General features: G+C 45.0%; 135 protein-coding genes and 2 tRNA genes. 48 read left to right on the top strand and 89 right to left on the bottom strand.

What is annotated here, in order from left to right:
* From BP688_RS01100 to BP688_RS01130, 7 genes are all read left to right on the top strand, one after another.
* Positions 1 to 701: acyl-CoA dehydrogenase (locus BP688_RS01100; RefSeq protein WP_290623165.1), on the top strand; the 701-nt coding region annotated here is incomplete at its 5' end.
* A gap of 4 nt (positions 702 to 705) precedes the next feature.
* Entirely contained in the window at positions 706 to 1,485 is a 780-nt protein-coding gene (locus tag BP688_RS01105; protein WP_290623167.1) for an enoyl-CoA hydratase/isomerase family protein, read from the top strand.
* The gene (locus BP688_RS01110) at positions 1,482 to 2,633 is read left to right on the top strand and encodes an ABC transporter substrate-binding protein (protein ID WP_290595805.1); all 1,152 of its coding nucleotides are present in this window, start codon (positions 1,482 to 1,484) and stop codon (positions 2,631 to 2,633) included. The genes BP688_RS01105 and BP688_RS01110 overlap by 4 nt, the downstream gene beginning before the upstream one ends.
* The gene (locus BP688_RS01115) at positions 2,630 to 3,352 is read left to right on the top strand and encodes an ABC transporter permease subunit (RefSeq protein WP_290595938.1); all 723 of its coding nucleotides are present in this window, start codon (positions 2,630 to 2,632) and stop codon (positions 3,350 to 3,352) included. Before BP688_RS01110 ends, BP688_RS01115 begins: the two co-directional genes overlap by 4 nt.
* A complete protein-coding gene (locus tag BP688_RS01120; protein WP_290595807.1) occupies positions 3,340 to 4,197 on the top strand; it encodes an ABC transporter permease subunit in 858 nt (285 codons plus the stop codon). Before BP688_RS01115 ends, BP688_RS01120 begins: the two co-directional genes overlap by 13 nt.
* Positions 4,181 to 4,825 (top strand): ATP-binding cassette domain-containing protein, encoded by a 645-nt coding sequence (locus tag BP688_RS01125; protein WP_290623169.1) that lies wholly within the window; start codon positions 4,181 to 4,183, stop codon positions 4,823 to 4,825. Before BP688_RS01120 ends, BP688_RS01125 begins: the two co-directional genes overlap by 17 nt.
* A complete protein-coding gene (locus BP688_RS01130; protein ID WP_290595811.1) occupies positions 4,800 to 5,465 on the top strand; it encodes an ATP-binding cassette domain-containing protein in 666 nt (221 codons plus the stop codon). The genes BP688_RS01125 and BP688_RS01130 overlap by 26 nt, the downstream gene beginning before the upstream one ends.
* On the opposite strand, the gene BP688_RS01135 is transcribed toward BP688_RS01130, so the two are convergent.
* Complete coding sequence (locus tag BP688_RS01135; RefSeq protein ID WP_290623171.1) at positions 5,442 to 7,154, bottom strand: metallophosphoesterase family protein; 1,713 nt, start codon at positions 7,152 to 7,154, stop codon at positions 5,442 to 5,444. The genes BP688_RS01130 and BP688_RS01135 overlap by 24 nt on opposite strands.
* A gap of 128 nt (positions 7,155 to 7,282) precedes the next feature.
* Here BP688_RS01135 and BP688_RS01140 point away from each other — a divergent pair, with 128 nt between their 5' ends.
* The 4 genes from BP688_RS01140 to BP688_RS01155 all read left to right on the top strand — a co-directional run bounded on the left by BP688_RS01140 (position 7,283) and on the right by BP688_RS01155 (position 11,149).
* Positions 7,283 to 7,897, top strand: coding sequence for a hypothetical protein (locus tag BP688_RS01140; protein ID WP_290595813.1), 615 nt, complete (start codon positions 7,283 to 7,285; stop codon positions 7,895 to 7,897).
* Between the two features lie 9 nt (positions 7,898 to 7,906).
* Complete coding sequence (locus BP688_RS01145) at positions 7,907 to 9,283, top strand: hypothetical protein (protein WP_290595814.1); 1,377 nt, start codon at positions 7,907 to 7,909, stop codon at positions 9,281 to 9,283.
* 37 nt (positions 9,284 to 9,320) lie between these two features.
* Positions 9,321 to 9,701, top strand: a complete 381-nt coding sequence (locus tag BP688_RS01150) for a helix-turn-helix domain-containing protein (RefSeq protein ID WP_290623173.1) — start codon at positions 9,321 to 9,323, stop codon at positions 9,699 to 9,701.
* A 302-nt stretch (positions 9,702 to 10,003) separates the two neighbouring features.
* A complete protein-coding gene (locus tag BP688_RS01155) occupies positions 10,004 to 11,149 on the top strand; it encodes a site-specific integrase (RefSeq protein WP_290595818.1) in 1,146 nt (381 codons plus the stop codon).
* Between the two features lie 46 nt (positions 11,150 to 11,195).
* Here BP688_RS01155 and BP688_RS01160 read toward each other — a convergent pair whose 3' ends face one another.
* From BP688_RS01160 to BP688_RS01260, 21 genes are all read right to left on the bottom strand, one after another.
* On the bottom strand, positions 11,196 to 11,612 hold the full coding sequence (locus BP688_RS01160) for a hypothetical protein (protein ID WP_290595820.1): 417 nt from the start codon (positions 11,610 to 11,612) through the stop codon (positions 11,196 to 11,198).
* Positions 11,590 to 11,799, bottom strand: a complete 210-nt coding sequence (locus BP688_RS01165; protein ID WP_290595822.1) for a hypothetical protein — start codon at positions 11,797 to 11,799, stop codon at positions 11,590 to 11,592. Before BP688_RS01165 ends, BP688_RS01160 begins: the two co-directional genes overlap by 23 nt.
* On the bottom strand, positions 11,796 to 12,080 hold the full coding sequence (locus BP688_RS01170) for a hypothetical protein (RefSeq protein WP_290595824.1): 285 nt from the start codon (positions 12,078 to 12,080) through the stop codon (positions 11,796 to 11,798). The genes BP688_RS01165 and BP688_RS01170 overlap by 4 nt, the downstream gene beginning before the upstream one ends.
* Before the next feature lies 1 nt (position 12,081).
* Positions 12,082 to 12,234: a hypothetical protein gene (locus BP688_RS01175; RefSeq protein WP_290623175.1), complete on the bottom strand. Its 153-nt coding sequence runs from the start codon at positions 12,232 to 12,234 to the stop codon at positions 12,082 to 12,084.
* Positions 12,231 to 12,632, bottom strand: a complete 402-nt coding sequence (locus BP688_RS01180; protein ID WP_290623177.1) for a hypothetical protein — start codon at positions 12,630 to 12,632, stop codon at positions 12,231 to 12,233. Before BP688_RS01180 ends, BP688_RS01175 begins: the two co-directional genes overlap by 4 nt.
* Complete coding sequence (locus BP688_RS01185; RefSeq protein WP_290595827.1) at positions 12,629 to 14,833, bottom strand: hypothetical protein; 2,205 nt, start codon at positions 14,831 to 14,833, stop codon at positions 12,629 to 12,631. Before BP688_RS01185 ends, BP688_RS01180 begins: the two co-directional genes overlap by 4 nt.
* 18 nt (positions 14,834 to 14,851) lie before the next feature.
* Positions 14,852 to 15,853 (bottom strand): hypothetical protein, encoded by a 1,002-nt coding sequence (locus BP688_RS01190; protein WP_290595829.1) that lies wholly within the window; start codon positions 15,851 to 15,853, stop codon positions 14,852 to 14,854.
* Between the two features lie 10 nt (positions 15,854 to 15,863).
* The gene (locus tag BP688_RS01195; protein ID WP_290595830.1) at positions 15,864 to 15,986 is read right to left on the bottom strand and encodes a hypothetical protein; all 123 of its coding nucleotides are present in this window, start codon (positions 15,984 to 15,986) and stop codon (positions 15,864 to 15,866) included.
* A 314-nt stretch (positions 15,987 to 16,300) separates the two neighbouring features.
* The gene (locus BP688_RS01200) at positions 16,301 to 16,459 is read right to left on the bottom strand and encodes a hypothetical protein (RefSeq protein ID WP_290595832.1); all 159 of its coding nucleotides are present in this window, start codon (positions 16,457 to 16,459) and stop codon (positions 16,301 to 16,303) included.
* A 30-nt stretch (positions 16,460 to 16,489) separates the two neighbouring features.
* Complete coding sequence (locus BP688_RS01205) at positions 16,490 to 16,714, bottom strand: hypothetical protein (protein WP_290595833.1); 225 nt, start codon at positions 16,712 to 16,714, stop codon at positions 16,490 to 16,492.
* A gap of 8 nt (positions 16,715 to 16,722) precedes the next feature.
* Positions 16,723 to 17,037 carry a hypothetical protein gene (locus BP688_RS01210; RefSeq protein WP_290595835.1) on the bottom strand — a complete coding sequence of 105 codons (315 nt, stop codon included), beginning with the start codon at positions 17,035 to 17,037 and terminating at the stop codon, positions 16,723 to 16,725.
* The gene (locus BP688_RS01215) at positions 17,030 to 17,731 is read right to left on the bottom strand and encodes a helicase HerA domain-containing protein (RefSeq protein WP_290595837.1); all 702 of its coding nucleotides are present in this window, start codon (positions 17,729 to 17,731) and stop codon (positions 17,030 to 17,032) included. Before BP688_RS01215 ends, BP688_RS01210 begins: the two co-directional genes overlap by 8 nt.
* 45 nt (positions 17,732 to 17,776) lie before the next feature.
* Positions 17,777 to 18,349 carry a hypothetical protein gene (locus BP688_RS01220; protein ID WP_290595839.1) on the bottom strand — a complete coding sequence of 191 codons (573 nt, stop codon included), beginning with the start codon at positions 18,347 to 18,349 and terminating at the stop codon, positions 17,777 to 17,779.
* The gene (locus BP688_RS01225) at positions 18,346 to 18,576 is read right to left on the bottom strand and encodes a hypothetical protein (RefSeq protein ID WP_290595841.1); all 231 of its coding nucleotides are present in this window, start codon (positions 18,574 to 18,576) and stop codon (positions 18,346 to 18,348) included. The genes BP688_RS01220 and BP688_RS01225 overlap by 4 nt, the downstream gene beginning before the upstream one ends.
* On the bottom strand, positions 18,560 to 18,745 hold the full coding sequence (locus BP688_RS01230; RefSeq protein WP_290624475.1) for a hypothetical protein: 186 nt from the start codon (positions 18,743 to 18,745) through the stop codon (positions 18,560 to 18,562). The genes BP688_RS01225 and BP688_RS01230 overlap by 17 nt, the downstream gene beginning before the upstream one ends.
* Positions 18,746 to 18,756: 11 nt before the next feature.
* Positions 18,757 to 19,419, bottom strand: a complete 663-nt coding sequence (locus tag BP688_RS01235) for a hypothetical protein (protein WP_290595843.1) — start codon at positions 19,417 to 19,419, stop codon at positions 18,757 to 18,759.
* A gap of 95 nt (positions 19,420 to 19,514) precedes the next feature.
* Positions 19,515 to 19,898: a type II toxin-antitoxin system VapC family toxin gene (locus BP688_RS01240; RefSeq protein WP_290595845.1), complete on the bottom strand. Its 384-nt coding sequence runs from the start codon at positions 19,896 to 19,898 to the stop codon at positions 19,515 to 19,517.
* Positions 19,885 to 20,100, bottom strand: coding sequence for an antitoxin VapB family protein (locus tag BP688_RS01245; protein ID WP_290595847.1), 216 nt, complete (start codon positions 20,098 to 20,100; stop codon positions 19,885 to 19,887). Before BP688_RS01245 ends, BP688_RS01240 begins: the two co-directional genes overlap by 14 nt.
* A 73-nt stretch (positions 20,101 to 20,173) precedes the next feature.
* Positions 20,174 to 20,374 (bottom strand): DUF2283 domain-containing protein, encoded by a 201-nt coding sequence (locus BP688_RS01250; RefSeq protein ID WP_290595849.1) that lies wholly within the window; start codon positions 20,372 to 20,374, stop codon positions 20,174 to 20,176.
* Positions 20,371 to 20,643, bottom strand: a complete 273-nt coding sequence (locus tag BP688_RS01255) for a DUF4258 domain-containing protein (protein ID WP_290595851.1) — start codon at positions 20,641 to 20,643, stop codon at positions 20,371 to 20,373. Before BP688_RS01255 ends, BP688_RS01250 begins: the two co-directional genes overlap by 4 nt.
* The gene (locus BP688_RS01260) at positions 20,640 to 20,927 is read right to left on the bottom strand and encodes a hypothetical protein (protein WP_290595853.1); all 288 of its coding nucleotides are present in this window, start codon (positions 20,925 to 20,927) and stop codon (positions 20,640 to 20,642) included. The genes BP688_RS01255 and BP688_RS01260 overlap by 4 nt, the downstream gene beginning before the upstream one ends.
* Before the next feature lie 80 nt (positions 20,928 to 21,007).
* On the opposite strand from BP688_RS01260, the gene BP688_RS01265 reads away from it, so the two are divergent.
* The 6 genes from BP688_RS01265 to BP688_RS01290 all read left to right on the top strand — a co-directional run bounded on the left by BP688_RS01265 (position 21,008) and on the right by BP688_RS01290 (position 23,061).
* Complete coding sequence (locus BP688_RS01265) at positions 21,008 to 21,292, top strand: hypothetical protein (protein ID WP_290595855.1); 285 nt, start codon at positions 21,008 to 21,010, stop codon at positions 21,290 to 21,292.
* The gene (locus tag BP688_RS01270; protein WP_290595857.1) at positions 21,289 to 21,531 is read left to right on the top strand and encodes a ribbon-helix-helix domain-containing protein; all 243 of its coding nucleotides are present in this window, start codon (positions 21,289 to 21,291) and stop codon (positions 21,529 to 21,531) included. Before BP688_RS01265 ends, BP688_RS01270 begins: the two co-directional genes overlap by 4 nt.
* Before the next feature lie 112 nt (positions 21,532 to 21,643).
* A complete protein-coding gene (locus BP688_RS01275) occupies positions 21,644 to 22,015 on the top strand; it encodes a hypothetical protein (protein ID WP_290595859.1) in 372 nt (123 codons plus the stop codon).
* Entirely contained in the window at positions 22,012 to 22,140 is a 129-nt protein-coding gene (locus BP688_RS01280; protein WP_290595861.1) for a hypothetical protein, read from the top strand. The genes BP688_RS01275 and BP688_RS01280 overlap by 4 nt, the downstream gene beginning before the upstream one ends.
* Complete coding sequence (locus BP688_RS01285; RefSeq protein WP_290595863.1) at positions 22,130 to 22,495, top strand: hypothetical protein; 366 nt, start codon at positions 22,130 to 22,132, stop codon at positions 22,493 to 22,495. The genes BP688_RS01280 and BP688_RS01285 overlap by 11 nt, the downstream gene beginning before the upstream one ends.
* A 5-nt stretch (positions 22,496 to 22,500) precedes the next feature.
* Positions 22,501 to 23,061 (top strand): hypothetical protein, encoded by a 561-nt coding sequence (locus BP688_RS01290; protein WP_290595865.1) that lies wholly within the window; start codon positions 22,501 to 22,503, stop codon positions 23,059 to 23,061.
* Positions 23,062 to 23,068: 7 nt separating this feature from the next.
* Here BP688_RS01290 and BP688_RS01295 read toward each other — a convergent pair whose 3' ends face one another.
* Both BP688_RS01295 and BP688_RS01300 read right to left on the bottom strand, forming a co-directional pair.
* Positions 23,069 to 23,329 carry a type II toxin-antitoxin system RelE family toxin gene (locus tag BP688_RS01295; protein ID WP_290595867.1) on the bottom strand — a complete coding sequence of 87 codons (261 nt, stop codon included), beginning with the start codon at positions 23,327 to 23,329 and terminating at the stop codon, positions 23,069 to 23,071.
* A complete protein-coding gene (locus tag BP688_RS01300; RefSeq protein WP_290595869.1) occupies positions 23,326 to 23,538 on the bottom strand; it encodes a hypothetical protein in 213 nt (70 codons plus the stop codon). The genes BP688_RS01295 and BP688_RS01300 overlap by 4 nt, the downstream gene beginning before the upstream one ends.
* Before the next feature lie 53 nt (positions 23,539 to 23,591).
* On the opposite strand from BP688_RS01300, the gene BP688_RS01305 reads away from it, so the two are divergent.
* The 6 genes from BP688_RS01305 to BP688_RS01330 all read left to right on the top strand — a co-directional run bounded on the left by BP688_RS01305 (position 23,592) and on the right by BP688_RS01330 (position 25,266).
* Positions 23,592 to 23,768: a hypothetical protein gene (locus tag BP688_RS01305; protein ID WP_290595871.1), complete on the top strand. Its 177-nt coding sequence runs from the start codon at positions 23,592 to 23,594 to the stop codon at positions 23,766 to 23,768.
* Positions 23,769 to 23,772: 4 nt separating this feature from the next.
* Positions 23,773 to 23,970, top strand: coding sequence for a hypothetical protein (locus tag BP688_RS01310; protein WP_290595872.1), 198 nt, complete (start codon positions 23,773 to 23,775; stop codon positions 23,968 to 23,970).
* A gap of 231 nt (positions 23,971 to 24,201) precedes the next feature.
* Positions 24,202 to 24,717, top strand: a complete 516-nt coding sequence (locus BP688_RS01315; protein ID WP_290595874.1) for a hypothetical protein — start codon at positions 24,202 to 24,204, stop codon at positions 24,715 to 24,717.
* Positions 24,714 to 24,914, top strand: a complete 201-nt coding sequence (locus tag BP688_RS01320) for a hypothetical protein (protein WP_290595876.1) — start codon at positions 24,714 to 24,716, stop codon at positions 24,912 to 24,914. The genes BP688_RS01315 and BP688_RS01320 overlap by 4 nt, the downstream gene beginning before the upstream one ends.
* A complete protein-coding gene (locus BP688_RS01325) occupies positions 24,911 to 25,048 on the top strand; it encodes a hypothetical protein (protein WP_290595878.1) in 138 nt (45 codons plus the stop codon). Before BP688_RS01320 ends, BP688_RS01325 begins: the two co-directional genes overlap by 4 nt.
* Positions 25,048 to 25,266: a hypothetical protein gene (locus tag BP688_RS01330; protein WP_290595880.1), complete on the top strand. Its 219-nt coding sequence runs from the start codon at positions 25,048 to 25,050 to the stop codon at positions 25,264 to 25,266. Before BP688_RS01325 ends, BP688_RS01330 begins: the two co-directional genes overlap by 1 nt.
* A gap of 282 nt (positions 25,267 to 25,548) precedes the next feature.
* On the opposite strand, the gene BP688_RS01335 is transcribed toward BP688_RS01330, so the two are convergent.
* From BP688_RS01335 to BP688_RS01360, 6 genes are all read right to left on the bottom strand, one after another.
* Positions 25,549 to 25,621 (bottom strand) — tRNA-Thr (locus tag BP688_RS01335).
* A gap of 36 nt (positions 25,622 to 25,657) precedes the next feature.
* Positions 25,658 to 26,182 carry a nicotinamide-nucleotide adenylyltransferase gene (locus tag BP688_RS01340; RefSeq protein WP_290595882.1) on the bottom strand — a complete coding sequence of 175 codons (525 nt, stop codon included), beginning with the start codon at positions 26,180 to 26,182 and terminating at the stop codon, positions 25,658 to 25,660.
* 25 nt (positions 26,183 to 26,207) lie between these two features.
* Positions 26,208 to 28,079: an indolepyruvate ferredoxin oxidoreductase subunit alpha gene (iorA, locus tag BP688_RS01345; protein ID WP_290623181.1), complete on the bottom strand. Its 1,872-nt coding sequence runs from the start codon at positions 28,077 to 28,079 to the stop codon at positions 26,208 to 26,210.
* Positions 28,080 to 28,178: 99 nt separating this feature from the next.
* Entirely contained in the window at positions 28,179 to 28,574 is a 396-nt protein-coding gene (locus BP688_RS01350) for an aconitase X swivel domain-containing protein (protein ID WP_290595886.1), read from the bottom strand.
* Positions 28,571 to 29,401, bottom strand: a complete 831-nt coding sequence (locus BP688_RS01355) for an aconitase X (RefSeq protein ID WP_290595939.1) — start codon at positions 29,399 to 29,401, stop codon at positions 28,571 to 28,573. Before BP688_RS01355 ends, BP688_RS01350 begins: the two co-directional genes overlap by 4 nt.
* Positions 29,402 to 29,552: 151 nt before the next feature.
* Positions 29,553 to 29,795 carry an aconitase X gene (locus BP688_RS01360; protein WP_290595888.1) on the bottom strand — a complete coding sequence of 81 codons (243 nt, stop codon included), beginning with the start codon at positions 29,793 to 29,795 and terminating at the stop codon, positions 29,553 to 29,555.
* Positions 29,796 to 30,027: 232 nt separating this feature from the next.
* Here BP688_RS01360 and BP688_RS01365 point away from each other — a divergent pair, with 232 nt between their 5' ends.
* From BP688_RS01365 to BP688_RS01380, 4 genes are all read left to right on the top strand, one after another.
* Entirely contained in the window at positions 30,028 to 30,675 is a 648-nt protein-coding gene (locus tag BP688_RS01365; RefSeq protein WP_290595890.1) for a 50S ribosomal protein L1, read from the top strand.
* Positions 30,676 to 31,698 (top strand): 50S ribosomal protein L10, encoded by a 1,023-nt coding sequence (locus tag BP688_RS01370; RefSeq protein WP_290595891.1) that lies wholly within the window; start codon positions 30,676 to 30,678, stop codon positions 31,696 to 31,698. It abuts the gene before it with no gap.
* A gap of 16 nt (positions 31,699 to 31,714) precedes the next feature.
* A complete protein-coding gene (gene rpl12p, locus BP688_RS01375; RefSeq protein ID WP_290595892.1) occupies positions 31,715 to 32,035 on the top strand; it encodes a 50S ribosomal protein P1 in 321 nt (106 codons plus the stop codon).
* Positions 32,036 to 32,248: 213 nt separating this feature from the next.
* Positions 32,249 to 32,452 carry a histone family protein gene (locus BP688_RS01380; RefSeq protein WP_290595893.1) on the top strand — a complete coding sequence of 68 codons (204 nt, stop codon included), beginning with the start codon at positions 32,249 to 32,251 and terminating at the stop codon, positions 32,450 to 32,452.
* Positions 32,453 to 32,477: 25 nt separating this feature from the next.
* On the opposite strand, the gene BP688_RS01385 is transcribed toward BP688_RS01380, so the two are convergent.
* Positions 32,478 to 33,179 (bottom strand): glucose-6-phosphate isomerase family protein, encoded by a 702-nt coding sequence (locus BP688_RS01385; RefSeq protein ID WP_290595894.1) that lies wholly within the window; start codon positions 33,177 to 33,179, stop codon positions 32,478 to 32,480.
* A 74-nt stretch (positions 33,180 to 33,253) separates the two neighbouring features.
* Between BP688_RS01385 and BP688_RS01390 the strand changes: the two genes are divergently transcribed.
* The 3 genes from BP688_RS01390 (at position 33,254) to BP688_RS01400 (ending at position 36,445) form a co-directional block, all read left to right on the top strand.
* Entirely contained in the window at positions 33,254 to 35,320 is a 2,067-nt protein-coding gene (locus BP688_RS01390) for a DEAD/DEAH box helicase (RefSeq protein ID WP_290595895.1), read from the top strand.
* 26 nt (positions 35,321 to 35,346) lie between these two features.
* A tRNA-Lys gene (locus BP688_RS01395) sits at positions 35,347 to 35,439 on the top strand.
* A 133-nt stretch (positions 35,440 to 35,572) separates the two neighbouring features.
* A complete protein-coding gene (locus BP688_RS01400; protein ID WP_290595896.1) occupies positions 35,573 to 36,445 on the top strand; it encodes an LEA/WHy family protein in 873 nt (290 codons plus the stop codon).
* Positions 36,446 to 36,497: 52 nt separating this feature from the next.
* On the opposite strand, the gene BP688_RS01405 is transcribed toward BP688_RS01400, so the two are convergent.
* Together BP688_RS01405 and BP688_RS01410 are read right to left on the bottom strand one after the other, a co-directional pair.
* Complete coding sequence (locus tag BP688_RS01405) at positions 36,498 to 36,653, bottom strand: TFIIB-type zinc ribbon-containing protein (RefSeq protein ID WP_290595897.1); 156 nt, start codon at positions 36,651 to 36,653, stop codon at positions 36,498 to 36,500.
* Between the two features lie 31 nt (positions 36,654 to 36,684).
* Complete coding sequence (locus BP688_RS01410; protein WP_290595898.1) at positions 36,685 to 37,833, bottom strand: hypothetical protein; 1,149 nt, start codon at positions 37,831 to 37,833, stop codon at positions 36,685 to 36,687.
* 104 nt (positions 37,834 to 37,937) lie between these two features.
* Here BP688_RS01410 and BP688_RS01415 point away from each other — a divergent pair, with 104 nt between their 5' ends.
* Positions 37,938 to 38,222 carry a lipocalin-like domain-containing protein gene (locus tag BP688_RS01415; RefSeq protein WP_290595899.1) on the top strand — a complete coding sequence of 95 codons (285 nt, stop codon included), beginning with the start codon at positions 37,938 to 37,940 and terminating at the stop codon, positions 38,220 to 38,222.
* On the opposite strand, the gene larB is transcribed toward BP688_RS01415, so the two are convergent.
* Genes larB through purE form a run of 5 tightly spaced genes read right to left on the bottom strand, consistent with a single transcriptional unit; the run spans position 38,187 to position 44,626 of the window.
* Complete coding sequence (larB, locus tag BP688_RS01420) at positions 38,187 to 38,867, bottom strand: nickel pincer cofactor biosynthesis protein LarB (protein ID WP_290595900.1); 681 nt, start codon at positions 38,865 to 38,867, stop codon at positions 38,187 to 38,189. The two genes, BP688_RS01415 and larB, sit on opposite strands and share 36 nt — an antisense overlap.
* Positions 38,851 to 42,084 (bottom strand): carbamoyl-phosphate synthase large subunit, encoded by a 3,234-nt coding sequence (gene carB, locus BP688_RS01425; protein WP_290595901.1) that lies wholly within the window; start codon positions 42,082 to 42,084, stop codon positions 38,851 to 38,853. The genes larB and carB overlap by 17 nt, the downstream gene beginning before the upstream one ends.
* 4 nt (positions 42,085 to 42,088) lie before the next feature.
* Positions 42,089 to 43,165, bottom strand: coding sequence for a glutamine-hydrolyzing carbamoyl-phosphate synthase small subunit (carA, locus tag BP688_RS01430; protein ID WP_290595902.1), 1,077 nt, complete (start codon positions 43,163 to 43,165; stop codon positions 42,089 to 42,091).
* On the bottom strand, positions 43,162 to 44,157 hold the full coding sequence (gene purC / locus BP688_RS01435; RefSeq protein WP_290595903.1) for a phosphoribosylaminoimidazolesuccinocarboxamide synthase: 996 nt from the start codon (positions 44,155 to 44,157) through the stop codon (positions 43,162 to 43,164). The genes carA and purC overlap by 4 nt, the downstream gene beginning before the upstream one ends.
* A gap of 4 nt (positions 44,158 to 44,161) precedes the next feature.
* Complete coding sequence (gene purE, locus BP688_RS01440) at positions 44,162 to 44,626, bottom strand: 5-(carboxyamino)imidazole ribonucleotide mutase (RefSeq protein ID WP_290595904.1); 465 nt, start codon at positions 44,624 to 44,626, stop codon at positions 44,162 to 44,164.
* Between the two features lie 153 nt (positions 44,627 to 44,779).
* On the opposite strand from purE, the gene BP688_RS01445 reads away from it, so the two are divergent.
* The 3 genes from BP688_RS01445 to BP688_RS01455 are packed head-to-tail and all read left to right on the top strand — an operon-like array spanning position 44,780 to position 47,703.
* Positions 44,780 to 46,009 carry an ATP-binding protein gene (locus BP688_RS01445; RefSeq protein WP_290623187.1) on the top strand — a complete coding sequence of 410 codons (1,230 nt, stop codon included), beginning with the start codon at positions 44,780 to 44,782 and terminating at the stop codon, positions 46,007 to 46,009.
* 1 nt (position 46,010) lies between these two features.
* A complete protein-coding gene (locus BP688_RS01450) occupies positions 46,011 to 46,775 on the top strand; it encodes an MBL fold metallo-hydrolase (RefSeq protein WP_290595906.1) in 765 nt (254 codons plus the stop codon).
* Positions 46,756 to 47,703 carry a hydantoinase/oxoprolinase family protein gene (locus BP688_RS01455; protein ID WP_290595907.1) on the top strand — a complete coding sequence of 316 codons (948 nt, stop codon included), beginning with the start codon at positions 46,756 to 46,758 and terminating at the stop codon, positions 47,701 to 47,703. The genes BP688_RS01450 and BP688_RS01455 overlap by 20 nt, the downstream gene beginning before the upstream one ends.
* Here BP688_RS01455 and BP688_RS01460 read toward each other — a convergent pair.
* On the bottom strand, positions 47,680 to 48,219 hold the full coding sequence (locus BP688_RS01460) for a class II aldolase/adducin family protein (RefSeq protein WP_290595908.1): 540 nt from the start codon (positions 48,217 to 48,219) through the stop codon (positions 47,680 to 47,682). The genes BP688_RS01455 and BP688_RS01460 overlap by 24 nt on opposite strands.
* A gap of 93 nt (positions 48,220 to 48,312) precedes the next feature.
* Between BP688_RS01460 and psmB the strand changes: the two genes are divergently transcribed.
* Positions 48,313 to 48,948 (top strand): archaeal proteasome endopeptidase complex subunit beta, encoded by a 636-nt coding sequence (gene psmB, locus BP688_RS01465; RefSeq protein WP_290595909.1) that lies wholly within the window; start codon positions 48,313 to 48,315, stop codon positions 48,946 to 48,948.
* Between the two features lies 1 nt (position 48,949).
* Positions 48,950 to 50,848, top strand: coding sequence for a beta-CASP ribonuclease aCPSF1 (locus BP688_RS01470; RefSeq protein ID WP_290595910.1), 1,899 nt, complete (start codon positions 48,950 to 48,952; stop codon positions 50,846 to 50,848).
* 1 nt (position 50,849) lies between these two features.
* Here the strand turns inward: BP688_RS01470 and BP688_RS01475 are convergent, their stop codons facing one another.
* Genes BP688_RS01475 through hemL form a run of 5 tightly spaced genes read right to left on the bottom strand, consistent with a single transcriptional unit; the run spans position 50,850 to position 55,252 of the window.
* Positions 50,850 to 51,884 (bottom strand): cation:proton antiporter, encoded by a 1,035-nt coding sequence (locus BP688_RS01475; RefSeq protein WP_290595911.1) that lies wholly within the window; start codon positions 51,882 to 51,884, stop codon positions 50,850 to 50,852.
* Positions 51,885 to 51,888: 4 nt separating this feature from the next.
* A complete protein-coding gene (locus BP688_RS01480) occupies positions 51,889 to 52,362 on the bottom strand; it encodes a cation:proton antiporter regulatory subunit (protein ID WP_290595912.1) in 474 nt (157 codons plus the stop codon).
* 37 nt (positions 52,363 to 52,399) lie between these two features.
* On the bottom strand, positions 52,400 to 53,137 hold the full coding sequence (cobA, locus tag BP688_RS01485; RefSeq protein WP_290595913.1) for a uroporphyrinogen-III C-methyltransferase: 738 nt from the start codon (positions 53,135 to 53,137) through the stop codon (positions 52,400 to 52,402).
* Complete coding sequence (hemC, locus tag BP688_RS01490) at positions 53,127 to 53,996, bottom strand: hydroxymethylbilane synthase (RefSeq protein WP_290595914.1); 870 nt, start codon at positions 53,994 to 53,996, stop codon at positions 53,127 to 53,129. Before hemC ends, cobA begins: the two co-directional genes overlap by 11 nt.
* A complete protein-coding gene (hemL, locus tag BP688_RS01495) occupies positions 53,993 to 55,252 on the bottom strand; it encodes a glutamate-1-semialdehyde 2,1-aminomutase (protein ID WP_290623190.1) in 1,260 nt (419 codons plus the stop codon). Before hemL ends, hemC begins: the two co-directional genes overlap by 4 nt.
* A 124-nt stretch (positions 55,253 to 55,376) precedes the next feature.
* On the opposite strand from hemL, the gene BP688_RS01500 reads away from it, so the two are divergent.
* The 3 genes from BP688_RS01500 (at position 55,377) to BP688_RS01510 (ending at position 58,628) form a co-directional block, all read left to right on the top strand.
* On the top strand, positions 55,377 to 56,669 hold the full coding sequence (locus BP688_RS01500) for a TrpB-like pyridoxal phosphate-dependent enzyme (RefSeq protein ID WP_290623192.1): 1,293 nt from the start codon (positions 55,377 to 55,379) through the stop codon (positions 56,667 to 56,669).
* Between the two features lie 18 nt (positions 56,670 to 56,687).
* Positions 56,688 to 57,608 (top strand): oxidoreductase, encoded by a 921-nt coding sequence (locus BP688_RS01505; RefSeq protein ID WP_290595917.1) that lies wholly within the window; start codon positions 56,688 to 56,690, stop codon positions 57,606 to 57,608.
* An 81-nt stretch (positions 57,609 to 57,689) separates the two neighbouring features.
* Positions 57,690 to 58,628, top strand: coding sequence for a hypothetical protein (locus BP688_RS01510; protein WP_290595918.1), 939 nt, complete (start codon positions 57,690 to 57,692; stop codon positions 58,626 to 58,628).
* On the opposite strand, the gene pyrE is transcribed toward BP688_RS01510, so the two are convergent.
* Both pyrE and BP688_RS01520 read right to left on the bottom strand, forming a co-directional pair.
* Positions 58,587 to 59,123, bottom strand: coding sequence for an orotate phosphoribosyltransferase (gene pyrE / locus BP688_RS01515; RefSeq protein WP_290595919.1), 537 nt, complete (start codon positions 59,121 to 59,123; stop codon positions 58,587 to 58,589). The genes BP688_RS01510 and pyrE overlap by 42 nt on opposite strands.
* A 4-nt stretch (positions 59,124 to 59,127) precedes the next feature.
* Positions 59,128 to 59,667 (bottom strand): CDP-2,3-bis-(O-geranylgeranyl)-sn-glycerol synthase, encoded by a 540-nt coding sequence (locus BP688_RS01520; protein WP_290623193.1) that lies wholly within the window; start codon positions 59,665 to 59,667, stop codon positions 59,128 to 59,130.
* 383 nt (positions 59,668 to 60,050) lie between these two features.
* On the opposite strand from BP688_RS01520, the gene BP688_RS01525 reads away from it, so the two are divergent.
* Positions 60,051 to 60,914 carry a hypothetical protein gene (locus BP688_RS01525; RefSeq protein WP_290595921.1) on the top strand — a complete coding sequence of 288 codons (864 nt, stop codon included), beginning with the start codon at positions 60,051 to 60,053 and terminating at the stop codon, positions 60,912 to 60,914.
* Here the strand turns inward: BP688_RS01525 and BP688_RS01530 are convergent.
* The 12 genes from BP688_RS01530 to BP688_RS01585 all read right to left on the bottom strand — a co-directional run bounded on the left by BP688_RS01530 (position 60,823) and on the right by BP688_RS01585 (position 70,459).
* Positions 60,823 to 61,575: an ABC transporter ATP-binding protein gene (locus BP688_RS01530; protein WP_290595922.1), complete on the bottom strand. Its 753-nt coding sequence runs from the start codon at positions 61,573 to 61,575 to the stop codon at positions 60,823 to 60,825. The two genes, BP688_RS01525 and BP688_RS01530, sit on opposite strands and share 92 nt — an antisense overlap.
* Positions 61,556 to 62,473 carry an ABC transporter ATP-binding protein gene (locus BP688_RS01535; RefSeq protein ID WP_290595923.1) on the bottom strand — a complete coding sequence of 306 codons (918 nt, stop codon included), beginning with the start codon at positions 62,471 to 62,473 and terminating at the stop codon, positions 61,556 to 61,558. Before BP688_RS01535 ends, BP688_RS01530 begins: the two co-directional genes overlap by 20 nt.
* Entirely contained in the window at positions 62,460 to 63,215 is a 756-nt protein-coding gene (locus tag BP688_RS01540) for an ABC transporter permease (RefSeq protein ID WP_290595924.1), read from the bottom strand. The genes BP688_RS01535 and BP688_RS01540 overlap by 14 nt, the downstream gene beginning before the upstream one ends.
* Positions 63,216 to 63,321: 106 nt before the next feature.
* Positions 63,322 to 64,251, bottom strand: a complete 930-nt coding sequence (locus tag BP688_RS01545; RefSeq protein ID WP_290595925.1) for an ABC transporter permease — start codon at positions 64,249 to 64,251, stop codon at positions 63,322 to 63,324.
* Positions 64,251 to 65,831 carry an ABC transporter substrate-binding protein gene (locus tag BP688_RS01550; protein ID WP_290623194.1) on the bottom strand — a complete coding sequence of 527 codons (1,581 nt, stop codon included), beginning with the start codon at positions 65,829 to 65,831 and terminating at the stop codon, positions 64,251 to 64,253. Before BP688_RS01550 ends, BP688_RS01545 begins: the two co-directional genes overlap by 1 nt.
* On the bottom strand, positions 65,828 to 66,571 hold the full coding sequence (locus tag BP688_RS01555) for a class I SAM-dependent methyltransferase (protein WP_290623196.1): 744 nt from the start codon (positions 66,569 to 66,571) through the stop codon (positions 65,828 to 65,830). The genes BP688_RS01550 and BP688_RS01555 overlap by 4 nt, the downstream gene beginning before the upstream one ends.
* A 122-nt stretch (positions 66,572 to 66,693) precedes the next feature.
* The gene (locus BP688_RS01560) at positions 66,694 to 67,455 is read right to left on the bottom strand and encodes a hypothetical protein (RefSeq protein ID WP_290595928.1); all 762 of its coding nucleotides are present in this window, start codon (positions 67,453 to 67,455) and stop codon (positions 66,694 to 66,696) included.
* A 63-nt stretch (positions 67,456 to 67,518) separates the two neighbouring features.
* Positions 67,519 to 68,661 (bottom strand): radical SAM/SPASM domain-containing protein, encoded by a 1,143-nt coding sequence (locus BP688_RS01565; RefSeq protein WP_290623197.1) that lies wholly within the window; start codon positions 68,659 to 68,661, stop codon positions 67,519 to 67,521.
* Positions 68,658 to 68,930 (bottom strand): MoaD/ThiS family protein, encoded by a 273-nt coding sequence (locus tag BP688_RS01570; RefSeq protein WP_290595930.1) that lies wholly within the window; start codon positions 68,928 to 68,930, stop codon positions 68,658 to 68,660. Before BP688_RS01570 ends, BP688_RS01565 begins: the two co-directional genes overlap by 4 nt.
* Positions 68,931 to 68,952: 22 nt before the next feature.
* Positions 68,953 to 69,717, bottom strand: a complete 765-nt coding sequence (gene yycI, locus BP688_RS01575; protein WP_290595931.1) for a two-component system regulatory protein YycI — start codon at positions 69,715 to 69,717, stop codon at positions 68,953 to 68,955.
* 12 nt (positions 69,718 to 69,729) lie between these two features.
* Positions 69,730 to 70,041: a DUF6345 domain-containing protein gene (locus BP688_RS01580; protein WP_349677310.1), complete on the bottom strand. Its 312-nt coding sequence runs from the start codon at positions 70,039 to 70,041 to the stop codon at positions 69,730 to 69,732.
* On the bottom strand, positions 70,022 to 70,459 hold the full coding sequence (locus BP688_RS01585) for a hypothetical protein (RefSeq protein ID WP_290623198.1): 438 nt from the start codon (positions 70,457 to 70,459) through the stop codon (positions 70,022 to 70,024). Before BP688_RS01585 ends, BP688_RS01580 begins: the two co-directional genes overlap by 20 nt.
* A 205-nt stretch (positions 70,460 to 70,664) precedes the next feature.
* On the opposite strand from BP688_RS01585, the gene BP688_RS01590 reads away from it, so the two are divergent.
* Together BP688_RS01590 and ribB are read left to right on the top strand one after the other, a co-directional pair.
* Positions 70,665 to 71,312, top strand: coding sequence for a winged helix-turn-helix domain-containing protein/riboflavin kinase (locus BP688_RS01590; protein ID WP_290623221.1), 648 nt, complete (start codon positions 70,665 to 70,667; stop codon positions 71,310 to 71,312).
* Positions 71,309 to 72,025 carry a 3,4-dihydroxy-2-butanone-4-phosphate synthase gene (gene ribB, locus BP688_RS01595; RefSeq protein ID WP_290595932.1) on the top strand — a complete coding sequence of 239 codons (717 nt, stop codon included), beginning with the start codon at positions 71,309 to 71,311 and terminating at the stop codon, positions 72,023 to 72,025. Before BP688_RS01590 ends, ribB begins: the two co-directional genes overlap by 4 nt.
* 14 nt (positions 72,026 to 72,039) lie before the next feature.
* Here ribB and BP688_RS01600 read toward each other — a convergent pair whose 3' ends face one another.
* Positions 72,040 to 72,762, bottom strand: a complete 723-nt coding sequence (locus tag BP688_RS01600; protein ID WP_290595933.1) for a 3-oxoacyl-ACP reductase family protein — start codon at positions 72,760 to 72,762, stop codon at positions 72,040 to 72,042.
* A gap of 63 nt (positions 72,763 to 72,825) precedes the next feature.
* The gene (locus tag BP688_RS01605) at positions 72,826 to 73,521 is read right to left on the bottom strand and encodes a metal-dependent hydrolase (RefSeq protein WP_290623200.1); all 696 of its coding nucleotides are present in this window, start codon (positions 73,519 to 73,521) and stop codon (positions 72,826 to 72,828) included.
* Between the two features lie 113 nt (positions 73,522 to 73,634).
* Between BP688_RS01605 and BP688_RS01610 the strand changes: the two genes are divergently transcribed.
* Positions 73,635 to 74,144 carry a hypothetical protein gene (locus BP688_RS01610; protein WP_290623201.1) on the top strand — a complete coding sequence of 170 codons (510 nt, stop codon included), beginning with the start codon at positions 73,635 to 73,637 and terminating at the stop codon, positions 74,142 to 74,144.
* Between the two features lie 39 nt (positions 74,145 to 74,183).
* The gene (locus BP688_RS01615; protein ID WP_290595935.1) at positions 74,184 to 74,465 is read left to right on the top strand and encodes a winged helix-turn-helix domain-containing protein; all 282 of its coding nucleotides are present in this window, start codon (positions 74,184 to 74,186) and stop codon (positions 74,463 to 74,465) included.
* Positions 74,466 to 74,627: 162 nt separating this feature from the next.
* Here BP688_RS01615 and BP688_RS01620 read toward each other — a convergent pair whose 3' ends face one another.
* The 4 genes from BP688_RS01620 to BP688_RS01635 all read right to left on the bottom strand — a co-directional run bounded on the left by BP688_RS01620 (position 74,628) and on the right by BP688_RS01635 (position 77,963).
* On the bottom strand, positions 74,628 to 75,104 hold the full coding sequence (locus tag BP688_RS01620) for a chemotaxis protein CheW (RefSeq protein ID WP_290595936.1): 477 nt from the start codon (positions 75,102 to 75,104) through the stop codon (positions 74,628 to 74,630).
* Positions 75,101 to 76,489, bottom strand: a complete 1,389-nt coding sequence (locus tag BP688_RS01625; RefSeq protein ID WP_290623203.1) for a methyl-accepting chemotaxis protein — start codon at positions 76,487 to 76,489, stop codon at positions 75,101 to 75,103. The genes BP688_RS01620 and BP688_RS01625 overlap by 4 nt, the downstream gene beginning before the upstream one ends.
* 92 nt (positions 76,490 to 76,581) lie before the next feature.
* The gene (locus tag BP688_RS01630; RefSeq protein ID WP_290597590.1) at positions 76,582 to 77,583 is read right to left on the bottom strand and encodes a PAS domain-containing sensor histidine kinase; all 1,002 of its coding nucleotides are present in this window, start codon (positions 77,581 to 77,583) and stop codon (positions 76,582 to 76,584) included.
* A gap of 89 nt (positions 77,584 to 77,672) precedes the next feature.
* Positions 77,673 to 77,963 carry a winged helix-turn-helix domain-containing protein gene (locus BP688_RS01635; RefSeq protein ID WP_290624478.1) on the bottom strand — a complete coding sequence of 97 codons (291 nt, stop codon included), beginning with the start codon at positions 77,961 to 77,963 and terminating at the stop codon, positions 77,673 to 77,675.
* Between the two features lie 131 nt (positions 77,964 to 78,094).
* Between BP688_RS01635 and BP688_RS01640 the strand changes: the two genes are divergently transcribed.
* Both BP688_RS01640 and BP688_RS01645 read left to right on the top strand, forming a co-directional pair.
* The gene (locus BP688_RS01640) at positions 78,095 to 78,289 is read left to right on the top strand and encodes a hypothetical protein (RefSeq protein ID WP_290597588.1); all 195 of its coding nucleotides are present in this window, start codon (positions 78,095 to 78,097) and stop codon (positions 78,287 to 78,289) included.
* Positions 78,286 to 78,696, top strand: a complete 411-nt coding sequence (locus tag BP688_RS01645; protein WP_290597587.1) for a PIN domain-containing protein — start codon at positions 78,286 to 78,288, stop codon at positions 78,694 to 78,696. The genes BP688_RS01640 and BP688_RS01645 overlap by 4 nt, the downstream gene beginning before the upstream one ends.
* Positions 78,697 to 78,792: 96 nt before the next feature.
* On the opposite strand, the gene BP688_RS01650 is transcribed toward BP688_RS01645, so the two are convergent.
* The 22 genes from BP688_RS01650 to BP688_RS01755 all read right to left on the bottom strand — a co-directional run bounded on the left by BP688_RS01650 (position 78,793) and on the right by BP688_RS01755 (position 99,174).
* Positions 78,793 to 79,596: a CheR family methyltransferase gene (locus BP688_RS01650; protein WP_290597586.1), complete on the bottom strand. Its 804-nt coding sequence runs from the start codon at positions 79,594 to 79,596 to the stop codon at positions 78,793 to 78,795.
* The gene (locus BP688_RS01655) at positions 79,587 to 80,045 is read right to left on the bottom strand and encodes a chemotaxis protein CheD (protein WP_290624480.1); all 459 of its coding nucleotides are present in this window, start codon (positions 80,043 to 80,045) and stop codon (positions 79,587 to 79,589) included. The genes BP688_RS01650 and BP688_RS01655 overlap by 10 nt, the downstream gene beginning before the upstream one ends.
* 11 nt (positions 80,046 to 80,056) lie before the next feature.
* On the bottom strand, positions 80,057 to 80,674 hold the full coding sequence (locus BP688_RS01660) for a chemotaxis protein CheC (protein ID WP_290597584.1): 618 nt from the start codon (positions 80,672 to 80,674) through the stop codon (positions 80,057 to 80,059).
* Positions 80,658 to 82,613: a chemotaxis protein CheA gene (locus BP688_RS01665; protein WP_290623206.1), complete on the bottom strand. Its 1,956-nt coding sequence runs from the start codon at positions 82,611 to 82,613 to the stop codon at positions 80,658 to 80,660. The genes BP688_RS01660 and BP688_RS01665 overlap by 17 nt, the downstream gene beginning before the upstream one ends.
* Positions 82,603 to 83,652 carry a protein-glutamate methylesterase/protein-glutamine glutaminase gene (locus BP688_RS01670; RefSeq protein ID WP_290597582.1) on the bottom strand — a complete coding sequence of 350 codons (1,050 nt, stop codon included), beginning with the start codon at positions 83,650 to 83,652 and terminating at the stop codon, positions 82,603 to 82,605. Before BP688_RS01670 ends, BP688_RS01665 begins: the two co-directional genes overlap by 11 nt.
* Positions 83,653 to 83,654: 2 nt before the next feature.
* Positions 83,655 to 84,020 (bottom strand): response regulator, encoded by a 366-nt coding sequence (locus tag BP688_RS01675; RefSeq protein ID WP_290597581.1) that lies wholly within the window; start codon positions 84,018 to 84,020, stop codon positions 83,655 to 83,657.
* Positions 84,021 to 84,025: 5 nt separating this feature from the next.
* Positions 84,026 to 84,832: a CheF family chemotaxis protein gene (locus tag BP688_RS01680; protein WP_290623208.1), complete on the bottom strand. Its 807-nt coding sequence runs from the start codon at positions 84,830 to 84,832 to the stop codon at positions 84,026 to 84,028.
* A gap of 9 nt (positions 84,833 to 84,841) precedes the next feature.
* Complete coding sequence (locus BP688_RS01685) at positions 84,842 to 85,321, bottom strand: chemotaxis protein CheW (RefSeq protein ID WP_290597579.1); 480 nt, start codon at positions 85,319 to 85,321, stop codon at positions 84,842 to 84,844.
* Between the two features lie 28 nt (positions 85,322 to 85,349).
* Positions 85,350 to 88,583 (bottom strand): methyl-accepting chemotaxis protein, encoded by a 3,234-nt coding sequence (locus BP688_RS01690; RefSeq protein ID WP_290623210.1) that lies wholly within the window; start codon positions 88,581 to 88,583, stop codon positions 85,350 to 85,352.
* A 158-nt stretch (positions 88,584 to 88,741) separates the two neighbouring features.
* Positions 88,742 to 89,308 carry a histidine kinase dimerization/phospho-acceptor domain-containing protein gene (locus tag BP688_RS01695; protein ID WP_290597253.1) on the bottom strand — a complete coding sequence of 189 codons (567 nt, stop codon included), beginning with the start codon at positions 89,306 to 89,308 and terminating at the stop codon, positions 88,742 to 88,744.
* Positions 89,309 to 89,406: 98 nt separating this feature from the next.
* Positions 89,407 to 90,039, bottom strand: a complete 633-nt coding sequence (locus BP688_RS01700) for a hypothetical protein (RefSeq protein ID WP_290597252.1) — start codon at positions 90,037 to 90,039, stop codon at positions 89,407 to 89,409.
* 12 nt (positions 90,040 to 90,051) lie between these two features.
* Positions 90,052 to 91,704 carry an archaellar assembly protein FlaJ gene (gene flaJ, locus BP688_RS01705; protein WP_290597251.1) on the bottom strand — a complete coding sequence of 551 codons (1,653 nt, stop codon included), beginning with the start codon at positions 91,702 to 91,704 and terminating at the stop codon, positions 90,052 to 90,054.
* A gap of 11 nt (positions 91,705 to 91,715) precedes the next feature.
* Positions 91,716 to 93,590, bottom strand: coding sequence for a type II/IV secretion system ATPase subunit (locus BP688_RS01710; protein WP_290597250.1), 1,875 nt, complete (start codon positions 93,588 to 93,590; stop codon positions 91,716 to 91,718).
* Positions 93,591 to 93,664: 74 nt separating this feature from the next.
* Positions 93,665 to 94,399, bottom strand: coding sequence for an archaellum protein ArlH (arlH, locus tag BP688_RS01715; protein WP_290597249.1), 735 nt, complete (start codon positions 94,397 to 94,399; stop codon positions 93,665 to 93,667).
* Positions 94,400 to 94,411: 12 nt separating this feature from the next.
* Positions 94,412 to 94,894: a hypothetical protein gene (locus BP688_RS01720; RefSeq protein ID WP_290597248.1), complete on the bottom strand. Its 483-nt coding sequence runs from the start codon at positions 94,892 to 94,894 to the stop codon at positions 94,412 to 94,414.
* Positions 94,895 to 94,899: 5 nt separating this feature from the next.
* Positions 94,900 to 95,388, bottom strand: coding sequence for a flagellin (locus tag BP688_RS01725; RefSeq protein ID WP_290597247.1), 489 nt, complete (start codon positions 95,386 to 95,388; stop codon positions 94,900 to 94,902).
* A 34-nt stretch (positions 95,389 to 95,422) separates the two neighbouring features.
* Positions 95,423 to 96,205 (bottom strand): hypothetical protein, encoded by a 783-nt coding sequence (locus BP688_RS01730; protein ID WP_290597246.1) that lies wholly within the window; start codon positions 96,203 to 96,205, stop codon positions 95,423 to 95,425.
* 38 nt (positions 96,206 to 96,243) lie between these two features.
* Positions 96,244 to 96,852: an archaellin/type IV pilin N-terminal domain-containing protein gene (locus BP688_RS01735; RefSeq protein ID WP_290623214.1), complete on the bottom strand. Its 609-nt coding sequence runs from the start codon at positions 96,850 to 96,852 to the stop codon at positions 96,244 to 96,246.
* An 11-nt stretch (positions 96,853 to 96,863) separates the two neighbouring features.
* Positions 96,864 to 97,505, bottom strand: a complete 642-nt coding sequence (locus BP688_RS01740; RefSeq protein WP_290597244.1) for an archaellin/type IV pilin N-terminal domain-containing protein — start codon at positions 97,503 to 97,505, stop codon at positions 96,864 to 96,866.
* A 99-nt stretch (positions 97,506 to 97,604) separates the two neighbouring features.
* The gene (gene trmY, locus BP688_RS01745; protein WP_290597243.1) at positions 97,605 to 98,204 is read right to left on the bottom strand and encodes a tRNA (pseudouridine(54)-N(1))-methyltransferase TrmY; all 600 of its coding nucleotides are present in this window, start codon (positions 98,202 to 98,204) and stop codon (positions 97,605 to 97,607) included.
* The gene (locus BP688_RS01750; protein ID WP_290597242.1) at positions 98,201 to 98,785 is read right to left on the bottom strand and encodes a cytochrome c biogenesis CcdA family protein; all 585 of its coding nucleotides are present in this window, start codon (positions 98,783 to 98,785) and stop codon (positions 98,201 to 98,203) included. The genes trmY and BP688_RS01750 overlap by 4 nt, the downstream gene beginning before the upstream one ends.
* Before the next feature lie 32 nt (positions 98,786 to 98,817).
* Positions 98,818 to 99,174 carry a YlbF family regulator gene (locus BP688_RS01755; protein ID WP_290597241.1) on the bottom strand — a complete coding sequence of 119 codons (357 nt, stop codon included), beginning with the start codon at positions 99,172 to 99,174 and terminating at the stop codon, positions 98,818 to 98,820.
* Between the two features lie 220 nt (positions 99,175 to 99,394).
* On the opposite strand from BP688_RS01755, the gene BP688_RS01760 reads away from it, so the two are divergent.
* Positions 99,395 to 100,216 carry a hypothetical protein gene (locus BP688_RS01760; RefSeq protein ID WP_290623216.1) on the top strand — a complete coding sequence of 274 codons (822 nt, stop codon included), beginning with the start codon at positions 99,395 to 99,397 and terminating at the stop codon, positions 100,214 to 100,216.
* Positions 100,217 to 100,220: 4 nt separating this feature from the next.
* On the opposite strand, the gene radA is transcribed toward BP688_RS01760, so the two are convergent.
* On the bottom strand, positions 100,221 to 101,225 hold the full coding sequence (gene radA / locus BP688_RS01765) for a DNA repair and recombination protein RadA (RefSeq protein WP_290597240.1): 1,005 nt from the start codon (positions 101,223 to 101,225) through the stop codon (positions 100,221 to 100,223).
* A gap of 58 nt (positions 101,226 to 101,283) precedes the next feature.
* Between radA and BP688_RS01770 the strand changes: the two genes are divergently transcribed.
* Positions 101,284 to 101,844, top strand: coding sequence for an HD domain-containing protein (locus BP688_RS01770; protein WP_290597239.1), 561 nt, complete (start codon positions 101,284 to 101,286; stop codon positions 101,842 to 101,844).
* Here the strand turns inward: BP688_RS01770 and BP688_RS01775 are convergent.
* Positions 101,782 to 103,737 (bottom strand): type II secretion system F family protein, encoded by a 1,956-nt coding sequence (locus BP688_RS01775; RefSeq protein ID WP_290623219.1) that lies wholly within the window; start codon positions 103,735 to 103,737, stop codon positions 101,782 to 101,784. The two genes, BP688_RS01770 and BP688_RS01775, sit on opposite strands and share 63 nt — an antisense overlap.
* Positions 103,738 to 103,741: 4 nt before the next feature.
* Positions 103,742 to 104,797, bottom strand: a 1,056-nt coding sequence (locus BP688_RS01780; RefSeq protein WP_290624482.1) for a type II/IV secretion system ATPase subunit, incomplete at its 5' end; no start/stop codon positions are given.

Consider the following 104,797-nt stretch of genomic DNA (forward strand, 5'->3'; position numbering starts at 1 on the left):
CTGATAGGGCGAAGGGTATGCTGATAATCGCCAGAACGACCCCGAGAGAAAAGGTGGAGAAGAAGACGCACGGCATAAGCCTGTTCCTCGCCGATCTACCGAATGATGCTGTAAAGGTGAATCCAATCCCCAAGCATGGAATAAATTACTCCAAGACGTGTGAAGTTAGTTTCAACAATTTGAGGCTGCCTGAAAATGCCTTAATACCTCCACTGGATGGTGGATGGTATCATCTGCTCGACACCCTCAATCCTGAGAGAATGAGCTTCACGACAGCTGCGATAGGAATAAGCAGACTTGCGATAAGCAAGGCGGTTGAGTATTCAAAGCAGAGGAAGGTCTTTGCTGACCCAATTGGGAGCTACCAGGGCTTGCAGTTCCCCTTAGCTGAAGCCTATGCAACGCTGGAATGTGCGAAGCTTATGAACTTCAAGGCTGCAACGCTGTTTGATCAGGGGGCACATTACAGGGAAGTTGGAGCTGCTGCGAATATGGCGAAGGCAGTTGCAGTTGAGGCTGGAATAAAAGCAGTCTATTGGGCAATGCAAACCTTCGGTGGATACGGTTATGCGAAGGAGTATGATGTTGAGAGGTGGTGGAGAGAGATCAACCTCATCCGATTAGCTCCAGTAACGCAGCAGATGGCTCTAAACTTCATAGCCGAGCACATCCTCGGAATGCCTAAGAGCTACAGGACGTGAAAGAATGGCGGCGGTGGAGTATAGAGAAGAGGACGAGATTCTTTGGGTGAAATTCAATCGGCCCGAAGCTCTGAACGCAATCAACAGAGATTTTGTAGAAGGGTTAAAAGAGGTTGTAGAATACGCAAAGAGGAACAAAAGTGTAAGGGTTGTGGTGCTGACTGGAGAGGGCAAGGCTTTCTGTGCAGGGGCGGACATAAAGATGTTTTCCGAATCATCCCATTTTGTGGCGAGAAGCACGATAGAGGAACTCGGAAAGGTTCTCGAGGAGATGGAGGACCTTGAGGTTCCAGTGATTGCCGCAATAAACGGTTTCGCCCTTGGAGGCGGGTGTGAGATAGCGATGGCTTGTGATATCATAATAGCAAGCGAAAAAGCCAGTTTTGGGCAGCCTGAGATAAATCTCGGCATTATCCCCGGCGCAGGAGGGACGCAAAGATTGGCGAGGATTGTAGGGTGGAAGAAGGCAATGGAAATGTGCCTGACGGGAGAGAGAATTTCAGCTGAGGAAGCCTACAGGCTCGGATTGGTTAACAGAGTGGTTGAACATGAGAAGCTGATGGATGAGGCAAGAAAGATGGCAGAAGTCATTAAGAGTAGGTCTCCATATGCGATCGCTTTGGTTAAGCAGGCAGTCAACAGGGGCTTCAAAATGGGGTTGAGAGATGGAATAATGTATGAGAGGGATTTATTCGCCCTTTCCTTCTCTTCTCCAGATGCTGAGGAGGGGATAAAAGCCTTTGTGGAGAAAAGGAAAGCTGAATTCAGGAGGGACAGAGAGTGAAGTGGAGGCTTTTGGCGATTTTTTTAGTATTTTTGCTGCTGGGCTGCACTCAACCTGCTGAGCAGACTGAAAAGAAAATAAAAATAGGCGTGCTTATCCCTGAGACGGGGATATACTCGACATCTGGAGTTGCGATGAAAAACGCTGCAGAACTCGCGGCAAAGCATGCTGGCAACATCGAACTCGTTTTCGCAGATTGTGGTGACACACCAGAAAAGGCCAAAACGGCCTTCGATTACCTTGTCTCTCAGAATGTGGATGCTGTCGTTGGCGCATACTCAAGCCCACAGGCCATGGTTGTTGCGGACGCTGCAGGAGATAGTAAGGTTGTTTACCTCGTCAGCGTTGCCTCCACCGGAGCGATAGAGAAAAAGGTTGCTGAGGGTAATAGATACGTATTCAGAGTTGCATACAACACCACCTACTGGGGAGTGCTGGCAGCGGAATTTCTAAGACTCTCCCAGCCCGAGAGGTACTACTTTGTAGGATACGACCCCTTAAAGACCTTCAATCAGGGGATGCTCAAATCAATCAAATCCCTCTACGGTGATCCGGAGGTGGAGGTTTACTACAAATCACCCAGTGTTGCTCCTGAAGATTACAGGAATGTTGCAAGACAAATTGCGGAGATGGCGGGCGATAGGGATGTTATCATTCTCGGCGATCCAAGTGGAATTTCGATAAATTTCCTAAAGGAGTATAGGGCAAACGGTGGTAGAGGGCTGATATATTCAGTCGGTGGTGCCCTTGCCCTGCCCCCAACCCTGAAAAAACTGAACGCAGAATACACGGTATTTCAGGCTGCTGCGTTAGAGGAGACTGATAAGACGGATATGACCAAGAGATACTTTGAGGACTACAGAAAAGAGTATGGAGAGGATGCGAACAACTACGCTGGTCTGCTGACCTACGACTCGATTATGATTCTATCCCAAGCCTTCGTGAAAGGAGGCAAAGATAAACTCATGGAAACTCTTTTGTCGGAAGAATTCAAAGGTGCAGCAGGAATTTACAGGTTCAATGACTTACACCAAGCAGTGTGGGGTAGTGAGGAGCTCAAGGGCACCATTGGTGAGTTTGTCGGAGGAGAAGTGAAGGTTCTTTATCCACCTGAATTCGCAACTTCGGAAGTTCTGTGGATGAAATGATCTCGGCACTTTTAACAGCAATTTTTTTATCTTTTTTTGCCTCTGTCGTAATTCTGAACTACAAAATTGGCAGAGTGCTGAACCTCTCTTTTGCCTCCATTTTCACCCTCGGAGCCTATCTCTATTTCAGCTTTAGCCCACTCTCTGCACTGCTGCTTGCCCTCATTTCTGGAGGAATCATGGGGGCGATAGTGTCAGCTGCAACGAGAAAGCTATCAGTTGCTGAAGCAACTATTGTATCACTCGGTTTTGCCATAGCCATTGAGGAGTTTCTGAGACTTTTCTACAGAACCTCCTACTATCAGGTAATGGAAACCAGTTACGTGGAATTGCTCGGTGAGGCAGTAAGTATCCATGAAGTGCTGAACGGGGCTATGCTTGCCATGTTATTTTTAACTTTTGCAGCCATCCTCCTTTCGAGAAGGGGGTTTGAATTAAAGTTTGTGGAGGATGATTGGGAGCTGGCGGAGATGTATGGAATTGATACATCGAAAATTAGATATCTCACCATTTCAATTTCCTCCAGCTTTATCTGCCTTTCCGGAGCAGTTTTGGCGCCAACTCAATCCCTATCCCCTTCGATGGGATGGAACAGTATGGTCACGGCGGTGATAATCGCTGCAATTGCTGCGTCAGCGGGTAATGTAGGGTTGAGGAAGTATGTCCTTACCCTTCCGATCGCCTTAGCCTACACCGCGATACTGAGGTGGTTGCCCTGAAGAAGGACTTTATACTTATCCTAACCATACTCCTGCTCCCTCTACTTCTTAGAAGCAGTTTTGTCGTTTCAGTTGCCACAATAGCCGTCATTTACTCTATCCTGTCACTATCTTGGTTTTTCATGGAAAAGGAGGCTGGATGGGCGAGTCTTGCACACTCAATACCCTTCGGCATCGCTGCATATGCTTTAGCGATTAATCCGACCCTTCTCATTCTGGCTTTTTTACTGTCGCTTCTCCTGTTCGCAGCTCTATCCCTCTCCGGGAGGGAGAAATTTGTCTTCACGTCCTTCATCACCGCAGTTGTATTCTGGTATCTCTCCCATTACATAACTCTCAGTGTAAATGGGGAAATTGTCGGTGGTGAGGAAGGATTCTCCTTCCAGTCCATCGGAATATGGGAAAGCTACTTGCTATCCTCTTCGATGTTGTTGCTCTTCTTTGCCTCCTTTGCCCTCATCAGAAAATCGGGACTCGGACTGAAAATTGAGGCTGTTAGGGATGATGAGATTGCGGCGAGAAGCATTGGTATTGACGCCTTCAAAATTAGAATCGTAAGCTTTACGATATCCGTTATTACTGCAACAGTTGCTGGTCTGTGCTACCTTCTCTATTTTGGTCATGTCTCACCCGAAATTTTTTCCGTTGAGGTAGCTCTTTTACCCTTCGTTGCCAGTCTCATCGCGGGTAATAGGTGGCTTTCCCCAGTCGTCGGTAGCTACACGGTTGTAATTGTCTCCAGAGCTTTTTCAGGAATTTTGCCCGAGGCACACCTTCTTCTCTACGCTGCTGTGCTGATACTTTCTCCCAAGCTAAAGGGGTGGTGGAGTGCTTCAGTTGATTGACGTATCAAAGGTTTACAACGGAAATGTGGTGCTGAGGAGCATCAACTTCAAGCTTGAGAGTGGATTTGCCGGAATATACGGTCCGAACGGCAGCGGAAAGTCAACGATGCTCAAGATAATTGCAGGAATCGAGAGACCAGATTGTGGTAGAGTTGTGTTTGAGGGGAAGGATATAGCAGGAAAAGCTCCTGAAGAGATAGCAAAGATGGGCATTTCAATCGTTTACCAAATTCCAAGACCCTTCAAGAATATGACTGTGCTTGAAAACGTGGCTACTCCATTCCTTTTGAGGAAGAGCTACAGGGAGGCGATAGAGTCGGCAATGGAAATCTGTGAGTTTGTTGGTCTCAGGAATAAAGTGAATTTAAAGGCCGGTATGCTGTCCCAAGGTGAGCTTAGATTGTTGGAAATCGGAAGAGCCTTGGCAACGCAGCCGAAACTCATGCTTCTCGATGAACCATTCTCAGGACTTGACGTGGAGAATGCAAAAAGGGTGAGAAGGATTTTGAGAAAAATAAAGCGAGAAGGTGTGGATGCCATTGTTACCGCCCACAGAATGAAGCTGCTGAGGGACGTTGTTGATATTAGCTACGAGATGAGGGGTGGAAGAATTGCTGAGGGCCGATAGAGTTAAAGTGGAGCTTAACGGGAGGAAGATTTTGAGAGATATTACCTGCTATTTGGAGAGGGGAGAGATAATGCTTGTTGCCGGTCCGAACGGCAGCGGAAAGTCGAGTTTGCTGAAATGCATTATGGGCTTGATGGAGTTTAAGGGAAGAGTTTTCCTCGATGATGTGGAAATTACAAACCTGAAACCCTCTGAGAGGTTTAAAATGGGTATAACTCTGGCACCGGAGAGGTTGAGAGTTGCAAAGAATTTGACTGTGGAGGAGAACGTGTCTATTTCAGGGGACTTTCAGGAGGCTTTAGAAATCTTCCCCGAGCTTAGACCACTGGCCAAGAAAAAAGCAGGAAAGTTGAGTGGTGGAGAGAGGCAGATGGTGGTTTTGGCAAGGGCTTTTATATCAAAACCGAAGTATCTGCTCCTCGACGAACCTTTTCAAGGTCTTCACAAAGACTTGAGGGTGAGGGTGATAAACCTGATTTACAGCCTCTCCAAGAAGTGTGGAGTTGTGGTTGTTACCCACGACGAACTTGACGAGATTTTTCTTATGTCGGATAAAACCTGTATTCTCGTTGGTGGGGAGGTTCTATACTTTGGTGACAGTGAGGGTGCGGAGCAACTAATTAGAGAGATGTTTATTTGACGGAATTTCAATTGTATAGTAGGGTTGAAGGCTATCTATTTTCTCCACAGGTTCCTTCGAACTCCATGCAAAGAGCCTTATTGTCATTTTTTCTGGAGTTATGTCTACCAAGGCAAAACCGTCCTTCTCTACCGGCTTAAGTTTCTCGACCATTTCGACGGCTTCTGGTACTTGAGGTGGAACATTTCTGAATTTTGATGGGAATCCCCACTCGTCAGTTCCAAGAGGACCTGTGACAACAACATGGACAGGATTTTTGCTCAGGTCGAGTTCACCGGTTCGCGATATAATCCCATATGCCTGGGCGTGTAAGTCACCACATAGAAATACCGGTGTCTGCTTCATGGAGCTTGCGGCTTTCAGTATTCTGTTATGCTGCTCAAACCATCCGCTCTGCCACATGTATTTTTCTTCCTTGGTCGTCAGCTTCCCATCCTCGCAGCACACATCTGGATACCATTCCATCCACTTCCCAGCACTCCAGCCAAAGACTGTGGCTGGGATGTTAACAACCCATATTGCCTCTTCTTTCTTCATCCTATCTTCAATCCACTCTTCTGCCACTGGATGGATCATGTAGGCTTCACTTCCGTTCAGCGTGACGTAACGCCTACTCTCGTAAAGCAATCCCTCAAAAAGTTTACCCCACCTTATTACTCCATAAGTGCACTCCGAAGTTTTCTTAGGCCTGTCCGGAGAGTCGTAGCTGGGAAGGCTGGCAGGGGGTTCAACCATCGGAATGAGTTCTGGGAGGAAGAGATACTGTGCAGCTCTTGCAAGTTCAAGATGGAACCTGTCTGGTGGGAATGAAATTCCTGCCTTTATATATGGATTTGGAGCGTTTAAAGTTAGAATCTGGAGCAAAAGGCAGATTTTACAGAACTTGTCCTCCTTTATCGCCTCATCGTTCTCAAAGTAGTCGTGATCATCCAGCAAGAAGTAGGCAGGCGTAGACTTCAGTGCCGTGCCGAAAAGATAGGCAACCTGAGGTCCAACAGCCTTCTTCAAAACCTCCTCGTTTTCAGTTCCCAGAACAGGTTTGTTGAAGTCAAATTTTCTTGCGTAGGAAATTGATCTCATGAGCTGGCCCTGTCCCTTTGCGCTTATCCCGTAAACCAGATCATAGTATATCTGATCCCCGCTCGAAATGACTATGTCTGGTTTGAAGGATAGAGCCCGGTTGAGCAACCTCTGTCTGACATCTATTGGTAAGTGTTGTTTAAACAGCCACGTCTGGTAGACGTCATGTCCTCCAGAACCGGTAAATATCAATATTCTGAGGTGCTTGGGTGTGGAGTTAGGATGTGGGAGTGTCTTAATGGTCCACGGGTCTGTGAGGTCTTTGCCAGTGGCATCCTGAATCACGAGTGTGTAAGTTGTGTTCGGTTCCAGATTTTGGATGTCAAAGAGCCAGAAATAGCCCTTGGTGTCAGTCATTACACCATCAACTGTTCTATCTCCAATTGCTATTCTGGGAGGCTCCGAGAAAGGTTTGTAAAAGGATGCTTTTATTATTATCCTGTTATGGGATGCTGTTGGAATAAGGTGAATAAGTGGTCCGTGATCCCAGTCTTTATCCGGATGGTTCGGTTTAGCGTCAATTCTCGGGTGGATATTGTCGTATAAACCGTAAACCACAAGTAGAAGGAAAACCAAAAAGATGACTGATAATACTCGACGTTTCTTCATTCTCCATCCCCCTTTACAATGTGCTCAACTATTTCTTAAATTTTGCTATGTTAAATTATTTTGTATTCAATACACGACTCCAAATATTTTCGGGAAAAAGGTAATGTGCGACCCACAACCGATCTAAAATGGTGATAGGCATGTTTCCCGGCGAGGATTGGGTGACGGTTATTTCAGCTTTAGCACTTTTGGGTGTATCGGCTATACTCTATTCGAGGACGAGACATGTGGCAGCAATTCTCTGGACAATCTCAGCGTTTTGCTTCTTGATAATAACGATAGCCCTTGCAACGATGGGTTTGAATGCTTTGCAGCTTTCAGTGACCCCCTATCTTGGTTCTCTGTATCCAGGACTGCTTGCTACCGGAATAATTGCGAGTAGGAGCGAGTATTGGAAGCACTACTTTGCATTTGTAATTCTAATGCTAACTCTTATAGCCGTTGGCGGCGAGGGATTGACAAAAATTCCAAGAGTGTTGGTCCACTCCGTTTCTGGAATCGTTATCGTGCTTTTGCCTCTGATCTTTGCAGCAACAAGGCAAGTTTCCGCTGCGGCGATAATAGTCAGTGTTGGCGGTTTGCTGATATCGCTTGGCGGCTTGGCTTTGGCAACGCTAATGGCAGGGAAGCCTTTACTACCCTTCGAAACTGTCGTGTTCTTGCTTCATCCTCTACTCTTCCTCTCAGCCTTCGTGATGGCTGCTGGGCTCTATGTGAGTAAGGGACTGGGTTGCTGCGAGTGAGGTGACAGAATGCGGGCGGAACATCACATGCTGATCGCTTTCACAGTAGCTGTAGTAATCATAGGGTTTGGTGTTCTGCTCTCGCCACCCTTTAAGGATTTCAGGAAGTTGGTAGGGATGCCTGAGGAGTTGCCGGGTGCCAGATACTCAAACGGAGCTGCTGAGATAATCAACTCTAATCCTGAAATGGCAGAGCTGTTTCTTACGAGAGTTACACACTACTACCATGCCATCTTTGTCATATTGATCTACGGCACAATAGCACTGATTGTCAGGCAATACGGCTTAAATGTTGACGCACTCAACCTCATGCTTCTCGGGACTTTGATGGTCGTCATAGGAGCCATTACCTACTCTTACATCGAACATACCTTTTTCTGGCACGGCCTTTTTGTCGCAGGATTAGCCGTTGCTTTTTCTGCAAGCCTCCTCATACTTTTCGCACTTTTGAGGCTCCAAGGAAAAAGTTTGTTAGACTGGGCGATAATAGTTGCCGGTATTTTGCTGCTGGGTGGAGCACTCATAGGCGGATGGGTGGGGAGCAGCTTCATAGACCACAGTACTGCGGAGAGCTTTCTTGAATCCAAAATTCAGAGCAGATTTAATCCCGATTTTGCAGAAGAGAACGTAGTCTGGAGAGCAATGACAGGTCATCTTCACGCGATGATAGCCCTCTCGCTCGCTCTCATATTTCTGATCTCAGTGAAAATGCTGGACGTAAAGCCTGGGAGGTGGACAGAGATTTCGACATATGCTGTCATCTTTGGCGAAACAGTAATGGCCCTCGCATCCTATGCTGTGTGGTTCTTTGGAAAGACAGCACATCTCATAATTACACCTGCAGCACTCACCCTAATCTTCGGCACCCTCATGCTATCCTTCAAAACCGCCAGCTACGATATCAAAAGCCCGAATGGTGTGCTGAACTGGTGTTTGAAACTTGGAAACATTTGGATCTGGGCGTTTGTTGCAATTCCCGGAGCTATAGTTGCCATCAGTCTCAGAAAACCAAGGTTCTTCAACCCAGAGTTCAGGGCGGAGGTGTGGGATTGGGCTGAGCTGGCATACAACATCGGGCACTGGCACATCCTACTCGTGTTCTGGGGAACAGTTCTGCTACTCGCCTATCTTACGATGACAAAATCGAAGATTGCTGCACTTGCTGGCTGGATTACCATTGCTGGCTTGCTACTTGCAACCTCCACTATAAACCTCTACATGCTCGCAAATCCCGCTCAGCCATATACTCCAAATCCCTACAACAACTTCTGGCTTCAATACTTCGTCGAGCCAGGGTTAGGGCTGATGACAGTTGGCATAATATTGTCTTACTATTTATTTTTGAGGACTTTAAAAGCCACTTTAAAAGCTAAATTGGAAAATTAATAAATTCCTTACAGTCTAAAAACACCATGGTGATAGAATGAGCCAGTCGTGTGAACCCCATCTCAAATGTGTATTAAAGTGTGCCCTCGACATTTCGTGCCTCGACATGGACATTTATCTACTTTTGCTTAAAAATCCCGGGAATGATGTTGAATTTGTTGCTGAATCACTCAAAAAAGATGAAAGCACAGTTTACAAGTCGCTTCGAAATTTAATGGACAAAGGGCTTGTCAAGAGAGAATACAGAATTCTGAAGAGTGGGGGGTATAAATATCTATACTATCCAGTTGAGTTTGAAGAATTCAAGAGGATAGCCAGAAAATCCATTGACGAGTGGTTCAAAAACTTCGAATCTATGCTGAAATCATTTGAAGAGCTTGAAAAGGAGGAACTAATTGACGTTGCTGTCATGCAGTAATCTGCTATCCAAAATCTGACATCATCCGTTTTTCATTCTCTTCTCCTGGCATAAATTAGTAGGGTAGGAGAATATAAATGGATAGTGAGGATTCATTATGAAGCAAAGTTGGTTTGGAGTTCAATATTCGATTACCTCAAAACCCTTCAATTCTGCCGAAATATCTGTCCCTCGTTACCAGAATCGCATCGTTCTCGATTGCTATATCCAGCAGCTCTTTTGATCTGTGCAAAAAATCAGAAACAACAGGTTCTGCAACTAAAATCTTCCAAACCCCAGAAAAGGCAAGCCGCCGGCGGGATTTGAACCCGCGACCTGGTGATTACGAATCATTAAGAGCTGTAATCGAAAATCAAAGCGATTACAAAAAAGATGGACATAAATATATATTTACAGAGAAAGAAATTTATGAATTCATCAAGAATGCCAAGAGTCACACAGCTGAGGAAACAGTCAGGGGGATAAAAAACAAGGTTGCACAGTTCTTGAGGGATTTTGGACACAACGTAAAAGTGAAGGTCGGGAAAAGAAAAACTATTGAGAGTATATATGCTGAAATCGACTACGATTCAATAATACAGTTCAACCAGTACGTAAACACCCTTACATCCTCAACGCCGCTGAGATATGTAAAAGATTTCCTAAACTACTGGGCCAACAAGTGGACTGACCCGATTTTGAAGGGATGGGCCGATAGTTTAAGCTATAGAAGTCCTAAGATAAAGAGGACCTTTGCAGAAGAAGGAGAGAAAGCTGCAATAAGCTGGAAAGACATCGAAGAAGACTTGAAGATATATTATGATGCAATTCTGAATGTCAATAGCAAAAACACTGCTAAGAAATATTTCAGAAACCTCGTGACGATACTGTACGGTATAACGACTGGTAAAAGGCCAAGGGAAATAGACAGAACGAAATCCGCATGGATCGAGAAGGGAATGGAAGTGGGGTATTATATCATTCCAGCTAAAGCCACAAAAACAAAGGCAGAGAGACCCATACCGATCCATCCCAAGATTAAACCATTTCTCGAACTTTTGATTGAGCTTTATCCTGAAAAACCCTTCAGTGAAACCAGTTACAGGAAAATAAAAACTGAAATTAACGCAAAGGTAAGGATGAATCAGTTGAGGAACTTTGCGACCAAATACTGGACGGATTACGGCATTGATGACCTGAGGAGAATTGCAATAATGGGCCATGACGAAGCTGAGCTTAAAAAGGCGATTGAAGAATCAAGGAGATTAAAAGAGGTTCTCGAAAGTCTTGGAATCGAAGTAAAAGCTGGCAGAAAGAAGGCTTTGAATGTCTCGGAAATATATAGAAAGTACACTCCTGATGAACTCATAGGTCATTACATGGAAACGGTTGGCAGAAATTTTAACCCAATCCCAGAATGGCTCGATTTTGAAAAAATAGCTAAGATTTTAACTTGTTGTTGCTGCTAAGTCCCCTTGCGTAAGCAAGGGTAGTTCACACAGTAAAAAAGAAAAATCAGCTAAAAACCATCTTGATAGACCAGCGAGCACCTCCTTCTGTTGGGATTGTTGTTTTATAGCAAACTTTCAATGTCTCAAAATAAACCCCGTCCTTGAACTGGATAAATCCTGTGTCCTGTTCTCCTTCGCTGCCGAAGAAGGCAAATGGTTCTCCATTTCTGTAGATCACTGCATAACCACTTCCTACCCTATATTCAAGAAACATTAATTTCTTGTTAACCACGATCTCTTTCTCGTAATCCCATTCTTTTCCCTCGGAAGGCTCTGTTCCGAGCAGGTATTCCTCAAGCTTATCTGGAAACTCCAGAAACAGGTCTTCGTCTCCCTGCAGCTTGTAGCTTATTTCTTTCAGCAGCTGTTTTTCTTCGTAAATCTCCTGAAACAATCTTTCAATCAGCTCTTCGTCCACCATTATTACCACCTTTTCTTTTTTCGTAAATCAGGTAAAGCAGGAGCAGAATGAGCAGGAGTAAAAGCAACAGGTTAAGCCACCTGCATTTTTCAAGCTCCTCCGCAAGATGTGGACACTGTTCAGCCTCCTCTTCAAGATGCGGATATTCCTCCCCAAGCAATCCCAAACCGGCTTTCACGGCTATCATATCTCATCTCTTGCATGCAACCTGCGAAGCTTCGCCATGACCTTCTCCACCCGTTTGGCCAGCCTCGGATTCCTGTTCTTGTTCCAGATTCTGACGATATTCAGGCGGCGGATGACGGTAGCATAACCGTCTTTCTTCACCATCCTCTTCGCAGCCTTCAGCAGCTTCTCATAGCTATCGAAAGCTCCATCCGGCCATACATCGGACTTGATCTTTATCTCCCTGCAGACCAAACGTTTTCCCTTCCGCTGGCAAATCTTGGCCTTCTTGACTTGGGCCATTTCAACCACCGTTGTTGTTGAAAATAAGGCGATGCTGCGGACAGGCTTTGAACTCCGCCTTGATCTGCGTCAGCTTCGTGTAGATCTTGATCAGGAGCAGGTACTGCCCGGTTATGGCCCCCAGAAGCCCGGTTATTACGGCTCCGTCCATCATCTCCTCTTCCCCCTTAACCTTTCATAGACAAACAGACCGCCGAGCAGCAGGATGAGCAGCATGGCAACGCCGCTAAGGGTCTGAGTAGCCTTCTTAACGTCGCTAAAGCCAAATCCTTTCCTTATTCCTTCCCCTACCTCTTTCGTACCTTCTGCAATTCCCCTCGTTGCCAGGTATGTGCCAGCCCCTATCCCACCACCAATAGCGACGGGATAGGCTGCGTACTTGGCAAGCTTTGATCTTGCAACCTTGCTGCCCATCTCTATCGTGATTCTGCGGACCTCTCCGCCGGCATGACCGAGCTTCCTAAGCATCCCTTTGACGTCCTTGACGCCTTCAACGGCCTTAGCCTCCTTTATCGATTTAACAGCCTCGACAAGACCGCTGTAGAGGCTCATATTCCCACCTTCTTGTGCAGCTTCTTCTTCGCAAACAGATAGTAGCCTCCTGCAATTGTCAGACCGGCGAATCCGAGAACGGCAGGGAAAGCCAGGCCGTGCTTTCTCGCCTCCTTGAAAACTCCACCTACAACTGGAATGTCGTCAAGGATCCTCGTAAGGTCTTGGGCCGCATACTCGACAGGAGCAAAGAACTCACCATAAGCAGGCTCGAAGTACCTTCCTTCTCCTGCATACTGCTCGTAGCCTGCAGGATATTCTCCGTACTGGCTGTAGTACTCGTTAAGGGCATCCTGCAACTCCTTCATTATCTGGTCATAGAGTTCCTGGTAATCGTTATCATCGATGTAACCCTGGCTGTAAAGCTGATTCAGGTAGTTCAGATAGTCCTCCAGATAAGCAATGTAGTCCTGCAGGCTGAGCATTCCCTTCTCGTACTGCCTGTTCAGCTCCTCAAGGTAGCCGTTGACGTAGTCGTAAAGCTGGCTGATGTATTCATCATAGCTCATCATTCCTTGAACGTAGGCATTGTAGAGTTGATCCAGCATCTGCTGTAGGTAGGCAAGGTAGTAGCTGAGGTATTCGTCAACAGGCATTTGACCGTTGTTGACCATGTTCTCGTACTTCTTCAGCTTCTCCTCAAGCTGCTTGATGTACTCGAGTAACTCTTTCTCCCTTTCCTCGGCCTCTTGGAGCTGACCTTTTACTGCAGAGTACATCAAAGCAGCTCCACCAAGTCCAACCGCCGCATACGTAGTTGCCCCTTTCAATGCACCTCTCAGCTTGCTAAGCTTTCCACCCTTGCTCACAGCCTCGATCTCCCTGCTCAGCTTCGCTGATTTTCCAGCTTCTTCAAGAATGGTTCCGGCTGTCTTGATCTCTCCTTTAAGCGGCTCGGTGAACCTCGCCACTTTTGCCTCCTCGAAGGCCTCGACGCCTTTAACCGATTTGAAAGCTTCTTCAGTCTTCGTCAGTTTTGGAAGTTCAGGAGCTTTCTTGAACTTCAGAAACTTCGGCTCTGGCTTGAATCTGGGCTTGAACTCTGACAGCTTGAATTCGGGCTTGAATCTTGGCTTGAAATGCGGTAGTTCTGGTTTCCTCAGGAACTTACCGTAGTAAGCTTCAAGCTCAATTGGAACTTTGGGTTTTATGTCTGGAACTTTGAAATGCGGCATCTCCGGTAGCTTCAATCCCTTCTCAAATTTCAGGGCTTCAAAACCCTTAAACAAACCAGAAAACTTTCCCATCTCCTCACCACCTTTCAGAACCTTACCAACTTCTCCAGCTTCGGAAACAATCTTTCCAGCTTTTCCGATCTCTTTGGCCATCTTTCCGGCTTCCCCGACGACCTTTGTTCCCTTAAGTGCAGCTTTCAACCCCTTGACCCCTGCATAACCCAGTCCAGCGGTAAGAACACCTGCACCAATAGCAAGAGCATCAACCCCTGCCCACAACCAGTCCTCCAAGTCAAGCTCGTTCATCCTGCCGGTCAGAACCTTGTTGGTAACGTTTGCAAGATCGAGCGGCAGAGCAACGTCTGCAGCTGCGGTTCCTGCAAAAACTCCTGCTCCAGCCCCTGCCCTAACAACATCTCCCTTCTGGAACCCCTTAACGGCTTCGGAAGCTCCAATCTCGTAAGCTTTGTTCCTTGCTTCGATGACGACATCAATCGGGTTCTGGACTGTGAAAGGCTTTTCCTTGGTCTCCACTGGCAGCTTGACTTCCGGAATCTTAACCTTCTTTGCAGCCTGCACTAAACTAACAGGAAGCTTGATCTCCGGCAGCTTAAACGGTTTTGTTTTTGGGACTGGTTTTCTTACCTCAGGAGATTCGTAACTCCTCCTTGCCCTTTTGTTCAGATCAACCCCTGCCTTTCTCAAAGTGGAGGTTCCATGCTTCCTGTAGTATGCTCTTTTTGCTGCATCGCTTTTGTGGACTTTTGACAATCTTCGGATTCTTGTGGGAATGTGTTTTCTTGTCGGTGCGGCTTGCGGAGGTTTTCTCACCTCAGATTTGTCTGCTCTACCTCTCGGATATCCAGCAGCCTTCTGAATATCTTCCATTACTTGTCTTCCGATCTGACTCCATTTCTGCGGACTTACAGTTTCTGCTATTGCTGAAACTCCTGAACTGATAGAACCGGCTACGCTGGAAAAAGCTGAGCTAACTGCTGAGCCTACAGAGCTGAGCCAGTCGAACATAGCTCTGAAAAATAAAAATTAGGTGGCCTCTACCAATGCCCTTTCCACAGCGTCGAACGTCTTGGTGTTCACGACATACTCGACGCTGATGTAGCGGACTTTTCCTCCGCTGGAACTCTTTATTGCAAGCTGATAGTCACCTTTGTTGAACTTCCAGGCTCTGATCCCGTAAACGTCGTTGGTTATCTCTGCCCCATAGTCTATTATCACAACGCCGCTTACTGTAGAGATTGGTCGGTAGGTTTTCATGTTCAGGTCAGCAAGCGTTTCGAAGTCGCAGGTGTAAAGCTCCCTTCTGTCAGGTGTAGTAACCACTATGCCGATTTTGTCCGGCGTAACCCCTCCAAGAGTATCGCTGTTATCATACACCTGAATGACTGCCCTTCTCAGCAAAGTTCCAGTTGGCAAATCCAAGAATTCTCTTAGTTCCTCCGATGCATCGAAAGACTTGGTTATGGCCACAACCTTAGGTTCAGCAGCATATTCGAGGTTAGCTCCATAGTTGTTGACAAACTCCTGTGGAGTCATCACGTTCTCTTCCAGCGTAATTGTGACTTCAACAGAGTCAAGGGTAACGTCTGTGTAAACCGAGGTCTCGAAATCCATCGAAAGTTCGAGGCTGTTCTTTGCAACCGCCAAAATATCGCCTTGATCAAGAACGAGCACGAAGGTAACATTTTCTGAAGCTCCTGTAGCAATTGTCTTGCTCATCCCTGGGTAAAGCATGTTCTGGAAGTTCTCCATTTCGTAAAGCATCCCCATGTAGTCGTAGTAATTCATAATTCCAACGTCAAGGCCGTTAAGCGCATAGTGAACTGTATTTCCATCACTGACAACCCTTATTTCGCTAATAGCCTTAAGAATGTCTTGGTATGGAACATTTACCGAAGATGCTCCTCCATTTGTCAAAGTCATTGCCACCTTAAGAATTATCTTGTCTATAACTGCATCTCTCGGCAGGTTCACCTTCTTGCTGTTCAGGGTTATTTTCTCGGCAAGAGTTCTCTTTTTGGAGTACATGGCCATCACCTCACAGCTTAAGCAGTTTCTTCACCTTGCCAGTGATGTCAAATGCCCCTTCGATGAAGACGCCTATAGCGACGGGCACGACAACGCTGATCGCTTTCTTAATCCCCTTCTCCACGTCTATCATCCTTCATCCCTCCTCAATTCTTCTCAGGGTTCCATAGTGCTCCAAGAGTTCTGAACGCTGCAACTGCAGCCGCAGCCCAGAAGGGGCTGCATCCTATCAGCCCGACAACTACTGCCCAGTCCATACTACCACCCAAAAGAGAAAATAGGTCAGGAGTTTATAAATGGGTAGTGAGGATTCATTATGAGGCAAGCCGGTTTTTTGATGTTTCGGTGTTACTGACTCCTGCAGGATTCCTCATAGGTCCTGGAATCAAAAGCCGAGAAGAATTTTTATCGCTGCTTCAAATCTTACGATTGGTAAAATCGGTAATATCAATTCTTATTGCGAAAGTAGAACTCAATTAGAAATCGGATCACCTTATCGTAGCTGAGCCTCTCGTCTGCAGGACCTTTGATGTCTTCAGCGATTTGATCAAGTTTCTTCCTGGTCAGGTTGCGGACGGAAATCTGGCTCCAGCCTTTAACAGGCACAATAAAATTCGGTTTGAAAATTTATAAGAGTTACTTCTTCCTTCTGGATGGATTGGGCTTATTCCTGTAATGCGGCCTGACGTAAACTCTCTTGCCGTTTACTGTTCGGTAGTGACCTCTGACGAAGGTTGCCTTCTCTGGAACCTTGACAAATCTAACTTTCTCAGGCTCGATAAGATATATGTCGTAATCTCCAGTCTCCAAAGCCTCTTTCAGCAACTTTTCCAGTCTTTTTTCTTCTATTTCAATATCCATTAATAGGTTTATGAGTACCGTCTCTTAAAAAGTCTTCTCTCAACCTTGGTGGAATCTCTTGCCGTCTTAAGCCTGAATTCATGCTTTCCCGTTTTTTCGAGGAAGACGGTAAGATATCTTCCGCTGTATGGATGTTTAACTATCGCTACCCAGTCTTTTCCTTTTTTAAGCCTAAGATAGATCTTCTTCCCCTCAGCAAGGGCTGTTATAACTTCGTCAATCCTTACATTATGCTTCGCTATGTGGTTGATGATTCTGTCAGTATACCAAATCTCCAGTTCTTCAACTTTTACTCTGTAAATCCTCGGTTTTCTCCTACCCATAATGCCTCGTCCTCCTCCTTATCGCCCAGCTCGGGATGATCCTGATCTCTCCGCTTGCATGCTCAAACTCCAAAACATCATAGCGTTGCAGCTCCCTGTTGAGATGTTCAAAATCAGGAATCATACTGCGAATGTACTTGACATCCTGTGGAATTGTCCACTTGAAGATGTAGGTTCTGCTGCAATTGGACCAGATGATTTTCGGAAAGTCCTGAATTCGCTGGGTGATATAGACAGGGTTAATCCTGTATTTTCTGCCTACTCTGGCAAGCAGTTCGAGGGTTTTGTCAGGAACGTAGGGATGTTTCTGGTAGTAATGGGCCTCCTCGATGAACACCACAACCGGATTTCTTGCTGCAAACAGGACATCTAACAGGGTCTTGTAGTGCTCGATAAGGCTGCTTACTCCATTCCTGCGAAGGAAACCCTCGGTAGGGATGACGAGAAGGGGATTCTCCATCTCCGCAACCTTCCACCAGTCGTAGGTCAATCCTGGCTTTATCTTGAGCAGTTTAACCCTGCGTAAAGCTATGAGACCTATGTGGTTCTTCGGATCGGTGTCAAGGATGATCCACTTGCGATCTTGCTCATACAACTGCTCCGCAAGCCAGCCGACGAAGTAGCTTTTGCCACTGCCCGTGATGCCAGCTACCAGCCAGCGGAACTGCTCTGGGAATGTTACCGCTGTGTCCATCCGGCCACCCCAAGGAATCCCCAAGGATAAATAAATTGTAGCTGATTAAATTCCGGCGAAGCTCTCATATTGGAGCCTTTTGGCTATCGGCGGCAGCTCTTCGTTCTGCTTCATCTGCTCCTGCTTCTCCTTCTCCGCCTCTCTGGCTTTTTCTCTGAGTTCTTCTTTCTCCTGGACTGGCTTCGGTTTTGGTTTACGGTCCTGCTTCTCAGCTTTAACCTCAGCCTCCTCTTTCTGCTTCTTCCAGAAAGCCATAATCGTCGGGATGTAGGCGAAGCCCAGGCCTGCGATGCCGAGCAGTAAAGCAAGTTTCGGGTCGTCGGGCAGGTCTCCTTCGGGCAGATAATGCCAGAAGGCTTTGTTGAGAAAAGGTCGGCTGAAGTTCTCATATATTGCCATGTTCGGCTCCGGCAAACCTTGCGATTTGCAGAACTCAACCGACTGTTTGACTGCCAGGTCGAGAAGAGCTATGGCTGGATGGTCCTCTTCTGGAATCTTTTCTGGCTTCTCTTCTCCGGCCTCTTCAGCTTCTGCATCCTCTTTCTCTTCGTCGGTTGTGACTTTCAGGATGATGTCATCTGTTATATCCTTGCTTTCGAATTCGAGCTCGTCACTCATCTAATCGCCTCGTCCCATCTTGGGGCTTTGCCAATTGCCTCGTTACTTTCCAGCCTTGCAATGCTCTCCAGCCTCTCCAACTTCTCCGCTATTTTCCTCGGCAAGTTCTCCGGTTTTAAGTTATCAATCAGGTCCGACGATTTTTCCTTTATTTCATCATCTCGATGAGCTAAAAGTTCCAGAAGCTTCTTGATCTCATTCTCATCAAACTCAATCACGATCTTCATACTCCACCTCCTTAATCAGAAACTGGATCTCGTAACCCTCAATCAGCAGCCTGCCCTTGATCTTCTTCTCCTTCTGCCACTTCTCCTTCAGCTCCGTGTTCTCTAAGAGCTGCTTTATCGAGTCGAGAACCGCTGCAGCAGCCTTCAGCTCCTTCAGCATAGCTATCACCGAAAAGCCATTCAAACAAGGCCCGGTATTGCTCCTCCGAAATCTGGCTCCTGTTCCTGTTCTGGCTGCCTTTCAGAAGCTTCTCGGCACTTTTTGCTCCCCAGGCTGCTAAGAAACCAGTATAGCAGGCCGAAGATGAAAATTGCTGCTGCTATCCAGAGGAGCCAGCTTCTGGATTTCTCTTCCTTCTTGCTTTTCTTTTTGAGCTTCTTGTCCTCGTCTTCGCTGATCAGCTCGTCAATGGCTTCATCGTCGAGCTCGATGATCTCATCGTCGGTTTTTCTCCTCGGCTTTTTCTCCTGCTTTTTTCTCTTTTTCTCCTCCCGTTTTTCTATTCTCTTCTTCTCTTTTTCTACGCTATTCTCCTGTTTTTCTGCAGAAAAACCGTTATTCTCCTCGGTAGAATAGCCGGAATAGGCTGGAATAGACGTATCTGAATCAGCTGCTTCCTCGTCTTCGCTTATTCTATGGCTGTTCTTAGTATTCTCCTGTTCTTCTACCGTGGAATAGCCGGAATAGGCATCGGATTCAAGAGCTGTTCGATAGCTGCCACATACTGGGCATTTCCTCTTCTTCGCATCGAGCTTTCTTACCTTCCAGCGGTTACCGCATTTTAAACAAATGGCGAAGACGCCAGAATCGTTTTCCGTTTTTCCATTCTCTTCTCCTGGCATAAATTAGGAAGTAGTTCGTCAGTATATAAAGGGGTAGTGAGGATTCATCATTAAGCAAGGGCGGTTTTATCTTTCACGATTTGCTGAAGTAGGTCTCAGTAATTCACGACTTCAAGCCCCTTGATTCTGCTGAAGTGTTCATCTCTGGTTACGAGCTTCAGACCGTGTTCAATTGCAACGGATGCTATCAGCACATCGACCAAGTTGATTTCCATGCCCTTCTCCCTTAAATGTCTCTCCACCTCGACAGCAATTTTTGCCGAGTTAAAAGAGAAGGGCAGTATATCGATGTTTTCGAGCATTTCAAGAGCATCTTCAAATTCCTTTTTCCTACCTACCAATTTGGGCCCTCGGATCAGCTCCCATGCAGAGATAGACGTCGTGAACAGTTTTGAATCCCGAATTTTCTTGTAGGTTTCAATTGCCCTCTTCTTCCCTTTCAGCAAGTCCACTAAAAAGGTTGTTTCAAGACAAAACATGCCTGTCAAACTCCTTTCTGCCTTCAAGTATTACCTTCTCGATCTCATCTCCAGAATCCTTCCATTTCCCTGCAAATTCAAGTAGGTCTTTCTTCTTTTTAGTCAGCCTGATTATGACGTCACTGAAGCTTTCCCCTTTTCTTTTCTCCTTTTTAAGTCTCTCATAAGCTTCAAGGGTGATAGTGATAGTTTTGGTTGGCATACAAGTTTATGTTTACATTTACGTTTATTAAGCTTATCCACTGAACAGATACCACTCAGCGTAGTCCAGCAGCTTATCTCTTGGCGATCTCCACAACCTTGAGGATCTCGGAAACGATGTGCTTTCCAGCCTGCCAGATCTCGATCCCCATAATTTCTCCGTTTTCCCCAAACTCGATGAAGATGTCGTCATCTACTTCTTCGGTGTCCTTAACCTTCCCATCCTTTATGAGGATGTAGAGGATGTCCGCTTCGGGGTCGTATCTAACTTTCATAATCTTACCCACCTGCCCTTTCTTATTCTATTTTCAACAATATTTAACTTTGAGGTCTGGATAACGGAAATGATTCTGAGAGGTCTGGAAGGGGCGTACACCACGATAAGATGTACATCACCAACCTTTTTCACCGCAACGAGGTTTCCCTTATCAGCATCAAACAAAACATCATCCGGATCTTTTACGGCATTAATAACATCCTGTTCGGGTATTTCTCTTTCCTGGAGTCTTTTTCTGGCATGATCGGTGAACTTAACCTCGGTCATATCAGGTCCTCTTCACCTGCATCTATTTCCTTGAGTAGGCGTTTCTTCTTCTCCTCTTCGCTCCATGATTCGAATTCGGCGGCGATTTCTTCTGCAGGTTTCTGTTTAGATTTTAGTCTACCTTTGGCTTCGTAATCCTTGTATAGGTTAATTACAGCAATTTGCAAAAGCTGAGATATAGATTTGAAATCTCCTGTAGACATCAGCTCCTCCAGAATCCTCTTAGTGTATCCATCCAACCAGAGCTGAGCTCGATCACCTTTGATCACGAATTTTTGCTTCATATCTTACCACCACCTATGACGTATCTCATAACGTTATATCTAACCAAAACACTTAAATGTATTTAGTTGTAAGTAACGTTATGAGTGATGTAACAGAAAGCGTTAAAATTGAGGGGCGAAGAGTGAAAGTGCAAGTATACCTGACGGAAAGGGAGTACAAAGCCTTCAAAGAGGCTCTTGAGAAATCTGGCAAATACTATAGCATGAGTGATGCGATAAGGTATTTTGTCAGGCGTTTTATTGACGAAATCGAGAAAGAAGAAGCCAAAAAGAGACTTTCAAAGTTCCTCAGTAATAACAACGGCAGCAGTTTTGTAGACGCAGATGGAGATGTGGAGGTTTTTGAAGGAGGTGATTCGGCTTGAACGGCTCCGTTCTGAAGTGGCTGCGGAAGCAGAAGATGGTGGTGTCCTTCAAGACGACTATGGATCGCCTGTATCTCCTCGACGAGCTGGTTGAGCAGGGAGAATTCAAGAACCGAAGCAAAGCCATAGAGGCTGCAATAGACCTGCTTCTGAGACAGTATTATCCTGAGCTTGGCGAGAATGCGAGGTTGGGGGATTTTGTAAGGGCGGATTTGCTTGTTGAAGGAGGTGAAGCATGAAGCTTGTCATGCGAATCTACTGCACAAAGCCCGACTGTGATCGCAGCGTCAACAGCTGCATTTGGGGCGGTTGTGCCTGTGAGCATGCGAGGTTCGAGGAGGCTGATGCCTGATGGCTGAGCTCAGGCAGTTCTACCAGGTTTACAGGGATGCAGAGAACTTCTTCAAGCTTTTTGGCCTGGAAAAGTCGATATTCGCAAGAGAGCCAGAAGAGCCACCAGCCTACGCAAAGATCTACGCCGCCATTTTCAATGTCCTGGCAGCGGAATCAGTCTTCAAAGGTGTTCAGGCAGATAACCACCAGATCAGGATTCTGATGGAGGATGGCATAGAGGTAAAGGTTACCAGGATCGGAAGCTGCTGGAGCAGAGCTTTCATCCAGGTTTCAGCAACGAACATGCTCCGAGCTGCTCAGATCATGGACTCGATTCTCAAGGAAGTCAAGGAAGTGTTTGAGGAGGACGAGGAGGCTGATGTCGAATGAAGCCATGGGAAAAGTGGCAGAACCCTTTCAGAGTCCACAAAAGACCTCATGAGAACCTGAAACGCCCTTCGTGTCATCCGAATGATGCCAAACTAACCCAGTTTGGTGATTGGGATGCTGATTGAACAGGTCCGCAGCCTTGACGAATTCAGGATGATTGTAAATCCAAGGTACAGGATCCACTACATGATCGAGTTTCTCAGCAGCTTAGACCCGAACGGAAAGATGGCTGTCCTTTTCAAACTCCAGGGATTTTCAAAAGTTTACTACATCGATGATGAGCCAGCTATCCACATCGTCGAGTACACCACAATGTTCAGTGTCTCATGGCAGGATAAGGCCGTGATAAGGCTGATGGAGAAAAACCCAGGGATGAGGACCACTGAAGCGATGACAAAGGTGCTCGAAGAGAAAGCTAAGGAGTTCCTGAAGATTGCGGAGGAATTCAACGCTACAGAAGGCCAGTACATCTTAGGGTGATCTAAATGGACACCAGGGCCAAGCACTTCCGCAATGATTACCAATTTTTTCAAAGGTTTGGCGAAGTAATTAACAACCTTATCAAGGCCCACATAGCAATACAAAAGATAGGAAAGAGCCATGAGGAGATAAAGCGGCTGAACGACGTGGAAAGCTTTTACACGGGAGTTATAGGGGAGATCGGAAGGAGCATGGAACTCAGTTATCTTATCGATCGGGCAGTGGATGAGTACAAGCTTGGCAGTCCTTTCATCACAGACATTGACAGGATCGTCAGGATAGACGATGAGATTAAAGCGATCTTCGAGATCAAGCATACCACCAATGGGAAGGATGTTCTTATCAAGTACAACCATTACAGGACTTTGAAGGAGATCCAGAATGCCTTTGACGTGCCAGTTTATTTTGTTGTGAAGCATGAAGGCTGCTGGTACCTGAAACCTCTCAGAGATGTTTACAGTTTTGCCAAGAACGGGCGATACTGGGAGAAGAGGCTTAAACTCTCAGAGATGCTGAAAATGGGCCAGGCGAGGTTCGTCGAGGTTCTGGCGGATATTTTGAGGTGATGCGATGCTAAATCCGCTTGTAAACCCTACCCCTCCTATCCACCTTGAAAACTACAACAACCCTCTTTCGATCGTTCACAGTGTAAAGGATCCTGTAGTCGCCGACTCTGATCTTGAAAGCGTCCTTGTGACCTCTGAGCTTAGAGGCTTTGACAGAGTAGGGATTGACGAGTTCAGAGAGCTTGGCTTTAATCCTCTTGACGTCTTCCTCCGGTATCCTCTCAAGGAACCTGATTACCTGTGGATGCAGGAAAACGCTGTAGCTCATCTTAGCACTTCATCCAGTTTCTCAAGTGGAACGAAATCGGAAAAATCGCCTTTCTCGATCTTCTCCTTGACCTCCTTCAGTAGCTTCTCCTCTTCGGGTGTCAGAGTCGAGTCAACAATGTCTTCAATGAGTTCCTCGATGTGCTCGAGTTTCCGCTTGATGTCTCTGAGTTCTTCGAGGATGTCAGAAAGGGAGATCGTTTCTTGCATACAGGATGTTGGTCTGGAAGTTGATAAAGGTTGCCTCGGTTTGAGGTGATTGGATGCAGCACACATACAGATTCTGGAAGTGCTCTGCCTGCCTCGTCAGGCCCTGCTTTTTCGTTACGATTGATGACATGGAGCCGATGGAATGTCCACTTTTTGGAACTCCAGAATGGGAGGAGATCAAGCCACAGAATACAATCAGGTGGATTGCCAAGGGGATAAACGGAAGGTGATAGAATGGACTATCCCCTGAACTACATGGATGAGCTGTTTGGCCTCTTAATCGCCCTGGATAGACAGGTAGTACAGGAGAACTGGAAACAGGCCTACGTTATAGCCCGTAAACTGCATTTCAAAGTCTCTGCAGTGATGGATTCCATACAGTTGCAGATGCTCAAGGAAGATGAACTTGAACCTGTAAGGGGTCAGGGATGACATTTTTATACAGTTCTGGGAATGTTTACGAGAAAGAGTATCCCTACTGTTACTGTGCTACATCTTACAACTGTATTATTATTTTTCCTACAGCTGTATTATGTAATACAACTAAGGTGTGGATATACTTTCGCGACAAAGAGATGTTTGTAATACAGTTCTGTATTAAATTTAATACAAGTATCAAGGCGTTTTCACGGGGAGATGTCTGCGTTTTATGGGGGGTTCTTGATGAGGGCTGTTTACAGTTTTGGAGTTAATGATCCTAAATTAGTTGAGGCTATTAACGCCTTCAAAGATAATGGGGGTAATCTCAGCAAACTTATCTGTAATCTACTTGAACACTACTTCTTTGGAGGAAACAACAAAGAGATAATCACAAAAGAAATGCTAAAACTCCTTGAAATCGAAAAAAGACTTAACGAGTTCTACGAATGGGCAGAAAAGATAACTCCGGAGATTCAGGAGTTAAAACAACGACTTGAAAAGAAACAAGAACAGGAAAAAATCAAAGATGAGTTACCGCTGATAAGGGAGTTACAGTTGACGGTATTCACCGACGACCTTGCGAAAACGCCGGAAGAGTTTTTTAAACGTTTTGAAGGTCGAGATAATGACTTAAGGAGGTCTGTAAAGGTGTTGTTATCCAATTGGGCTTCTGAAAAACAACTGAGCTACCCTGAAGCCGTCAACCTGTTCTTTAAGGCTTTTCCTCAGCTCAAAGAGAAGTTGGAGGGTCGATTATGAACCTTGAATCCTTCCTCCTTGGTCTGGCAGTTGGATTTATGGTTGCGTTCCGGATTCTTTGCTGGTTGAGACTTCACGACTGGGAGTATTACAGAGTACATGCAGGAAGTAGGCTTATCGGGATTCTTGCCGCATGTCGTAGGTGTGGAAAGGAAGAATGGATAATTAAACTCGGAGAGGAGGAGATGCGGAAATGAAGTTCTGGACCTACTGGCTTTTTGTATCCTTAATACTTGCAGCAGGAATGCTGATAACCAAAGATCTCGGCAGCTACGTGGTAGGGATTCTGATTGGAGCTTTTATAAGTAATCTGAAATCAAAGGTGGTCTGATGAGCCTGATTTGCCGCATCCTCGGCCACAGATTTGCAGCCCTGGCGTTCCCACCGCAGCAGCCAGACAGCCTCATCCTCATCTGCATGCGGTGCGGTTTTGTCAGAATCATCCACTGGCTTGACGGGGACTACTTCCTCGAGGATCCGGAAGATGAAGTTGAAGGGCCAGCACCTCAGCCAGAACCGCTGACGCCACCAGGTGTTGAGGTGGTTTGATTTCATCACTACCCCTTTATATACTCCTAACCACAAACATGCCACATGGAGGATGTGTCTGGACATTGTCCGGACACTGTCCGGACAGTAGAAAAAGAATCAAAAGCTGCGAAAAGCCAATTCCAGCGACGACGTCCGAGATTGCATATTACCATTTCTGAGGAGAACTACCAGTGGCTGAAGGAAAACGTCTCTAACATCTCCGATTTCGTTGATAGGCTTGTTGAGGTGGTAAAACACGGATTTGAACCTGCTACAACCCTTCAAACCCCAGAAAAGGCAAGCCGCCGGCGGGATTTGAACCCGCGACCTGGTGATTACGAATCACCCGCTCTGCCAGCTAAGCCACGGCGGCTCGTGTAGCAATTCTCACTGAGTCATAAAAATTTTGCTAATCCCTACTCGCAGCCCTTCTCAGCCTGTCAACACCATCAAGCCTGTGTATTATCTCAGCAACAGTCTTGGGAACGAGACTTTCCCATTCTTCATCCTCCAGCATCAACTTCCTTATGTAACTTCCTCTGTACTTGCTTCTGTCGAACTCTGGAGGGGATATAACTTCAAGTCCTGCATCGCTGAAAACCTGAGCTATAACGGGATTCCTTGTTATTATTGCCTTTACCTTAGGGACAAGGTTGATGATGTAAAATGCATGTCCAACATAAACGCTCATGGTTGGCACTGTGGCTGTAATGATCCTGCTTAAATTTACACCCTCTGCCTTTAAAGCCTCCCTAATCATCCATATTCTCTCCCCAGCAGTAAAGGGGTTGAGCAAGGTATGACTCTCATCTGCCATCCCAACCAGCAGAACGAGTTCATCAAAATCATCCAACGCCCATTTAACAACATTGAGATGACCAAAATGGAAAGGCTGGAACCTTCCGAATATCAGTGCCCTTGTAAGCTCAGACATAAATTAAATAAGTATTGCAAATTAATTACTTTTTCTTGGGTTTTATCGCTTTGTTCGGACATATTTTTGCACAAACTGCACAACCAACGCAGAGTGCCGAGTCAATTGCTACTTTCTCTCCATCGTAAATCAGCGCCGGACAGGCGAAGGTGTTAACACATTCCATGCACAGCGTACAGTCCTCGGTTACCGTATATGGGACTATTTTCTTGCCTTCTCTCCTTTTCGCTCTTGTCCACAGGATTGCGCAAGGCTGCCTTGCAATAACAACGGCGACACTTTCGTGCTCCACAGCCCTCCTGAGAGTGTCAATCATCTTCTTAACGTTGTATGGATTTACAACTTCAACAAATTCAACTCCACATCCCCTTACGATCTCCTCAATTTTCACAGCCTTCCCTTTTTCTCCGCATCCTCTGACACCAGTTCCCGGATGGGGCTGATGTCCTGTCATACCAGTAGTAGAGTTATCGAGGACGACGAGGACAAACTTGGCATCGTTGTAGACTGCGTTAACCAATGCTGGTATTCCTGCATGTATGAACGTCGAGTCACCTATCGTGGTGATAATTTCGTTCTCCAAAACGTGAGCAAGCCCATTGGAAGTTCCAACGCTCGCACCCATGCAGATTGTGATGTCCACACCCTCAAGTGGCTTGTTTATTCCGAGAGTGTAGCAGCCTATGTCGCTCGGCAGTGCAGCGTTTCCAAGTTCATCAACAACCCTTCTTATCGCATAGAATGAGGCAGAATGGGGGCAGCCCGGGCAGAGAACCGGAGGTCTTGGAGGCGCTTTTGCGGCTATTTTTGAAGTTACAGCCACAATTTTCTCATAGTCCCTGCTTGGTTCTATCCCAAGAGCCTTTGCAATCCCCATTTCGACCCTTGGAATGTTGTACTCGTAATTCATGGGCATGTAGCCGTTCATCTTGCCGTAAACTTCTGCAATCCCCAATGCCCTTACATGAAGCTCAACGAAGGGGTCAACTTCCTCAACAACTATAACTCTCTTCATTTGAGAGACAAAATCTTCAATCAGTTTTTCTGGCAGAGGATGCATTGAGGAAAGCTTTAGAAGGGGAAGACTGACACCCAGATTTTCCATAGCCTCTTTCGTGTAAGCATAGCTGAGACCGCAGGCAATTACACCAACGTCTCCATCTCCATCCTCAATCCAATTCATTTCGGATTTGTTAAAGTAATCCTCAATTTTGTTCAACTTTTCGAGTAGTATCGGCTTCAGTTTTCTTGCATGGGCTGGCAGAACGACGTCGGTTTCAGGGTGCTTTTCCCATCCGACTCTTTCAAATTCTTTCTCAGGGATTTTGCCAAGCTCAACAATTCCACTCGCATGGCTAAGCCTGGTGTAGGTTCTCAGAATCACCGGCAAACCGTATTTTTCGGACAAATCAAACCCGAGCTTCGAGTAATCCTTTGCCTCCTGAACGCTTGATGGCTCCACAACTGGAAGCTTTGCTGCTTTTCCATACCATCTATTGTCCTGCTCGTTCTGGCTGCTGTGCATGGTTGGGTCATCGGCTGTGACAAGAACAAAACCACCTCTTGCTCCAACGTAAGCAAAGCTAAAAAGAGCATCTGCAGCAACATTCACACCGACATGCTTCATCGTTGCCATTGCCCTTTTTCCAGCAAGAGATGCACCAATTGCAACCTCAAAGGCTACTTTTTCATTGGATGAATATTCCATATAAAAATCCATCTTCCCTCTCAAAAGCCTGCAAGCATTGCTGAGAGTGTCAGCAATTTCAGATGAGGGTGTGCCGGGATAGGCTGCGAAAACATCAATTCCTGCCTCAATCGCCCCCCTTGCTATAGCCTCATTGCCAAGAAGAAAGACTTTTTCTCCCTCTGCATCTCTGACCACATCACTGAGCATGGTGAGAAATTGTTAAAGAGATTAAAACATTTGCCTTTGGAGGACTACACCACACTGCCAGTTTAGCTTTTTCAAAACCTCTTTGAGCGGTTCTGCCAATTACCTGCGAAGAACTTCGATAACCCCTTTTTCTCCGTCTACCCTCACAAAATCTCCACTTCTGATCTTCATAGCTTCCTTGCACTCCACGAACGGTATCTCGGCTATTATGCACCCCGTAAGAACTATATCTTCCACTTTCTCGTTTACGATTGCAAGGGGCGCTATACCCCTCTTCTTCATCGCGTAGATTGCGAAGGGGTTGTATGTGGTTCCCTTTCCCAGCGGAAATACAAGAACCTTTCCCTTTATACTCTCTCCCTCAAGCTCATGTCCTTTTTCCACAATAACACCCGTGTTCACATCAACTCCTCCGACGAAGGAGATTGGTTGTTTGGTAACGATTGCCTCACCCTCTACAACACCCTCCACAAGACCCCTGCCTTTAAGTATCATCTCAACACCTCCTCGTTTCCTTCAACAGCAAATTTGACGCAGTCTTCAAGGCTTGCAAGCCTCGCTTTTACATCAGGCGCATAATAGGCACATCTCGGCGAGTTTGTCAGCACGCAGCCGTAACCGCAGGCAGCAAATGGCGCTCCTGGACCTATGCACAGGTTACTCGTCAAAAGTCCTCCCGCTTTTTCGATTTTCTCTGTCCAGCCTGCTCTGTTGGCAACAAGCTTCACCTGTGGGGAAGTGTTGACCCAGAGCTTTACCTTCAATTTCTTCCCATCAACCATTTCTGCAATTTTCTTTACCTCATTGTAGGTGCAGTGTGGACAGCCAATCGCAACCAAATCAACATTCTCGTATTGAAATTCTCCGTAAACTTCCCTCACCTCATCCCATCCAACTGTAATCTTGTCCTCCGCCTTGTCACCCTGCAGGGCATCTTCAACGCTCCTCGCCTCCGGCGTTATGCCCACAGCGTGGAACATCGGCACCGCTCCGCTGACGTGAAGGGGTGATGCCAGCGCCCTAAGCCTCTCAAGCTCAATTTTTTCTGGAAGATTGACAAAAACAGGGATACGATCTTCCAGAACCCTTCCAAGGTAGTATGCAAGAGCCCCAATATCTGCATCGCTCATCTTCTTGAAATCCATCTCAAGTTTCACAATAACATCCCCCTTCCTGTTTTCAGGTAGATGCAGACCATACTCAGGCACCTTTCCCGTTATTGCCACTGCATAATTCGTAACAATTCCGTCCATGTTTCCCATTGCTCCCAGAACGCTGTTTGCAAAGACGACACCAGCCGATCCCGTCCACGAGAAAGTGATCGCCGGGCATCAGAAAATCACCAAGCAGATACTGAATACACGTGCCGAGGGGTATTGCGCCCATTCTAACCCTCAGCTTCATCAGTTCGTCCAGTATCTGCTTTATCCCCTCCGCCTTGCCGATAATTGTTCCAACCTCATCCCAGTGATCCTAATCCACACCCCAAGGATGAAGGGTTGTGAAGCACCTGAACCTTGCCCCACCCTTCACGAGTTTCTGGTACCATTCAATCTCCTCAATGAAAAGTCCTCCGGCAACATGCGCACTCTTGGCATCTACAAGCCTTTCGGCATTGTGTGCTTCACCAAGTTTGACGAGGATGCGCATGACGTAGCTCGTAGCTTCTCCGTATTCACCTTCCAGCATTTTTTCTTCTTCCTTTGTCAGATACATAGTGAAGTTTAATCACTAACAATATTTACCATTTTACCTTTTACTAAACAGCCCTTAGTACTACTGCAAGCATTCGTTGCAGGAGACATGACATATTATGTAAAACTTAAAATGCAAGAAGCTTTAACATCTCGCTCAACCACAATCCTAACCGATAACTTAAAATATCTCTCTCATGCCCTCATAGGAGTCCGTAGGAGGCTGCGGCCGTTGGGACTACGGAGGTGACAAGATGATAGTGGATAAAGATAAACTCGTAAAGTCAATAAAGGAAGCAGTAAACAATGCTAAGGAGAGAAAATTCGTTGAAACGGTAGAAATGGCAGTGAATCTTAGAAACGTGGACATGAAAAAGCCTGAAAACAGAATTGATGCTGTCGTAACTCTACCACATGGACTCGGAAAACCGAGAAAAATTGGCGTTTTTGCCAAGGGTGAGACTGCCTTAAAAGCAAAAGAGGCTGGAGCAGACGTCGTCATTACTCCTGAGGAGATTGATGAGCTTGCAAAAAATAGGAGGCAGGGGAAAAAACTTGCAAACTCAATAGACTTCTTCATAGCTGAGGCCCCTCTTATGCCAGAAATTGGTAGAAAACTCGGTCCGATACTCGGTCCGAGAGGAAAAATACCGCAGCCCATACCTCCTCTGGCCGATCCCAAGCCCTTCATAGACAGGCTAAGGAATTCTGTGAAGATAAGGACGAGAGACAGGCTGACGTTCCATGCACCGATAGGGAGGAAGGACATGGAGCCTGAGAAAATCGCGGACAATGCACTTGAAGTTTTAAAAGTCGTGGAGAACAAGTATGATAATCCGGCTCAGGTGGTAAAGTCGGTGTATGTTAAAACAACAATGGGTCCTGCAGTGAGGGTGGTGTAAATGGCAGCAATTAGAGGTTCACCGCCAAAATGGAAGATTCAGACTGTTGAAGAACTTAAGAAGCTGATATCATCACATCCTGTTGTCGCTATAGTCGGATTCAGAAACGTTCCTGCTGGGCAAATGCAGAAGATAAGGAGAGACTTCAAAGGAAAAGTAGAGATGAAGGTTGTGAAAAATACCCTTCTTGAAAGAGCCCTTGACGGTTTGGGTGGGGATTATTTAAAACTCAAAGAGTTTTTGGGCGATCAGATTGCGATAATTGCTGCTGATGAAAATCCCTTCAAACTTTACAGGATGGTGGAGGACACAAAGATTCCTTCACCTTTAAAACCCAACCAGATTTCACCGGTTGACGTCGTTATTGAACAGGGACCGACACCAATTCCTCCCGGCCCAATGATGGCTGAGCTTCAGATGGCGGGATTGCCAGTTGCGATTGAGAAGGGCAAGGTTGTTGTTAAGGCAACGACCACTGTTGTAAAAGCCGGAGAGGTTGTGAAGCCAGAAGTGGCAAGAGCTCTTGAAAGACTCGACATAAAGCCGATTAAGATCGGTCTTGACGTAAAGGCCGTCCTTGATTCTGGCGTAATTCTAACGCCGGATGTGCTTGCGATAGACACCGAAAAAGTGTTTGAGGACTTCCAGAATGCGTATCAGAAGGCTTTAAATCTTGCAGTGAATGCTGCCTATGTAACTGAAGAGACGGCTGAGATACTGATAATCAAGGCCTTCAACGATGCAAGGAATCTCGCACTAAATGCTGGTATCTTCGCCAAGGATGTGATGGAGGACTTGCTGGCGAAGGCTCATGCTGAAATGCTTGCCCTCGCCTCAAATCTTGGTGATGAAGCTCTCGATGAAGAGCTAAAATCCATGCTCTCTGGCTTAGCTCAGACTGTGGTTCATGCTCCGGTTGAGGAGGAGAAGAGGGAAGAGGAGAAAGAGGTAGAGGAGGAAGAGGAAGAAGAGGAGGCTAAGGAAGAAGAGGCAATTGAAGGTTTAGGAGCATTATTTGGTTAAAAGGAGGTGTTGAGGTATGGAATATGTGTATGCGGCTCTCCTGCTACACTCCGCTGGTAAAGAAATAACAGAGGACAGTGTAAAGGCTGTTCTTGAGGCAGCAGGCGTTGAAGTGGATGAGGCAAGAGTTAAGGCTCTTGTTGCCGCCCTTGAGGGTGTGAACATTGACGAAGCAATCCAGAAGGCTGCCGTGCCAATGGCTGCTGCTCCGGTAGCTGCCACTGCAGCGGCTGCTCCAGCGGAGGAGGCAAAAGAAGAGGCAAAAGAGGAAGAGGAAGAAGAGGAGGAGGCCAAGGAAGAGGAAGCAATCGAAGGTCTTGGCGCTCTCTTCGGTTAAATATAAATTTTAAATTTTTAAATATGCTTTCTTTTTGTCATTTTCATTTTTCCCCTGACCGCTTCTTGACTTGTGGGGTTAACTTTGTTTCAACTTCTGACCTTCCAGACAACATGAGATGCAGAAAATAATGTTCTGATGGAAGTTCGATAGAAAAGTATATATATACCTAATACTAAATTTTGTAACGAAAAGAGATAGGAGGTGTGTTGGATGGCTGAGTTGCCGATGGCACCGGTTGACAGATTGATTAGGAAGGCTGGGGCCGAGAGAGTAAGTGCAGATGCAGTGGAGAAGATGGTTGAAGTGCTTGAGGACTACGCATTGCAGGTTGCAAAGAAAGCTGTTGAAATTGCAAAGCACTCTGGCAGAAAGACCGTTACAGCGGATGACATTAAGCTTGCTCTCTCGATGTAAACAATTTTAACATCTATTATATTTTTTATTGAAAACACCTTTTGAACAATTCCATGTATTTCTGTGGCTTTGTGAGAAACTCGAGCTTCTTGATGTCGCTAACAAGCGAATACATGTCTCCCTGAACACCCAAGACGTTCAGGGGCCTTACAATTTTCAATTCAGGCACTTCTCCATAGTTCTCATTTTTGACCCACTTCCCGTTGATGTAGTAGTAGCAAGCACCTCTCTTTTCAGTGTAAGGTTCGTATATTGATTTGAAGTCCCTGCATACCCAGTTTGCAGTGATTAAATTCTTTTCTGTTGGATTTATTGTTACATGGCCACAGTTTGGTGGTACTATAACCACATCGCCCTCTTTCGCCACTACAGCCAAGACTTCGGCAATCCCATTTTCTTCTTTTTTCTGAATTAGAAAAAGTGCCTCACCCTCAAGAACCTGATAAACCTCTGGATACGTAATTCCATCCACGACCTCCGGGTGGTAGTGCCCGTAGGTCTTTATGCTCTCTCCTCCGATATTGTTTGGAGGGATAACTGTGTAATCGTATCTCAGCCCTGCTTCTTCTATTTTCTTCCTGTCACTCTCGTTCTTGTAGGAGTCTCTAAACATATAGTAAGCATCGAAGTCCTCCTTGAGTTTATCCGGAAAGGCAAGGACAGGCTTTAAATCTGAAGCTCTTCTCACCTCAGCACTGAATTTTTTATCACCAAAACTGAATTCCATGTTCAAATTTAAAGCCATGGATATTTAACATTTCTCAGGACAACTTTTATTTCCCAGCCGTTGATTAGGTTTCAGTGAAGGTTGAGGAGCTTTCAGAATACATTTCGAGTTACGGTGTTAGGGTACTGAAGGATGAGGGGATTGAGGAGCTTTTTCCACCTCAAGCAGAGGTAGTCGGGAAAATCTTTTCGTCCAAAAACCTGCTGCTTGCAATGCCGACTGCAGCTGGCAAAACTCTTCTCGCGGAGCTTGCAATGGTAAGAGAGGCTATTAAAGGTGGTAAAAGCCTTTATGTGGTTCCACTAAGGGCATTAGCCAGTGAGAAGTACGAGAGCTTCAAGAAATGGAGGAAGATAGGGCTTAGAATTGGTATTTCAACAGGAGATTATGAGGCGAGGGATGAACATCTCGCTGACTGCGATATAATTGTAACGACGAGTGAAAAGGCGGATTCCCTGATAAGAAACAGAGCCGGATGGATTAGAAGTATTACCTGTCTTGTTATAGATGAAATACATCTGCTGGACTCGGAAAAGAGGGGAGCTACGCTTGAGATTCTCGTGACAAAAACGAGAAAGATGAACAATACTCTGAGGATTATCGGCCTTTCAGCAACCGCTCCAAACGTTGATGAGATAGCAGACTGGCTTGATGCTGAATACTACGCAAGCGACTGGCGACCAGTCCCGCTTTATGAGGGTATTTTGTGTGGAAACAGTCTTGAGATTTTTTCAGATTATGGCTTCAGTAACTCAGCGAGAAAAAAGTTCGAAGAACTTGTTGAGGAGATCGTGGCTGAGGGAGGTGGCGTACTCGTTTTTGAATCAACGCGGAAAGGGGCTGAGAGGACTGCAGTAAAGCTCTCGGAAATAACAGGGAAGTATGTGAAGAACGAGTGGATAGAGAGAGTTTTACTTGAAGAAAACGAAGGAGAGATGAGCAGAAAGCTGGCTGAGTGTGCGAAAAAAGGTTCAGCCTTTCACCATGCTGGCCTGCTGAACGGGCAGAGGAAGATAGTAGAGGACGCTTTCAGGAATGGAGACATAAAGGTGGTGGTTGCCACACCAACGCTTGCAGCAGGGGTTAATCTGCCTGCCAGAAGGGTAGTAATCAGGAGCATCTACAGATTTGACGGTTTTTCGAGGAGAATAAAGGTTGCAGAATACAAGCAGATGGCTGGCAGAGCTGGAAGGCCGGGGATGGATGAATATGGAGAGGCAATTCTCTGTGTGAGTGCCAGAGACAGGGAGATGGCAGTACAGAGATACATTTTCGGCGAACCTGAGAACATTACATCAAAGTTAGGAGTTGAAACCCATCTCAGGTTTCACAGCCTTTCCATCATCTGTGACGGCTACGCCAAGACAATTGAAGAGCTTGAGGACTTCTTTGCTGACACCTTCTTTTTCAAGCAGAACGAAATTTCACTCAGCTACGAACTTGAGAGAGTTGTCAGGCAGCTCGAAAACTGGAAAATGATCAAGGAGGAAGATGTTCTGGTGCCGACAAAACTTGGAATGCTCGTCTCAAAGCTCTACATTGACCCACTGACTGGTTTCATATTCCATGACGTTCTGAGTAGAGGGGAAGTTAGCGATATTGGAGCACTGCACCTGATATGCAGAACTCCAGACATGGAGAGATTGAGTGTGAGAAAATCAGATTCTTGGGTTGAGGATGAGGCTTTCAGGCTGAGGAATGAGCTCACATACTATCCATCTGACTTTTCGGCTGAATATGACTGGTTCCTTTCGGAGGTGAAGACTGCTCTCTGTCTTAAAGACTGGATTGAGGAGATGGATGAGGACAGAATATGCGAGAGATATTCGATAGCCCCAGGCGATCTGAGGAGGATAATTGAGACTGCAGAATGGCTCAGCAACGCAATGAGCAGAATAGCTGAAGAGGTCGGGAACAACAGCATCGCTGGTCTGACTGAGAGGATAAAGTATGGTGTGAGGGGTGAGCTTCTTGATCTGGTGAGGGTAAAATACGTGGGCAGGGTGAGGGCAAGGAAGCTTTACGATGCAGGGATAACAAACTTGGAGGACATCATCAAAAACAAGGAGAGGGTTGAGAGACTGATAGGGAAAGGCATAGCTGCGAAGGTTTTTGAGCAGTTGAGGGCGTTAAGTCTATAAACCCAACTGACGGATCCAACCAAAAAGGGCCGGTAGCTTAGCCAGGCAGAGCGCGGGACTCTTAAGCCATCCAAGGCAGAGAAATCCCGCAGTCGGGGGTTCAAATCCCTCCCGGCCCGCGTTTATACTTTCTGTGAGATGAATCTGCGGTTTTGCCACTTAAATGGATTTTTTGATGAGGAGTATTGATTAAATCAAAATAAATTTATTCAACAAAGAGAAAATAGACTTATGATTGCGCGAGTTATTTCGGTGGTGATTCTCGCTACATTCCTTATTGGATGTTCAGCAGAACATCAAACTTTGGGGAAGCCTGAAATTAAGGAGATTAGCAATCAATGGGGTGAAGTAACAGCTTCCACAACTGAGATCGTGACTAAAATTAAAGTATATAATCCAAACCCATTACCTCTACCATTAAAGGATGTTTTGACAGAAGTCTACATTAATGGAGTTAAAATTGGTGAGGGTAGTGCTTTGAAGGCTGAAATCAAAGCAAACTCAAAATCAACAATCCTTATACATACGAAGTTAGAAAACAGCAAGATTCCAAAATGGTGGATTTTGCATATAAAAAATGGAGAAAAATCAAACATGCATATAAAAGGGTATCTGGTTTTTGATCTCTTAATTACAGAATTCAAGTATCCTATTGACATGACAAAATTGATAGAAACCGATATACTCGCTGGATTAACATCAGCTGTACCAAAAAAGGTGAAATCAGGAACAATTTCTCTGGAGATCGAATCAGTTAAATCATACTGGGGCGAAGTTAACGAGGATTACACCGAAATAATCACTGAGGTCAAAATACGCAACGAAAATTCGGATACGATTTCAGTATCGAGAATACGTCACTCTGTTCTCCTGAACGACATTGCATTCGCCCAGTATTCGAGTGACGTTGATGCAGTCATCCAACCAAAATCTGATACTACACTCAGAATCACTACTAAACTCGATAACAAAATGCTTGATGAATGGTGGGTCAGCCATGTAAGAAATGGAGAGAAGACCAAAGTCGAAGTTTCTCTACAATCTGCAGTAGAAATTTTCGGAGAGGAGGTAACGTTATCACTCGTTAAGAGAGAAACAGTATTCAAGACAAACTTGCTGGGATAGTCTAAAGCTTTCTTTTCGTTTTTTCAACTCCTCAGTCGAAGGTTCAAAAATTTTACCTGAATCCTGGTTTCTTTTCTGTCCTCTCGAAAAAGACCAAATTACACTTGGAACAAACTCGAACGTCAACGTTTATCGCCCTTGTCTTCCCCAACTGAAAGCTTATTACCCCATAATCAACAGAGTCCTCACCACATCTTGGACACTTCATAATGATTTATTGTTCTAAAACTTTAAAAACTTCACTCTTCAAACTCCCTGCCCAGCACACACTCAGGCCAGCGCACCTTTGACTTGGATTCGATAACTTCGATTACGGAAGCAGGATGGACTTCAGTCCACATGCCGTGATCGGTGTCAACGACCCATACACCTCTCACTCTCACAACATCGCCGGGACATATTCCCTGAATTCCAGAAAGAACCTTTAACTGGTCAGCTGGTACGACCTCTATGTGCAGCCCACCCTTCCTGAGGATGTAATTTCCAATCCCAAGATAACTCTTATCATTGGGGATAACGTCAAAGCAGTAATCACCATCTCCAGCAATAAAAGGTGGCTTTTCAACTTTCCCAACAACTTCAACACAGGTTTCAACAATTCTGAGCCTTGAGGGTGTGTGGGTGTGAACAAAAACGTTGTCCATGGGAGGACATGCCGGATCAGTCTGCATCCACCTCTCATCACCCCAGTTATGAGGAAAGAATGGGTAAAGAGTGACTTTAACGTTGTTCCTGAAGCTGTTGTCATACACCAACCCAAAAACCGCTGTTGCTATCAGAACTAACAAAACCAGGGACTTCAAATTAGGATATTTAGGATATTTCAACAACGCAGCCAGAGACAAAACAGAGACAAATGCAACAAGCAAAACAGGAAAGGTAACGGTGGAAAAATAGAAGATTGCTGCACATACAATACCCGCCAAAGCTCTTAGTCTCTCCCCATTCACAACAGAAAGGTAGATCAGGTATCCAAAAGGTGCAAGCAAGATTCCAAATATGGAGAGGGAAGTGTGGATTCCGTCATCACCAAAATACAATATCGCTATTAACAACGCTATAAGAGACTCGAAAACTGAAAGAGCAAAGGTTGATGAAAGCAAGCCCTTTCTCCACCTGATTTCGGATGCCAAATACGCAACCGGAGCCCTGACAAGAACGTTCAAGATCGCCACTTCAGTAAAGGTTGCCTTCGTAAGAATCATGATCGGCAGTGCGATAAGCGTGCTTGCAAGTATAGCAACAAATGCTGTTCTGGGTTTAAACATCCATGCAGCAAGGAGCATGACGATGAAGGCGAACCCGTAGCCCACAAATATCGCAGGAGCGTTGAACATGGTTGCCATTGCAAGCCCACCAGTAACGACAAAAAGAACCAGAAAGTTCATGATTTCAATTTGTTTTTAAAATATTTAATTTTTTGTTCATTTGTTGGATTTGAAATTAGATTTTTGAAAGTAAAGCTTATCTTTCTCTCTAAACAAAATTTTTTATGCGCATAGCGATGGCAGCGCTGGTTCTCATCTTTCTCACCTTCGCAGCATATCAGTTGGCAATATCTCACACACAGCTAAAATATCAGAATGTCCGCATCGAGGGGAGAAAGCTGATACTGTCAGGGTTTGAAACTCCGGTTGTTCATGTCACAGGTTGCGGGCAGAGTGAGAATTTTACGGGAGATATTGTGGATATAAGCATCAACTGTAGCGAGATAACGGTAAAAGTCTATTCTAAAAACCAATTAGTCTTTTCCGGAACTTTTCCACTTAACACGTGATATTAAGGAGGCAAATATCGCTGCACCAAATCCGTTGTCTATATTCACAACCGCAACGCCAGATGAGCAGCTCTGAAGCATGGCGAAAAGGGTTGATATCCCTCCAAGGTTAACACCATACCCCACAGACGTTGGAACAGCAATCACCGGAACATCAACAAGTCCGGCAATCACTGAGGGCAAAGCACCTTCCATTCCTGCTACAACTATCACGCTATCAACTTTCTCATCCCTTATCCTTTTAACTGGCTCAACAATTCTGTGCAACCCCGCAACGCCAACATCGTAGAACCTGAGAACGTCAAGACCAAGGAATTCTGCTGTAACCGCAGCCTCTTCAGCAACTGGGATGTCAGACGTTCCGGCAGTCAGCACTGCCACTCTCCCGATAACTTCTGACCTTTTCTTCCCCACAACAGCAATTCTGCCACGTTTGTTTACCTCAACCCCCTCAATACCTTTGAGAGCTTCAATCTGTTCATCATTCAACCTCGTCACGAGTGTTGACTTTCCTTCCTTCTGAATCTCCTTTATGATTGCGATAAGGTCTTCTACATTCTTTCTCTCTGCAAAAATCGCCTCAGGCTTACCTGCTCTCTCGTACCTTTCAAGGTCGAGATTGGCTATTTCATCTATTCTCCTCATGATACTCCTGAATTGATTTTACAGTCATGCTTTTATTCTTTACCGCCTCTATAGCCTTTACAGCAGCATAAGCACCTGCAAGAGTTGTAATGTGAGCAACACCGTAATCCACAGCTGCCCTCCTTATCATATATCCCTCAGTCCTACCCCTCTTTCCACTGGGTGTGTTGATTATCAGGTCAACCTGCCTGTTGACAATAGCATCAAGAATGTTCGGCCTCCCTTGACTAACCTTTAGAACAAGGTCAGCTTCCACTCCATGCTCTCTCAGGAAATTCCTTGTTCCCTCAGTGGCGATTATTCTGAAGCCAAGTTCAATGAACTTCTTTGCGAGTTTCACGGTCTTCTCGTTCTTGTCCCTTTCCCTAACACTGATGAAAACCGTCCCTTCAACGGGTAGCTTCATGCCAGCTGCAAGTTCTGCCTTATAATAAGCAAGACCAAAATCGTAATCCAAGCCCATAACTTCTCCTGTTGACTTCATCTCAGGACTTAAAACAGGATCAACACCGGGGAGCTTGATGAACGGAAACACTGCCTCTTTCACTGCTACATGCCTGAGCTTGAGCCTCTCTTTAATTCCAAGTTCTCTCAGCTTTCTCCCCGTCATGAGCTTTGCCGCAATCTTCGCCAGCGGAATGCCTGTTGCCTTACTCACAAAGGGAACTGTTCTGCTGGCTCTTGGATTCGCTTCAAGAACGTAAACAACATCATCCTTCACCGCATACTGAATGTTTATGAGTCCAATAACGTTCAGGCTCAGAGCCATTTTTCTCGTGTAATCCACAATGGTCTGAATTGTAGCATCGTCGAGAGATACAGGGGGTAAGACGCATGCAGAATCGCCGCTGTGAACTCCAGCCTCCTCAATGTGCTCCATTATCCCCCCTATTACAACCTCTTCTCCGTCACACAGCGCATCAACCTCAACTTCGATGGCATCCTCCAGAAACTTGTCAATAAGTATTGGCTTTTCCGGACTGACTTCAAGCGCCTCGTTAATGTATCTCTCCAAAGTATCCTCATCATAAACTATCTCCATCGCTCTCCCGCCAAGCACGTAGCTCGGCCTTACAAGAACTGGGTAACCTATTTTTCTGGCAATTTCCTTAGCCTCCTCAAGGCTGTGGGCTATACCATTCTCAGGCTGCGGAATTCCAAGCTTATTCAGCATTTCTGAGAACCTCTCTCTATCCTCTGCAATGTCTATTGAGTCAACTGAAGTACCAAGTATTCTCGCCCCGCTCGTCTCAAGTTCCTTCGCGATGTTCAAAGGCGTCTGACCACCGAACTGAACTATCACGCCCTCAGGCTGCTCATTCTCGTAGATATTCATAACATCTTCGTGTGTTATCGGCTCGAAGTAGAGCCTGTCAGACGTGTCGTAGTCTGTCGAAACAGTTTCAGGATTGCAGTTGACCATTATCGTCTCGTAACCCTCCTCCTTGAGGCTGAAAACAGCATGAACGCAGCAGTAATCAAATTCGATTCCCTGCCCTATTCTGTTGGGTCCCGCGCCAAGAATCATAACCTTCCTCCTCTCAGTCTTCAGGGCTTCGTTCTCGTCCTCGTATGTGGAGTAGTAGTAGGGCGTTTTTGCCTCAAACTCTGCAGCGCAGGTATCAACCATCTTGTAGACTGCACCAACCCCTTTGCCCTTTCTCACCGTCCTCACTTCTCTCTCTGTCGTGTTGAAAATGTGGGCAAGCTGCCTGTCGGAATAGCCGAGCCTCTTCGCCCTTCTAAGCACTTCCTCAGGCACCTCTTCAATGCTACATCTTTCTGCCCATGCCTTCAAATCCTCTTCAAACTCAACCAAGTTCTTTATCTTCTCGATAAACCAAGGATCAATTTTTGTCAGTTTGTAAATCTCCTCAACACTCACTCCACGCTGCAAGGCGTAGCGAATGTAGTAAACTCTGCTCGCGTTGGGAAATCTGAGCTTCTCTTTTATTTCCTCCATCGTTAATTCCTTATCCTTGCCATCACATCCGAGTCCGTATCTCCCGATTTCCAAGCTCCTCAATGCTTTCTGAAGAGCTTCCTCAAAAGTTCTTCCGATAGCCATAACCTCTCCGACACTCTTCATCTGGCTCCCAAGAACCCAGTCCGCAGTGGGGAACTTGTCAAAGGCAAATCTGGGTATTTTTACAACTACATAGTCAATTGTAGGCTCAAAACTCGCTGGTGTTTCTTTGGTTATATCATTGGGTATCTCATCGAGAGTATAGCCAACAGCAAGCTTTGCGGCGATTTTGGCAATTGGAAAGCCTGTAGCTTTGGAAGCTAATGCAGATGATCTGCTTACACGCGGGTTCATCTCTATCGCCACAACCCTGCCATTTTCAGGGTGTACAGCGAACTGAATATTGCTTCCACCCGTCTCAACTCCAATCTCCCTTATGATCTTTATCGCTGCATCCCTAAGATACTGGTATTCATCATCAGTCAAAGTCTGAGCCGGAGCAACGGTTATGCTGTCTCCTGTATGCACCCCCATAGGGTCGAAATTCTCGATTGAACAGATGATCACAACGTTATCTGCTAAATCCCTCATCACTTCGAGCTCAAATTCCTTCCAGCCAAGAACCCCCTCTTCAATCAGAACCTGGTTGATCATTGAGAGCTTTAAACCCTTCTCTGCAATCTCCCTTAACTCCTCCCTGTTGTAGGCAATCCCACCACCTGTTCCGCCGAGAGTGAAAGCAGGTCTTACAACCACAGGATAGCCAATCTCATCTGCTATGGCCAAGGCCTCACTGATGTCACTGGCAACATCACTCTTTGGTACCTCAAGGCCGATTCTTCTCATTGACTCCTTGAAAAGGTCTCTGTCCTCCGCCTTTTTGATTGCCTCAAACTTCGCACCGATAAGCTCAACGCCGTATCTCTCAAGCACGCCCATCTCCGTTAGCTTAACGGCGAGATTTAACGCCGTCTGACCTCCGAGAGTCGGTAGCAGAGCATCCGGAGTCTCCCTTTCAATTATCTTGGCGACTATCTCTGCATCGAGGGGTTCGATGTAAATCCTGTCCGCCATCTCTGGGTCTGTCATTATCGTTGCCGGATTGGAGTTGACCAGCACAACCTCATAGCCCTCCTCTCTCAGAGCCTTGCATGCCTGACTGCCCGAATAATCGAACTCCGCTGCCTGACCTATAACTATCGGCCCGCTGCCTATTACCATGATCTTCTTCAGATCTTCCCTCTTCGGCATTCAATCACCTGTACTCCTTCACCATCTCCACAAACCTGTCAAAGAAAAAGTAGGTGTCGTGCGGTCCCGGTCCAGCTTCAGGATGGTACTGGACGGTTATGAGGGGAATGTCTTTATGAACCAGCCCCTCAACAGTGTTATCGTTAAGATTTATCTGCGTAACCTCAATGTTTTTGGGGAGTGTTTTTTCATCAACTGCAAAGTTGTGATTCTGACTTGAGATGAAAACTCTCCCTGTTTCGAAGTCCTTCACGGGCTGATTGCTACCATGATGTCCAAACTTCAGTTTGAATGTTTTTGCTCCCAGTGCAATGCTTGTGAGCTGATGACCCAAACATATCCCAGCCATAGGGAGCTTACCTGCGAGACTCTTTATCGTTTCAATTGCTGGTTTTACTCTTGCAGGATCGCCCGGACCGTTGGATATGAACACCCCATCAGGATTCATTTCCATAATCTTATCAGCAGGATAGTCGTAGGGCACGAGGGTGACATTTACTCCCCTCTTCATAAGCTGCCTTACAATGCTCATCTTCACACCACAGTCAATCAGCACCACTTCCAGGTTGCCCTTTGCATCCAGTCTCTTCGGCTCCTGAACGCACACCTTGTCAACGAGGTCTATATCGCTTATAAAGGGCTGTTCAACAGCCTTTTTTACTAAATCTTCTCTCTCAACGTCCCCTACTCCGATTGCAGCTTTCATGGAACCGTAAATCCTGATTTTCCTCGTCAGCATTCTCGTGTCAACACCCTCAATTCCGGGAACATTGTACTCTTTAAGCAGCTCGTCAACACTCATCTCACTTCTCCAGTTGCTCGGATGTTTGCAGAGCTCCCTAACAACAAATCCCTCAACCTTTACCCCATCGCTCTCGAAATCCTCCCTCGTAACGCCGTAGTTCCCTATGAGGGGATAGGTCATCATCAAAATCTGTCCTTTGTAGCTCGGGTCTGTCAAGGCTTCAACGTAGCCCGTCATGCTCGTGCAGAATACTATTTCGCCCAGTGCATCCTTCTCGGCACCAAAGGCTCTCCCCTCAACATAAGTACCATCTTCAAGAGCAAGAGCCGCCCTCATCCAAGCACCTCTTTGAGCTCTCCTACTACATCCTTAAGCTTAGGAGCGTCGAAGAGTTGTTTTCCAGTAACCTCATTGCAGAAGGCCCTGTAAAGGTTCGAAACTCCCTCTCTGACATTATCCGGAAGCTTCGGCGGAACTCCCACAGCCTCCCTCCATCCCTCCTTGCCCTTATAGGCCTTTACCCTTTCATACCATTCTGTCTTTCTGTAATACTTTCTGAGTAGTTCCTTGCTAACTTCAAAGCCGTTCATGCTGAACCTGCACTCATCAGGAGTGCCCACAGCGTCAACGACCATGAAATTCCTGCTCTCATCGAAGGCAACCTCAATCTTTCCATCCTCGTTTTCAAGTCCTGCCTTGCCAACTTCCTTTGTTATAAGTCCATCAACCTCAATAACAAGCTCCTTTAGCCTATCAAACTCCTCATCTGCAAGTCCAGCCATTTCCTTAGCTTCATTGTAGCTCAGATAGCGATCAACATCTTCAAGCTTCGTGCTGAAATCAACAATCGGTTTTTTGAGCTTCATATTCGGCTCTACTCTGTCAAGCCCGAAGTCTTGGGGCTTCACCTCTCCCCTCTCAATCCTTCTGAGCAGCGATGAGCCCTCCGGAATGCTGTTTCTGTAGATAATCTCAAGAGGTATCAGGAAGTTTCCGGTGAGACTTTTGAAAATTGAATAGTCACCATTTGCAGGCTTAACAACCCTTACAAGCTTTATTTCCATCACATTTATGGGTGATTCAATCTCGTCGAACTTCTTGACCTTATCATCTTCAACAAGGCCAATATAGTGGGTCTTTATTCCTTCCTCCTCCAACCTTTCGAAGAAGTAAGCTGAAACCGTGCAGAGTGCTTTTCCCTTATCATCTATTTTGTCTGGCATCTCCCCGTAATCGAAGACAGAGTAGCGGTCAGAGAAAAGGAATCTTCCGACTCCGGGAGTATCCTTAGGTTCTTTTATAACAACCAAATCCTTTACGCTCCCCATCTAATCACCCCAGTTCCTCGTCGGCTTTATAAATCTCTCCTTTTTTCCTATCCTGATAGTTCTTCACCCTCTCCCTGACCTTTTCATCCGTTAATGCTGCGATTTTTGCAACAGCCAGAGCGGTATTCTCGGCTTCCATCACCAAAAGAGGGGCAACGCCTGATGGCATCCTTATGCTTGAAAGAATGTCCATACCGGCAAATCTGTCGCTGTATGGGGGGGAAGCAATGACAGGCCTTACTGTATTTGCATCAACAAAACCACTCAACGCGTTGCTCCTCCCCGCAACTGTAACAAATACAACATCGTCTTTCTCGTATTCTTTTATTATCTCAAGAACCTTTTGTGGAGTTTTGTGAGCTGAAGCAACTCTCAAAATGCTACTAATTCCGAATTCAGAAAGATTTTCAGCTATTTTTCTGCAATAATCCAGATCGGATTTTGAGCCCATTATGATTACCGCCTTCATCCACAACACCTGCCCTCCTTTAACCCAAAATTTTAGCACAAAATATAACATTCTCGGTTGCTTAGTGTTTTTCATTACTATACGAAAAGTTAAGAAAGAGAGGGTTGCAAAAAATTTAAATTCCTCCCACACGATTCATAGGAAGTGTCCCAAATGAGTGCTGTTAAACTTGTAGAACTGCTGCTGACAGCAGAAGTATTCAACAGATATGAGGAGCTGACTGAGGATGACATACCTAAGGAAATAAGGAAGCTCCTCTACAGTAAAGGAGGTATAAGGCGTCCCCTTGTAATAAGAGCAGACATAGCTGCGAAATATGCAGGAGAAGTTGATCAGAAGCCACCTTTTGTAGATTTAAATGCATTCTCAAAGCAGTATATCCTAACATCCTTCGATCTGGCTGTTAAATGGCTTGCATCGAGGGGAATTGAACTGATAAAGAGAAATCCAGCTCTCGCCTATTATTACCAGAACTACGATTCTCTTGATGTCTCTTATGAGGAAGCGAGGAAAGCAAATCTGCCAAAACATGGGGACAAAGAGTGGCTTAAAAGTGTTATCGAGGAGCTTGAAAAGAAGGAAGAGACAAAAGAGATGCTAAGTCTTGTAAGGGTGCTTTCACCAGAAGAAATACCCATTGATTTCAAGGATGTTGCACTTAGCGAGGAGCAGCTTGAAGAAGTTAGGAAGATTGAAGTTGCAATTGAGGAAAGAAAGTTTTTGAGGAAAATCGGGTTGTCTGATATTGGCAAACTTCTCTTCATAGGTCCTCCCGGAACTGGTAAAACGACGACGGCAAGAGCTTTGAGCAAAAAACTCTACCTCCCACTTCTTGAAGTCAAACTGTCAATGATAACGAGCCAGTATTTGGGTGAAACGTCAAAGAACATAGAAAAGGTTTTCGAGATTGCGAGGAAAATGAATCCGTGCATACTCTTCATTGACGAATTCGATTATGTTGCAAAGATGAGAACGAGCGATGAGCATGCTGCAATAAAAAGAGCGGTAAACACCTTGTTGAAGTCCATTGATGAGATCAACCTTGTTGAGGATGGTGTTCTTCTCATCGCCGCAACAAATCATCCGAGCCTCCTCGATCCAGCAGTATGGAGAAGATTTGATAAGGTTATTGAATTTCCCGAACCGGCAGAGGTGATAAGGCGAAGGATTTTTGAGATATTTCTGGCAAAAATTGAGGGGGACTTCAACATTGACGAGTTGGTGAAGGAAACCGATGGGTTTACGGGGGCAGACATCAAGCTGGTGGTCAGGGAAGCTGTCCTGAAGGCGCTGCTTGAGAGAAGGAGGACACTAACCCAGACCGACCTTATTGAGGCAATTAGGGATGTGAGAGAGAGACTTAAGCTCAAAACATCCTACTGATATGATAGTGACCCTCCTTGGAACCGGAGACTCTCCCGGTACGCCGATTATAAACTGTCACTGCAAAACCTGCGAGGATGCGAGGAGGAGAGGTTGGGAGAGGAAGCGTTTTTCTGTAATGGTGCAGAATGAGGGAAAGACTGTCCTGATTGACACCTCTCCAGATTTAAGGAGGCAGCTACTCGACAATAAGGTTGAGAAGGTTGATGCCGTCATCTGGACTCACTGCCACTTTGACCATTTCGGAGGGTTTGGAGAGTTCTACAGAGTTCAGAACAACGTTAAGGTTTACACAACGTCACAGATACATGAGGACATAGGCAGATTCATGAAATTCCTTTCCTATAAAGCAATCGAGGTTGAAGTTTACAACCCCTTCAGCATAGGAGGTATGGATTTTACTCTCTTCAAAGTCAATCATCCCAGCGTGGATTCTGTGGGGGTTAAGGTAGAGTGGAAGGGATACAAAGTGGTCATCAGTGGAGATACAAACATAAGAATCCCCGAAGAAAGCATAAGAGAAATGCGCAATCCTGACCTTTTTGTTGTTGAGGCTCTCGCTCCTACAGGCAGATTCAGGAAGCACATGAACGCAAGGGAGGCGTTGAATCTGGCAAAAAAACTTAATGCAAGAAAGGCGGTTCTTACCCATCTCGGCCACTTTTACCCACCCCACCACATTGCAATCAAAAACTATCCAGTTGGCGAGGATTATCAGACTTTCTCCTTCGGAGAGGGGAGGTTGAATGGGTTCTTTGGGGATTGACATTGGAGGAGCAAATTTGAAGGTTGCTTCAGAAGATGGATGGGAAATCATCTACTTTCCAATGTGGAAAAAGGCTGAAGAGTTGGAAGATATCCTAAGGGATATTGCAGAGAGGCATTCCGCAAAGAGAGCTGGCGTGGTAATGACGGCAGAACTCTCAGATGTTTTTAGGAGCAAGGAAGAGGGTGTGAAGTTCATTGGAGGAATCTGCAAGAAGGTCTTTGAGGAAGTGTTTTTCCTCGATGTCAGTGGTAAGCTTTCCCAAACCTTGGATGAACCCACAGAGTTTGCTGCAAGCAACTGGGTCGCTTCAGCAACATTTTTGCTCAGAGAGGGGTATAGAAACTTCCTTTTTGTTGATATTGGCTCCACAACAACAGACATAATTCCAGTCACTGACAGAATTGAGGCTGCTAAAACGGACTTTGAGAGGTTGAAGAGGGGAGAAATGGTTTACATTGGCATTCTCAGAACTCCTGTGTTCTATGTATTAAAAGAATTTGATTCTACTCCTCTCTGCCCTGAATTCTTCGCCATAACTGCAGACGTGTTTATCGCAACGGGAGATATTACTGAAGATGATTACACATGCGAAACCCCTGACGGGAAAGACAGAGATGAAATATCGTGTCTGAAACGGGTTGCAAGAACAATTTGCTGCGATCTCGAAGAGATTGGAATCAATAAAGCCAAGCAACTTGCCTTTGAAGCTAAAAAAGCTATGAAAGGCTTGCTGAAGGATGGTCTGAGGAAAAAGACAGAAGATTATGGGATTGAAAGAATTTTTGCCTGTGGAATCGGAGAGTTTTTGATTGAAGAGATTTGCAATGAGATTGATGTTGAGTTTATCAGCCTTTCCAGTTTGTATGGCGAATACTCGAAGCTTTTCCCAGCCTTCGCAATGTTAAAGCTTGTCCAGAAGGATTGATCTGTATATTATCTCGCATGAGTGCTCCAAATAGCTCAATTTGTTGTATGCATCCCTTAAGTTCTTTCCTCCCGCATACATTCCGTGATTTCTGACCACAGCCACACCCTTTTCCTTTACAACGTCTGAAATCAATTCTGCAAGTTCTGGAGAACCAAATTGACCCTCGACAACTCTGACTTTACCAAAGTAGAGCTTTCCCTCCAGATCCATCGGCTCTATACTGTCCATTCTCGCCCCTAAAACCACGTTGAATACCCCATGGCAGTGCAGAACTGCAGAATATTCTGTCTTTTCGTAAATTTTCTGATGAATAACCTGATCAACAGAAGCCTCTCTGATGAACTCTCCAATTTTCAACTTTACAAAAGAGTTTTCTGACATGTCATCGAGGTTAACACCGCTTTTCGTGATGTAAATGGCACTCCCAACCTTGAAACTCATGTTTCCACTTGCCCCATCAATTAGCTTGGCTGCTGCAAGAAGCTTTCCCACCTTTATCGCTTCTTCGAACATAAATTCAAGGGAACGAAACATTTAAAAATCTTTTTTTCTCAATATATCTTGCCTTAGGGCTATTTTAAAAACTCAAAAAAGAAAGTGATGACCATGATGGAAGAGAAAATATATAAAGGAACCACGACCGTAGGTCTCGTTTGTAAGGACGGAGTAGTGATGGCTACCGAGAAAAGAGCCACAATGGGAAACTTCATTGCCAGCAGACAGGCCAAGAAAATTTACCAGATTGCCGACAGGATGGCAATGACTACAGCAGGAAGTGTGGGAGATGCCCAGTTTCTCGCTCGAATTATCAAGATTGAGGCGAACTTGTACGAAATAAGACGGGAAAGGAAACCCACGGTCAAAGCAGTTGCAACTCTAACTTCCAACCTACTCAACTCATACCGCTACTTCCCGTATCTCGTCCAGCTCCTCATAGGTGGTCTTGATACTAAAGGAGCGAGCATATACTCTATTGATCCCATAGGAGGAGCTATTGAGGAAAAGGAGGTAGTGGCTACGGGAAGTGGAAGTCTCACAGCCTACGGAGTGCTTGAAGACAGATTTACGCCAGATACAACCGTTGATGAAGCTGTGGAGCTGGCTGTGAGAGCAATATATTCAGCAATGAGGAGAGATTCTGCTTCAGGAGATGGGATTGATGTGGTGAAGATTACAGACACGGAATATTACCAGTTCAAACCAGAAGAAGTTGAGGAGATACTGGCAAAGTTTAGGAAGTGAGATGACGAAGTATTTGGACGAAATCCGCGAGAAGGTCAAAGAGTATATTCCGGAAAATGTAAGGGTTAAGAGTATAGAATTCGAGGGGCCTCAGCTTGTTATATATGTTGAGAACCCTCAGGAATTAGCTGAAATTGACATTGTGAAGAGGCTCGCGAAGGATCTGAGGAAGAGGATAATTATTCGACCCGATCCAAAATCGCTTAAGCCGCCAGAAGAGGCGAAGGAGATTATAAAGCAGATTGTGCCTGAAGATGCAAAAATCTCAAACATCTTTTTTGACGAAGAGAACGGAGAAGTAATAATAGAGGCTGAAAAACCGGGTGTTGTAATAGGAAAGCAGGGAGCAACCTTCAGAGAGATAATGAAGTCCGTTGGCTGGAGTCCGAGAGTTGTGAGGACTCCACCAATCAAGTCGAAGATAATAGAAAACATCAGAAACTATCTGCTGAGCATTAGGGAAGACAGATCAGAAATTCTCAAGAGAATTGGAGAAAGGATACATCGCGGAGTTCTGATGGAGGAAAAATGGGTCAGGGTGACCTTCTTAGGTGGCAGCAGAGAGGTTGGAAGGAGTTGCTATCTGCTTCAGACACCTGAGAGCAGGATTCTGATTGACTGTGGTGTAAATGTTAGCAATTTATCCAGCACCCCCTACCTCTACATTCCTGAAGTTCAGCCGCTCGATGCACTTGATGCGGTTGTTATAACCCACGCTCACTTAGATCACTGCGGTCTCGTGCCTTTGCTTTACAAATACGGCTACAGAGGTCCGGTATATCTCACTCCGCCCACGAGAGATTTGATGGTTCTTTTGCAGCTCGACTTTCTGGAGGTTGCGGGAAGGGAGGGGAGTGCTGTCCCCTACAACTCCAACCTGATAAGAGAGACTTTGAAGCATACCATCACTCTTGACTATGGTGTTGTGACCGATATCAGCCCCGATGTCAGACTTACCTTTTACAACGCAGGACATATCCTCGGCTCAGCCATAGCACACTTTCACATTGGAGAAGGGCACTACAACGTCGCTTTCACAGGAGATTTCAAGTTTGAGAAGACAAGACTTTTCGACAGGGCAGCAACGAACTTCCCGAGGCTTGAGGCGTTAGTAATGGAGGCAACATACGGTGGAGCAAATGACTTGCAACCTTCAAGGAAGGAGGCAGAGGAAAAGCTGGTTGAAGTTATCAACAGAACACTCGACAGAGGTGGAAAAGTCCTAATTCCTACCTTTGCCGTTGGAAGAAGTCAGGAGGTTATGATAGTGCTTGAAGAAGCGATGAGGGAAGGAAGGCTCAGGGAAACATACATCTATCTTGACGGAATGATCTACGAAGCAACAGCCATTCACACTGCGTATCCCGAATACCTCAACGCCCATCTCAGAGACCTGATTTTCTACCACGGGATTAATCCATTCATCAGCGAGAACTTCGTCAGAGTGGACTCATCCTCCAAGAGAGAAGAAGTAATCAGCGACCCATCGCCCTGCGTCATCATCGCCACATCCGGTATGCTCAACGGCGGGCCTGTTATGGAGTACTTCAGACACTTAGCAGAGGATGAAAGAAATACGATAGTTTTTGTCGGTTATCAGGCTGAAGGAACGCTGGGTAGAAAGATTCAAAAGGGATGGAAGGAGGTGCCTTTCCCGGTCAACGGAAGAAGAGAGGTTGTTGAGGTAAAAATGGAGGTCGAGACTGTGGATGGCTTCTCTGGACACTCTGACAGAAGGCAACTGATGAATTACATCAAATATCTCAACTCAAAACCTGAAAAGGTTGCTACCGTGCACGGAGACGAGTCGAAGTGCATCGAACTCGCTTCGAGCATTTACAAGACATACAGAATCGAAACGAGGGCTCCACTGAACCTTGAAACCATAAGGTTTGTGTGATTCATCTAATCTTTGTTAATATCGGACCGAGAACCGAAGTAAACAGCACGATTCCGGCAATTATCCCCGCATTTTCTAAAGCGAAGAGTGATGATAAAATGACTGAGAACTCTCCCCTCGCAACAGTGTGCTTGAATATCTCAACACCATCCTTAGTTGAATCATGTATGAATTTTCCTATCACATAACCACTTACGAATTTTCCGGTAACAGCAACTGCTGCAAGCAAAAGGACAATTGAAAAATCAGAAATTTTGAATGTTATCAGTGTTCCAAAGAAAACGAAGAAGATTGCAAGAAATATGTCCTTAAAGGGACGGGTGATGCTGTCAATTCCGTGCCTACTGAATGATATGCCGAGGCTAATAGCAACAAGTGCTTCTGATAATTTAAGCTTCTCAGCAACGAGCAGGGCTAAGGATGGGATCGTGAAGGTTAGAAGAACAGGAATCTCGTCATCCCTTTTGAAGAGACCTGACAAAAGGTTTGAGCGGTAGATTACATAAACTAAGGCGAGAAGAGGAATTATTAGCAGAAAAGACAAAATTTCCCTCGCCGAGAGGATTGAAAGAATTGCTATGAGAACTACATCTTCAAAAACCATGAGCCACACTACAGTTTCTGCAAAAGGATAGATTAGCTTCCTCCCATCTATGAGTAACTTTAGATTGACTGCGGAGCTACTTATGTAAATTGCTGACGCCAGTATGAAACCCTTAAGAAGGTCAAAGCCCAATAGAGATAAGAGAATAAAAGCAGGCGTGAAATTGAAAACAAAGTCAATTAAACCGGCTAAAGCTATTCCACCTATATTCGTTCTCAAAGTTTTTGGGTTTATCTTCAAACCTATGTAGAACAGCAGAAAGACTATTCCCAAACTACCAAGGAATTTTCCGGTTTCGTCCCCCTCAATAATCCCCGTCTGACCCATTAGCATGCCCACGAGTATATAAAGTGGGATGGGTGTGAAGTTGAGTTTTCTGCACAGAATTGCCGCTAAGGTTGCCACTGGGATTACAACAAGCGCGTCTGACATTATTCTACCTTCCAAGAATGAGTTCTTCGAATCTCCTTATCTGATCGTGCTCACCGATTACCACTATTATGTCTCCCTCTTCAAGCCTTGTTGAGGGAGACGGGCTGATAATGTTTCTATCCTCTTTCGAGATCGCTATAATCGTAACTCCTGTATTTTTTCTTATTTTTAGTTCTTCTATCGTCTTCCCCGCGATACTTTTTGACACTGTGTATGTATGAACCGTAATCCTGAGTTCCGATATTTGTGGAAATGCTACCTCAACACCCTCCTCCTCCCTTTCGAATATCGCTCCTGATAAAATGCTCCCAAGTCTTCTTGCCTCAACATTTGTCAGATTGACTACACAAGGCTTTTCGCAACCTCTTTCAAGGATATAAAGCTGTATCTCTCCACCCTCAAGAAAGACAACAGCTATTCTTCCACCAGCAGTATCTATCTCATACTTCGTCCCGACACCCGGAAGTTCAACCCCCATTAGACTAATTAAACCAGCTGAATTTAAATCTTGACCTCTATTTTTCCAATACTTCCGACAAGACGTTGAAAAGCTCCACAACCTCTCCTATAACGATTACAGCAGGTGCCTCTATTTTCTCCCTTCTCACTCTCTCGGAAATCTCAGCAAGTTTTGTAATTATGACTCTTTGCTCCTCAGAGAAGCCTTTCTCAATTACCGCCACTGGCGTTTCGGGACTCTTTCCGTGTTCAATAAGTAGTCTCGATATTTCTTCGATCCTCCCAACACCCATCAAAACCACGATAGTGGCGTTGAGTTGGGCTAAAGCCTCCCAGTTCAACCTCTCTCTACTCTCTCTACCAGTTATGAAAACAACAGCTGGATCGTAGCGGCGATGGGTGATTGGGATGCCAACATTCGCCGGCACAGAAATTGCAGAGGTCACACCGGAAACGAATTCAAACGGGATTCCGTGTTTGGCGAGACACTCTGCCTCCTCACCACCTCTACCAAAAATGCATGGATCTCCACCCTTAAGTCTTACAACAACCTTGCCCTTTCTCGCATATTGAACAAGCATTTCGTTTATCTCTTCCTGACTCTTTCTGTGCTTTCCACCCCTTTTTCCGACGTTTATAACTTCTGCTTTACTCTCTTCCAGCAAATCTGCAACCTCACCAATGAGTTCATCGTGGAGAATTACGTCTGCTTTTTTTATCAGCTCATAGGCTCTGAGAGTAAGCAAATCCTTTTTTCCCGGTCCCGCTCCGACGATATAAACTTTACCTACCATAAATCTCTTTCCTCAGCATTCTTCCGATCTCTACAGCCTCTTCAACCGCTCTCTCCTTTGAAAACTCTTCTTCTACCCTGATGTATTTTTCATTAAGAATTTCGCATATTAGCTTCAACTTAGCCCCTGCTTCAGCGTAAACGCCGACAGGAACAGCACATCCGACACCAAGCTCTCTCACCACAGCTCTTTCAACTCTCGCCTCAAGCCAAGTCTTTTCATCATTCAGAAACGAAACAAGGTCTTCTTCACCTTTTCGGGTTGCAACAGCTATAATTCCCTGATTTGCGGGTGGAACTACTGTACATGGGTCAAATCTCTGATACTCAACTTCTCTATCAAGACCCAGTCTCTGTAAACCAGCCTCAGCAACCACAATCGCATCGTAAATTCCCTCATTAAGCTTTCTTAACCTTGTGTCCAGATTTCCCCTCAGATTTTCAAATTCCAAATCCCCACGCAACCTTTTGAGCTGTGCCCTCCTTCTGAGACTGGAAGTTCCAATCACAGCCCCTTTTGGAAGCTCATCTATGCTCTCTCCTTTCTTTGAGATAAGGGCATCACAAGGACTATCTCTCTCAAGAACAGCAGCTATAACCGTCCCTTCTACCCTCTGGCTCGGAACATCCTTGTAGCTGTGCACAGCAACATCAATTTCTCCTTCAGCAAGCTTGGTATCTAAGGTTCTCACAAAAGCCCCTATGCCCTTGAATTCGTAAAGCGGCTTGTCCTTCATCACATCGCCTGTGGTTTTTATGACCTTTACCTCAACCTCATAACGATCCTTCAACCCCTCAACAACCCTTTGAGTTTGAGCCAACGCCAACTTACTGCCCCTCGTTCCAACAACGAGTTTCATATCGAATTACTCACCGCCTCCAAGGTTTTTTCAATATCCTCCTCGCTGTGTGCGAAGCTCATAAAACAAGTTTCATACTGGGACGGGGGTAAGAAGATGCCATTTTTCAGCATGTTCCAGAAGAAGTTCATATATGCTTCTTTGTTTAGCTGCAAAGCTTCAGCGTAGTTTGATGGCTTTTTTCCGAAGTATATGCAGAACATCGAAGCCATGCTCCCTACATCACACTCTGCATTCTTGTCCTCAATAATGTCTCTGATTCCCGCAACGAGAAACTTGGTAAGCTCAGTTACCCTTTCAAGAACCTTTTCTTCTTCGATAAACCTGACCGTAGTATAACCGGCTGTCAGAGACAGTGGGTTTCCGCTGAAGGTTCCAGCTTGATAAACACCTCCTGATGGGGCAACCATCTCCATTATCTCCTTTCTACCACCAAAAATTCCGATTGGTAAACCCCCACCTGCGATTTTACCAAGTGTGGTTAAATCAGGCTTCACCCCATAGTAACCCTGTGCCCCACCCAAAGAGACTCTGAAGCCCGTGATAACCTCATCGAAAATTAGAAGCACATCATTTTCTGCAGTGATCTTCCTGACCTCTTTCAAGTAGTCTCTTTCCGGCAGTATCAGTGCAGAGTTGCCCATAACAGGCTCAAGGATGAGGGCAGCAACATCCTCGTTCTTCTCAAGAACCTCGGCAAGAGACTCAGCGTCATTAAACGGGACTTGCAGCGTGTTCTTAACGAACTCCTGAGGAACTCCTGCTGAGTTCGGGATTCCGTGGGTTGTCGCCCCGCTTCCCGCCTTGACGAGCACGGCTTCATGCGCTCCGTGGAAACTTCCCTCAACCTTTACGATTTTGTTCTTTCCTGTAAAACCTCTTGCAACTCTCAGAGCTGCCATTGTTGCTTCACTTCCTGTATTCACAAACCTCAACATCTCCATTGACGGAAAATGCCTTCTTATCAGCTTGGCATACTTTATTTCCAGCTCAATTGGGGTGCCGTAAATCCACCCCCTCTCAAGCTGCTCCTCCATCGCCCTCCTTACAGTCTCATTCGCGTGACCGAGAATTAAAGGCCCGTAGGCCATGCAATAATCTATATATACGTTACCGTCAGCATCATAAATTTTTGACCCCTTAGCCTTCACTGTGTAAAACGGATGTGGCTTGAATGCTCTAACCGGACTACTAACACCGCCGGGAAAGAGCTTTACAGCCTCTTCGTAAAGCCTCTTTGAGTTTTTGAGTTCCATAGGGTGTGTTTGCATATCGCCTTAAATCTATTTTTGTCCCACTGGTATTTTTACATTCGCATGTAAAAAGCTTAAACCCAAAATAAAGGATAAAACTTATATAATGCGAACGAACTTAATCGGCATGAAGAAAATATTGCTTGATGAGGATGAAATTCCAAAGCAATGGTACAACATTCTACCCGACCTTCCTGAGCCTTTACCTCCACCATTGCATCCAGCCACTAAGGAGCCAGTTAAGCCGGAGGACTTGGAGCCTATTTTTCCGAAGGGACTGATTGAACAGGAGATGAGTGGAGAAAGGTGGATAAGGATTCCTGAGGAGGTAAGGGAAATTTACAAAATCTGGAGACCCACACCGCTCGTGAGAGCTGAGAGGCTGGAAAAGGCGTTAAAGACGCCTGCAAGGATTTACTTCAAATATGAGGGCAGCAGCCCACCGGGAAGTCACAAGCCGAACACAGCGGTAGCTCAGGCCTACTACAACGCAAAGGAGGGAGTTGAAAGATTAACTACTGAAACAGGTGCAGGACAGTGGGGGTCTGCACTTTGCTTTGCAACAAAGCTGTTTGATCTCGCCTGCACAGTTTACATGGTTAAAGTTAGCTACATGCAGAAGCCCTATAGGAGAGTCATGATGGAGACATGGGGTGGGGAGGTTTACCCCTCACCGAGCAACAGGACGGAAGTTGGGAAAAAGATACTGGCAGAGAACCCAGACACACCGGGTAGCTTGGGTATTGCAATCAGCGAAGCAATAGAGGATGCCGCAAAGAATGAAAATACGAAATACAGTCTCGGAAGCGTTCTGAACCATGTATTGCTCCATCAGACTGTCATTGGACTGGAGACGAAAAAGCAGCTTGAAATTGCTGGTGAAAGTCCTGATGTGATTATAGGTTGTGTTGGTGGAGGCAGCAATTTTGCGGGTCTCGCTTATCCTTTTGTGAATGACGCAAAGAACGGAAAACTTGAGATTATCGCAGTTGAACCTGCAGCCTGTCCCACATTGACAAGTGGTGAATACAGATACGACTTTGGGGATGTCGCTGGCTTGACACCTCTACTTAAGATGTATACTCTCGGCCACGACTTCATTCCACCACCAATCCACGCTGGTGGGTTGAGATATCACGGCGATGCTCCAACGTTATGCATGCTGGTAAAGCATGGTATAATCAAGGCAAGGGCAGTCAAACAGCTACCAACATTCGAGGCGGGAGTGCTTTTTGCAAGAACAGAGGGCATAATTCCCGCTCCAGAAACGAACCATGCTGTTAGGGTGGCAATAGATGAGGCAGTAAAGGCAAGGGAGAACAACGAGGAGAAGGTAATAGTCCTCGGATTCAGCGGACATGGAATGCTCGATCTTCAGGCATACGACGATTACCTCGCAGGGAAGCTTGCCGACACCTAAAATCATTTTTTTGATACCATGAGTTACGATTGGAGCCCAGAAAATGTGCCAGATATGAGCGGTAAGGTTGTGGTGGTTACAGGAGGTAACAGCGGTCTCGGTTTTGAGTGTGTCAGGTTTTTTGCCTCCAAGAATGCAAGTGTCGTTATGGCATCGAGAAGTGTGGAAAGAATGGAGGAGGCTATTAAGAAAATAAAGGCTGAGAATCCAAATGCTGATGTTGAACCGATACAACTTGATCTTGCAAGTCTCAGGTCTGTGAGGAAGTTTTCAAAAGAGTTTAAGAGCAAATATGACAGATTAGATATACTCCTCAACAACGCCGGGGTTATGATGGTTCCCTACGGGAAAACCGAGGATGGCTTCGAGCTTCAGTTCGGCATAAACCACCTCGGCCACTTCGCCCTGACCGGACTTCTAATCAACCGCATCCTCTCTACCCATCAATCGAGAGTTGTTACGGTTTCCAGCCTTGGTCACAAACGCGGGAAGATTGACTTCGACAATTTGATGTATGAGAAAGGCGGGTATGGTTCCTTCAGAGCCTATGCGAGGTCAAAGCTTGCGAATCTGCTCTTCGCATACGAACTTCAAAGAAGGTTTGAGAGGATTGGAGCAGACAGCAAATCTCTCGCCGCGCATCCGGGAGGATCAAGAACGAATCTTGACAGGTATATCCGTGGAAGGTTGTGGTATAGGCTCGTCAGACCATTTGCAAGATTTGTGTTCATTCAAAGCCCGAAAATGGGTGCTTTACCATTGATAAGGGCCGCAACCGATCCGAATGTTAAGGGCGGAGAATACTTCGGACCCGGAGGGTTTATGGAACAGAGAGGATGGCCGGTCAGGGTTGACTCCAGCAGACTTTCGAAGGATGAAAAGCTGGCAAAGAGGCTCTGGGAGGTTTCAGAGGAGCTGACGGGGGTCAGATATTTATGATTGACTCATTAGCTCAACCAAAAATCTCTCTCGCTAAGCTTCAGTCGAATCTTTATATACTGGCAGATAATAAGAAAAAGAGTGGACGCGGAGCGGAAAATAAAAACCCTACTGGAATCGGTTCGTGATGAGGGAATCTTGCAGAGCGAGATTCATGAAAAGCTTGAACTATCAAAATCAACAGTATCTGAAATCCTTTCATTTCTCGAGGAAAGTAAAGAGGTTTTCAGGAAGAGAATTTCTGGAAAATCTTATAGAGTGTGGTTGTCAAAATACTCTCCCGAACCCTTAAAAGGTGTTGTGAGGGTTGGGGTTCTAAGGGCAAGCGAGTATCCAAAGGTTGTTCAAGCAGCAGAGAAGGTTAACGCCATCATTCGGGTATATGATAGCGGTATTGAACTTACCAAAGACCTTGTCCATGGGCATGTTGATATTGCCGCCTCCCCCTTCATTACTCAAGCAATCTTTGGAGTGTTGATGAAGAGCATCAAAATAGTAAGGAAAGTGGCGATGAACGGAAGCGGGCTTGTTTTTTCGAATATGGATTCAGAATGGTGGGGCTGCTCGGAATTCTCGACAATGGAGAGAAATCTCAGAAAATATCTTGAGCTGAAGGGTTTGAGAGGGAAAATAAGATACTTCAGGTCGCCTGAGAGCATGATAAACTCACTGCAGGAGGTTAAAGCAATCGCCATCTGGGAGCCGTACTTTACAATGTTGGAAGGTAAGAAAGAGCCTTTCAGCGAGGTTATCGGCGATTTTGTTTGCTGTTCTCTCGCATTAAACAACACCTTTGCTGAACTCAATCCTGACATTGTGGATAAATTTCTCGCCGAGTTCGACAGGGCAAAGGCTGGCAGGAGGGAGGCTGCAAAACTATCTAAACTGATCGGTTTCCCAGCTGAAATTGTCGAAAAATCCTTTGAAAACTACATATTCGATCTTGAGCAAGTTTTCACAGAAAAAGAGCTTGAGGACCTAAGATTCGGAGGAGTGGAGACCATCATAAGCCTTGAGTAGATCACCCAGCTTCAGAATGCTGAGAACCTCAATGTCCGATTCTTCCCTGTCAACAACTGCCACTATCGCCTTAACAACACCACCACTCTCCTCAACCCTTCTTGCAGCAGACAAAGCAGATTTACCCGTGGTGATGACATCCTCAACAATCAAAACCTTTTCTCTCTCCTTCAGCTCACCTATTCTGTCCCCACCAAGTCCGTAGTCCTTCCTTTCCTTTCTGAAGATGATGAGGGGTTTTCTGAGCTTCAGTGATACTGCAACTGCAATTGGTACCCCACCAAGCTCGACACATGCGATTCTGTCAAAATCCATCCTCCCAGCAATTTCGGCAATGTGAGATGCAATCATTTCGAGGATATCGGGATACGTTGAGGCGAGCTTCACGTCAACGTAAACCTTGCTCCTCTTCCCTGACGAAAGGATGAAATCTCCAAACTTCAGGGCTCCAACCTCTATCATCCTTCCAACGAGCCTGTCCATCTCCCTACCCATAGTCTCACCACGGAACCTCTTTGAGTCTTAACTTGTATGCAATATAATTTATCCCAAGATGCAAAAGCGGAGTGATAACGATTGCAATAAAAATTATTTCTGCCGAGAAAAGCTCCCAAAATGAGTTGTATAAGCCTGCAATTGCTAAGGCGACAAGGAGGAAAGTTAACTGATCAACTACAAGAAACTTCGCTCCCCTTTCATATCCTGCTCTCCTCTTTATGAAGCTACCAACACAGTCTCCAAACATTGCCCCGAAGGAGAGAAGGAACGTGAGGGTGAAGAACTCAAAATATGGCAGAGAAGAGAATATTTCAACGCCTAAGAGCTTTTCAACACCGTATTGGACATTTGCTGTCAGTATCCCTCCTGCAACGCCACCAGCAAATCCTCTCCACGTCTTTCCATCACCAAGAATCCTCCTGCCATCAACAAATTTTTTGCCGAAATCAATCGGCATCCCCCCTCCAGTAACAACTGCAAAATTGTTTGGGGTGTAGGCAGGAAGGAGGAGCCAGATCGTTTTGAGGAGTAAATCGAGCATGCCCCCTCTTGGAATCAAATTTTAAATTTTTTTCTTAACGGCTTGGTCTCACGACTACACTGCAATAGTTTTTAAATATTTTATACATAATACACATACATGAAAAACATAATGGCGAGGGATGAAGTTTACGAAAATCTTCGAAAAGGTATGCAGGGAAACTTGCAGACGATGAGTTGGAAAAATTGTTATAGGAGAGAAAGAAGTTCAGGGTGAGGAACTTTGATATTTGACACTTCAGTGGTGCTCCGGATTTTGAAATCTCGGCCACGATCTGGGCAAGATTGAAGGAAAAGGATGTGAGTTGAGCGATGCAAACATAATGATTTCGGCAGTCTGGTTTTTTACCTTCAACATTTAAAAACCTACGGCTTAGTCTCACAGTGGATCCCTACACTGCAGCAATAAAAACCCTGAATCTGTTGTCAAAAGTCGTTCCAATAATGTTTGCAAGCCTGATCCTATCCAATGCTCTCTTTTCTTTGCCCCAGTTTGGCAGAGTTTCTGATTTTATGAACAAGGTTGTAGGCTTATCCAACCTGAAAAGCGGATTTGCAGTTGCATCCTTTCTAATTCATCCGGTAGTTGGAGTTGCCACGCTTTCTGCAATGTACAAGTCTGGAAAGTTGACCTTTGAGGAGACTGCATACTCAACTGCCCTCTCTTTGCTCCCGAGGGGTTTTAGGGTTGCCGTTCTATTTTTAGCCCCTGTAGCGGTTTCCATACTCGGAGTTGTTGGTCTTTACTTTGTTTTGCTCGATCTGCTTTCGAGAGTTGTAATATTCATCATCTTGATTCTCCTTGCGAGAGTTACGCTGGGGGATGGAGGAGATGATGATGTCACTAAGTCCGATTACAGCTTCAACCTCAAAGAAGTCCTCAAGGTGTTTCTCAGAACGGTTGCAGTCCTCTCCGTGTCCACCTTTTTCACTTTCCTCATCTTCCAATTTGGCTCTTCTGAAAATGCTGGACTTCTGATCCTGTTCTCGGGAGCGATGAGCACAACTGCAGGTTTAAGTGTTGCCGGTACGATGATACATTCCGGGATGATGGACTGGAGAATCGCAGTTTTTCTCGTGTACATCTCCCGGATCATCCATGTTTTTGTCGAGTCTTTCAGATTCTCACTGCCAATATTCACATCCTTTTTTGGAGTTAGAACCGGGCTGAAACTCTTGGCAGTTCACATCGTATCAAACTCTCTCTCGATAGCTCTCGCAGCTCTTCTTTTCTCAGTTCTCCTGTAACTCTCCCACCGCTCATAACGTACATTCTATCAGCTATGGCCCTTGCAAGTTCAAGATCGTGCGTGATGAAGAGGTAAGAGACTCCTGTCCTCTTCTGAATGTCCATCAACATCCTTACTATAGCTGCCTGCACCGACACGTCAAGCATTGATGTTGGTTCATCGCACACCACAAATTCCGGCTCCAAAATCAGTGCTCTTGCAATAACCGCTCTCTGCAACTCCCCACCGCTCAGCTCAGAGGGTTTGCGATGGAGGTGCTCTTCCTTCAGCCCCGCCTTTTCTGCAATAGCCGCAACAGCATCGAACTCCTCATTCATCGTCTCGGCAAGACCGTGAACTCTCAGGGGCTCAGCTATGCTATCGTAAATTCTCCACCTTGGATTGAGAGCCTCATCGGGGTTCTGAGGTATGAGCTGCACACTTTTTCTGAATTCTCTTGTTGGAGCCGTTATCTCGGTATCTTTGAAGAACACCCTTCCCGCATCGGGTTTTACAAGCATCAGAAGCACTCTTCCGAGGGTAGTCTTGCCACATCCGCTTTCACCAAAAAGTACGACGGTTTCCCCTTCATCCACGGCTATGGAGCATCCTTTAAGAACTTCTATCCTTCTCCTCCCAACCTTGAAAGATTTTGAAACATTAACACATCTCATCAGCATACAGCCAACACCTCACCAAACTACCGTCAACCTCCAGCAAAGGTGGTTCCTCTGCACATCTCGCAGTTGAGAGGTCACACCTCTCTCTGAACCTACAGCCTTCTGGCAGATTCACCAGACTTGGTTGAAACCCTTTAATTGGATTCATCCCCCTCTCAGGGAGAGATTCAAGCAATCCCTTGGAGTAGGGGTGGAGGGGACAATCAAAGAACTCTCTCGCTGGAGAAATCTCGACTATCTTCCCGCAATACATAACCGCTATCCTGTCGGCAACTTTTTCAGCAAAGGGCAAATCGTGCGTTATAACCATCAGCGTTCTTCGTCCGAGCTTCTGAAAAGCTTCTACCACCTGCTCCCTTTTCACAGCATCAAGCCCCTTCGTTGGCTCGTCTGCAATTATCATCTCCGGCTCCCTCGACAGACCCATGACGAGGAGCGCCCTCTGCCTCATCCCCCCGCTGAGCTTGTGTGGGTAGTCCTTAAACCTGTGGCCTATGCCGAAGAACTCCAAAAGCTCTGAAACTTTCCTCATTATCCTTCCTCTTTCCAGTCCCTGCTCCACGAGCGGCTCTGCGCACTGATATCCAACCTTCATCAGGGGATTTAGAGATGCCTGATTCTGGGGAATGTAGGCGATTTTGCAATTTCTGACCTTTCTCATCTCTTTTTCACTCAGCTTCAGCAAGTCAACACCGTCAAAAATTACTCTCCCAGTCACGGTAGCGTTGTTGGGCAGCAATCTGACGAGAGCCATCGCGAGAACAGTCTTCCCGCTCCCACTCTCTCCAACAAACACGAACCTTTCACCGCTCACAACATCAAAGTTCACACCATCAACAGCCCTCACGACACCAACTCTGCTTTTGAAGCGAACGACAAGGTTTTCAACTTTCAGCATTCAAACCCTCCCCAAGAATGTTGAAACCCAGAACAGAAAGGGCGATAAAAAGTCCCGGAAAGAAGGAGATCCAGGGAGCGGTGGTTATGTAGTTCTTTCCCGAGTTGAGTATCTGCCCCCATTCCGGAATTGGCGGTTGAATGCCCAGGCCGAGGAAACCAAGGCTTGCAATTGTCATTATCACGTTCCCGATGTTCAGAGTTGCGAGAACTATCAACGGGCCCGCTGCATTTGGGATTATGTGTCTGAAAAGTATGTACCACTCTCCAGCACCAATCGCTTTGGCACATAAAACGAACTCCCTCTCCTTCAGGGACAGAACCATTCCTCTCATCAGCCTTGCATACCCGACCCAGTTGGTGAAGACCACCGCAAATATAACGATGAAGGTGGATACACCATACACAGCGCAGAATACTCCAACCATGGCTATGTTCAATACTATCTCCGGTATTGACATGAACACATCCACGATTCTGCCGATGACATCATCCACAACCCCTCCAAAGTACCCACTAACAGCGCCAACAAAACATCCCACTACCATTGAGAGCAGGGAGATCGTTATCGCAACTATCAGCGAAACCCTTCCCCCATGCAGAACCCTCGACAGCATATCCCTCCCAAGCTGGTCGGTTCCAAAGGGATGCTTGAACGATGGTGGAGATAACCTCTCATCCATGTTCACACTGCATGGATCTCCAGCTATCGGGGCGAGACAGCTAAGGATGAGTATGCACAAGATTATGCCTCCACCAGTAAATACCATTTTGTGGTTCGCACTAAAGCGACTAAACCCACTAAAACCACCAAACCCACTCACTCTCCGTCCTTGCCCTTGCCGCAGTTCACTCACCATACTTCACTCTCGGATCTATTACCGTGTAAAGCAGATCCACTACGAGGTTCACAGATATCATCACAACTCCTGACAGGAAGACGAGAGCCTGAACGACGGGGAAATCCCTCTCAAACACAGATTTTACGAGCAAAGTTCCCAACCCCTCCCACGAGAACACAACTTCAACCATGATCGAACCCACTATGAGATGGCTGACGGACATTGAAAGATAAGTTACTATTGGGATCAGAGCATTTCTCAAAGCGTGCCTCAAAACAACTGCACTTTCAGCCAGACCCTTGGACCTTGCGGTTACGATATACTCCTTAGAAAGCTCTTCAATGACTGATGCTCTGATAAACCTTGTTTTTATTGCCATGAAGGAAAAGCTCCATGTTAAAACAGGCAGAACGAGGTGTTTGATGCCGCAACAACCAAATGCTGGTAGCAGGTGGAAATTTACTGAAAATATCCATATTAAAACCAGTCCAAGCCAGAAACTCGGTATGCTTATGCCGAGCATTGAGAACATCCTTGTCAGATGGTCAATCCACCTGTCTCTGTAAATAGAGGAGAGTATTCCAAGAACGAAAGCGAAAAAAATGGAAATTAAGAAGGTTGCGAGAAACAGCTCTGCCGACGCCTGTGCCCTTTCGAGTATGAGGGGCATAACTGCTTTAGGCTCGGTCCACGACATGCCAAAGTCTCCTCTCAAAGCTCTCGAAAGCCAGTCGAGGTACTGGGTTACCAGTGGTCTGTTAAGTCCCAGCTCCTCTCTAAGCCTCGCTACATCCTCAGCACTTGGTTCATAGCCGTATCTGATACTCAGAATGAACTCCGCAGGATCACCGGGAAAAATGTAGAGAAGAGAAAATGAAATAAGTGAAACTCCGAGAAGTGTTATCACAGCCTGAACCGCCCTTCTTACAACGTACATTACACATCGTAGAACAGCGGTTCGCCCACTTCGTAGCCATTTGGCCACTTGAAGGTCTCATCCCACGTCATGTCCATTTTCGGTGATGTTACGACAGTCATTATGTCAAAGTACAGTGGCACAACTCCTCTCTCCTCGTAAACAGCTTTGTAGAACTCCACCAGCAACTGTCTTCTTTTGCTCTCATCAAACTCTCCGAGTATTTTCTTGCAGAGGTTTCCAGTTCTCTCGCTCTCGTACACCTTCCACTTTGTTTCAGGATGGAACCTCCAGTACAGCCTCATGTAGAATCTCCTGTCAGTTCCGCCAATGTAGTATAGCCTCATGTCATATTCTCCACTATCCCTCTTCTCCTTGTAGGCACCGCTCTCAAGAACTTCCAGCTCTACATTGAAACCGACATCGTTCAACTTCTCCTGTACGAGTTGGCTTACCAGTATCTGGTCTCCCTGAGCTTTGTCAACGATTAACTTAACGTTGAGGTTGCTGTAACCCTTCTCCTTAATAATCCTCCTCGCCTCATCCGGATTGGGCTTGTAAACAATTCCCTGAGCCTTCGCCTCCTTAATACCGGGTGCCTTCTCAATGAACAGTGTTTCAGCAGGATAGACTTCACTGTTGAAGATTTTCACAACCTCATTTCTATCTACCGCAAGATCAACAGCCTTTCTCGCGTTGACGTTGTTGAAAGGTTCTTTGGTGTAGTTAAAGGCGATGACCCATGTTAGGGGTTCTCCCCTCTTGAAGACCTTGTAACCATCTTGCCTGAGAGGTGCAAGCTGGTTTCTTGGAGTGTAATCACTCCCGCCATGGCAGTAGTCGGATAGGCAGTCAACTTCCCCACTTCTGAGAGCCATAACTCTCGTGTCTTCATCCTTTATGAACTTCACAACCAGTTTTTCGAAATTCGGCTCCAATCCGAACCTCTCATACCAGTAAACGTTCGGTTCGTAGACAGCGTACTCCCCCTCCCTGTAGTCAGCAACCTTCAGCGGGCCGGTACCGATTGGAAGAACCCATTCTCCCTTCACATCTCCCTTTGGACTGACGGAGCTGGGAGACATTATGCTCATATGAAACTCCGCCATTTTGGCGAGGTTTAAGAACTCAGCCTTCTTGTAGTGAATTGTGACGGTGTAGTCATCAACAACGTCAGCAGACTCGAAAGTTTCTTGGCCGAGGGGGTGGTTGGCTGTGAGCCAGAGAACTGTAAATTTCACAGCATCGGCTGTAAGCTCATCTCCATCTGAGAACTTTACCCCCTTCTTCAAAACGAAAGTTATGCTTTTGCCACCGTTTTCAACTTCCCACTTCTCAGCCAAAAATGGTTTGTATTCGTCCTTCTCCAAGTCGTACTCCACCAGCTTTTCGAGCGTGTTGACCTTCGGGAAGAAGCCGATACCCCACTTCCCACCCTTCAGTTTGTGGTCCTTGCCGTATCCCATAACTACTGTGCTCAACTTACCGATCTCTACTCCTCCCGTGCTTTGCCTACTGGAACAGCCAAGCAAGTTGATGCCAAGCAGAGTGGCCGTTGTTGCGCTGGCATATTTCATAAAATTCCTTCTCGACAGCTTCACAAAATCACCTCCTTAAAACCTGTAACAGCAAAATACTCCTTGCTCCACGCAAAACGGTAAACGAGGGGCTGGTTTTCCAGCATCCTTTCCTTCATCCACCTTAGATCCACCACAGAAATGTCAACCAGTCCTACACTCCCGAAAAGCTCCACGATTTTTTCCGGTTCAGAACCCCCGTAAAACGGGAGCATGCTGTTTATCTCCCTGCTGTAGTGTCCCCTCCATGGGATTCTTCTCTCGTAGATTGCAATTCCGATACGGCCGATGAATCTTCTTAATTTGGCTTTTGTTGATGTAGTGAGCCATTTGCCATCTATCGCAATTACCCTCCCACCTTTCCTTACCACTCTTACCCACTCTTCAACGGCCTTTTTCGGGTTAGGCAGAGTCCAGAGAAGGTGTCTGGAAATAACGGCATCAAAGGACTCATTGTCGAAGGGTAGGTTTTCAGCATCTCCCACTTGGAAATCAACATCAACTCCAGCCTTTCTGGCTTTGTCCCTCGCCACTCTCAGCATTCCCTCTGAGATATCCAGTCCCACAACCTCGTAGCCCAGCTCTGCAAGAAGTAGGGCTATGAAACCAGTCCCTGTCCCGACATCAAGAATTCTCATCTTCCTCTCAAGTAATCCGGCCAAAAAATCCTTCCATAGCTCAGGGAAGGCTACATGTCCCGGAGACCTGTCGTAGCTCATGCATCTCGAATCCCAATACTCTTTTATCTTCTCCTTAACATCCATAATCTCAACACCTTGTTAAGTTTACGTATTCTCTGAATATCTTGTAATATTTTTTCTCTAAAAAATGTTAACAGGTGAGATAAATATTTTTTGAAATCATACTTAATAAAAAATCCTGAAAATTATATCCTCAAAAGCTTCTCAAGTCCGGCGAGGATGGAGTCAACATTAAACGAGTTTACGTTGGAACCAACAGCTCTGATTCTCTCGTAATTTTCCCTCCAGAGCTTCAGCATGTGCTCCCGAAAACCAAACATCTCGGCCAGCTCAATCACTTCCCCGTCATTAAGTTCAGCAATCTCAGCAGGTGTTGTTAAAGCGTTGGAAAGCAGATAGGCGAGAGGTGTAACGCTGTCGCTCCATGATGACAGCCAGCTACTTATCCCGATCATCTGCTGCGCATGCAGCAATATCTCTCTCAAATATGGCAACTCGTTGATGTTGAAAGATGGAGACGCCATCAAATCTACATCCACAAGGTATGCTATGCTCACCGTGTAGAGCTTCCACTCTTCGAGGTTTACAGCTTCTGGCAATGTGTTTGCAAGTTTGAGATAGTGTGCTGAGGTTAGGGCAACTCTGACATCGTGCTTAAAAAGTGGTGCGAACTTCTCAAATCTCGGTAACTTCTTCATGCGATCCATTGCTGAATTCCAGAGTTCTTCAAGAAGAATCAGCCTTCTATCCTCAAAACTCCTGTTACAGAAGATTATTTCGTACAGCTCGTCAAGAAGGTCTTGTTCCGGCGAGAGCACGGCAGTTAGCAGAATCTTGAGGTCTACAACATGATCGTAATATGATCTGTCAACACAGGAGAGAGTGAGCTCTCTTATCGCATCCACGCAGAGGCTCGGCACTCTGACATACTGCATTTCAGAGAGCATACTAACCATCAATAATGAACAAATTTAAAGTTATCTTCAAAAAAAGAAATTACGGCTCTGCAATTATCCCAGAAGGCATTTCGCAATTCCGCTGCTGTAAAGACATTCGCTGCATGACGGTTGGTTGGTGTAGCAGTCCAGATTTCTCTCTGCAAACCAGCACCCCCTAACGTAAGGACAATCTGCACACCAGGGAAAGTTCTCCATGTCTTCTCTAAGCTTTTCAAACTGCCCTAAATTCTCGAAAATATTGTCCAAATCCTCTACTCTCAGATCACCGACAACAAACGCCTCAACGTCCTTGTAGTGAGCGTTAACGTATTCCCTACGGCTGTAAGCGAAGCTCATACAGCTTGAAACAACACCATCTGCCCTCACGAAGACGGAATCTCGATAGGGACATTCTCTCGCCTTAGAGTCACCAAAAAATTCTGGAGAAATTAAATCAACGCCATAATCTTTCGCTATATCCTCCATCCTCTCAAAGACTTTTTCTGCCTCCATCGCCTTCCTTATTCTCTCCTTTGACTCAAAAATTCCAAGCAGGTTTATTGAGTACCCTTCCGAATAAACCTGCTCCAGAATGTTTCGGTAAACGGCTAAGGCCTGTCCACCTCCCCTCGAACAGTCTCTGATAGCTTCTACAAGAATTTTCTCGTCAATGTTCATCACGAGCTCAACGTTCCTCCTGCTTCCCTCAAAGTAAACTCTCTCCTTGTAAATTTCAGGATTTGGCGCTATTACGTTCGTAGCTATCAATCCTGAGCCGTACTGAGCAATTTTTTCGAAGAAATCGGGCATGCTGTGTAAATTCCCCGCAGTAACGACCACATCTGCAAATCCTTTATCTCCAAGTTTTTCCAGATTCTTTAAAGCACTTTCAACCTTCAATCCCTTTCTAAAGCTGTCGTCAACGTCTATGGAAACCCCAACCCTGTCTGCAAGCTCTATAACATTTCCATCAAGTTCAAGCATACCATTCGTGCTTATTACAATCCTTCCACCCAATTCCTCAATTTTTCTCTCAACTTCCGGAAAAAGCAGAGGTTCCCCATAACCGTATATCACGTACTCTTCCGCAGCTCCAGCCAGTTTCTCAAAAATGTCATCCTGCATATCCACTTCCGGCACAGATTTGCGGTGACAGTACTCGCAGTTGAGGTTGCAATAAGTTGTTGGCTCAATCTGAATTTTCTCAAATTTCATAATCCACCCGCTACTGGTGGGAAAACTGCTATTCTCGCATTCTCCGGTAATTTTTCAATAATCTCGTCCTTAATATTTCTGCCATTTACGGTAATGATTCTGTCATCTCTAAAGTTGCCTTCTTCGTCAAAAACCTCTTTCAAAAAATCCTCACCCAATTTTTTCGATGCAGCAAGAAAGGCCCCCTTCAGGGTGCCGTCACACTCAACCTCGACCGACTTTCCATATTTTTCTCTGAGGGTTGCGTATAGCTCAATCCTTGCTTTCACAAAAAAATTTGATTTTTGAGCGTTAAAAGTCTTCTCCACCAGCAGCCTTAACAGCAAGGGTCACATTGTTCCCAAGGTGATCCTTGCAGTGGAAGATCCAGACGGGAGTATAGTACTCCTGCTTTTTCCCGAAACCAGCAGCATAATAACCCATTTCAACATCCGTGACTTTCAGTTTCAGCCTTCCCATCGGTTTCATCATAACTTCTCCTTTTACCAACTTCTCGAAAGCTTCCTTAGCCGGAATTATCTTCACTTTTCCAGCATACTCTAATTTTCTCCAAATTTTAGTGAGATCGACGACTTCACCGTTATCACCGATATAAATGACTATCTTTCCGCCCGGTCCGATGACCGGCATCCCATTTATGCATCTCTTAAAAGTGACTCTTATGAGAGTCGGTTCCCTATCGACGACCTTTCCAGTATCCGTGTCAATGACTTCAGCATACTCAGTTTGAACTTTTGATAACACAGCATCTTCCGGCAAACCTCCATATCGCTCCAGCGCCTTTATTGCAAACTTCACGGCATCCGCCTCTGATGGCAGGTTGTACCTGACTTTGCCGTAGTCTGGATAAGTGTTTCCAATTCCCTCAATGCTTTCATCACCGACCACTCTGTAAAGATTTACCTCTGTTGGAGAGTCCGGTAGTGTTGTTTTGAGCTCTATTTCACCAATTGGACCAAGAATGACAGAGTTTCCAAAAGCGGCATTTGGCACTCTCAGAATGACTGCCGTCAGTCCAACCAGCAGAATTAACAGAAGAATAATTCCTCTTTTCATACAACCTCCCCCTCACTCACACCCCCAATGGTAGTGGTAAACGTAATTGTCATCTGGGTACTCGTCCGGCGCCACGTATCCATGACCCCACAGGTGGTCGTTTATCTGTTCTCTTGCGTCAATATATACGGCAGCTTCAACGTCACTTCCAAATGTCTCAATTGTTGCCTTTTTGTAAGCATCGAAGATCTTCCAGTTTTTGTTTATCGCATACTCGAAAAACTTCTCTGGGAGATCCGGATCGATGTATGTCACCGTTTCGAAACCCAAGAGCATATGAGAATATTTCAAGGCTGCCGCCCAGTTAGGGTCCATCCAGTACATAACAACTCTGAAAAACAACCCATTCGTTATTTAGATCCCACTTTCTTTCTACCATCCATGAATCAACTTTTCTACCAGGGTTCCAGGTAGAGTAGTCGTAGAGAGCAATGTCTCCATCATTCAGTGATCCATGCAGCCCATGGCCTACATGCCAGTGGAAGTCGGACTCATCCAGTCCCTGCCAACCGGAGTCAAGAGTTCCAAAATCTTCTCTATCAACTGACGAATCCTTATGGTAGAATTTCTGCATCCACCCATCTTTAGTCCCCAGCCAGTATTGAACTTTCTCTGCAATCTGCGTTCCAAAAGGCGTTAGATCGTCTAACGACGTGTAGTCCTCAATATTTGTTATGGAATAGCTATATGCCGCCGATGGAAGTATGGCTACTACCAACAGCAGAATTGCACACTTCCACATACCTCCACCTCCATTTTTCTACGTATTTTCTATGTTATGTCAAAACATAAAAATCTTGTGGTTTGATATCAGATGTTATACATTTCTTGCTTTAGCATAAAAACACTTCAACCCATCATCTATCACCTAAGTGAAATAATTCAACACAATTAACCAAGCATAAAAAACTTTATATTTTCTGAGATGCTTCTCAAATTTGAGAGAAATGCTGGAGGTTCTGAAGTCTCTTGCCCTGATGAATGCCTCAAGAAAGGTTGTGAAGATAAGCTCAAAGGAGCTGGCTGAGAAAATCGGTCAGAGTTTGCAGACTGCTGCAAGAAGACTCAAGGAACTGGAGGAGGAAGGTCTGATAGACCGAACCTTGACCAAGGACGGACAGTTCGTCGTTATTACGGAGAAGGGGAAACAGACGCTCTATAGGGAATACATGGACTACAAAAAAATTTTCGAGGGTGAAGAGAGCATAAAGATTAGGGGAGAGGTTTTCAGCGGTGTTGGAGAGGGCAGATACTACGTCTCCCTAAATGGATACAAGAGACAGTTTAAAGAAAAACTCGGCTTCGACCCCTATCCGGGAACCTTAAACCTAAAAATCCCCAAGGAAGAGATGTATTTCCGGAGAAGACTTGACGAGGAGCCGGGCATCTTAATTGAGGGCTTTTCAACCGAGGACAGAACTTTTGGAGAGGTTAAGGCATTCAAATGTAGGGTTGATGGTGTGGAGGGGGCGGTTGTTATACCTAAGAGGACACACTACCCATCCGAAATCCTTGAGATAATCGCTCCCGTAAAACTGAGGGAAAAACTCGGCTTGAAAGACGGAGATACTGTTGAAGTGGAGGTGCTGGTATGATACTGGATTTTGATGAGTCGCTTAAGGCTTTTAGAGGTGGCTCCCCTGTGCTCATTTACGACTTCGATGACAGGGAAGGGGAGACGGATATAGCAATTCCTGCAATCCATGTGGGAAAAGATGAGGTTGCCATGATGAGGATTGACGGTGGTGGGCTGATATGTGTCGCCATCCATCCGGCAGCAGCTGAAAGGCTCGGTCTGCCTTTCATGCACGATGTTCTCAGAGTGGCGAGTGAGAAAATGCCCCAGATAAGGAGGATAGCTGATGCTGACGACATAAAATACGATTCAAGAAGTTCCTTCTCTCTCTGGGTCAACCACAGGGATACCTTTACAGGCATCACCGACGTTGACAGGGCGCTGACAATCAGAAGAGTGGGAGAAGTGGTTGATGAAGTCATGATGGGTAAAAAAGTTGACTTCGGCAGTGAATTCAGGAGTCCGGGGCACGTGGCTTTGCTGAGAGCAGCAGACGGCTTAACTTACGAGAGAGTTGGTCAGACTGAGCTCAGCGTTGCTCTGGCAGAGATGGCGGGCATAGCACCTGCAGTTGCGATATGCGAAATGCTGGATGCTGAGACTGGAAGAGCGTTGACGAAGGAGAAGGCAATAGAGTATGCGGAGGAGAAGGGAATTCCGTTCATAGATGGCAGGACGATAGTGAAGCATTACAGGAAGTTCAGGGAGGTCGAGGTTAGCTTGTTCGTATAAAAATCGTATAAAAATTATAACATGTGTCTACCACCATTTATGTCAATCACGCTCCCCGTCAGATAATCGTTTTCGGCTACAAATATCACTGCATGGGCAATCTCTTCTGGAGTTGCTATCCTTCCGAGCGGAATTATCCTTGCAAGCGTGTCTTTGGTCTGCTGATCAATGATTTCAGTATCTATTGGGCCAGGAGCAATTGCGTTCACAAGAATATCAGGGGCAAGCTCCCTTGCCAGTGAGAACGTGAAACCTATCAATCCAGCCTTTGAAGCTGCGTAATGAGCTCCAATGACGCCCCCCATTCTCCCGGCAACCGAAGAGATGTTTATGATCTTTCCTTTTTCCATGTAACGGAGCACTTCCTGCGTAACGATGAAAGCACCAGTGAGATTTATGTCAATCACATTTTTCCAGTCGTCGTCGGTGATATCTCTAATACTTCTAAATTTACCTGACACTCCCGCGTTGTTGACGAGAATGTCAATGCTACCGAATTCCTCCACAGCAAGCTCTACCATCTTCCTCACTTCATTCCTTCTCCTCACATCTGCCTTCACTTTTATGGCATTACCTCCCATCCCCTCTATTTTCCTAACAGTTTCCTCAGCAGCCTTCTCGTTAGAATTGTAATTCACGACCACCTTCACACCCTTCTCTGCAAAACTCAGGGCTATCGCCCTTCCCAATCCCCTTGAAGAGCCTGTAACAATCGCAACCTTCTCCCTCAACTCCATGAACCTAATGTAAAAAAACATAATTAATCTTTACTCAAGGACTTTAAAAACAAGACAAAAAATTTAAGGGTTTATCTCATAGCTCTCTCCCGGATTGAGTATTACTACCTCCACATTGAGTCCTTTAGCCTTAACAGCCTTCCTGAAATCCTCCGGGTCTTTCTCAATTAGCGGGAACGTGTTGTAGTGCATTGGGATTGCCACCTTAGGCCTGACAAGTTCCAGAGCCTTCACCGCCCCAGCTATACCCATTGTATAGTAATCGCCTATTGGTACGAGCATCACATCGGGCTTGTGAAGCTCACCGATTAACTGCATGTCCAGAAATACGTCAGTGTCGCCCGTGTGGTAAACTCTAACACCATCCATTGAAACAACAACACCAGCGGACATGCCAGCACTGATTATATTCCCGTGCTCATCCTCAACGTCTGCAGAGTGCCATGCAGGAACCAGTGTGACAGCTACACTCCCCGTCCTCAAAGTACCACCAATATTCATACCAAAAGTTTCTATATCCTTTTTTGCGAGAATCCTCGAGAGCTCATGAATACACATCACTGGAGCCTCATTCTTCTTTGCTATCTCTACCGCATCTCCAAGATGGTCTCCGTGGCCATGCGTCACCACGATGTAATCCACCTTCACATCTTCTGGCTTTACCGGAGCGTTTGGGTTTCCTGTGAGGAACGGGTCAATCAAAACCTTCATGCTACCCTCCAGCAGAAAGGCCGCATGTCCCAACCAAGTTATTTTCATCTTAACACCTCCACAACAAATTACTCCTGCAATATTTTAAACATTTTGAATCCTATTTTGAAAATTACAATTTTGTGAGAAAATTCTTTTATTTTCTCTATCCTACACTCTCTATGGAAATAGCAATGCCAGAGAAAATTTTATTCGAGAGCGAGGTATATGAGATTGATGACGATTTGAGAGTGAAAAAGGGGAACGTCAAGATAACAGAGAGTAAAGTTATGTTTCTTGGCACTGGGAATTTCAAGCTTGTTGACATTCCATCAATCCAGATGCTTGAAATAAAGAAGGAGAACCGATGGGGGTATTTGTCTGCAGGAAGTATATTTTTCATTGCATCTCTTCTGATGTATGTCCTGGGAATCGAGTTTGGAATTCAAACGTTTTTATCTGCTTTATTATACTTCATACTCCCCACTTTATTTCTTCTGGTATCTCTTTTACTGATCTACTGGTGGTTTATCACAAGATCGTATTTACTCGAGATGTTCACAGATTTTGGTAGAAAGCTCAGAATAAGGAGTAAAAACAAAGATGACTTGTTTGAGATTGCAAATGCTGTAGAGCTCGTCAAAATTGGAGCGGTGAGAATGTTACAGAGGAGAGAGAGGTCTTTTGTTTGAAGCACAATCCTAATAAAACTTATCTGATTTTGAGTCTCGGTGAGTCTCGCGAAAAGTAAAATCAACGACAAGCTGGAGATATACAAGGCTGTAACACATCCGAAAGCTTTGAACATCTTATACGTCTTAAAGAATGGCCACATGAATTTTACAGAGCTTATGTTCAACTCAAAGTGCAGTCCAAGCGTTCTCAGCAAGATTTTGAATCCCCTATTAAAATGGAACTTCATCTTAAAAGACGATAATAAGTATGTCCTCACTGAGAAAGGTGAAGAACTCCTCTATACTCTCCAAAAATTAGTGGAACTTTTGCAATATTAGTTCTCTATACTCCATAAACTTTCGTAGTCACCTGCAACCCCATGTTACTTTTGACATGCTCGATTCAAAATATCATTTTTATAAAATAAAAATTGGTGAATTTCGATCTGATGATATTCAAAAGCAGTTTATACACTGATCTGAAATCCGTAATAAAAAATACTAACCAGTCACTGGTAGCTCTTCCTCACTCAGCACCTTACCCAAATCAATCAGGATTAGCAGTCCATCTGGTAGTTTCCCAACACCTCTGAGGAATTTCGATTCCGTTCTTGATGTGATAATCTCTGGAAGTCCATCTATGTTTTCCTTCGAAAGATATTTCACCTCCGTCACAGTATCAACCATCATGCCTATTGTGCTCCCGCTGTGCTCAAACACTATTATTCGCGTGTCGTTGTCTATGGGCTTTGGCTCCATTCCGAAGCGCTTTCTCAGGTTGATTATGGTCGTTATCTGCCCTCTCAGGTTTATGACCCCCTCTATGAAGTCTGGAGCGTTTGGTATGGCTGTTATCTCCTCAACCCTGATTATCTCCTTGACCTGAGATGTTTCAACTCCGTATCTCTCGTTGCCGAGGTTGAAGATTACTAACTGGAGTGTCGAGTTTGCTTCCACATTCATAACTCTCTCACTCATATTTTAAAGCTGTCCTCAATTATCTTAAGTGTCTGCTCCGCTGAACTCGCGGTCTGCTCCACACTTGCAGTGATTTCTTGGACTGCTGCGGTCTGCTCTTCAATTGCTGCAGAGGTTTCCTCTGCTGATGCTGCAGACTCTTCGGCAGTTGAAGCTACCTCATCAATGTTCCTTGCTATCTGTTCAACCCTCGCATATCCCTCATCAGCCTGCTTGACGATTACTGCCAACCTGTCCCCAATTTCCCTGACCATCTTTCCAATTTCGGCACTTCTCTCCAGAGCTGAGAGCACTTCCTTAGAGCCAGTCTCAGACTGTTCGTAGGCACGCTGTGTAGCGTCAGTAACCTTTTGAGTTTCGGAGAGAACCATCTTCACGATCTCGTTTATCTCCTCAGTGCTCTTCCTGCTCTCCTCTGCAAGCTTTCTCACCTCATCGGCAACAACGGCAAACCCTCTGCCGTGCTCTCCTGCTCTTGCAGCCTCTATAGCCGCATTCAAAGCGAGGAGGTTGGTTTGGTCTGCGATGGTCTTTATCTTCTCCGAAACTTTGTCTATATTCTTTACTGCAGCATCCAGCTCTTTCACAATCTCAGCCACGGCATTCATCTCCCTGATTATCTCTTCCATACTATTCTGTGCACGCCTCCCTTCCTCCTCAGCAAGTTCCGCATTTTCAACAGCTTTTTTCGCAAACTCTGCAGATATCTTTGCCTCATCCGTAAGCTTCTTGATATTCTCCACCACGTTCTTCGCTTCAGCAGCAGTATCATTCGCTATTCTTGAAAGATTTGCAGCCCCTTGAGCCATCTGCTGCGATGCTGCACTTATCTGCTCCATTCCTGCGTTTATCTGGTCTACCGCTTCCTTGATCTGTTTCATTCCAGTTGAGTTCTCCTCTCCAATGCGTCTCATTTCAATGATGAAGTTTCGCATGCTCTCTCTCAGTTCGACGAGTGCGTCTCTGAAAGCTGCAAACTCTCCTTCCATCTTCACGTCTTTTCTGACTTCTCTCGTGAAGTCACCTTTAGCGTAGCTCTTCACGACCTCTATCCCCTCTCTTATGGGTAGCACAATCGCATCCGTCAGGCTGTTTATGTTTTCCACGAGCTTTGCATACTCTCCATAGGCAGCAACGCTTGCCTTGACATTCAGATTCCCTTTTGCAGCCTCACCACTAACCCTCAGAATCTCCGCAAACAGTGACCTCATGTCATCAATGAAGGAGTTAAATTCCTCGAACGTCGCTGCAATGTCTCCGCTATACTTCTCTGCTGGAAGTTTTACACTGAAATCTCCTCTCTTAAGTCTTGAAATCGCTCCAGCCAGCTCCCTAAACACCCCTTCTTCAATCCCTACCTCCGATGGCTCAACCACGCTGCTCATAGATAACTGTCATTGAGCCATCAGTATATCTTTTTCGTTTAATAATATAATTCTTATGAAAAATATCGGGGAAAAATTCGAAAAGGATAATTTCACAACTGCATGTCTTTGAAAAGTACTCTACCGTTACTCTGTAGTTTCCACGAATCAATAGCAGGGAATTTTAAAACAAATACTGCTCCGTTCTCACTCTTTTCAGTCCATATCTCTCCATTGTAGCTCTCAACTATCTTCCTCACGATGTAAAGTCCAAGTCCACTGCCCGCTCCTGTTGTAAATCCTTTATCGAAAATCTTGCCGATAATTTCTTCTGAAATACCCCTTCCATTGTCTTCCAACCTTACCACAACGTTTTTGCCATCCTCTGAAATGCAAACTCTAATCTCACTGGCATTTCCATGCTTTAAAGCATTTCCGAAAAGATTTTCGAAAACACTGTAAATACCTTCATTCGCCAGAATCCTTGCGTCCCCTTCAACTTTCACAGACAGATTGAAGCTTTTAGCAACCTCTTCAACAACCTTTTTTATGCTGTAAGACTTTTTAGCCTCGTTTGCGGACGACTCAAGCTCTTTCATTTTTCTGATAAGTGAGATTCCGCTATGAACGCTTTCTTTTATCTTCTCAACTATTTTTGGATTGTATTCTTCCTCAAGAAGTTCCGCAAAAAGATGAATCCTTGTCAAAGTGTTCGAAATATCGTGTCTCAATGTGCTGTTCAGGAACTTCAGGTATTCAACAAGAGAGTCGCTTTTTCTTTGAACTTCAATTCTGTCACTCACGTCAATGCAGAGGATAATACAGTAAGGTTCACTATTTATTTCAACATATATGCCCCTCATTTCCATCCACACGAACTGTTCATCCTCCGTTATAGCTCTTACAAGCAATGTATTGTTCATCTTTTCTCTGAAAATTCTGTGAATCCAGTTATAGGCTTTGTTTCTGTCTTCAGGGTGAATATACTCAAAAAAATTTTCTTTTTTACCCTCTTCAGATGTTTTGTTAGAGTAGACGATCTCACCCTTCGAATTTACTACGGACACGAGTGCAGGAATTTTCTCTATCACCTCTTTTGGATCAACCAGCAACATTGTTGGGGTTGGCATCCCAAATCACATAAAACCCTTTTCCTCTCATTTGAAATTCTTTTTTGAGATACTGTTCCTGTATACTCAGAGCTTCAGCCCTCCTCCACATCCTGAAGTTCATTTAATACTTCCAATAGAATACGCAGTATCCGATCACCCTTCGGTGTCAGAGCATAGTTATTATTTTCTTTTTCGATGATATTGTAGCTGGCCAAAGATTTCAGCAATTTGCTAAGGACGCTCGGACTGAGCCTCGACTCGAACATCAGCTCACTGAAACCAGCCGGAGTTTTACGTAAGATTACAAGAATCTTAAGCGAACCGGGATGGGTTACCGTTTTATACACATCCATCTTTCCATTGAGTTCACTCACCCCCATCATTTCGATCATCTCTGCTTGTCGTACTAATTTGTATTTACTACAAAGGTCATAAATTTTACTTTGATGCATTTCGAAAAGTAATTCGTTATGTATAAACAAAAACATTTAAAAAATCCGGAGAATAAATTGACATGAACAAGGAAAGAAAGGATGTGATAATCTCCTTCAGGATTCCTGAATACCTTAAATCAGAAATGGACAAGATAAACATTAATTGGAGTGAGTATCTGAGGAAAAAAATAGAGGAAAAGCTTAGGCTTGAAGAAATGAGGGCTATTTTGTCAGAAATCGAGGCTTTAAAAATTCGTCCTGGAGGTAAAACATGATAGTTGATGCATCCGCTGTCGTTGAAATTTTGTTTGGTAGTGATATTTATCAGAATATCATGGAAAAAGTGACAAGCGGAGAAATTAGACTCAGAACATCTGAAGCTGTCAAATTCGAAGTATGTGATAGTCTCATCAAAAAAGAGGACATGGGCTCTGAAATTCTTCAAGAATTGTTGCCACTCACCCTCAGATTTCTGGATCACATAACGACAAAAATGAATTCTGATCAGCTTTCAAAAGCTGTCGAACTTTCCAAAGCACTGAACTTAAATTTTTCATCTGCGACTTGCGTTATTCTTGCTCTCTCATTGGGAGATGTTTACGTAACGGCCGACAGGTCTATATCAAACAAACTGAAAAAAGAGGGGTATCCAGTTTTGCACCTTGATGAATTAATTTTTTAGTTTAGCTTTTTTTACTCTGGACGTCTGCATAATTTTTGGAAATTGAGAGATATGGCAAGTTTTGCATTATATGGTAGTATAACAAAAAATATCAATTCAAATTTTTTTATAAATTTTCTCTCTTAAATTCACGCACTCGAATTTATCCTTAAATCCAGCGGGAAGAGTTTCACTTTTACCTATTATCAAGTATCCTCCTTCAACAAGGGCGTTGTAAAAGTCATTGACAACCTTTGCCTTTTGCTGCTCACTGAAATAGATCATCACGTTTCGACAGAAAACTACATCCAGATACTTTGACACCGGACCTTCTGTTGTTAAATCGTGTTTTTTGAATCTGATATGCTTCTTCAGAAAATTCTTTACCCGATATCCATCTCCTTCTTTATCAAAGTACTTGTTGATAAGCATCTTGCTCAGATTTTTAAGCTGAACAGGTCTGTAAAACCCACCCCTCGCCATCTCAAGACAAGTATCATCAATGTCTGTGGCGTAGATGGAGATAAGCCACTTCTCCCCCAGAACTTCAAGAGCACATATAGCTATACTATATGGTTCTTCACCACACGAACATCCAGCACTCCAGAAACGAACTATGTTGCTCTTAACCCTCTTTTTTCTGCTTGCTATCTCTGGCAGTATATTCTTCATTAAGAACTCAAAGGGTGTTTTGTCCCTCATAAACTCCGTGACGTTTATCGTTATTGTATTCACAAGCTTTTGAATCTCTCCATCTCCATCGTTCCTAAGTATCTTGAGATACTCTCCATAATCTCTTAAGCCGAGCATCCTCATCCTTAACTCGATTCGTCTTCTGAGGTATCCCTCTCTGTATTTTGTTAGGTCTATCCCTGATTCTCTGCTCACAAGATCAATCAGACTTTTGAAAGCTAAATCCACAGTTCACCACCTCTGCTATATCTAACCAGCATCCTCCCATCGCTCGTAAAAAAATAGACGGTTCTGCCCTGATCCCCTCCTATATCTTTTGAAACCAGCCGTATCCCAAAGTCATCCAGTATCGAACTGATAGCCTCCACATTTCTGTCGCCAATCCTCAACATGTCCATTGTCATGTGTTTGAATAGCTGCGCTCCTCCGGCCATCTTCGCAATCACTCTGTCTCTTTTTCCTCCAAGCCTCTCCATAGCTTCAATCATCATCTCAACAGCATGATCAGCATACTTTGCACTTCTTTTGGTTCCATTGGATTGAGGGAGCATTACATGGGCAAGCCCCCCTACCTTCACTGCTGGATCATAGAGGGCAATACCTATACAAGAACCAAGCCCTACAGTTTTCAGCACCGCCCCCTTAGCCACCCTGAATTCACCGATGCCCACTAACATCTCATTTCGCATCATTCCACCATTCCGAGGAGTTGAAAGATGTATTCCACGAATTTCTCATTTGGAAATAGCATCACGAGAATTTCAATCTCATTCTCGCTGTCTTCAAGCTTCGTTTCAAAAACCACGACATAGTCACTTTTCTCAGCAAGCTGGGAAACTATTGCATCTATGACAGCAATTGCGATATCTTTTGCGAAACTCGGTGGAGTTGGAATCAGAATTTTTTCCAGCATCTCAGCCGTAGCATCGCAGAAAGCTGATGAAAGAATATTTCCTATCTCCATCAGTGTTGAGTCAACCATCTCCTCATCGCTCGTATCTCCAAGAAGAGCCTCCGCAAGCTTGAGCGAAGATTGCTCTGGAAAGTTGATGTATAGAAATCCCGCCTGCCCATCTTCGACATCATCAAGGGCTGTAACAACCCCTGCAACTATCTTGTCCACATCAATCACGTTGTGAAGTTCCTGAACTTTAACCACTTTGACCACTGGCACAGACATTTCAATGATTCTGCCGAGCATTTGTGAGAGGGACGTTGCAGCTTTCCCAACACCTATATTTCCCAGCTCCCTAAGGGCGTCAAGTTCTATTTCGCTCAAATTCTCAATACTATGCAAGCCTATCACCTCCTAACAAACTCGAAATATCAATAATGGGCACAACCTTCCCATCTCCAAGAATTGTCACACCACTAAACCCTCTAACCTTGGCTAAATGCCCTGTTAGAGGCTTAATTACTATCTCCTGCTGTTCAGCAATTGTATCTGCTATTAAGGCATACTTCTCCCCCTCCTTCTCAACAATTATTCCAACTTCTCTCTCTGGCTTCCCGTTCATAATATTGAAAAGTTCTCTTAGCTTGAATGCCGGAACGAGCTTTCCACGAACGATTAAAAATGGATTTCCATGGATTACCTTCCAGTTGTCCTCTGTAACATAAAGAGCTTCAACGACACTTGAAATTGGTATGGCATACGTCTCGTATCCGACCTTAACGAGCAACGATTTAATTATAGCAACCGTTGGTGGCAGGTGTATCCTTATTCTCGTTCCTACTCCCTTCTTTGAGCTTATCCTCACACTTCCTCCCAGTCTTTCAACTGTTGTTTTGACTACATCCATCCCAACCCCTCTTCCCGAAATTTCCGTAGCCTCATCCTTTGTCGAGAATCCTGGAGCGAATATCAGCATCTTGAGTTCATCCTCGCTCATCGAATCTGCCTCAGTTTGAGTTACTATACCTCTTTCTATTGCTTTCTGCTTGATCTTCTCCACATCCAAGCCCTTTCCGTCATCTTCAAGCTCAATTATAATATTGTTCTTCTCTCTCCAAGCAGCAAGCCTTATTCTTCCAGTTTCGCTCTTTCCTGCTGCAACTCTTTCTTCAGGAGTTTCTATGCCATGATCAACTGCATTTCTCACAAGATGAACGAGTGGGTCACTGATTTCATCGAGAACTGTTCTGTCAAGCTCTGTGTCAAGACCTTCCATCACAAACTCAACCTTCTTGCCGAGCTTCCTTGCCAAGTCTCTAACCATCCTCGGGAATTTGTTGAAAACTCTCTCAACCTTCACCATTCTTATCTGCATTATCTCGTCCTGAAGGCTCGTGATGGATTTATCCATAATAGATACGGCCTCTTTTAGTTCAGGAATGTCGTATTCACTTGCGATTTGCAAAAGTCTTCCCTTGCTTATGACAAGCTCACCAACGAGGTTCATTATGGTATCAAGCTGAGCTATGTTCACTCTTATGCTCTCCAACTTCCTATCTTTCTTCTTTCTAATTCTGTTATCCTCTTTTTTACTCCCTTCTTCGCTCTCTTCCTCCCTTCTTTCTTCAACATTCTCGACCTCACTTATCCTGATCTTAGTTTCATCCTTTCTATCTTCAATCGTAGAGACTTCGAATCTATCAATTTCGGCTATTCGGCTCATAGTTTCTTCAATGCTCTTTACATCAGAAGTTTTGAGGTACACAGCAAAATGTCCGTCAAAATCCTCACTTTCCATGTCATCTTCATGCGGGATTACTCCAACAACCTCTGAAATTTCACTTAAAGTTTCGATAACTAAGGCTGCTCTTACGCCTTTCATCACGCAATCCTGAGTGAGATAAACGTCAACTCTGACATTCGCATCCTTCACATCTTCATTCTTAATTTCAACTATACTCTCCTCATCCTTAGCTTGAACAAAATCGCTTAGAGAGGAAATAATGTCAAAAATGTCAACATCATCGCTGTCCTCATCCTCGATCTTGTCAATCATCTCTTCAACGGCATCAACAGCTTTGAGCATTACATCAACCAGTTCGCTGGTAACCTCAAGCTCTCCCTCCCTCACCTTCCCCATCGCACTCTCAAGCTTATGGCAGAGATTTTCGAGGTTCTTGTAGCCCATAAATCCTGCCATGCCTTTGATTGTATGTGCTACTCTGAAAATTTCGTTTATTGCTTCATTGTCGCCTCTCTCAAGTTTAATGAAGTTCTGATTCATTACATCAAGATACTCCCTCGCTTCTTGAATGAACTCCTGCTTGTACTCCTCCATATCACCGTTCATTCAGCTTCACCTCCAGAAATCTCACAATTTCCTCAGCTATCTCAAAAACGGGCTTAACTGATGTTACTCCACCAAGCTCAATTGCCGCCTTTGGCATACCGAAAACGACGCATGTGTCTTCGCTGCTCGCTATCGTAAGTCCACCAAAGTCTTTGATCCTCTTCATTCCATATGCTCCATCCTCTCCCATTCCTGTTAGAATTGCTCCTACGACATTACCACCATAGGATTCAACAACCGACTCGGCTGTAACATCTACGGATGGCTTTACAGCGTTGACAGGCATGCCATCGACAATTTTGATTCTAACAACATCTGCTGCTCTTCTAACTTTCATGTGATATCCACCGGGAGCTATGTAAACTATGCCATCCTTCACTCTCTCATTGTTTTCGGCCTCCTTAACCTCGACCTCAGAAATGGAGTTAAGTCTCTCCGCAAGTTGCTGAGTGAACCCAGGAGGCATGTGTTGAATGACGAAGACCGGTGCTGGAATGTCTGCAGGCAGCCTGGGGATTATCATTTCCAAGGCTGAAGGTCCGCCAGTGGACGAGCCTATTAAAACGCAGACATCCTTTGTCTTTGCCCCCCAACTACCTCTCACGACATCAAGCTTCAGCTTCTTGAGATTTTGAATCCGCATGAGGTTTGGAGATGTCCCTGCAACTATCTTGACTTTGGTCACGAGTTCTTTTTCAATAGACGAAAGGTCGACGAGTGAACCACTTGGCTTTGTAATGAAATCAACGGCACCGAGTTTCAACGCTTCGAGCGTCTCTCTTGCTCCCTCAGTTGTAAGAGTGCTGAGCATTATGACTGGTGTGGGTTTCCTTTCCATTATCATTTTCAAGGCTGTAAGTCCATCCATCACTGGCATCATTATGTCTAAGGTTATAACATCAGGATTCAGCTTCAAAGTTTTCTCAACAGCTTCCTTTCCGTTCTTTGCGGTACCAACTACCTCTATCCCTGCTTTGGTCAATATATCGCTGACTGCCATCCTGACCAAAGCCGAGTCATCAACTACAAGAACCCTCATGGTTAGTTCAATCCAGCAACCTTCTTGAGTTCCTCAATCACCTTCGGAGCCTGAAATGGCTTTACTATGTATCCTCTCGCCCCAAGTTTGATTGCCGCCTTCACCATCTGTTCTTGTCCTACAGCGGTGCACATCACAACCTTCGCATTAGGATCCATCTTCTTTATCTCCTTTAGTGCCTCAATGCCGTTCATTTCTGGCATCACAATGTCCATGGTTACTATGTCCGGCTTAAGCTGTTTGTAAAGCTCAACTGCCTGCTTTCCATTCTCAGCCTCACCCACTATATCAAAACCTCCCGAAAACAAGATGTTCCTCAAAAGCTTCCTCATAAATGCCGTATCATCCACAATCAAAACCTTCGGCATACCCATCACCCCGCGGCCTTTTTCATAATGTCATTCACAAGAGCCACACCCCTTGGTGTGAGCTCAATCTCCTTCCTTATTTTCACAACTCTCGCCAAACCCATATTGACGAGCTTGTCATACAACTCGTTCAGCTCCTCAGTAGTGATACCCAAGATAGACTCGACTCCAACAGAGTCAACTCCTGTGTAGACCATTGTCAGAATTTGCTCTTCGAGTTCTGACAACTTATCCTTGGGCTTCTGGCTCTCAATAATGTTCTGGATGTAGTTCTCCAGCATCTCAAGGGTTGTTTCTGGACAAAGAACAAAGCTCGTTATGACCTCTCCGTTCTCAACATGCGTTAGAACCAGCACGACCCTCTGCTTTTTTCCTACAGTCCTTACGTCCTTCCCGACAGAGCCCAGATTCTGGATAGCGATTCTGATCTGCTTTGAAGGTGAGAGAAACCACAGAGCCTCGTCAGTGATGCTCAGATATCCCTTATCCCACTTGGTATCCTTGACAACTACACCACCACGGGTGGCTGGGGAAAGAAAGTATACTGCAAACCTATCCGATTTTAGGTTGAAAGCCAGATATCTGAAAATCTGATCCTGTTTTTTCCCGAAGTTGATGTAATAATTTTGGTTATCTTTCTTTATTCTGACAACTGTTTTCCCCTCGTAAGTAAGTTTCTCTAAGTCCTGTATCTCTTTGAAGGGAACCGTCAAGCCTGCAAAGGATATTGCATTCTCAGTTATTACCGCCTCGCCCCCTCTCCACCCGCCATCAAAGTACTCTACTGGCAGTTTCAGGACTTTGTTGCTCATAACCTACCACTATCCCCTGAATCTCTCCACCTCGTCCTCACTCAAAACCTTATTCAGATCTATCATTATCAGCAGCCCATCAGGAAGCTTCCCCACTCCTTTGAGGAACTTTGCCTCCTCCCTGGCGGTTATTATACTCGGCAAATCCTCGATGTCTGCTGTAGAAAGATACTTGACTTCATTAACTGTATCCACCATCATCCCAATTACAGCATTATCGAACTCTACCACGATAATTCTTGTATTGTTGTCAATCGGCTTTGACTCCATTCCGAAGCGCTTTCGGAGGTTGATGATTGTTGTGATTTGCCCTCTGAGATTGATCACACCTTCAACATAATCTGGAGCGTTGGGGATTCTGGTTATCTGAGAGGGACGAATGATCTCCCTCACCTGAGATATATCCACACCGTATCTCTCATCTCCAAGATTGAACACTATTACCTGAACCGTATCACCTCCCCTTATCTGAACGGACTCGCCCTGCATGGTGTATCACCTCATAAAAAGGGGAAAATTATTTTCCATCAACTCTATCTCCACCATTCGCCATTGTCTCTGCATAGCTCTCCGACACATCCACCCCTTCAGAGTCAAACACCTTAAAGTTCTCCAAGATTATCTGAAGTGTTTCTGTTGCGATTTTGTTCATCCTCTCCATTACCATGCTGACCTGCTGCACCGCTGCCGTCTGCTCCTCTATTGCAGCAGAAGTTTCTTCGCTGCTTGCAGCGTTCTCTTCTGCTGTAGATGCGACCTCTTCGAAGTTTCTCGCCAGTTGCTCTATCTTGCCGAATCCTACCTCAACGCTTTCTGCAACCTGTTTCAGCATCTCATTTATCCTGTTAACAGATTCGGCTATTTCCCCAGCCCTGGCTAAGGCATTCTCTATACCCTCACTTCCCTGCAGACTACTCTCCTTAACTTTTCTCGTAGCCTCTATAACCTTCTTCGTCTCCTCTTGGACATTCCTGACTATTTCATCTATCTCCTCAGTGCTCTTCCTGCTCTCCTCTGCAAGCTTTCTCACCTCATCGGCAACAACGGCAAACCCTCTGCCGTGCTCTCCTGCTCTTGCAGCCTCTATAGCCGCATTCAAAGCGAGGAGGTTGGTTTGGTCTGCGATAGACTTTATTCTTTCCGTGACTTTTCCTATGTTCCTTACCGTGACTTCTAAGGTTTCCACAACCTTTGCAGCATTCTCTACTTCTTCAACAATAGTTTTCATTATTTCAAGGGCCTTTGCCCCCTCTTTCCTTGCCATCGTCGCGTTTTCTGCTGCCTCAGAAGCGAAGTTTGCAGATTCTTCGGATTTAACACTGAGTTCTTTGAAAATTTGCTCAGCTGCCTTCAACTCTGCAGTTGACGCGTTAGCCAACCTCGAAAGGTTTTCACTTCCCGTGGCGATTTGCTGGGAGGCTGAGCTAATCTGCTGCATTCCTGCATTCATCTGATTTACAGCTTCATGAGCCTCTCTCACTTGGTTGGCAGTTTCCTTCATATCCTCAGCGAGACTTCTTATAATTTCATTTAGCCTCTCTGTGAATTCGTTGAAGATGTCGAAGGTCTCCCCGAATTCGTCATCCTTTATCTTCTCAAGTCTGACACTTAGATTGCCAGCCTGCAGTTCTCTAATCCCATTGCTGAGCATGTTGAGGCATTTATCGGTGTAGGCAAGCATTTCTTCGATTTCTTTCTCTTTCTCTTTTATCTCCGTCAAATCAACTACGTACTCAACACAACCTGTGACTTTGCCGCTATCATCTACAAGCGGTGTTCCAACGTACATTATTGGTATCTCTTTTCCTCCGGGTCGTGCGATAGTCTCTGCACTTATCGCCTCCTTCTCCGACATCGCTCTTGCACAAGCACATTTTTCGGTTCTGCAGTTTTCAGTTCTGAAGAGGTCGTAACATTTTCTACCGATAATTTGATCCTTTGCTATACCAAGAACTTCCTCTGCTGCACGATTTGCAGTAAGGATTGTAAACTCGGGGTCTATTTTTATGACAGGTGCACCAACTCCATCTAACACCTCTTGAACTTCTTTTTCTTTCTTCTTGACCTCAGTAAGGTCTTCAATAGTCTCAACAACTCCAAGGATTTTGCCCTTTTCATCATATACTGGTGCTGCTGTAGCCCTTACATAGCTCCTCTTTCCAACTTTTGGCAGTTCTATCCATGTTTCAACAACAAAAGCTCCTTCGAGGCTCGGGTGCTTTTTGACAATGTCGTAGTATCTGTGTGCATCTTCTGGATTGTCGAGGACTATATCTGCGAGTACTGGTCTTTGAGAGTCGTAGAAGGGATACCAAGTATTTGTAGTCCCCACAAGCTCTTCTGCTTTAACACCCGTGAGCTCTTCAGCGGCCTTATTCCAGTGCGTTATTCTATGCTCAATATCCACAACAAAAGTCGGTACTGGTATTTTGTCCATCACCTCTGCCATCTCTCTTTCTTTCCTCTTGATCTCGCTTATATCCTTCAGGAACACGATAGCCCCTTCAAGTTTACCGTCAACCCATCTCGGAGAGACATTAACGAGAACAGGAATAGTACTGCCATCTGCAACTCTAATCGTTGCTTCAACATCCATCACAGCCTCTCCAGCCTCCATGGCTTCAATGGTTGCCCTGCAAACCTGACAGTCATCGTCAAGTGCAAACAGGTCTTTAGCCCGCTTCCTAACTGCATAATCTGCCGTGTAACCCGTCAGCTTTTCAGCCTGTCTGCTCCATTTAATTATACGACGATCTCTGTCAATAACATAGAATGCATCTGGAATACCCTTCATGATTGACTCGATTTCCGCAACAGTACTCTTGAGCTCATCCTCCTTTCTCTTCATATCGCTGATGTCGTAGAATACTTCAATGTATCCGGCAAACTCCCCGTTAACATACACCGGATAAACAGACACAGAAGCGATGAATGCTTCACCACTCTTTGGAATGAGCTTTAACTCAATGTTCTCGACCTTCTCTCTGTTCTTTATCGCTCTTACAAGCTCTCTGGCCCTTTCGACGTAATCCTCATGAGCGACCGCAACGTCTGCTGGTTTGAATCCAACAAGCTCATCGGCGCTCTCGAAACCTGCCAGCTTTGCAGCGTTGTTGTTCGCGTACTTTATGACGCCACTCTCATCAACAAACAGCACGTATGTTGGCAAGTTCTTGAACACTTCCTTTACAAGCTCGTATGCTCTCTTTACCTCCTCTTCTTTCTTTTTCTGCTCCGTTATGTCTATGAAAAAGTCTATCATCCCGGCGAACTCTCCGTCAACGTATACCGGTGCGCATGATGTCAGTATTGGCATTGATTTACCGGTTTTGACTTCCAGGAACCCCTCTTTTCCTTCAATTTTCATTTTGTTCTCGAATGCCAGCTCTACGAATGTTTTTCCACCTGCAGCAAGATTTTTTGCAATCTCAGACGGTCTTTTACCCACTAAATCCGCTACGTCTCCTCCGTAGACTTCGGCAGCATACTCATTTATGTGCTCTATAACTCCCTGCCTGTTTAAGAACAGAACAAAGGCTGGTTTTGGAATCTGCCTTATAAGCTCATTTATGAACTTCTTCATCCTTTCCAGTTCCATTTCCTTCTCTGTCAGCTGTTCCTTCAACATCTCAATTTTTTCTCTTTCTTCCTTGCAATCACTCTTTGCTGCTTTTTCCACGAGAGCCTTTAGCTTCACTACTGACTCATCATTTCCTAACACCGACAAAAGTTGATTTAGCTCTTCATTCATTCATTACCACCGATAGTGCTTGTCGAAAATAAAAAATAAAATTTTCTCTATAAAGTAAAATTCCTAATTAGAAAATTCAAAAGTGAAATTAGATTTTGAAAAATGTTTTCTTGAAAAATTTTATTTATGCTATAAGTTTAACGAGTCTACACCAACGATTAGGAAAGTATCTTCTCATAAGCTCTTTTTGTTGAAATTTCAGCATCTCCGAGGTCATCAAGAACTTTTTTCATTTTTTCAGCACTCTCTCGTATCATTTTAATCCCCTTACCTAATCCAATTTCATTTTCAAGCTCTGTAACACCAAGAATTACTGCCAAGGGATTTCTCAGACGATCTGCAAGAAATTGAAAGTACTCCAAATTCGCCTCAAGTCTTTTTACCATACCCTCCACTGCTTTTCTGTTTTCAAAGTGCTCAATTGCCCTTGAAAGCACTACGGTCATATCCTTCAAAATTTGAACGATCTCTTCATAGTTTTCTGTAAGAAATAAATATACTGCAGAATTCTCACAAATTGGTATGGTTAGAAGATATTTGTGATTAAAATTTTTACATGAGCACTCTTTAACATTTACAAAACCAAATCTCTTTGGTTGATAGTTGAGATACTTGCAACTCATGACATCCTCATCCATGCGGTAGTATTCTCCAGTTTTGTCTGAGATTACAACAGCCGTACAGAGTTCGTTGTCAAAAACAATGTCTGCAAAGAACTTTATCATTTCTTCTCTACTGTTGTATATCCATATGTAGCTCGAAAAGGTAAATGCGGTGAATAACATTTCATTCAGTTTTTTCAGATAATCTAATTCAGAACACACTATCTCACGCTCGGCAAAGCTTTTAACCTTTGAATTGCTTCCTGTAGCTCTCTCTCAAGCTCCTCAGCAGAGAACTTCTGCCCCTTGAGGTCTCTCAAAAGGTCAATTTCCTCCTCCTCCTTCACCTCAACTTCCTTTGCAAGGCTTGAAATCAGGTCATCTTCTTCGTCGAACTCGATCTCCTCCTCTTCCTCATACTCCTCCTCTACATCCTCGTTTTCCTCTAAGTGCTCATCAGTGAGGCTGATTTCACCCTCAAAGTCCATATCGAGGTCTGAATTCAGCTCAGGTAGGTCTGGAACATCAGGAAGCTGCGTGTCTTCAGAAATTTCTGAATTGGCTGTTATTTTGCTGGCTGTTTCCATCTCTTCGAGAAGATTCTCATCAAGTTGAACAGTTTTTGTCACATCATCTAATGGAGTTGCCTTCTCACTCTCTTTTTTGCTTACACCAGCAGAGACAACTTCATCCAGTTTCTCATCAATTTCTCTTAGCTTCTCCTCCACCTCCTTCTTTTTCAAAAACTTGGGTAGTTTAAACACACCCAACTCAATCTTTCCAACCCTTTCATGGATGTAGGGAAGGGCCAAGACGATTGCCGCAAAGACAACACCAATTACCATCTCAATCATCCTATCACCTCCTCATGTTTCTACAAATGATGGGAGTGTAAACGCCCACTTCACAACAGGTGGAACTACAAGCATGAGTACTCCTGACAGGATTAGGAAGATTGAACCGTAGAAAAGATACATGTATCTCCCCCCACCCCTAACCACATTTGCTGCGAGCATGTTGGCAATTGTTAGGGACAAAATAATCCAGAGAGAATACTGATCAAGAAACTCGACGGGAATTTTTGAAAATATCCCTATGTTCAAACCCTGCAAACCTCCCGGAACTTTGCTAAAAACCTCTCCTGTGCTAACACCTCCAAGTTGTGTCGCGAACAGATTGGATATATAGTCTGAGAACACTGTAAGAATCTGAGTTATGAAAAGGATTAAAGCGACCATGGCTATGTGTAATGGAATTATTAAGTTTACAAATCCTGAAGAGATAAGGTCTCTTTTAAGCCTTAGTAGAACCATTTCCAGATTTGATGAGGACACGATCTCCCCCACAACGTCAGCATCCCCACCGAGGTCTATGGCATCTACAAATATTGCAGTTAGCTTGTTTATAAGGTAGCTCCCACTCTCTCCCGTGAATTTCTCCCATGAAATCTTAGGATCAAGACCCATAGATAGTCTCCGGTATAGTTGCAAAACAAGGTCCTTAAGTTCTCCAAGATTTTTTTGGTCAATTCTGCTTAGAGCATCGGAAATAGATACACCAGCTCCTGCTTTTATTGCTCCAAGACTTCTGATGAATGAAGTAAATGCCTCATCCCTCATACTAATCTTTTTGTCATCTATCCTGCCGATAATCCCAATAGGTAACATTACAATCCCGGCAATCAAAAACCCAAGTCCTTTCAAATCAATCCCAGGAGGAATTATCCCTAACCCCTCACCTTTAGTCTGCATGCTTAGAAAGCTTGGTATAAGGGTAAGAATGACAATGGAGATCAGTGCTAGTGGAATAAGAAGGGGGGATAGTCGTGAAATTACCTTCTGTTCTTTCGATTTAATTTTGCTGTCATGAACTTTTCTATCTTTCGGCACTGCTTTGAAAAGCATGAAAACCCCGAACATGGCAATTGCAAAATTCCCCATCGCCGAGACGATCAATGTTGATGATGGATCACCTGAACTGTATATGACAACTGAAAGCAGAATTACAACAGAAATCAGAGATGCTGAGACGAGCAGAGATGCGTAGGCATCACTCCACTTTCTCAGACTCTCGAGGTTTCTTTCATACTCGTCTTTTCTTACAGTCTTGAAGGTTCTCCATTCTCTCTCCAGAAACTCGTTATCGGGTTCCCCAGCAGCAATTGCATTTGCCATTCTGTTAAATAGTCTCCTCAGCCTCTCATGCTTTATTTTCTCAGCAACAAGTTCGCACGCTGTTGCATAATCATAATGCCATTTCTGCGTCAAGTCCTTGACCTTCCTGAAGTATCTGCTTGGAGAGTACTCCTCTTTCTCAGAAATCATCTCAAATATCTTGTCTCTACTCAGATTTGCTGTCGAGAGGGAAGCCATGTAGGTTAGGGTGAAGAGCAAGTCATTATCCATCAGAAGGTCTCTTCCCGAACTTCTGAAAATTTCCAGTATTCTGCTCAACCCTGGCAGTTTTCCGAACTTTGTGCTGAAAGAAGTTTTTGAAACTCTGACCGTGCCGAAGCCCATTTTAACCCACCTCACACTTTAATGCTAAGTAGTCCACTCTTGTATATCTTTGAAATTGCCTTGAAAAACTCGTAAAAGTCTCTAACACCCTCTTCATCAAGCTTTTTCAGAATCTTAGCTCGTTTTTCCACTTCTTCATAAATCAGCTTTTTCTTATTTGGTGGAATTCCAAGCCTTGTGGCTATTTTTTGCTCTAAAATATACGAGCTTCCGTATCCTGTAAAAACGTGAGTATCAGTTACAGGGTCCCACTGGAAGACCTCAATAAACGATACACCACCCTTCTGAGGGTTGTAGCCAACAATCTCGCTAACGCTAAGAACCCTCCTGACAAGCTTTCCATCCGGTCTTCTCACAGCACTCTGAATAACCACAAAGTTCAGATTGTCAATAAACGTTTTTGGAACACTGATTGGTTCTGTAGTCAATCTCTGAATGAGCTTCTCAACCGTTGCAGCATGGAATGTTGACATGACTGGGTGGCCTGTCTGCATAGCTTGGAATGCAATATTACCCTCAACACCTCTGATCTCTCCAACGAGGATGTAGTTGGGTCTCTGCCTCAATGCAGCCTTTAGAAGGTCAAACATTGTAACGTCGCTGGTTCCGCCACCTTCCCTAATGCCCCCCGCTCTTGTGCTACCTCTGGTTACCTCCCTAGTCCAGTTTTTATGGGGTACCTGAAGTTCGGGAGTGTCCTCGATTGAGACAATCTTCGCCTCAGGTCTTATGAAGGCCGTGATAGCGTTTAGTAGCGTTGTCTTACCGCTCGCAGTTTCACCACAAATGAATCCACTCATACCTTCGCTGATGAGTAGCCAGAGATAGCCAGCAATCATGTAATCGAGTGAACCAAATTCGATGAGCTGGAGAACACTGAAAGGCGTCTCGTTGAACTTTCTGATGGTGAAGTTGCTTCCATTCTTGCTGATGTCGTTTCCAAACACAATGTTAATTCTGCTTCCATCAGGAAGAGTTGCATCCACAATTGGATCTTTATACGTGACAGGCTTACCTATTCTTTCTGCAAGTCTTATTATGAATTTGTTAAGGGTTTCTTCATCTCTAAACTCTATTACACTCTTCAATCCTTTGAATATCTTGTGCTCTATGAATATCGGACCCAATCCACTACATGAGATATCCTCAATATACTTATCCCTGATGTACGGCTCAAGAATTCCGAGACCAACCTTGTCCCTGATGAGGGCATATTCCAACGCTTTATACTGCTGAGGGGTCACCTTTAACTTATCTCTAAACCCATTCTTTCCGTTTCTACCAAAGAAGTTAAGTTTGAGCTTTGGTATCAGTCTAATCTCGGCTCGTGTGTTTTCTATAAAGTTTTCCTCCTCCTTGTCGGCAATTTCACAGACTTCTCTGAGCGCCTCTTTCAGTATTCTGATTTTCTCTTCATTGTCTTCTGGATCAAAGTCAACATCTGTGATATAATCCACCAATCTGGTCTCTACCTCTTTAAGCAACTCATCAACGCCAGTCAGTAATGTTGGCTCTATTGGAATGTAGAAGTTCCTCATATCGTTTTTGTCAGGGTAAACATGGATGTAAATCTGTTCGTCAGCTGGATAAATGAGGTTTGGTCTGTCCATATCGCCATGCTTTTTCCTATCCAACTTGGGAACATACTTGGGTATGCCTATCTTGTCGAGGGGGAGAATATGGAGATACTCAAGGAGGTGAAGATTTTTCTGTACTTCCTTTTTCATCCTGTCTGGCAGTAACTTGTAAATCCCACATGTGGCCATATTCGTGTGGTCATGCTCCTCTTCAAGCGGTCTCGGTTTGAAGGGGAAATTAGCCACTACTCCCTGCTTTAATCCTTTGGGTTTGAAACTGAAATCTATTTTCGCCGATTCTGCCGCCATACTTACTCCCCCTCATTATTATTGTAATCGTAATTAACTACTAACTCTATGCACCTCATATTTGATATACTTTACTATGCTCTTGCCTCCGAAATCGGTATTATCTTCAGTCCAAATCCCGGATGGACTTCGAAGCTCACTATATTTCCTGTTGTCTTCTTTGCACCTCTTATTTTAGCCACTTCAAGCACGCTGACGTACCTATCCCCAACCTGTTCTTTCCTGAGGAACAGATGACAATCGCATGCTGATCTAATTCTCACAAGAGTGTCTTCTTTGAATGCATGCTGGTGCAGAGTAATGAGAACCGTCTTTCCACTATCACATAGATTTTTTAGCTTTGTTAAAAACTCCAGAACGTCATCTTCTGTGGAATAAGTTGTGAACATCGTTAGGGAGTCAATCATCACAATATTCTCTCTTATTGCCTTTATGTGATTAGCAACGAGATTCAAGATACTCTTCATCTGTTCAGTACTCCACTCTATTCCCTCAAGATGCATTGGAAAAACTCTCAGATAACCCCACGCATAGAAATCTGATACGTCAAGGCTTAAAGATTCCATTTGCCTTAGGAAGCTCTTTATCGTGTTTTCTGTGGTATAATATGCGATGTTATGACCACTCATCAACCCCCCATATACGAACTGTTGACAGAGAACACTCTTTCCCGTGTCATTTTCTCCTTCTATGAGAGTTAGAGAGCCAAGTGGGATGCCCCCACCAAGCCTCTTGTCTATCTCGGTGTTTCCACTTGAAAGAATCTTTTTCTTTTTCTCCTCCTCTAAATCCATCAAACTTTCAACCATTTCACCACCCCCTTATGGAATTGTGAATTCATAACTATCACAAACTGCATTTGGTGTGCATAGTAGAAGGACGTAAGTTCCATTTTCAAGCGGCTGCGTAAGGGTTGATCTGACCTCGGCCACCTCCTGCGGATCGAAAATTCCCGGGTTTATCAACTCACTGATTATATTATAGCTCGTCGAGTTTAGATAGATTGCAATCCTCCTGCCACTCTCAGAGTTGCCATAAACAATACAATCAAAGCCAGTGAAATCAGGATACTTCTCCTCTCCAGAATTCTTGAAGAATGCTAAAATTTGCTGCGTTGAGTCGTTATAACTAACGCTCAAAATTGTCATATCGCTCTTGAGCTTTTTAACTGCTATCTGTACTGCTTCTTTGTAGCTTTCGACGGAATATTCTGCAATAGTCGTGCTCCCTGCAAGGAAAGTGTATGCCACTGTAATTATTATTGCCGAGACCATTATCGCAGCAACCACTGTGTCGAAGCCCATTGACATCACCACGAGAAGTAATCGTTCGCCCTTACACCGTTGTAGAGGACGAAGGTCAGCAGGTACTCGTCCTGAGGCATTTGAGCTACATTAATGTTCTCGACGGCAAATTTCAGAGTCTCTCCCTTTTCCCAGTAATTGTCGCCGTCACCGTTCTCTATTGTGAACGAAACATCTGAATCAGATCCAGTGTAGTGAAGATACGCAGAATTCGAGGTAAAGAATATGTCGCTCAGACGTATTAAATCAGTATCAAGCCTCGTACTCCCCGTATTTTTCACCCAGAAATACACATTGACAGTGGTGGAAGTGTTTGTGACTTTGATGAAAATTATCTCCATGTCGGTTTCGACTCTCTCATTTAAATTTCCTGAAACTGAGGTATAAGAGTGGGCTAAATCCTTAACTGCTGGTAGAATGACCATTATGGCAGCCGTAACAGCTACCACTGTTGCGATCATCAGGATCGATGTTGATATCACCTCCCTTGCCATTGTTATACCTCAACGCAGCCGCTCTCACAGGCTCTCACAGCCTCTTTTCGAGTATCAAGCTCAGCAGCTTAGAGTCCATACTTGTGTCCTGTGGGTTCATGAGTTTGTGCAGTCTGTAAAGTTCAAGCAACATGTCCTCGAATCCGTCGTTCAGGGCTATCAGTTCTGCCAGTTTTGTGACAAAGTCCTTTGATTCCTCTGTTATATATCCTGCAGCCTCAAACACATCCAGCATCGTCCTGAGAGAGTCAATGCTGTACTTCTCAAGCATTCCTTTAACCCATTCCATCAGATTGAACAGTGTAACAATGTCGTATCTCGTGAACATCTCTACTCTCTGCATTTTCTCTTCTGTTCTGTCTTCAATTCTCGGTTCAGCCTCTACCTCACTCTCCTCCCTACAAACCCCAACCTGAGGCTGCAAGCTATCACCCTCTACCTCCGGCACCACCTCCTCAAAACTTTCTTTATGCCCGGCAACATCATGTTCATCCTCCAAACTTTCTTCCTCCTCTTCTCCAACTTCCTCTTCCTCTTCTTCTTCCAGACTCTTCTCAGGCTCAGGAATTACAGCGGGAACAACCTGTATCTGTGGTTGTTGCACTGCTGACAAAGCTCCTTCAGCAAGATTTTGCAGGTTCTGGAAGGGGTTTTCAAGGTTGTTGAGCGTTTCCCTCAAATCCAATAACAATTTTTTAACAGACCCTTTGAGGACGTCAAGCTCTTTCTCCAGTTTGTCAATTCTGCTCTCTGGTGTGTCAGCTTCAGCACTTGCGAGAATCTCATCAATCGCTGCCTGATCAACAGTCTCCTGCATTCTATCACCTCTAAAAAATTTAAAAAATTGTTAAAAATTTACTTAAGCAATACCATTACGTTGTCGATGCTTGGTGGAGCCTTGAGCTCGATCGGATAGCTTGCACCTATTGGCGGCTTAACTTCAATTATGAAGTCATCGTTCGGGTTGATGTCAAAGCCCGCATCTTTCAGATAGACTGTAACCTCTGCCTTCTCGAATTCCTCAAGGTAGTTGTCCGGATTGCTGCCCTGCAGGCTGTAGACCCAGTTGACGTAATATTCGCTGGTCTTGGTTAGCTGGCTTGAGTTAATTTCGTATGACAGTTCCTTGTAGTCACCATCTGCCGGAACAAGCACTGTGATTATCGTCTTGTTGAGGTCGATTGGCTGTCCACCGGCAGCGAGCTGCAGGGTGAAGGTAACGTAATCTATATTGTTTGTTGTGGTATTTCCAGTAGCCACGATGCTACCAACAAGCTCCATGCTGCTTGTCGCCTGCTTAACACCTGTATGCACAGTCTCCTGACCCTTCTGGGTTGCGAAGAAACCAGCTCCGAGCAGCACGTAGCTGAACACTGCTGCAACTGTGACGAATGCTATCAGCACGATCGCAGCTTCAAGGCCCGTGAAACCCTTCTCATCTTTACCAAATCTCAGCCACCTCATGGTACATCACCTCAGATGTATGTCAGACTTGTAAAGCTCGGTGGGAGCGTCTTGGTTATTGCCAGCGGTGCACCGATGGGTGGTCGGACTTCAATTGTAACTTCCTCGTTCGGATTCAGCTGGCCTATGTTGTTGCTCCAGTCGGTCAGTGTGACGTTTATTACTATCTTGTACTTTTCATTCTGCTCAACTACGTTATCGTTATCTCCCACTACATTTTCATACCACCACGGGCAGCTTGCTCCTCCGCTACCCGGTGCGCAGTTATTTTCGTCATAGAACAGCTGCTTGAAACCATCATCGGTCGTTATGGCTATAGATGTCTTGTTGAGGTCAACAGGAGAACCGCCAGCAGTCTGTGTTACGTAGAAGTAAACTTCACCGACCTGACCATTGGATCCAGTGCTCCCACCCTTGGCGGTTGTACAGTCCAAGTAGATGTACTGCCCATCCAATGTCAGGCTGCTCGAAGCCTGCTTTACTCCAGTGTCAACGACCTTCTTTGACTTCTGTGTGGTGTAGAAACCGGCTCCCAGCATGACGTAGCTGAACACTGCCGCAACCACTACGAACGCTATCAGCACGATGGCAGCTTCAAGCCCTGTAAATCCCTTCTCATCCCTTCTTATTTTCAAAATTTTCCCTCTTCTCATCCCATCACCTCTCACCATCTTCAAAAAACTCTGATAAATGACAATATATAAGAATTTTCTTATATGTTGAAATTACTTTTTTCTAAGTTGAAATTTCCTTTATCTAATTTCAAAAAAGCAAGTTCTTCTGTCAAGCTCATAGTGGACTATAGTCACGCACTGCTCTGCCATAAGGGAGATATCGGACAGCTTCACCTTGGCAATGGCATACTCCTCCACAACCCCTTCCTGTTCTTCTGTCAAACCCTGATGGTCCCCTATAACAAAAAGAGGATCAGAAGGTATATTTACTGACTGTATGTCTGTTCCATCTTCCTTCAGATAGATAATCGAGTAACGATTGCTCAACTCGTCAAGTAGGAGTTCAAGACTCTTTCTCGCCACGTAAACCCCAGAGTGAACTTCAGCCCAATCTCCACCGCACTCAATCCCGAGAGCCTTTCTTATGTGTCCCGCAACGTTTCTCTCATCAGGAGACATCCTTTTTACTTCTTCTCCTCTAACCATTACCACCTTTGGCGGTTCAGGTGGGCCAAGTAAAAGAAGGTAAACTTCAACGTCCTTCCTTATGCCGTGTGAAATGAATAGGGCTTGAGAGGTGCAGCGGCAAAGAATATCCATTCTTCCCGCACCGGGTATGTCATTAAGGTTGAAGGGCTTGGTGAAAGCTTTGTTTCCAACAATTAAAAATCCTCTCACCACACCACCCCTGAAAGCGTAAAGTATGCAAGATATATCAGGATGATGACCCCAGCAATCTTTTTTATAGTTCCATAATTTGCCAGAACAAATTTCTCTCCCGCTCTGAAAACTGCAGCAATCGTGACAGCCATTCCAAGTCCATAAGACACCATCACAAAGGGATTTTCAGATAGCAGCGTCTGGCTTAGGGCAATTCCCGCAAAGGGCAAGATGCAGGGGAGCCAGAGAAATGCGAGTAGCATACCAAAAAGAAAAGATGGCAGGGACTGGACCTTTAAAGAGGCTTTTGAAGTTAAACGAGATGTGAGGAGGAAAATTTTCTCTTCAAGCTCCTCTGAGAGCAGAATAAGGGAAAAGACGAGTAGAAAAATCATCGCTAAGGTTCTGAAAAAGAGATTGAAAACAAGAGAAGCGGTAAAGCCAACAATTACCATGCTGAAGGTAAGTCCTACCACTATTAAAGCTGCATCCCTCGCTCTACCCCTCGACCCGGCAAAGATGAGGGGGAGGACGGGAAGCACACATGGTGAGAAAACAGAGATTATACCGAGGGCAAAGGCCATCAACATTTCGAGCATAAAAATTGAGAAAAGAGACTTAATTTAAATATTCATCTTCTGTAAACTTCGCCGATATCCAACTCTATTTTCTCGCTTATCAGATCAACGATTTCACCAACCACCGAGAGCAACCTGTTGTAGGATTCTATGAACCTGACAACACTTTCTCTCGCATTCAATTTTGACTGTAATTCTGTTAGCTCGCCAAGTAGATCTTGATCATACTCACCCGAAAGCTGCTTGGTCACAAAATCCTGCTGCTTCTGCTGAAACTCAACAAGCAGCTCCTGCGCTACATCATCCTCTTTAAGCAGCTTCTCCATTTCAACAAATTCCTTATACTCTCCCAGCTCCTTAATACTCTCAGCCAGCTCAATAGCCTTAGCTTTTATTCCTTCATCCAACATTCAAACCACCTTTTTTAATTTCAAGCACTCTTTTTACACACTATATTAATTTTTCCCTATTCTGAAAAATAATTCACAGCAGTCCTTTAAAAACTTAAAAGTTTTAGCCAATTTTTTAAAGCGTAATAAACTCTAATAAAGCTTTAAAATTAATTTAGAGCTCGTAAAGCGAAAGTTTCCTTATATTTTTTGAAGTTCAAAGTCTGATTGGTGATGCGAGATGTTGGGCAGAAGGTTTGGCAGGTTCGCAGCATTGCTGGCACTGCTGGCACTTGTGATGCCAGCGGTGATGGCAGCAGGGAATGAGAGTGTGTATGGGGAAAAACTGAGAGAAACTGCAGAGGTGTTTAAGAAAGTGAGAGAGTGGCACAGGTTTGGAATAGTGTTGAACAACGATACGCTTGATGAGGCAAGAAACCTTGGGATTGCGATGGTTGAGTTCGGCATAGCTTCTCTTGAGAGTATAAAAGATAGGTTTGAGGATAGCAACCTGAGCATGAAGGATGAGATAATTGACGAGATAAACGAGCACATTACAGACTTGGTCAACGCTAAGGAAGAGATAGAAGATGTCGATACTGTCGAGGAACTCAAAGAAGCGATGAGAAACGCAAGAGAACTGTGGATAGACGCAAAGGTCTCACTTCAGAAGAGCATTATTATTGCAGTACTCGACAGGCTTGAGACCTTCGTTGAGAATGGGGAGAAGCTTGAGGAATTTGTTGAGGAAAAGACTGTAGAGTTCCAGGAGAAAGGAAAGGATACCACAATGCTTGAGAACTGGCTTGAAGACTTCAGAGAAGACAGAGAAAACGCATTAGAAAGAATAAGTGAAGCAAAGGAAAAGGTGATGGAAATAGAGACACCATATCAGGGATTTGAGGCGATGAAGGAGGTTAGAGAGGCTGTCAAGAATGCTGTTGAACACACTAAGGAGTGTGTCAAAGACCTCAAAGAGATAATCAGACTGATCAACCAGTATGGCGATGTTGAAGATACTGAGGAGCTAATGGAAGTTGTGGAAGAGGTTGTTGAAGAATAAATTTTTATTTTTTCTTTCTTTTTCTTTTCTGCTCTTCCTCCGCGTCCTCTATACCCCTCTCCGTTACCTTGAATATTGCCTCTCCCTCCGGAAGATGGGGTGAGTCAATTAATCTTGCTATTCTCAAATCTCCCTGACTTTTCTTGAGGTAAACTCTAAAAGTTGCCGTGTGGGCGACAATATGTCCACCAACGGGCTTCGTCGGATCGCCGAAAAGAACATCGGGTCTTGCCATAACCTGATTTGTCACGACGATGGCTGCATTGTAGAGTTCACCAAACTTCATCAGATCGTGCAGATGCCTGTTCAGCTTCTGCTGCCTATCCGCCAAAGTCCCTCTGCCGACGTATTCCGCTCTAAAGTGGGACATCAGCGAGTCAACGATGATCAACCTTACAGGCTTGCCTTCCTTCTTGAGCTTCTCTGCCAACTCCTTGGCATTGTCAACCAAGAGCATCTGATGGTTTGAATTGTAGGCTTGTGCCACGTAGATGTTTTTCAGAACCTCATTCCCATCCAACCCCTTTGCTTCTGCCATCTGGATGATCCTCTCAGGTCTAAAGGTGTTCTCTGTGTCAATAATAACAGCAGAGCCATTCAGTCCACCCTCTTCTTCAGGAAGCTGCACATTTACGGCAAGTTGATGGCATATTTGTGTCTTACCACTCCCAAACTCTCCAAAGAACTCTGTTATAGCCTGAGTCTCAACCCCCCCACCCAGCAACTCATTGAGGTCTTTGCTCCCGGTCGTTATTTTCTTCACACTTTTCCTTCTTTCAAATACCTTGTCTCCACTTTCAAACCCGCCGATATCAGCGAGTTTTCTTGCCGCCTGAATGATCTTAGCAGCATTCCCTTCCGAGATGCCTGCAGCGCTTGCCAGTTCAGATGGGGATGCAACAGCAACTGCTTCAATTGTCGAAAAACCTGCATCTCTCAATTTTCTCGCCGTTTCCTGTCCTACACCGGGTATATCCTCAAGATCCACAATTTTGGATTCTTCACTCATTACCATCCTTAAGGCACAATCCATTAAATTTTTTTGGTTATAATCAGAAAATCCCCTCGTGTCATCTCACGATGAAAAACACGTGGAGAGGGTGGTAAGACTGGCAAAATTTATCGCCAAAAAGGAGGGTGCAGACCTTGATGTCGTTCTCACAGCAGCAAGGCTCCACGATCTTGTGAGGGATTGTAAAAACCACGCTATCGAGTCAGCTGAGAGGGCAAGGGAGATTCTTAAAGAGATGGGGAGAGAAAAGGAGTTTATTGAAGCTGTAGTCCATGCTATCGAATCCCATTCTTTTTCATCGGGTATAGAACCGAGAACGCTCGAAGCCAAGGTGATCAGCGATGCGGACAAGCTCGATGCAATTGGAGCAATTGGTGTGGCGAGGGCTTTTCTTTACAGTGGAGAAAGGGGGAGAGGGATTGAAGAAACCTTGAAACATTTTGAAGAGAAGTTGCTCAAACTCAAAGATTTGCTTTACACAGAAACCGCCAGGAATCTTGCAGAGGAGAGGCACGAGTTTCTTAGGCTTTTTTATGAGCAAATAAAAAAGGAGTTACATCAGCTGGAAACCGAAGAGAACACTGAATCCAATGTAAGCGATGACAAGCATTATTAGCGAATGCTTCGCTCCAGCACTCAAGCTCCCTTCACCCATAACTCCTGCGACCATCCCTGCAAATATTCCCTGGAATATTGCAGCATGCATGAACACATTTCTATAAAGGTTCACATCTACTCCCTGAAGCATCGAAAAACTTTGTCCTGTGGCCTGAACCTTTGCAGCACTTTCCGCAAGTGTCGAAAGAAATGTGGACGAGATGATGTATACGATTCCGATGAAAACGAAGAAGGCAATATAGACGATGACGACATACATGAACATATTGGTCATTCTTTCCCTTCTCAAAAGCTCTGCGCTCGTCGCATCCTTTGCCGAAATCATCAAAACCTCTGTAACGTTCCCGGTTGACTTCAGTGCTTCATTAAGCAGTGTCATCGTTCTCGAAATCTCGAAAACCTTAAGTCTGTTCGCAAATCTAACAAGGGCATCTGTTAAACTTACTCCCCAGTCCAGATCCGACTTGATCTTGCTAATCTCCTTCTTCAGTGGACTGGTGTCAGTTTTGGCAATCATGTTGATTGCTCTGTAAATGGGCATCCCACTCTCGTTCGCAGAAGCGAGCTTGCTCAAGAAAATTGGTGTAAGGCGCATGTATGTTTTTACACCTCTCCTTCCCCACTCGAAAAAGATGGCAAACATAGCGAGAATTACAATGAGTGCTATGAAGATATAGTCGTCAATGCTGAAGAACCAGTTCCTTAAGTCCATTCCGGGTATGTAGGGGTTAGAAAGGATACCGTAAACAACAATAGCTATCCCGATTGGGATGGAAAAGGCAAAGGTGTAGTAGGGCTTATCCTTTATAAGTTTGAGCGGATTTCTGAGCTTTTTCTTCAGCTTGTATCTGTTCACCTTCTTTTTGATTGCTTTTAATTCCTTATCGTCAAGTTCTGAAGACCTCCTCACATACACATACCTTTCCCTGAGTTCAGGAGGTTCTCCCTCTTCACCCGGAGTTAGCAACTTTATCACCATCGCAAACATAAAAGAGCCAATTGGAATCACGAAGTATATTATCGCAAAAATGGCTATGTCGTTGGTTTGTCCCATGACCGACATAACAGTCTGAATAATTATCAGGAAAAGCGGCCCGGCTACAAAGGCTGTGATATAGGTTTCAGCCATCAAACCAAGGAACTCAAGAAAACCTTTCTGATCCTGTCTTGCCCTTTCAAAGTAGAACTCTGCTCTCTCCTCAAAATACCTCGTGAGGTCCCCTCCACTGTCTATTATTGTTATCAGCCCGTGCAGAAACTCCTTGAAGTTCTCAGAGGGCGAGTTGTCAACTGCCTCTGCCAAAGCCGTTCTCAAGTCCTTTCCAAGCCCCTCCACCTCCCAAAGTATTCTCGAAGCCTCTCTCGAAACTTCCCCATAAACTTCGAAATTATCAGCAAGAGATTTTAGAATTTGCACAAGACTCATTCCGCCTTTGCTCAGCGAATACATGAATGTTATGGCATGTGGAAGAACCCTGTCTATCTTGCTCTTCCTATCACTTATGACTGTTGAGGGGTAAATTGTGAAAATAAGATTGCCAATGTAGTAAAGGATCAAAGTTATTCCTATGGCGAGAATTCCAGCATAGACAAAGGGACGGTAAAATAGCCAGTAGGTGGCAATCGGTTCTGGAAGGCGAACTGCAAACAAGGGGGGAATTCCGACAAACTTTATGAGTATGAAAGCCACTATCAACCCGAGAACCGCCCCTATGATGCCGAAAAGTAGAGAGAACATCCTTGCGGTTGCGATATACATTTCAGGGGGCATCGAAATCATGGCTTTTTTAAGAGACCTTTCAAGTTCGAAGTATTTCATCTCCTTTTTCCTAATTTCCTCTCCAAACAGCCTATATCCGAGGTAAGTTAACGAGTTTGCTTCCTTAAACATATACCTACCCCTCCGAAATCGCTCCAAGAATCTTATCCGGCTTGGTCTGGTAAGTGTGGATTATATTGCTGACTCTCTTGAAGTCTCTGATGTTGTGATTGAGCATGAACTCCAGCACCCTCCTTCTCCTCTCCAGCTCCTCGTTCAGCTCTCTCACACTCCAGCCTCTCTGCCTTCTTATCTCCTCCAAGGCTTTAGAGGTTCCGACCATCACGTGCTCATCCTTAACACTGTCCCACTGGAAGACCGTAGAGGTTCTGAGCATTTTTGTGTGCGCATCCAAGCCTACAATCTCAGCAATCTCTACGTTCCTCCTAACTCTTCTATCTCCAACGTAGGTCTGAGCCTGGATGCTGATGATGTCCAGAGCCTCGAGCATTGGCCTTGGCACTCCAATTGGTGGGTTTTCAAGTCTGTGAATTGCGCTGCTTATGCTGTCTGCATGCAGTGTTGAGTAGGTTGTGTGGCCGGTGGACATTGCCTGAAATAAAGTTAAGGCTTCCCTGCCTCTAACCTCTCCAACCACTATGTATTCGGGTCTCTGCCTCAATGCTGCTCTCAGCAGATCGTACATGTCAACGGCTCCCTTCTCTCCGTGGAAAGCATCTCTCGTCACACCGGGAATCCAGTTCTCGTGGGGGAGCATTAGCTCGCGGGTGTCTTCAATGGTGACTATCTTGGAGCGGCGGGGGATGAAGAGGGAGATGGCGTTCATTGAGGTTGTTTTTCCACTCGCAGTTCCGCCAGCGAAGATTAGGGATTTCTTGTTTTCAATGCAGAGCCAGAGGTATGCCATCTGCTCGCTGCTGAAGGTCTTCCAGGCGATTAGGTCTATTGGTGTTACAGGTTCTTCTCTGAACTTTCTGATGGTGAAGGTTGAGCCGTGATCTGTCACTTCTCTGCCCAGAGTCATCTGGATTCTGCTTCCATCCGGCATTGTTGCATCAACCATCGGTTCAGCGATGCTGATGTGCTTTCCGCATTTCTGGGCGAGGTTGACAACGAAGGAGTCGAGCTCGTCTGGCTCTTCGAAGATGATGTTTGTGCGGAGGTTTGTGTA

Source organism: Archaeoglobus sp. UBA230 (genome assembly GCA_002507545.1).
In the GTDB taxonomy this organism is placed as follows: domain Archaea; phylum Halobacteriota; class Archaeoglobi; order Archaeoglobales; family Archaeoglobaceae; genus Archaeoglobus.

Bases quoted from the DNA above. Each gene is read 5' to 3' on its own strand.
- BP688_RS01105 (WP_290623167.1), top strand. From the start codon at position 706: ATGGCGGCGGTGGAGTATAGAGAAGAGGACGAGATTCTTTGGGTGAAA.
- BP688_RS01115 (WP_290595938.1), top strand. From the start codon at position 2,630: ATGATCTCGGCACTTTTAACAGCAATTTTTTTATCTTTTTTTGCCTCT.
- BP688_RS01135 (WP_290623171.1), bottom strand. From the start codon at position 7,154: ATGAAGAAACGTCGAGTATTATCAGTCATCTTTTTGGTTTTCCTTCTA.
- BP688_RS01140 (WP_290595813.1), top strand. From the start codon at position 7,283: ATGGTGATAGGCATGTTTCCCGGCGAGGATTGGGTGACGGTTATTTCA.
- BP688_RS01145 (WP_290595814.1), top strand. From the start codon at position 7,907: ATGCGGGCGGAACATCACATGCTGATCGCTTTCACAGTAGCTGTAGTA.
- BP688_RS01150 (WP_290623173.1), top strand. From the start codon at position 9,321: ATGAGCCAGTCGTGTGAACCCCATCTCAAATGTGTATTAAAGTGTGCC.
- BP688_RS01160 (WP_290595820.1), bottom strand. From the start codon at position 11,612: ATGGTGGACGAAGAGCTGATTGAAAGATTGTTTCAGGAGATTTACGAA.
- BP688_RS01165 (WP_290595822.1), bottom strand. From the start codon at position 11,799: ATGATAGCCGTGAAAGCCGGTTTGGGATTGCTTGGGGAGGAATATCCG.
- BP688_RS01170 (WP_290595824.1), bottom strand. From the start codon at position 12,080: ATGGCCCAAGTCAAGAAGGCCAAGATTTGCCAGCGGAAGGGAAAACGT.
- BP688_RS01175 (WP_290623175.1), bottom strand. From the start codon at position 12,234: ATGATGGACGGAGCCGTAATAACCGGGCTTCTGGGGGCCATAACCGGG.
- BP688_RS01180 (WP_290623177.1), bottom strand. From the start codon at position 12,632: ATGAGCCTCTACAGCGGTCTTGTCGAGGCTGTTAAATCGATAAAGGAG.
- BP688_RS01185 (WP_290595827.1), bottom strand. From the start codon at position 14,833: ATGTTCGACTGGCTCAGCTCTGTAGGCTCAGCAGTTAGCTCAGCTTTT.
- BP688_RS01190 (WP_290595829.1), bottom strand. From the start codon at position 15,853: ATGTACTCCAAAAAGAGAACTCTTGCCGAGAAAATAACCCTGAACAGC.
- BP688_RS01195 (WP_290595830.1), bottom strand. From the start codon at position 15,986: ATGATAGACGTGGAGAAGGGGATTAAGAAAGCGATCAGCGTTGTCGTG.
- BP688_RS01205 (WP_290595833.1), bottom strand. From the start codon at position 16,714: ATGGATATTGAAATAGAAGAAAAAAGACTGGAAAAGTTGCTGAAAGAG.
- BP688_RS01210 (WP_290595835.1), bottom strand. From the start codon at position 17,037: ATGGGTAGGAGAAAACCGAGGATTTACAGAGTAAAAGTTGAAGAACTG.
- BP688_RS01215 (WP_290595837.1), bottom strand. From the start codon at position 17,731: ATGGACACAGCGGTAACATTCCCAGAGCAGTTCCGCTGGCTGGTAGCT.
- BP688_RS01220 (WP_290595839.1), bottom strand. From the start codon at position 18,349: ATGAGTGACGAGCTCGAATTCGAAAGCAAGGATATAACAGATGACATC.
- BP688_RS01225 (WP_290595841.1), bottom strand. From the start codon at position 18,576: ATGAAGATCGTGATTGAGTTTGATGAGAATGAGATCAAGAAGCTTCTG.
- BP688_RS01235 (WP_290595843.1), bottom strand. From the start codon at position 19,419: ATGCCAGGAGAAGAGAATGGAAAAACGGAAAACGATTCTGGCGTCTTC.
- BP688_RS01240 (WP_290595845.1), bottom strand. From the start codon at position 19,898: ATGTTTTGTCTTGAAACAACCTTTTTAGTGGACTTGCTGAAAGGGAAG.
- BP688_RS01245 (WP_290595847.1), bottom strand. From the start codon at position 20,100: ATGCCAACCAAAACTATCACTATCACCCTTGAAGCTTATGAGAGACTT.
- BP688_RS01250 (WP_290595849.1), bottom strand. From the start codon at position 20,374: ATGAAAGTTAGATACGACCCCGAAGCGGACATCCTCTACATCCTCATA.
- BP688_RS01255 (WP_290595851.1), bottom strand. From the start codon at position 20,643: ATGACCGAGGTTAAGTTCACCGATCATGCCAGAAAAAGACTCCAGGAA.
- BP688_RS01260 (WP_290595853.1), bottom strand. From the start codon at position 20,927: ATGAAGCAAAAATTCGTGATCAAAGGTGATCGAGCTCAGCTCTGGTTG.
- BP688_RS01265 (WP_290595855.1), top strand. From the start codon at position 21,008: ATGAGTGATGTAACAGAAAGCGTTAAAATTGAGGGGCGAAGAGTGAAA.
- BP688_RS01275 (WP_290595859.1), top strand. From the start codon at position 21,644: ATGGCTGAGCTCAGGCAGTTCTACCAGGTTTACAGGGATGCAGAGAAC.
- BP688_RS01280 (WP_290595861.1), top strand. From the start codon at position 22,012: ATGAAGCCATGGGAAAAGTGGCAGAACCCTTTCAGAGTCCACAAAAGA.
- BP688_RS01285 (WP_290595863.1), top strand. From the start codon at position 22,130: ATGCTGATTGAACAGGTCCGCAGCCTTGACGAATTCAGGATGATTGTA.
- BP688_RS01290 (WP_290595865.1), top strand. From the start codon at position 22,501: ATGGACACCAGGGCCAAGCACTTCCGCAATGATTACCAATTTTTTCAA.
- BP688_RS01295 (WP_290595867.1), bottom strand. From the start codon at position 23,329: ATGAGCTACAGCGTTTTCCTGCATCCACAGGTAATCAGGTTCCTTGAG.
- BP688_RS01300 (WP_290595869.1), bottom strand. From the start codon at position 23,538: ATGCAAGAAACGATCTCCCTTTCTGACATCCTCGAAGAACTCAGAGAC.
- BP688_RS01305 (WP_290595871.1), top strand. From the start codon at position 23,592: ATGCAGCACACATACAGATTCTGGAAGTGCTCTGCCTGCCTCGTCAGG.
- BP688_RS01310 (WP_290595872.1), top strand. From the start codon at position 23,773: ATGGACTATCCCCTGAACTACATGGATGAGCTGTTTGGCCTCTTAATC.
- BP688_RS01315 (WP_290595874.1), top strand. From the start codon at position 24,202: ATGAGGGCTGTTTACAGTTTTGGAGTTAATGATCCTAAATTAGTTGAG.
- BP688_RS01320 (WP_290595876.1), top strand. From the start codon at position 24,714: ATGAACCTTGAATCCTTCCTCCTTGGTCTGGCAGTTGGATTTATGGTT.
- BP688_RS01325 (WP_290595878.1), top strand. From the start codon at position 24,911: ATGAAGTTCTGGACCTACTGGCTTTTTGTATCCTTAATACTTGCAGCA.
- BP688_RS01330 (WP_290595880.1), top strand. From the start codon at position 25,048: ATGAGCCTGATTTGCCGCATCCTCGGCCACAGATTTGCAGCCCTGGCG.
- BP688_RS01340 (WP_290595882.1), bottom strand. From the start codon at position 26,182: ATGTCTGAGCTTACAAGGGCACTGATATTCGGAAGGTTCCAGCCTTTC.
- iorA (WP_290623181.1), bottom strand. From the start codon at position 28,079: ATGCTCAGTGATGTGGTCAGAGATGCAGAGGGAGAAAAAGTCTTTCTT.
- BP688_RS01350 (WP_290595886.1), bottom strand. From the start codon at position 28,574: ATGATACTTAAAGGCAGGGGTCTTGTGGAGGGTGTTGTAGAGGGTGAG.
- BP688_RS01360 (WP_290595888.1), bottom strand. From the start codon at position 29,795: ATGTATCTGACAAAGGAAGAAGAAAAAATGCTGGAAGGTGAATACGGA.
- BP688_RS01365 (WP_290595890.1), top strand. From the start codon at position 30,028: ATGATAGTGGATAAAGATAAACTCGTAAAGTCAATAAAGGAAGCAGTA.
- BP688_RS01370 (WP_290595891.1), top strand. From the start codon at position 30,676: ATGGCAGCAATTAGAGGTTCACCGCCAAAATGGAAGATTCAGACTGTT.
- rpl12p (WP_290595892.1), top strand. From the start codon at position 31,715: ATGGAATATGTGTATGCGGCTCTCCTGCTACACTCCGCTGGTAAAGAA.
- BP688_RS01380 (WP_290595893.1), top strand. From the start codon at position 32,249: ATGGCTGAGTTGCCGATGGCACCGGTTGACAGATTGATTAGGAAGGCT.
- BP688_RS01385 (WP_290595894.1), bottom strand. From the start codon at position 33,179: ATGGAATTCAGTTTTGGTGATAAAAAATTCAGTGCTGAGGTGAGAAGA.
- BP688_RS01405 (WP_290595897.1), bottom strand. From the start codon at position 36,653: ATGAAGTGTCCAAGATGTGGTGAGGACTCTGTTGATTATGGGGTAATA.
- BP688_RS01410 (WP_290595898.1), bottom strand. From the start codon at position 37,833: ATGAACTTTCTGGTTCTTTTTGTCGTTACTGGTGGGCTTGCAATGGCA.
- BP688_RS01415 (WP_290595899.1), top strand. From the start codon at position 37,938: ATGCGCATAGCGATGGCAGCGCTGGTTCTCATCTTTCTCACCTTCGCA.
- larB (WP_290595900.1), bottom strand. From the start codon at position 38,867: ATGAGGAGAATAGATGAAATAGCCAATCTCGACCTTGAAAGGTACGAG.
- carB (WP_290595901.1), bottom strand. From the start codon at position 42,084: ATGCCGAAGAGGGAAGATCTGAAGAAGATCATGGTAATAGGCAGCGGG.
- carA (WP_290595902.1), bottom strand. From the start codon at position 43,165: ATGAGGGCGGCTCTTGCTCTTGAAGATGGTACTTATGTTGAGGGGAGA.
- purC (WP_290595903.1), bottom strand. From the start codon at position 44,157: ATGGGGAGCGTAAAGGATTTGGTTGTTATAAAAGAACCTAAGGATACT.
- purE (WP_290595904.1), bottom strand. From the start codon at position 44,626: ATGAAGGCGGTAATCATAATGGGCTCAAAATCCGATCTGGATTATTGC.
- BP688_RS01445 (WP_290623187.1), top strand. From the start codon at position 44,780: ATGAGTGCTGTTAAACTTGTAGAACTGCTGCTGACAGCAGAAGTATTC.
- BP688_RS01450 (WP_290595906.1), top strand. From the start codon at position 46,011: ATGATAGTGACCCTCCTTGGAACCGGAGACTCTCCCGGTACGCCGATT.
- BP688_RS01455 (WP_290595907.1), top strand. From the start codon at position 46,756: ATGGGTTCTTTGGGGATTGACATTGGAGGAGCAAATTTGAAGGTTGCT.
- BP688_RS01460 (WP_290595908.1), bottom strand. From the start codon at position 48,219: ATGTTCGAAGAAGCGATAAAGGTGGGAAAGCTTCTTGCAGCAGCCAAG.
- psmB (WP_290595909.1), top strand. From the start codon at position 48,313: ATGATGGAAGAGAAAATATATAAAGGAACCACGACCGTAGGTCTCGTT.
- BP688_RS01470 (WP_290595910.1), top strand. From the start codon at position 48,950: ATGACGAAGTATTTGGACGAAATCCGCGAGAAGGTCAAAGAGTATATT.
- BP688_RS01475 (WP_290595911.1), bottom strand. From the start codon at position 51,884: ATGTCAGACGCGCTTGTTGTAATCCCAGTGGCAACCTTAGCGGCAATT.
- BP688_RS01480 (WP_290595912.1), bottom strand. From the start codon at position 52,362: ATGGGGGTTGAACTTCCGGGTGTCGGGACGAAGTATGAGATAGATACT.
- cobA (WP_290595913.1), bottom strand. From the start codon at position 53,137: ATGGTAGGTAAAGTTTATATCGTCGGAGCGGGACCGGGAAAAAAGGAT.
- hemC (WP_290595914.1), bottom strand. From the start codon at position 53,996: ATGAAACTCGTTGTTGGAACGAGGGGCAGTAAGTTGGCGTTGGCTCAA.
- hemL (WP_290623190.1), bottom strand. From the start codon at position 55,252: ATGGAACTCAAAAACTCAAAGAGGCTTTACGAAGAGGCTGTAAAGCTC.
- BP688_RS01500 (WP_290623192.1), top strand. From the start codon at position 55,377: ATGAAGAAAATATTGCTTGATGAGGATGAAATTCCAAAGCAATGGTAC.
- BP688_RS01505 (WP_290595917.1), top strand. From the start codon at position 56,688: ATGAGTTACGATTGGAGCCCAGAAAATGTGCCAGATATGAGCGGTAAG.
- pyrE (WP_290595919.1), bottom strand. From the start codon at position 59,123: ATGGGTAGGGAGATGGACAGGCTCGTTGGAAGGATGATAGAGGTTGGA.
- BP688_RS01520 (WP_290623193.1), bottom strand. From the start codon at position 59,667: ATGCTCGATTTACTCCTCAAAACGATCTGGCTCCTCCTTCCTGCCTAC.
- BP688_RS01530 (WP_290595922.1), bottom strand. From the start codon at position 61,575: ATGCTGATGAGATGTGTTAATGTTTCAAAATCTTTCAAGGTTGGGAGG.
- BP688_RS01535 (WP_290595923.1), bottom strand. From the start codon at position 62,473: ATGCTGAAAGTTGAAAACCTTGTCGTTCGCTTCAAAAGCAGAGTTGGT.
- BP688_RS01545 (WP_290595925.1), bottom strand. From the start codon at position 64,251: ATGTACGTTGTAAGAAGGGCGGTTCAGGCTGTGATAACACTTCTCGGA.
- BP688_RS01555 (WP_290623196.1), bottom strand. From the start codon at position 66,571: ATGGATGTTAAGGAGAAGATAAAAGAGTATTGGGATTCGAGATGCATG.
- BP688_RS01560 (WP_290595928.1), bottom strand. From the start codon at position 67,455: ATGCTCTCTGAAATGCAGTATGTCAGAGTGCCGAGCCTCTGCGTGGAT.
- BP688_RS01565 (WP_290623197.1), bottom strand. From the start codon at position 68,661: ATGAAATTTGAGAAAATTCAGATTGAGCCAACAACTTATTGCAACCTC.
- yycI (WP_290595931.1), bottom strand. From the start codon at position 69,717: ATGAAAAGAGGAATTATTCTTCTGTTAATTCTGCTGGTTGGACTGACG.
- BP688_RS01580 (WP_349677310.1), bottom strand. From the start codon at position 70,041: ATGTACTGGATGGACCCTAACTGGGCGGCAGCCTTGAAATATTCTCAT.
- BP688_RS01585 (WP_290623198.1), bottom strand. From the start codon at position 70,459: ATGTGGAAGTGTGCAATTCTGCTGTTGGTAGTAGCCATACTTCCATCG.
- BP688_RS01590 (WP_290623221.1), top strand. From the start codon at position 70,665: ATGCTGGAGGTTCTGAAGTCTCTTGCCCTGATGAATGCCTCAAGAAAG.
- ribB (WP_290595932.1), top strand. From the start codon at position 71,309: ATGATACTGGATTTTGATGAGTCGCTTAAGGCTTTTAGAGGTGGCTCC.
- BP688_RS01600 (WP_290595933.1), bottom strand. From the start codon at position 72,762: ATGGAGTTGAGGGAGAAGGTTGCGATTGTTACAGGCTCTTCAAGGGGA.
- BP688_RS01605 (WP_290623200.1), bottom strand. From the start codon at position 73,521: ATGAAAATAACTTGGTTGGGACATGCGGCCTTTCTGCTGGAGGGTAGC.
- BP688_RS01610 (WP_290623201.1), top strand. From the start codon at position 73,635: ATGGAAATAGCAATGCCAGAGAAAATTTTATTCGAGAGCGAGGTATAT.
- BP688_RS01620 (WP_290595936.1), bottom strand. From the start codon at position 75,104: ATGAGTGAGAGAGTTATGAATGTGGAAGCAAACTCGACACTCCAGTTA.
- BP688_RS01625 (WP_290623203.1), bottom strand. From the start codon at position 76,489: ATGAGCAGCGTGGTTGAGCCATCGGAGGTAGGGATTGAAGAAGGGGTG.
- BP688_RS01630 (WP_290597590.1), bottom strand. From the start codon at position 77,583: ATGTTGCTGGTTGATCCAAAAGAGGTGATAGAGAAAATTCCTGCACTC.
- BP688_RS01635 (WP_290624478.1), bottom strand. From the start codon at position 77,963: ATGATGGGGGTGAGTGAACTCAATGGAAAGATGGATGTGTATAAAACG.
- BP688_RS01640 (WP_290597588.1), top strand. From the start codon at position 78,095: ATGAACAAGGAAAGAAAGGATGTGATAATCTCCTTCAGGATTCCTGAA.
- BP688_RS01645 (WP_290597587.1), top strand. From the start codon at position 78,286: ATGATAGTTGATGCATCCGCTGTCGTTGAAATTTTGTTTGGTAGTGAT.
- BP688_RS01655 (WP_290624480.1), bottom strand. From the start codon at position 80,045: ATGTTAGTGGGCATCGGTGAATTCAGGGTGGCTAAGGGGGCGGTGCTG.
- BP688_RS01665 (WP_290623206.1), bottom strand. From the start codon at position 82,613: ATGAACGGTGATATGGAGGAGTACAAGCAGGAGTTCATTCAAGAAGCG.
- BP688_RS01670 (WP_290597582.1), bottom strand. From the start codon at position 83,652: ATGAGGGTTCTTGTAGTTGATGACTCGGCTTTGGTCAGGATGGCAGTC.
- BP688_RS01675 (WP_290597581.1), bottom strand. From the start codon at position 84,020: ATGCCGAAGGTTTTGATTGTGGATGATACGGCATTTATGAGGAAGCTT.
- BP688_RS01680 (WP_290623208.1), bottom strand. From the start codon at position 84,832: ATGAGCAACAAAGTCCTGAAACTGCCAGTAGAGTACTTTGATGGCGGG.
- BP688_RS01685 (WP_290597579.1), bottom strand. From the start codon at position 85,321: ATGCAGGGCGAGTCCGTTCAGATAAGGGGAGGTGATACGGTTCAGGTA.
- BP688_RS01690 (WP_290623210.1), bottom strand. From the start codon at position 88,583: ATGAATGAAGAGCTAAATCAACTTTTGTCGGTGTTAGGAAATGATGAG.
- BP688_RS01695 (WP_290597253.1), bottom strand. From the start codon at position 89,308: ATGATAAAGTTCTTTGCAGACATTGTTTTTGACAACGAACTCTGTACG.
- BP688_RS01700 (WP_290597252.1), bottom strand. From the start codon at position 90,039: ATGATTGAGATGGTAATTGGTGTTGTCTTTGCGGCAATCGTCTTGGCC.
- flaJ (WP_290597251.1), bottom strand. From the start codon at position 91,704: ATGGGCTTCGGCACGGTCAGAGTTTCAAAAACTTCTTTCAGCACAAAG.
- BP688_RS01710 (WP_290597250.1), bottom strand. From the start codon at position 93,590: ATGGCGGCAGAATCGGCGAAAATAGATTTCAGTTTCAAACCCAAAGGA.
- arlH (WP_290597249.1), bottom strand. From the start codon at position 94,399: ATGGTTGAAAGTTTGATGGATTTAGAGGAGGAGAAAAAGAAAAAGATT.
- BP688_RS01720 (WP_290597248.1), bottom strand. From the start codon at position 94,894: ATGGGCTTCGACACAGTGGTTGCTGCGATAATGGTCTCGGCAATAATA.
- BP688_RS01725 (WP_290597247.1), bottom strand. From the start codon at position 95,388: ATGGCAAGGGAGGTGATATCAACATCGATCCTGATGATCGCAACAGTG.
- BP688_RS01730 (WP_290597246.1), bottom strand. From the start codon at position 96,205: ATGCAGGAGACTGTTGATCAGGCAGCGATTGATGAGATTCTCGCAAGT.
- BP688_RS01735 (WP_290623214.1), bottom strand. From the start codon at position 96,852: ATGAGGTGGCTGAGATTTGGTAAAGATGAGAAGGGTTTCACGGGCCTT.
- BP688_RS01740 (WP_290597244.1), bottom strand. From the start codon at position 97,505: ATGAGAAGAGGGAAAATTTTGAAAATAAGAAGGGATGAGAAGGGATTT.
- BP688_RS01750 (WP_290597242.1), bottom strand. From the start codon at position 98,785: ATGCTCGAAATGTTGATGGCCTTTGCCCTCGGTATAATCTCTGTTTTC.
- BP688_RS01755 (WP_290597241.1), bottom strand. From the start codon at position 99,174: ATGTTGGATGAAGGAATAAAAGCTAAGGCTATTGAGCTGGCTGAGAGT.
- BP688_RS01760 (WP_290623216.1), top strand. From the start codon at position 99,395: ATGTTGGGCAGAAGGTTTGGCAGGTTCGCAGCATTGCTGGCACTGCTG.
- radA (WP_290597240.1), bottom strand. From the start codon at position 101,225: ATGAGTGAAGAATCCAAAATTGTGGATCTTGAGGATATACCCGGTGTA.
- BP688_RS01775 (WP_290623219.1), bottom strand. From the start codon at position 103,737: ATGTTTAAGGAAGCAAACTCGTTAACTTACCTCGGATATAGGCTGTTT.